The organism is Microbacterium sp. PAMC21962 (assembly GCF_019443465.1).
Lineage (GTDB): Bacteria > Actinomycetota > Actinomycetes > Actinomycetales > Microbacteriaceae > Microbacterium > Microbacterium hominis.
This window is the reverse complement of sequence record NZ_CP080381.1, coordinates 2,103,043-2,215,519: the sequence shown is the minus strand read 5'-3', so window position 1 is coordinate 2,215,519 and position 112,477 is coordinate 2,103,043. Positions and strand designations below refer to the sequence as shown.

Annotated in this window: 107 protein-coding genes, 1 pseudogene and 1 riboswitch (1 of these 109 cut by a window edge); of the genes and pseudogenes, 58 read left to right on the top strand and 50 right to left on the bottom strand. The window is 72.0% G+C overall.

Annotated elements, in window-relative coordinates; genetic code table 11:
* Positions 1 to 230, top strand: the 3' end of a protein-coding gene (locus KY498_RS10610) for a DEAD/DEAH box helicase (RefSeq protein ID WP_223848794.1). It extends 1,585 nt beyond the left edge of the window; 230 of the gene's 1,815 nt are visible here — the last part of the coding sequence; its start codon lies beyond the left edge, outside the window; it ends in the stop codon at positions 228 to 230.
* Positions 231 to 304: 74 nt separating this feature from the next.
* Here KY498_RS10610 and KY498_RS10605 read toward each other — a convergent pair whose 3' ends face one another.
* A complete protein-coding gene (locus KY498_RS10605) occupies positions 305 to 1,615 on the bottom strand; it encodes an MFS transporter (protein WP_060959775.1) in 1,311 nt (436 codons plus the stop codon).
* A 218-nt stretch (positions 1,616 to 1,833) separates the two neighbouring features.
* On the opposite strand from KY498_RS10605, the gene dnaK reads away from it, so the two are divergent.
* The 4 genes from dnaK to KY498_RS10585 are packed head-to-tail and all read left to right on the top strand — an operon-like array spanning position 1,834 to position 5,759.
* Positions 1,834 to 3,705: a molecular chaperone DnaK gene (gene dnaK, locus KY498_RS10600; protein ID WP_191009413.1), complete on the top strand. Its 1,872-nt coding sequence runs from the start codon at positions 1,834 to 1,836 to the stop codon at positions 3,703 to 3,705.
* A 12-nt stretch (positions 3,706 to 3,717) separates the two neighbouring features.
* Positions 3,718 to 4,314 carry a nucleotide exchange factor GrpE gene (locus KY498_RS10595; protein ID WP_101305361.1) on the top strand — a complete coding sequence of 199 codons (597 nt, stop codon included), beginning with the start codon at positions 3,718 to 3,720 and terminating at the stop codon, positions 4,312 to 4,314.
* A 15-nt stretch (positions 4,315 to 4,329) separates the two neighbouring features.
* Positions 4,330 to 5,313 (top strand): DnaJ C-terminal domain-containing protein, encoded by a 984-nt coding sequence (locus KY498_RS10590; protein ID WP_060959729.1) that lies wholly within the window; start codon positions 4,330 to 4,332, stop codon positions 5,311 to 5,313.
* Positions 5,314 to 5,315: 2 nt separating this feature from the next.
* Entirely contained in the window at positions 5,316 to 5,759 is a 444-nt protein-coding gene (locus tag KY498_RS10585; protein WP_101307131.1) for a heat shock protein transcriptional repressor HspR, read from the top strand.
* Positions 5,760 to 5,765: 6 nt separating this feature from the next.
* Here the strand turns inward: KY498_RS10585 and KY498_RS10580 are convergent, their stop codons facing one another.
* The 4 genes from KY498_RS10580 to KY498_RS10565 are packed head-to-tail and all read right to left on the bottom strand — an operon-like array spanning position 5,766 to position 11,682.
* Entirely contained in the window at positions 5,766 to 7,127 is a 1,362-nt protein-coding gene (locus KY498_RS10580) for a DUF2252 domain-containing protein (RefSeq protein WP_223848795.1), read from the bottom strand.
* Positions 7,128 to 7,131: 4 nt separating this feature from the next.
* Positions 7,132 to 7,866, bottom strand: a complete 735-nt coding sequence (locus KY498_RS10575; protein WP_101305363.1) for a potassium channel family protein — start codon at positions 7,864 to 7,866, stop codon at positions 7,132 to 7,134.
* Between the two features lie 31 nt (positions 7,867 to 7,897).
* Positions 7,898 to 11,080, bottom strand: coding sequence for a GH92 family glycosyl hydrolase (locus KY498_RS10570; RefSeq protein ID WP_191009414.1), 3,183 nt, complete (start codon positions 11,078 to 11,080; stop codon positions 7,898 to 7,900).
* Complete coding sequence (locus KY498_RS10565) at positions 11,077 to 11,682, bottom strand: hypothetical protein (protein WP_101305365.1); 606 nt, start codon at positions 11,680 to 11,682, stop codon at positions 11,077 to 11,079. Before KY498_RS10565 ends, KY498_RS10570 begins: the two co-directional genes overlap by 4 nt.
* Positions 11,683 to 11,801: 119 nt before the next feature.
* Between KY498_RS10565 and KY498_RS10560 the strand changes: the two genes are divergently transcribed.
* From KY498_RS10560 to KY498_RS10550, 3 genes are all read left to right on the top strand, one after another.
* Entirely contained in the window at positions 11,802 to 13,013 is a 1,212-nt protein-coding gene (locus KY498_RS10560) for a glycosyltransferase (protein ID WP_060959724.1), read from the top strand.
* Position 13,014: 1 nt separating this feature from the next.
* Positions 13,015 to 14,124, top strand: coding sequence for a glycosyltransferase (locus tag KY498_RS10555; protein ID WP_191009415.1), 1,110 nt, complete (start codon positions 13,015 to 13,017; stop codon positions 14,122 to 14,124).
* 292 nt (positions 14,125 to 14,416) lie between these two features.
* A complete protein-coding gene (locus KY498_RS10550; RefSeq protein WP_060959722.1) occupies positions 14,417 to 15,403 on the top strand; it encodes a GlxA family transcriptional regulator in 987 nt (328 codons plus the stop codon).
* A gap of 9 nt (positions 15,404 to 15,412) precedes the next feature.
* Here the strand turns inward: KY498_RS10550 and KY498_RS10545 are convergent, their stop codons facing one another.
* Genes KY498_RS10545 through KY498_RS10525 form a run of 5 tightly spaced genes read right to left on the bottom strand, consistent with a single transcriptional unit; the run spans position 15,413 to position 18,881 of the window.
* A complete protein-coding gene (locus tag KY498_RS10545) occupies positions 15,413 to 15,967 on the bottom strand; it encodes a hypothetical protein (RefSeq protein WP_191009416.1) in 555 nt (184 codons plus the stop codon).
* A 10-nt stretch (positions 15,968 to 15,977) separates the two neighbouring features.
* Positions 15,978 to 16,586, bottom strand: a complete 609-nt coding sequence (locus KY498_RS10540; protein ID WP_223849543.1) for a hypothetical protein — start codon at positions 16,584 to 16,586, stop codon at positions 15,978 to 15,980.
* Positions 16,583 to 17,188, bottom strand: coding sequence for a hypothetical protein (locus KY498_RS10535; RefSeq protein ID WP_191009417.1), 606 nt, complete (start codon positions 17,186 to 17,188; stop codon positions 16,583 to 16,585). The genes KY498_RS10540 and KY498_RS10535 overlap by 4 nt, the downstream gene beginning before the upstream one ends.
* Positions 17,185 to 18,591: a hypothetical protein gene (locus tag KY498_RS10530; protein WP_191009418.1), complete on the bottom strand. Its 1,407-nt coding sequence runs from the start codon at positions 18,589 to 18,591 to the stop codon at positions 17,185 to 17,187. The genes KY498_RS10535 and KY498_RS10530 overlap by 4 nt, the downstream gene beginning before the upstream one ends.
* Positions 18,588 to 18,881, bottom strand: a complete 294-nt coding sequence (locus KY498_RS10525; RefSeq protein ID WP_191009419.1) for a hypothetical protein — start codon at positions 18,879 to 18,881, stop codon at positions 18,588 to 18,590. Before KY498_RS10525 ends, KY498_RS10530 begins: the two co-directional genes overlap by 4 nt.
* A gap of 153 nt (positions 18,882 to 19,034) precedes the next feature.
* Here KY498_RS10525 and KY498_RS10520 point away from each other — a divergent pair, with 153 nt between their 5' ends.
* Positions 19,035 to 21,257, top strand: a complete 2,223-nt coding sequence (locus KY498_RS10520) for an ATP-dependent Clp protease ATP-binding subunit (RefSeq protein WP_082808061.1) — start codon at positions 19,035 to 19,037, stop codon at positions 21,255 to 21,257.
* 20 nt (positions 21,258 to 21,277) lie between these two features.
* Here KY498_RS10520 and KY498_RS10515 read toward each other — a convergent pair whose 3' ends face one another.
* Positions 21,278 to 22,576 (bottom strand): MFS transporter, encoded by a 1,299-nt coding sequence (locus KY498_RS10515; RefSeq protein WP_191009420.1) that lies wholly within the window; start codon positions 22,574 to 22,576, stop codon positions 21,278 to 21,280.
* 56 nt (positions 22,577 to 22,632) lie between these two features.
* Between KY498_RS10515 and KY498_RS10510 the strand changes: the two genes are divergently transcribed.
* Positions 22,633 to 23,130, top strand: coding sequence for a transcriptional regulator (locus tag KY498_RS10510; RefSeq protein ID WP_223849544.1), 498 nt, complete (start codon positions 22,633 to 22,635; stop codon positions 23,128 to 23,130).
* Positions 23,131 to 23,244: 114 nt separating this feature from the next.
* Here KY498_RS10510 and KY498_RS10505 read toward each other — a convergent pair whose 3' ends face one another.
* On the bottom strand, positions 23,245 to 23,826 hold the full coding sequence (locus tag KY498_RS10505) for a nitroreductase family protein (RefSeq protein WP_061782202.1): 582 nt from the start codon (positions 23,824 to 23,826) through the stop codon (positions 23,245 to 23,247).
* A gap of 189 nt (positions 23,827 to 24,015) precedes the next feature.
* Between KY498_RS10505 and rraA the strand changes: the two genes are divergently transcribed.
* From rraA to KY498_RS10490, 3 genes are all read left to right on the top strand, one after another.
* Entirely contained in the window at positions 24,016 to 24,483 is a 468-nt protein-coding gene (gene rraA / locus KY498_RS10500) for a ribonuclease E activity regulator RraA (protein WP_060959715.1), read from the top strand.
* Between the two features lie 68 nt (positions 24,484 to 24,551).
* Entirely contained in the window at positions 24,552 to 24,932 is a 381-nt protein-coding gene (locus KY498_RS10495; protein ID WP_060959714.1) for a VOC family protein, read from the top strand.
* A 66-nt stretch (positions 24,933 to 24,998) separates the two neighbouring features.
* On the top strand, positions 24,999 to 26,312 hold the full coding sequence (locus KY498_RS10490) for a cation:proton antiporter (protein ID WP_101305375.1): 1,314 nt from the start codon (positions 24,999 to 25,001) through the stop codon (positions 26,310 to 26,312).
* A gap of 10 nt (positions 26,313 to 26,322) precedes the next feature.
* On the opposite strand, the gene KY498_RS10485 is transcribed toward KY498_RS10490, so the two are convergent.
* Together KY498_RS10485 and KY498_RS10480 are read right to left on the bottom strand one after the other, a co-directional pair.
* On the bottom strand, positions 26,323 to 27,411 hold the full coding sequence (locus KY498_RS10485) for an ABC transporter permease (RefSeq protein ID WP_060959712.1): 1,089 nt from the start codon (positions 27,409 to 27,411) through the stop codon (positions 26,323 to 26,325).
* Entirely contained in the window at positions 27,408 to 28,292 is an 885-nt protein-coding gene (locus KY498_RS10480; protein WP_060959711.1) for an ABC transporter ATP-binding protein, read from the bottom strand. The genes KY498_RS10485 and KY498_RS10480 overlap by 4 nt, the downstream gene beginning before the upstream one ends.
* A 259-nt stretch (positions 28,293 to 28,551) precedes the next feature.
* On the opposite strand from KY498_RS10480, the gene KY498_RS10475 reads away from it, so the two are divergent.
* Positions 28,552 to 29,922 carry a hypothetical protein gene (locus KY498_RS10475; protein ID WP_223848798.1) on the top strand — a complete coding sequence of 457 codons (1,371 nt, stop codon included), beginning with the start codon at positions 28,552 to 28,554 and terminating at the stop codon, positions 29,920 to 29,922.
* Positions 29,923 to 29,937: 15 nt separating this feature from the next.
* Here KY498_RS10475 and KY498_RS10470 read toward each other — a convergent pair whose 3' ends face one another.
* Together KY498_RS10470 and KY498_RS10465 are read right to left on the bottom strand one after the other, a co-directional pair.
* Positions 29,938 to 30,621 carry a response regulator transcription factor gene (locus KY498_RS10470; protein ID WP_101305376.1) on the bottom strand — a complete coding sequence of 228 codons (684 nt, stop codon included), beginning with the start codon at positions 30,619 to 30,621 and terminating at the stop codon, positions 29,938 to 29,940.
* Positions 30,618 to 31,871: a sensor histidine kinase gene (locus tag KY498_RS10465; protein ID WP_061782203.1), complete on the bottom strand. Its 1,254-nt coding sequence runs from the start codon at positions 31,869 to 31,871 to the stop codon at positions 30,618 to 30,620. The genes KY498_RS10470 and KY498_RS10465 overlap by 4 nt, the downstream gene beginning before the upstream one ends.
* 92 nt (positions 31,872 to 31,963) lie before the next feature.
* Here KY498_RS10465 and KY498_RS10460 point away from each other — a divergent pair, with 92 nt between their 5' ends.
* Both KY498_RS10460 and KY498_RS10455 read left to right on the top strand, forming a co-directional pair.
* Positions 31,964 to 32,413 carry a VOC family protein gene (locus KY498_RS10460; RefSeq protein ID WP_191009421.1) on the top strand — a complete coding sequence of 150 codons (450 nt, stop codon included), beginning with the start codon at positions 31,964 to 31,966 and terminating at the stop codon, positions 32,411 to 32,413.
* Complete coding sequence (locus KY498_RS10455; protein ID WP_191009422.1) at positions 32,413 to 33,027, top strand: dihydrofolate reductase family protein; 615 nt, start codon at positions 32,413 to 32,415, stop codon at positions 33,025 to 33,027. The genes KY498_RS10460 and KY498_RS10455 overlap by 1 nt, the downstream gene beginning before the upstream one ends.
* A gap of 49 nt (positions 33,028 to 33,076) precedes the next feature.
* Here KY498_RS10455 and KY498_RS10450 read toward each other — a convergent pair whose 3' ends face one another.
* From KY498_RS10450 to KY498_RS10440, 3 genes are all read right to left on the bottom strand, one after another.
* Positions 33,077 to 33,916, bottom strand: coding sequence for an exodeoxyribonuclease III (locus KY498_RS10450; protein ID WP_191009423.1), 840 nt, complete (start codon positions 33,914 to 33,916; stop codon positions 33,077 to 33,079).
* A 136-nt stretch (positions 33,917 to 34,052) separates the two neighbouring features.
* Positions 34,053 to 35,468: a Re/Si-specific NAD(P)(+) transhydrogenase subunit beta gene (gene pntB, locus KY498_RS10445; protein WP_191009424.1), complete on the bottom strand. Its 1,416-nt coding sequence runs from the start codon at positions 35,466 to 35,468 to the stop codon at positions 34,053 to 34,055.
* The gene (locus tag KY498_RS10440; RefSeq protein ID WP_191009425.1) at positions 35,465 to 37,021 is read right to left on the bottom strand and encodes a Re/Si-specific NAD(P)(+) transhydrogenase subunit alpha; all 1,557 of its coding nucleotides are present in this window, start codon (positions 37,019 to 37,021) and stop codon (positions 35,465 to 35,467) included. Before KY498_RS10440 ends, pntB begins: the two co-directional genes overlap by 4 nt.
* Before the next feature lie 150 nt (positions 37,022 to 37,171).
* Here KY498_RS10440 and pyrE point away from each other — a divergent pair, with 150 nt between their 5' ends.
* Positions 37,172 to 37,747 (top strand): orotate phosphoribosyltransferase, encoded by a 576-nt coding sequence (gene pyrE / locus KY498_RS10435; protein ID WP_191009426.1) that lies wholly within the window; start codon positions 37,172 to 37,174, stop codon positions 37,745 to 37,747.
* A gap of 121 nt (positions 37,748 to 37,868) precedes the next feature.
* Here pyrE and KY498_RS10430 read toward each other — a convergent pair whose 3' ends face one another.
* From KY498_RS10430 to KY498_RS10405, 7 genes are all read right to left on the bottom strand, one after another.
* A complete protein-coding gene (locus KY498_RS10430; protein WP_223848799.1) occupies positions 37,869 to 38,048 on the bottom strand; it encodes a hypothetical protein in 180 nt (59 codons plus the stop codon).
* A complete protein-coding gene (locus tag KY498_RS16530; RefSeq protein WP_255266080.1) occupies positions 38,048 to 38,176 on the bottom strand; it encodes a hypothetical protein in 129 nt (42 codons plus the stop codon). Before KY498_RS16530 ends, KY498_RS10430 begins: the two co-directional genes overlap by 1 nt.
* Positions 38,177 to 38,210: 34 nt before the next feature.
* Entirely contained in the window at positions 38,211 to 39,488 is a 1,278-nt protein-coding gene (locus KY498_RS10425; protein ID WP_191009427.1) for a GDSL-type esterase/lipase family protein, read from the bottom strand.
* Positions 39,485 to 40,297, bottom strand: a complete 813-nt coding sequence (locus KY498_RS10420) for a S9 family peptidase (RefSeq protein WP_191009428.1) — start codon at positions 40,295 to 40,297, stop codon at positions 39,485 to 39,487. Before KY498_RS10420 ends, KY498_RS10425 begins: the two co-directional genes overlap by 4 nt.
* A gap of 19 nt (positions 40,298 to 40,316) precedes the next feature.
* Positions 40,317 to 41,630, bottom strand: a complete 1,314-nt coding sequence (locus tag KY498_RS10415) for an MFS transporter (protein ID WP_101305385.1) — start codon at positions 41,628 to 41,630, stop codon at positions 40,317 to 40,319.
* 313 nt (positions 41,631 to 41,943) lie between these two features.
* Entirely contained in the window at positions 41,944 to 43,005 is a 1,062-nt protein-coding gene (locus KY498_RS10410) for a LacI family DNA-binding transcriptional regulator (RefSeq protein WP_191009429.1), read from the bottom strand.
* Positions 43,002 to 43,811: an HAD-IIA family hydrolase gene (locus KY498_RS10405; protein ID WP_060959698.1), complete on the bottom strand. Its 810-nt coding sequence runs from the start codon at positions 43,809 to 43,811 to the stop codon at positions 43,002 to 43,004. Before KY498_RS10405 ends, KY498_RS10410 begins: the two co-directional genes overlap by 4 nt.
* Positions 43,812 to 43,852: 41 nt before the next feature.
* Here KY498_RS10405 and KY498_RS10400 point away from each other — a divergent pair, with 41 nt between their 5' ends.
* A complete protein-coding gene (locus tag KY498_RS10400; protein ID WP_191009430.1) occupies positions 43,853 to 44,815 on the top strand; it encodes an SDR family NAD(P)-dependent oxidoreductase in 963 nt (320 codons plus the stop codon).
* A 192-nt stretch (positions 44,816 to 45,007) separates the two neighbouring features.
* Here KY498_RS10400 and KY498_RS10395 read toward each other — a convergent pair whose 3' ends face one another.
* Together KY498_RS10395 and KY498_RS10390 are read right to left on the bottom strand one after the other, a co-directional pair.
* Positions 45,008 to 45,652, bottom strand: coding sequence for a metal-dependent transcriptional regulator (locus KY498_RS10395; RefSeq protein ID WP_060959696.1), 645 nt, complete (start codon positions 45,650 to 45,652; stop codon positions 45,008 to 45,010).
* Positions 45,653 to 45,675: 23 nt separating this feature from the next.
* A complete protein-coding gene (locus KY498_RS10390) occupies positions 45,676 to 46,980 on the bottom strand; it encodes an Nramp family divalent metal transporter (RefSeq protein WP_223848800.1) in 1,305 nt (434 codons plus the stop codon).
* A 174-nt stretch (positions 46,981 to 47,154) separates the two neighbouring features.
* Between KY498_RS10390 and KY498_RS10385 the strand changes: the two genes are divergently transcribed.
* Positions 47,155 to 47,814, top strand: coding sequence for a TrmH family RNA methyltransferase (locus KY498_RS10385; RefSeq protein ID WP_191009431.1), 660 nt, complete (start codon positions 47,155 to 47,157; stop codon positions 47,812 to 47,814).
* Positions 47,815 to 47,827: 13 nt separating this feature from the next.
* Here the strand turns inward: KY498_RS10385 and KY498_RS10380 are convergent, their stop codons facing one another.
* Positions 47,828 to 49,147 carry an MATE family efflux transporter gene (locus KY498_RS10380; protein ID WP_191009432.1) on the bottom strand — a complete coding sequence of 440 codons (1,320 nt, stop codon included), beginning with the start codon at positions 49,145 to 49,147 and terminating at the stop codon, positions 47,828 to 47,830.
* Between the two features lie 67 nt (positions 49,148 to 49,214).
* On the opposite strand from KY498_RS10380, the gene KY498_RS10375 reads away from it, so the two are divergent.
* The 3 genes from KY498_RS10375 to KY498_RS10365 are packed head-to-tail and all read left to right on the top strand — an operon-like array spanning position 49,215 to position 53,965.
* On the top strand, positions 49,215 to 51,017 hold the full coding sequence (locus tag KY498_RS10375) for a lipase family protein (RefSeq protein WP_191009433.1): 1,803 nt from the start codon (positions 49,215 to 49,217) through the stop codon (positions 51,015 to 51,017).
* A 42-nt stretch (positions 51,018 to 51,059) separates the two neighbouring features.
* Complete coding sequence (locus KY498_RS10370) at positions 51,060 to 53,069, top strand: M13 family metallopeptidase (RefSeq protein WP_191009434.1); 2,010 nt, start codon at positions 51,060 to 51,062, stop codon at positions 53,067 to 53,069.
* A complete protein-coding gene (locus KY498_RS10365; RefSeq protein ID WP_223848803.1) occupies positions 53,066 to 53,965 on the top strand; it encodes a serine hydrolase in 900 nt (299 codons plus the stop codon). Before KY498_RS10370 ends, KY498_RS10365 begins: the two co-directional genes overlap by 4 nt.
* A 23-nt stretch (positions 53,966 to 53,988) precedes the next feature.
* Here the strand turns inward: KY498_RS10365 and purU are convergent, their stop codons facing one another.
* The 6 genes from purU to KY498_RS10335 form a co-directional block, all read right to left on the bottom strand.
* On the bottom strand, positions 53,989 to 54,861 hold the full coding sequence (purU, locus tag KY498_RS10360) for a formyltetrahydrofolate deformylase (protein WP_060959690.1): 873 nt from the start codon (positions 54,859 to 54,861) through the stop codon (positions 53,989 to 53,991).
* Positions 54,862 to 54,977: 116 nt separating this feature from the next.
* The gene (menE, locus tag KY498_RS10355) at positions 54,978 to 56,504 is read right to left on the bottom strand and encodes an o-succinylbenzoate--CoA ligase (protein ID WP_060959689.1); all 1,527 of its coding nucleotides are present in this window, start codon (positions 56,502 to 56,504) and stop codon (positions 54,978 to 54,980) included.
* Positions 56,504 to 56,956 carry a MaoC family dehydratase gene (locus tag KY498_RS10350; RefSeq protein ID WP_060959688.1) on the bottom strand — a complete coding sequence of 151 codons (453 nt, stop codon included), beginning with the start codon at positions 56,954 to 56,956 and terminating at the stop codon, positions 56,504 to 56,506. Before KY498_RS10350 ends, menE begins: the two co-directional genes overlap by 1 nt.
* A 42-nt stretch (positions 56,957 to 56,998) precedes the next feature.
* A complete protein-coding gene (locus KY498_RS10345) occupies positions 56,999 to 58,192 on the bottom strand; it encodes an acyl-CoA dehydrogenase family protein (protein ID WP_191009435.1) in 1,194 nt (397 codons plus the stop codon).
* Positions 58,193 to 58,195: 3 nt separating this feature from the next.
* Positions 58,196 to 59,083 carry an amidohydrolase family protein gene (locus tag KY498_RS10340; RefSeq protein ID WP_191009436.1) on the bottom strand — a complete coding sequence of 296 codons (888 nt, stop codon included), beginning with the start codon at positions 59,081 to 59,083 and terminating at the stop codon, positions 58,196 to 58,198.
* A 7-nt stretch (positions 59,084 to 59,090) separates the two neighbouring features.
* Positions 59,091 to 60,017: an SDR family NAD(P)-dependent oxidoreductase gene (locus KY498_RS10335; RefSeq protein WP_061782210.1), complete on the bottom strand. Its 927-nt coding sequence runs from the start codon at positions 60,015 to 60,017 to the stop codon at positions 59,091 to 59,093.
* A gap of 88 nt (positions 60,018 to 60,105) precedes the next feature.
* Between KY498_RS10335 and KY498_RS10330 the strand changes: the two genes are divergently transcribed.
* A complete protein-coding gene (locus KY498_RS10330; RefSeq protein WP_191009437.1) occupies positions 60,106 to 60,558 on the top strand; it encodes a MarR family winged helix-turn-helix transcriptional regulator in 453 nt (150 codons plus the stop codon).
* A gap of 6 nt (positions 60,559 to 60,564) precedes the next feature.
* On the opposite strand, the gene KY498_RS10325 is transcribed toward KY498_RS10330, so the two are convergent.
* From KY498_RS10325 to KY498_RS10310, 4 genes are all read right to left on the bottom strand, one after another.
* Positions 60,565 to 61,749: a 4-hydroxybenzoate 3-monooxygenase gene (locus KY498_RS10325; RefSeq protein WP_191009438.1), complete on the bottom strand. Its 1,185-nt coding sequence runs from the start codon at positions 61,747 to 61,749 to the stop codon at positions 60,565 to 60,567.
* 98 nt (positions 61,750 to 61,847) lie between these two features.
* Positions 61,848 to 62,600 carry an IclR family transcriptional regulator gene (locus tag KY498_RS10320; protein WP_061782212.1) on the bottom strand — a complete coding sequence of 251 codons (753 nt, stop codon included), beginning with the start codon at positions 62,598 to 62,600 and terminating at the stop codon, positions 61,848 to 61,850.
* A 61-nt stretch (positions 62,601 to 62,661) separates the two neighbouring features.
* A complete protein-coding gene (locus tag KY498_RS10315) occupies positions 62,662 to 64,242 on the bottom strand; it encodes an amidohydrolase (protein WP_191009439.1) in 1,581 nt (526 codons plus the stop codon).
* Complete coding sequence (locus tag KY498_RS10310) at positions 64,239 to 65,705, bottom strand: APC family permease (protein ID WP_191009440.1); 1,467 nt, start codon at positions 65,703 to 65,705, stop codon at positions 64,239 to 64,241. The genes KY498_RS10315 and KY498_RS10310 overlap by 4 nt, the downstream gene beginning before the upstream one ends.
* A gap of 139 nt (positions 65,706 to 65,844) precedes the next feature.
* Here KY498_RS10310 and KY498_RS10305 point away from each other — a divergent pair, with 139 nt between their 5' ends.
* Complete coding sequence (locus KY498_RS10305) at positions 65,845 to 66,438, top strand: TetR/AcrR family transcriptional regulator (protein WP_060959679.1); 594 nt, start codon at positions 65,845 to 65,847, stop codon at positions 66,436 to 66,438.
* Between the two features lie 45 nt (positions 66,439 to 66,483).
* On the opposite strand, the gene KY498_RS10300 is transcribed toward KY498_RS10305, so the two are convergent.
* The 3 genes from KY498_RS10300 to KY498_RS10290 form a co-directional block, all read right to left on the bottom strand.
* The gene (locus KY498_RS10300) at positions 66,484 to 67,662 is read right to left on the bottom strand and encodes a cobalamin-independent methionine synthase II family protein (protein WP_101305395.1); all 1,179 of its coding nucleotides are present in this window, start codon (positions 67,660 to 67,662) and stop codon (positions 66,484 to 66,486) included.
* A gap of 190 nt (positions 67,663 to 67,852) precedes the next feature.
* Positions 67,853 to 69,334: a peptide MFS transporter gene (locus tag KY498_RS10295; protein WP_191009441.1), complete on the bottom strand. Its 1,482-nt coding sequence runs from the start codon at positions 69,332 to 69,334 to the stop codon at positions 67,853 to 67,855.
* 9 nt (positions 69,335 to 69,343) lie between these two features.
* Positions 69,344 to 70,744: an MFS transporter gene (locus KY498_RS10290; RefSeq protein WP_060959770.1), complete on the bottom strand. Its 1,401-nt coding sequence runs from the start codon at positions 70,742 to 70,744 to the stop codon at positions 69,344 to 69,346.
* 101 nt (positions 70,745 to 70,845) lie between these two features.
* Here KY498_RS10290 and KY498_RS10285 point away from each other — a divergent pair, with 101 nt between their 5' ends.
* From KY498_RS10285 to KY498_RS10260, 6 genes are all read left to right on the top strand, one after another.
* Positions 70,846 to 71,595 carry a hypothetical protein gene (locus tag KY498_RS10285; RefSeq protein WP_060959676.1) on the top strand — a complete coding sequence of 250 codons (750 nt, stop codon included), beginning with the start codon at positions 70,846 to 70,848 and terminating at the stop codon, positions 71,593 to 71,595.
* Positions 71,592 to 71,987: a hypothetical protein gene (locus KY498_RS10280; RefSeq protein WP_060959675.1), complete on the top strand. Its 396-nt coding sequence runs from the start codon at positions 71,592 to 71,594 to the stop codon at positions 71,985 to 71,987. Before KY498_RS10285 ends, KY498_RS10280 begins: the two co-directional genes overlap by 4 nt.
* 53 nt (positions 71,988 to 72,040) lie before the next feature.
* Complete coding sequence (locus KY498_RS10275) at positions 72,041 to 72,493, top strand: MarR family winged helix-turn-helix transcriptional regulator (RefSeq protein ID WP_061782214.1); 453 nt, start codon at positions 72,041 to 72,043, stop codon at positions 72,491 to 72,493.
* 36 nt (positions 72,494 to 72,529) lie between these two features.
* The gene (locus KY498_RS10270; protein ID WP_060959673.1) at positions 72,530 to 72,952 is read left to right on the top strand and encodes an organic hydroperoxide resistance protein; all 423 of its coding nucleotides are present in this window, start codon (positions 72,530 to 72,532) and stop codon (positions 72,950 to 72,952) included.
* 217 nt (positions 72,953 to 73,169) lie between these two features.
* On the top strand, positions 73,170 to 74,318 hold the full coding sequence (gene menC / locus KY498_RS10265) for an o-succinylbenzoate synthase (RefSeq protein ID WP_061782215.1): 1,149 nt from the start codon (positions 73,170 to 73,172) through the stop codon (positions 74,316 to 74,318).
* Positions 74,315 to 75,205 carry a hypothetical protein gene (locus tag KY498_RS10260; protein WP_191009442.1) on the top strand — a complete coding sequence of 297 codons (891 nt, stop codon included), beginning with the start codon at positions 74,315 to 74,317 and terminating at the stop codon, positions 75,203 to 75,205. The genes menC and KY498_RS10260 overlap by 4 nt, the downstream gene beginning before the upstream one ends.
* Positions 75,206 to 75,238: 33 nt before the next feature.
* On the opposite strand, the gene KY498_RS10255 is transcribed toward KY498_RS10260, so the two are convergent.
* A complete protein-coding gene (locus KY498_RS10255; protein WP_101305398.1) occupies positions 75,239 to 76,603 on the bottom strand; it encodes a flotillin family protein in 1,365 nt (454 codons plus the stop codon).
* Positions 76,604 to 76,767: 164 nt separating this feature from the next.
* Here KY498_RS10255 and KY498_RS10250 point away from each other — a divergent pair, with 164 nt between their 5' ends.
* The 7 genes and pseudogenes from KY498_RS10250 (at position 76,768) to KY498_RS10225 (ending at position 82,516) form a co-directional block, all read left to right on the top strand.
* Positions 76,768 to 77,130, top strand: coding sequence for a DUF4870 domain-containing protein (locus tag KY498_RS10250; protein ID WP_223848805.1), 363 nt, complete (start codon positions 76,768 to 76,770; stop codon positions 77,128 to 77,130).
* 144 nt (positions 77,131 to 77,274) lie between these two features.
* Positions 77,275 to 77,679, top strand: a complete 405-nt coding sequence (locus tag KY498_RS10245; protein WP_191009443.1) for a hypothetical protein — start codon at positions 77,275 to 77,277, stop codon at positions 77,677 to 77,679.
* 276 nt (positions 77,680 to 77,955) lie between these two features.
* Positions 77,956 to 78,387 (top strand): annotated as a pseudogene (locus KY498_RS16640) (hypothetical protein); the annotation flags it as partial.
* On the top strand, positions 78,378 to 78,497 hold the full coding sequence (locus KY498_RS16635; RefSeq protein ID WP_223849013.1) for a hypothetical protein: 120 nt from the start codon (positions 78,378 to 78,380) through the stop codon (positions 78,495 to 78,497). The pseudogene KY498_RS16640 and the gene KY498_RS16635, both read left to right, overlap by 10 nt.
* A gap of 211 nt (positions 78,498 to 78,708) precedes the next feature.
* A complete protein-coding gene (locus KY498_RS10235) occupies positions 78,709 to 80,118 on the top strand; it encodes a sugar porter family MFS transporter (protein WP_375140958.1) in 1,410 nt (469 codons plus the stop codon).
* Positions 80,119 to 80,342: 224 nt separating this feature from the next.
* A complete protein-coding gene (locus tag KY498_RS10230; protein ID WP_101305402.1) occupies positions 80,343 to 81,731 on the top strand; it encodes a glycine--tRNA ligase in 1,389 nt (462 codons plus the stop codon).
* A gap of 59 nt (positions 81,732 to 81,790) precedes the next feature.
* Positions 81,791 to 82,516: a GNAT family N-acetyltransferase gene (locus KY498_RS10225; protein ID WP_060959664.1), complete on the top strand. Its 726-nt coding sequence runs from the start codon at positions 81,791 to 81,793 to the stop codon at positions 82,514 to 82,516.
* A 139-nt stretch (positions 82,517 to 82,655) separates the two neighbouring features.
* Here the strand turns inward: KY498_RS10225 and KY498_RS10220 are convergent, their stop codons facing one another.
* Positions 82,656 to 83,222 (bottom strand): HhH-GPD-type base excision DNA repair protein, encoded by a 567-nt coding sequence (locus KY498_RS10220; protein WP_191009445.1) that lies wholly within the window; start codon positions 83,220 to 83,222, stop codon positions 82,656 to 82,658.
* Between the two features lie 102 nt (positions 83,223 to 83,324).
* Here KY498_RS10220 and KY498_RS10215 point away from each other — a divergent pair, with 102 nt between their 5' ends.
* Entirely contained in the window at positions 83,325 to 84,356 is a 1,032-nt protein-coding gene (locus KY498_RS10215; RefSeq protein WP_198553666.1) for an ATP-binding cassette domain-containing protein, read from the top strand.
* On the top strand, positions 84,353 to 85,192 hold the full coding sequence (locus KY498_RS10210; protein ID WP_219879370.1) for an ABC transporter permease: 840 nt from the start codon (positions 84,353 to 84,355) through the stop codon (positions 85,190 to 85,192). The genes KY498_RS10215 and KY498_RS10210 overlap by 4 nt, the downstream gene beginning before the upstream one ends.
* 12 nt (positions 85,193 to 85,204) lie before the next feature.
* Here KY498_RS10210 and KY498_RS10205 read toward each other — a convergent pair whose 3' ends face one another.
* Positions 85,205 to 88,075, bottom strand: a complete 2,871-nt coding sequence (locus KY498_RS10205; RefSeq protein ID WP_191009447.1) for an AAA family ATPase — start codon at positions 88,073 to 88,075, stop codon at positions 85,205 to 85,207.
* Between the two features lie 138 nt (positions 88,076 to 88,213).
* On the opposite strand from KY498_RS10205, the gene KY498_RS10200 reads away from it, so the two are divergent.
* From KY498_RS10200 to KY498_RS10175, 6 genes are all read left to right on the top strand, one after another.
* Positions 88,214 to 89,617, top strand: coding sequence for an HNH endonuclease signature motif containing protein (locus tag KY498_RS10200; protein WP_191009448.1), 1,404 nt, complete (start codon positions 88,214 to 88,216; stop codon positions 89,615 to 89,617).
* A 64-nt stretch (positions 89,618 to 89,681) separates the two neighbouring features.
* Positions 89,682 to 91,133 carry an NAD(P)/FAD-dependent oxidoreductase gene (locus KY498_RS10195; RefSeq protein ID WP_191009449.1) on the top strand — a complete coding sequence of 484 codons (1,452 nt, stop codon included), beginning with the start codon at positions 89,682 to 89,684 and terminating at the stop codon, positions 91,131 to 91,133.
* A gap of 108 nt (positions 91,134 to 91,241) precedes the next feature.
* Positions 91,242 to 91,637, top strand: a complete 396-nt coding sequence (locus KY498_RS10190) for a hypothetical protein (RefSeq protein WP_060959272.1) — start codon at positions 91,242 to 91,244, stop codon at positions 91,635 to 91,637.
* A gap of 1 nt (position 91,638) precedes the next feature.
* Positions 91,639 to 92,049 (top strand): phage holin family protein, encoded by a 411-nt coding sequence (locus tag KY498_RS10185; protein WP_060959273.1) that lies wholly within the window; start codon positions 91,639 to 91,641, stop codon positions 92,047 to 92,049.
* Positions 92,039 to 92,311 carry a hypothetical protein gene (locus tag KY498_RS10180; protein ID WP_101305407.1) on the top strand — a complete coding sequence of 91 codons (273 nt, stop codon included), beginning with the start codon at positions 92,039 to 92,041 and terminating at the stop codon, positions 92,309 to 92,311. The genes KY498_RS10185 and KY498_RS10180 overlap by 11 nt, the downstream gene beginning before the upstream one ends.
* 232 nt (positions 92,312 to 92,543) lie before the next feature.
* Positions 92,544 to 93,338: a uroporphyrinogen-III synthase gene (locus tag KY498_RS10175; RefSeq protein WP_060959275.1), complete on the top strand. Its 795-nt coding sequence runs from the start codon at positions 92,544 to 92,546 to the stop codon at positions 93,336 to 93,338.
* 33 nt (positions 93,339 to 93,371) lie between these two features.
* Here the strand turns inward: KY498_RS10175 and KY498_RS10170 are convergent, their stop codons facing one another.
* Positions 93,372 to 94,343 (bottom strand): acetylxylan esterase, encoded by a 972-nt coding sequence (locus tag KY498_RS10170; RefSeq protein WP_191009450.1) that lies wholly within the window; start codon positions 94,341 to 94,343, stop codon positions 93,372 to 93,374.
* Positions 94,344 to 94,470: 127 nt separating this feature from the next.
* Here KY498_RS10170 and KY498_RS10165 point away from each other — a divergent pair, with 127 nt between their 5' ends.
* Positions 94,471 to 94,866, top strand: a complete 396-nt coding sequence (locus KY498_RS10165) for a hypothetical protein (RefSeq protein WP_082808084.1) — start codon at positions 94,471 to 94,473, stop codon at positions 94,864 to 94,866.
* 6 nt (positions 94,867 to 94,872) lie between these two features.
* Here KY498_RS10165 and KY498_RS10160 read toward each other — a convergent pair whose 3' ends face one another.
* Together KY498_RS10160 and KY498_RS10155 are read right to left on the bottom strand one after the other, a co-directional pair.
* A complete protein-coding gene (locus tag KY498_RS10160) occupies positions 94,873 to 95,697 on the bottom strand; it encodes an ABC transporter permease subunit (protein ID WP_101305410.1) in 825 nt (274 codons plus the stop codon).
* The gene (locus KY498_RS10155) at positions 95,694 to 96,770 is read right to left on the bottom strand and encodes an ATP-binding cassette domain-containing protein (RefSeq protein WP_223848807.1); all 1,077 of its coding nucleotides are present in this window, start codon (positions 96,768 to 96,770) and stop codon (positions 95,694 to 95,696) included. Before KY498_RS10155 ends, KY498_RS10160 begins: the two co-directional genes overlap by 4 nt.
* Before the next feature lie 144 nt (positions 96,771 to 96,914).
* Between KY498_RS10155 and KY498_RS10150 the strand changes: the two genes are divergently transcribed.
* Genes KY498_RS10150 through KY498_RS10130 form a run of 5 tightly spaced genes read left to right on the top strand, consistent with a single transcriptional unit; the run spans position 96,915 to position 101,902 of the window.
* Positions 96,915 to 97,982, top strand: coding sequence for an enoyl-CoA hydratase/isomerase family protein (locus KY498_RS10150; RefSeq protein ID WP_191009451.1), 1,068 nt, complete (start codon positions 96,915 to 96,917; stop codon positions 97,980 to 97,982).
* The gene (locus tag KY498_RS10145; protein ID WP_101307137.1) at positions 97,979 to 98,797 is read left to right on the top strand and encodes an LssY C-terminal domain-containing protein; all 819 of its coding nucleotides are present in this window, start codon (positions 97,979 to 97,981) and stop codon (positions 98,795 to 98,797) included. Before KY498_RS10150 ends, KY498_RS10145 begins: the two co-directional genes overlap by 4 nt.
* Complete coding sequence (locus tag KY498_RS10140) at positions 98,794 to 99,330, top strand: hypothetical protein (RefSeq protein ID WP_060959280.1); 537 nt, start codon at positions 98,794 to 98,796, stop codon at positions 99,328 to 99,330. Before KY498_RS10145 ends, KY498_RS10140 begins: the two co-directional genes overlap by 4 nt.
* A gap of 8 nt (positions 99,331 to 99,338) precedes the next feature.
* Positions 99,339 to 100,277: a nuclease-related domain-containing protein gene (locus KY498_RS10135; RefSeq protein WP_061782392.1), complete on the top strand. Its 939-nt coding sequence runs from the start codon at positions 99,339 to 99,341 to the stop codon at positions 100,275 to 100,277.
* Between the two features lie 29 nt (positions 100,278 to 100,306).
* Positions 100,307 to 101,902 carry an SLC13 family permease gene (locus KY498_RS10130; protein ID WP_191009452.1) on the top strand — a complete coding sequence of 532 codons (1,596 nt, stop codon included), beginning with the start codon at positions 100,307 to 100,309 and terminating at the stop codon, positions 101,900 to 101,902.
* Between the two features lie 24 nt (positions 101,903 to 101,926).
* On the opposite strand, the gene KY498_RS10125 is transcribed toward KY498_RS10130, so the two are convergent.
* Entirely contained in the window at positions 101,927 to 103,333 is a 1,407-nt protein-coding gene (locus tag KY498_RS10125; RefSeq protein WP_223848808.1) for a D-alanyl-D-alanine carboxypeptidase, read from the bottom strand.
* A 33-nt stretch (positions 103,334 to 103,366) separates the two neighbouring features.
* Positions 103,367 to 103,476: riboswitch (TPP riboswitch) on the top strand.
* Between KY498_RS10125 and KY498_RS10120 the strand changes: the two genes are divergently transcribed.
* The 3 genes from KY498_RS10120 (at position 103,470) to KY498_RS10110 (ending at position 106,407) form a co-directional block, all read left to right on the top strand.
* Complete coding sequence (locus tag KY498_RS10120; protein ID WP_060959282.1) at positions 103,470 to 104,135, top strand: ECF transporter S component; 666 nt, start codon at positions 103,470 to 103,472, stop codon at positions 104,133 to 104,135. Its footprint overlaps the riboswitch before it by 7 nt.
* Positions 104,136 to 104,215: 80 nt before the next feature.
* The gene (locus KY498_RS10115) at positions 104,216 to 105,625 is read left to right on the top strand and encodes an ABC transporter ATP-binding protein (RefSeq protein ID WP_191009454.1); all 1,410 of its coding nucleotides are present in this window, start codon (positions 104,216 to 104,218) and stop codon (positions 105,623 to 105,625) included.
* A complete protein-coding gene (locus KY498_RS10110; protein ID WP_191009455.1) occupies positions 105,622 to 106,407 on the top strand; it encodes an energy-coupling factor transporter transmembrane protein EcfT in 786 nt (261 codons plus the stop codon). Before KY498_RS10115 ends, KY498_RS10110 begins: the two co-directional genes overlap by 4 nt.
* A 15-nt stretch (positions 106,408 to 106,422) precedes the next feature.
* On the opposite strand, the gene KY498_RS10105 is transcribed toward KY498_RS10110, so the two are convergent.
* Complete coding sequence (locus KY498_RS10105; RefSeq protein WP_101305417.1) at positions 106,423 to 107,409, bottom strand: sugar-binding transcriptional regulator; 987 nt, start codon at positions 107,407 to 107,409, stop codon at positions 106,423 to 106,425.
* 155 nt (positions 107,410 to 107,564) lie between these two features.
* Here KY498_RS10105 and KY498_RS10100 point away from each other — a divergent pair, with 155 nt between their 5' ends.
* From KY498_RS10100 to KY498_RS10085, 4 genes are all read left to right on the top strand, one after another.
* The gene (locus tag KY498_RS10100; protein ID WP_191009456.1) at positions 107,565 to 109,283 is read left to right on the top strand and encodes a glycerol-3-phosphate dehydrogenase/oxidase; all 1,719 of its coding nucleotides are present in this window, start codon (positions 107,565 to 107,567) and stop codon (positions 109,281 to 109,283) included.
* A gap of 107 nt (positions 109,284 to 109,390) precedes the next feature.
* Entirely contained in the window at positions 109,391 to 110,149 is a 759-nt protein-coding gene (locus KY498_RS10095) for an MIP/aquaporin family protein (RefSeq protein WP_060959286.1), read from the top strand.
* A 33-nt stretch (positions 110,150 to 110,182) separates the two neighbouring features.
* Entirely contained in the window at positions 110,183 to 111,697 is a 1,515-nt protein-coding gene (glpK, locus tag KY498_RS10090; protein WP_060959287.1) for a glycerol kinase GlpK, read from the top strand.
* Positions 111,698 to 111,901: 204 nt separating this feature from the next.
* Positions 111,902 to 112,399 (top strand): hypothetical protein, encoded by a 498-nt coding sequence (locus KY498_RS10085; RefSeq protein WP_191009457.1) that lies wholly within the window; start codon positions 111,902 to 111,904, stop codon positions 112,397 to 112,399.
* Positions 112,400 to 112,477: the final 78 nt, after the last annotated feature.

Genomic DNA, 112,477 nt, shown 5'->3' with positions numbered 1-112,477 from the left:
ACGAGGGCGGCCTGCGTCGCGAGGACTTCGGCGCGATTCAGATCCGTCCCGACTTCTCGCTCGTGGAGCTGCCCGCCGACCTCCCCCGCGACACGCTCCAGCGGCTCGAGGGCACGCGGATCAGCGGCCGCCTCATCGAGATCAAGCCCGACCGGTTCCAGCGCTCCGCCAAGCGTCCGGACCGCGGCGAGCGTGTCGACCGCGGCGAGCGGCGCCCGCGCCGCGACTGAGCGCGGCTCGGCATCTATCGGCGCGGGAGCCGCGTTTCGACTCGCTGCGCTCGCTCAGCGACCGGGCGGCGTGATCAGCGGGCGGGCGGACGCACGGGGATCAGCAGTGCCAGCCCCACGAGCAGCACGGCGACGAGCCCGAGCACGCCCCAGTACTGATCGCCTCCGAGCGTGACGAAGACGCCGAACATCATCGGGGCGAGGAAGACGGCGGCGCGGCCGGTCGTCGCATAGAGGCCGAACACCTCTCCCTCGCGACCGGTGGGGATGCTGCGGGCCAGGAACGTACGCGACGCGGACTGGGCGGGCCCGACGAACATCGCCATCGCGAGACCGAGGCCCCAGAACACGGCAGGCCCTCCGTCGTGGAGCACGAAGATCAGGATGCCGCCGACCACGAGCGCGACGAGCGAGACGATCATGACCGGCTTCGGTCCGAACCGGTCGTCGAAGAAGCCCGACGCCATGGTCACGATGCCCGCCACGACGTTGGCGGCGATGGCGAAGATGAGCACGTCCGCGGCGGTGAGCCCGAATGTGCCGGTCGCCAGCACTCCGACGAAGGTGAAGACTCCCGTGAGTCCGTCGCGGAAGATCGCGCTGGCGAGGAGGAACCAGACGGTCGGACGGCTCTCGCGCCACAGCGAGGCGACCGTTCCGAAGAGCACCCGGTAGGAGGCGAAGAAGCCGATGCGCGCCGCGCCGGGCGTGGACGGCGTGTTCTCCGGCACCGCGAACAGCAGGGGGAGGGCCGACAGAGCGAACCAGATCGCGGCGAGGAGCATCGACACGCGCACGGCCATGCCGTCGGCCCCCGTGACGCCGAACAGTCCTACGTCGGGCTTGATGAGCCCGAAGTAGAGCACGAGCAGCAGCACGATGCCCCCCAGGTAGCCCATCCCCCAGCCGAAGCCGGAGACCTTGCCCACCGTGCGCGGCGTGGAGATCTGGGAGAGCATCGCGTTGTAGTTCACGCTCGCCAGCTCGTAGAAGATGGTGCCGACCGCGAGCAGCGTGAGCCCGAACCACAGGTAGGCGGTGTCTTCGCGGACGAAGATCATCAGCGCCAGCATGAGCACGACGACGCCCGTGTTGATGGCGAGCCACCGCTTGCGGTGCGCCGAGGCGTCCGAGCGTTGTCCTGTGATCGGCGCCGTGATGAGCACCACCAGGCCGGCGAGGGTGAGGGCCAGCGAAAGGGCTTGCGACGTGCTCGCCGCGTCACCGAAGGCGCTGCCGGTGAGGTACACGGTGAACACGAACGAGGTGGCGACGGCGTTGATCGAGGCCGATCCCCAGTCCCACAGCCCCCACGCGAGCACGGCGCCACGACCGGTCGAGCGGGCGAGGGGTGCCGGCGGGGCGGGCTGGTCGGGCAGTGACATGTTCGTCACGGTATGTCCCTTCGGTGAACACCGGGTGGCGCGTCATCGCGCGTGCAGGTCACGTTACTCCCGGCATCCGTCACGAAAGTTGAGCCGATTCATATCAACTTGGGTTTGACAGCCGTGGATGCCGGGGCTATCGTGGAACACATCGAAGTTGAGCCGGTAGGACTCAACCCCGCAGACTTCCTCAGATCCGTTTCACGAAAGGGAACACAATGGCACGTGCAGTGGGTATCGACCTCGGGACGACGAACTCCGTCGTCTCCGTCCTCGAGGGCGGCGAGCCGAAGGTCATCGCCAACGCCGAGGGCTTCCGCACGACCCCGTCGGTCGTGGCCTTCACCAAGGACGGCGAGGTGCTCGTCGGCGAGACCGCCAAGCGCCAGGCCGTCACCAACGTCGACCGCACGCTCTCGTCGGTCAAGCGGCACATGGGCACCGACTGGAAGACCCAGTCGATCGACGGCAAGCAGTACACCCCGCAGGAGATCTCCGCGCGCATCCTCCAGAAGCTCAAGCGCGACGCCGAGGAGTACCTGGGCGACAGCGTCACCGACGCCGTCATCACCGTCCCCGCGTACTTCAACGACGCCGAGCGTCAGGCGACGAAGGATGCCGGTGAGATCGCGGGCCTCAACGTCCTGCGCATCATCAACGAGCCCACCGCCGCCGCTCTCGCCTACGGCCTGGACAAGGGCAAGGAGGACGAGCTCATCCTCGTCTTCGACCTCGGTGGCGGCACGTTCGACGTGTCCCTGCTCGAGGTGGGCAAGGACGACGACTTCTCCACGATCCAGGTGCGCGCCACCGCCGGTGACAACCGCCTCGGCGGCGACGACTGGGACCAGCGCGTCGTCGACTACCTCATCAAGCAGTTCAAGGACACCACCGGCGTCGACGTCTCGGGCGACAAGATCGCGCTGCAGCGTCTGAAGGAGGCGGCCGAGCAGGCCAAGAAGGAGCTGTCGAGCTCGACGAGCACCTCCATCAACCTGCCCTACCTGTCGCTGACGGACTCGGGCCCCGTGTCGCTGTCGGAGACCCTCACCCGTGCCAAGTTCGAGGACCTCACCAAGGACCTCCTCGACCGCACGAAGAAGCCGTTCAATGACGTCATCGCCGAGGCCGGCATCAAGGTCGGCGACATCGACCACGTCGTGCTCGTCGGCGGATCGACCCGCATGCCGCAGGTCACTGAGCTGGTCAAGCAGCTCACCGGCGGCAAGGAGCCCAACAAGGGCGTCAACCCGGACGAGGTCGTCGCCGTCGGCGCCGCCCTGCAGGCCGGTGTCCTCAAGGGTGAGCGCAAGGACGTGCTGCTCATCGACGTCACCCCCCTGAGCCTCGGCATCGAGACCAAGGGCGGCATCATGACCAAGCTCATCGAGCGCAACACGGCCATCCCGACCAAGCGCAGCGAGACCTTCACGACCGCCGACGACAACCAGCCGTCGGTCGCGATCCAGGTCTTCCAGGGCGAGCGCGACTTCACCCGCGACAACAAGCCGCTGGGCACGTTCGAGCTGACCGGCATCGCGCCGGCTCCCCGCGGCATCCCGCAGATCGAGGTCACCTTCGACATCGACGCCAACGGCATCGTCCACGTGTCCGCGAAGGACAAGGGCACCGGCAAGGAGCAGTCGATGACGATCACCGGCGGCTCGTCGCTGCCCAAGGACGACATCGAGCGCATGGTGCGCGAGGCCGAGGAGCACGCCGCCGAGGACAAGAAGCGCCGCGAGGCCGCCGAGGTCCGCAACCAGGCCGAGACCCTCTCGTACTCGATCGAGAAGCTCATCAAGGACAACGGGGACAAGCTCCCCGCCGAGGTGAAGACCTCCGTCCAGGCCGACGTCGACGCGCTGAAGACCGCGCTCGCCGGTGACGACGAGGATGCCGTGAAGAACGCGTTCGACAAGCTCAACGCGTCGCAGCAGCAGCTCGGCGAGGCCATCTACGCCTCGGCGCAGGCGGCGGGCGAGCAGGGCGACCCCACGGTGGCCGACCCGGGCAACGGCAGCGTGCCGAACCCCGAGGAGGACGTGATCGACGCCGAGGTCGTCGACGACGAGGACGAGAAGAAGTAAGAGAATCGAGCCATGACGAACAAGGACTTCGAAGAGCCGATCGACGAAGTCCCCGGTGACGAGGGGTCGGAGGCGCACGCCTCCGGCCCCGACTCGCAGGGGGCCGCGGATGACGGCGACGCGCTGACCGTCGACGACATCCTCGACACGGCGCAGACGGACGAGGCCGCGGTGGCGGAGGCATCCCCCGAGGACCGCGACCTGCTGCTGGATCTCAAGCGGGTGCAGGCCGAGTACGCCAACTACCGGCGGCGCACCGAGGAGCAGCGCGAGGTGGAGATCGCCCGCGCGAAGGGCTCGGTCGCCAAGGGACTGCTGCCGGTGCTCGACGACCTCGACCGTGCCGAGAAGCACGGCGATCTGGTCGAGGGCTCGCCGCTGCTGGCGATCGCCGAGAAGCTGCGCGCCGTCGTCGCCCGCCTCGGGGTGGAGACCTACGGCGTCGCCGGCGAGGCCTTCGACCCGCAGCAGCACGAGGCGATCTTCCACGCCCCGAACCCCGGCGGGGTCGAGGACGGCACCATCCTCGATGTCGTCGAGGTCGGCTACCGCCTGGGCACGATCGAACTGCGACCGGCCAAGGTCGTCGTCGCCGGTTCCGCCGACTGACGGGAGGAGGTGTCCATGGCCAGTCAGGATTGGTTCGACAAGGACTTCTACAAGGTCTTGGGCGTCTCCAAGGACGTGTCCGAGGCCGACCTGAAGAAGGCGTACCGCAAGCTCGCGCGCACCTACCACCCGGACTCCACGCAGGGAGACCCGGCGAAAGAGGCGAAGTTCAAGGAGATGAGCGAGGCGTACGCCGTGCTCTCCGACAAGGCCCAGCGCGAGGAGTACGACCAGATCCGCGCGATGGGCGCCGGAGGCGCACGCTTCCAGGCGCCCGGCGCGGGTGCCGGCGGGTTCGAGGACGTCTTCAGCCGTTTCGGCCAGTCGCGCGGATCGGCGCAGTCGGCCGACTTCGACGACCTGTTCTCGATGTTCGGCCAGGGCGGCGGCTTCGGCTCGGGACGCTTCGGTCAGTCGACCGGCGGATTCCGCGGCTACGGCGGTCCGCAGCGCGGCGCCGACGTCACCGCGCGCACCACGCTGGACTTCCAGACCGCCGTCAAGGGCGAGACCATCACGCTCGCCGGCGAGGACGGCAAGCCGTTCAAGGTGAAGATCCCGGCTGGGGTCTCCGACGGCCAGAAGATCCGGCTGCGCGGACGCGGACGGCCGTCGCCCGACGGCGGCGAGGCGGGCGATGTCGTCGTGAGCGTCACCGTGCGGCCGCATCCCGTGTTCACGCGTGACGGGCTCAACCTGCGCGTGACCGTCCCGGTGACCTTCACGGAGGCGGCGCTGGGGGCGACGATCGAGGTGCCGACGCTCGGCGGCGATCCCGTCAAGCTCCGCGTCGCGCCCGGCACCCCGTCGGGTCGCGTGCTGCGGGTCAAGGGCCGAGGTGTCCACACCGCGAAGGGCACGGGCGATCTGCTCGCCGAGGTCCAGGTCGCCGTCCCGGCGCACCTGGACGACCAGGCGAAGGAGGCGCTGGAGCGCTTCCACGAGCTGGAGCCGAAGGAGAATCCGCGCGCCGACCTCATGGCCAAGGCCCGGGAGTGACGATGAGCGACGAGCAGCCCGACGAGGAGGCCCCGATCTTCGCGATCGCCGTCGCCGCCGAGCTCGCCGGCATGCACCCGCAGACCCTCCGCCAGTACGACCGGCTGGGCCTGGTGGTCCCCGGCCGCACCCAGGGCGGGTCGCGGCGCTACTCGCTGCGTCACGTCAAGCAGCTGCGCGAGGTGGCCGCGCTCTCGGCCGAGGGCATGAGCCTGCCGGCCATCTCGCGGCTGATCGAGCTCGAGAACGAGGCGCGCGGCCTGCGCCGTCGCGTCGCCGAGCTGGAGCAGCGGCTGCAGGAGGAGCTCGCCCGTCGCTCCCGCGTCTTCGCGGCGGGGGCGACGGGGTCGGTCGTGACCCTCCGCCACGGCACGCGCGTGCGCCGGGCGACGGAAGTCGTCCTGTGGCGACCGCTGCCCGCGGCGGACGCCGATCCCGAGCAGTAGCGGCGACTAGACGGTGCGGGTGCCCACGGCGTCGACGAAGGCGCCGTAGTCGGTGCGGGAGAGCGCCGCGTATCCGTACGCCCACTCCACGATGGACTCTGCGGCGGCCCGCCCCGCACCCAGGTAGCCGACCACGCGCGCCGCGTTCGGGGATTGGCCGTGGGCGCGCGCCAGCACCGTGGCGCACGCCTGGGCGTAGAGCCGGAAGGGCGCGTCCTCGAGCGTCTCCGCGTCGATCCCGCCCTTCATGTCGCGGAACTGGCGCACGTAGTAGTCGGTGCTCGCGCCGCGGAAGTGGCCGAGGAACGGGTCGGACGAGCCCTGCAGGATCCGCTGCAGGGCGACGACCCGGCCGCCCTGCCCGTGGCTCGCCACGAACGAGGCGAGCTCGGCGCGCTGCGCGGCGCCCCCGTACTCCTCGAGCACGCTGCGGCCGGCCTCCTTCACCTGCATGAGCAGGGCGGCCCCGTCGCCGTCGACGAACACGGCCACGTAGCAGCGCGTGCCCACGCTGCCCACGCCGACGACGCGACGCACGACATCCGACAGTGAGTAGTGCGACAGGACGAGCTGCACGTCGGCGCGGGTCGTCGCGATGTACTGGGCCAGGGAGGCATCCACCGCGGCGACGATCTCGTCGGTGACGTGGGTCATCGTCGGCGGCTGTTCCACGAAGCGCAGCCGGCCGTCGGGATCGAGGGCGGTCATCTTGCGCACGGCCTTGTCGCCGGTGCGCTTCTCGGCGTCCGCGATCGCCGCACGCAGCACCTTCCGCGACGCCTTGTCGCCGCCGATCAGGCCGCCCGCGGCGTCGAAGTGCTGGTAGAACCGCGCGAGCGGCGTCGTGGTGTCGCCGACGGCGAGGGCCCGCGCGTAGCGCACGACCGCGGCGCGCGCGGCATCCGCGGTGACGGCATCGTCGCGTCCGGTCGCCTGACCGGCGACGACGATGCTGGCGACCAGGCGCTTGAGGTCCCACTCCCAGCTGGCCCACGCCGACTCGTCGAAGTCGTTGAGATCGAACACGAGCGTGCGCTGGGGCGAGGCGTAGAAGCCGAAGTTGGCGACGTGGGCGTCGCCGCACGACGCGACGAGGATGCCGCTGGTCGGCCCCGCCGCGAGGTCGTCCGCCATGAGCGCCGCGGTGCCGCGATAGAACGCGAACGGGCTGGCCGACATGCGCTCGTCGCGCAGCGGCACGAGTTCCGGGACGCGAGCGGCGTTCTGGGCGGAGAGGATGCCGAGGGGGTCGCGCCGGCGCGCCGGCAGTTCGGCCAGCATCCTCCGAGGGAAGCGTCGGCGCTCGCGGCGGCCTTCCTCGTGCGCGCTCTGCCGGCTCGTGGGCGCTGTCCAGGAAGCGAGGGTCATGCGCTCATGATGGCATCGAATCGTCGGCGTCCCCCGGCGTCGAGCCGCGGGCGGCGTCGAGCGCGCGTTCGTGCTGGAGACGCTGGCCCACCCGGTGCATCTGGTCGGTGAGCGCGGAGATCACCGTGGCGCTCGTGACACCCAGCACGATGAGCCCTCCCATCATGAGCCCCACGGCGATCGTCCGACCGAGCGGTGTCACCGGGACGAAGTCGCCGTAGCCGACCGTCGCCAGGGTCGAGAAGCCCCACCAGATCGCATCGCCCAGGTTGACGATGTTCGCGTGGGCGTCCTGCCGCTCGGCGAGCCACACGAGCGTCGACGCCGTGAACACGAACAGCAGCGTGAAGATCGAGACGAGGATCACCAGGCGCAGCCGCTGCCGCGAGGCGCTGGCGCGGAACCACGGCAGCCGCCACAGGTAGGCGAGGATCACGAACGGACGCAGGTAGACGATCACCAGCGCGACCGCTTCGAACCATCGTGTGCGCAGGAACTCCCGCGGCGACCCGCAGATCGCGAGGCGCACCACGATGTCGGCGATGAACACGATCCACAGGACGCCGATCAGTCCCACCAGGAGGTTCTGCTGGTGCACGGTCAGCTTCGTGTCCGCCAGGCTCCAGACCCACGCCGCGAAGAACACCAGCGACAGGGCGAACATCGGCCAGGCCGTCCGGTCCTCCCATCGCAGCACACGCGGCGACAGCGGCCGCCGGCGGCGCTTCCTCTCGCTCATGCGGCCACCCTAGCGGCCGTCTGCAGGGGCGTCAGCGCGCGTCGCCCAGGTCGAACAGCTCGAGCTGCCGCAGCCGCACCGACTGGCGGGCGCGCACCCGGAGGAAGCGGGCGCGCACCGGCTCGGCGAAGCGGAACGGGGTGGTCCGGTCGGGGGCCAGGGCCGTCGGTGCGGTCACCGCGACGGGCCGCCACGACATGGCATCCTCGCTCGCCTCCCACTGCAGCGCATCGGCCTCGACCGCGCCGACCGCGGTCACCGTCGCATCGGTCGCGACGGTCGTCGCCGGGAACGCCCACCCGGCCCACGCCCCGGTGCGCAGACGCACGCCGCGGTCGCCGCGCGCCGCGCCGTCGTCGAAGAGTCGTCCGGCGAACCAGACCCCGCGGGAGCGGAGGGCGCGCGCGGCGGTGCCCGTGAGATCACGGTGCCAGGGCGCGGCCGGCGGCGTCGGCGCCGTCCAGAGCGCTCCCTCCGGGACCTCGCCGACATCCAGCTCCAGCTCGACGTCGCCCGCGAGCACCTCGACCGGCAGCGTCGGCGCGCCGAGCGGCATCCCGTTCACCCGTGCCGAGCGCAGCACGTGGGCGTCCGGACCGCTCCGCCGCGTGCGGATGCGCAGGCGCGAGCCGTCGGAGCGCGCCACGGAGATGTCGTCGAAGAGCGGCGAGCCGATGACGAGCGCGCCCGAGGCGGGGTCGAGCGGGTAGAGGCCGAGCGCCGCCCAGAGCCACCACGCGCTCATCTCGCCGTTGTCCTCGTCGCCCGGGAAGCCCTGGCCGATGTGGCCGCCGGTGAACAGCCGCCGCGCGAGTCCGTGCGCCACCCCGCCCGCCCGCCAGGGCTCGTCGCTCGCGGTGTACATGTACGGGATGTGGTGCGCGGGCTGGTTCGAGACGGCGCACATCCCGCTGCGCAGCGCCCGGGCCTCGCGCTGCTCGTGGATGACCTGGTGGTAGGAGCCGGCGTGGGCCCGGTCGGCCGTCTCCGGCTCCGCGAACAGCCGATCGAGGTGGGTGCGCAGTCCCCGCGGTCCGCCGTACAGCTGCGCCAGCCCCGCCGGATCGTGCACCGCGCTGACCGACATGCCCCACGCGTTCGTCTCGACGTAGTCCCCGCCCCAGACGCGCGGATCGAATCGCCCGCCCGGGAACGCGCCGTCGGCGTCCCGCCCCCGGAAGAAGCCCACGGCGGGGTCGAAGAGCTGCCGGTAGGAGAGCGAGCGGTTGGCGAGCCAGCGGGCGAGGGCGTCGTAGCGGGATGCCGACGGCTCCGGGGTCCGCGCCGCGAGCCGCCGGGCGAGCCGGGCGAGCGCGGCATCGCTGATCGCGTTCTCCACGCTCCAGCTCATGCCCTCGTGCGTGTCGCGGGGGATGTAGCCGAGGAAGCGGCCGCGGCCGATGCCCTTGCGTCCGCGGCGGGCATCCGGTGCGCGCTCCCCGGCGTTGCGCCACCCCGAGGCGAACGCCGCCTCCGCATCGTCCAGCAGCCCCCAGCGCTCGCCGTCCGCGAGGATCTGATCGCTGGAGGTGCCGACCATCGCGTCGACGTATCCGGGCGCCGACCACCGCGGCATCCACCCGGTGCGCCGCTGCTGCTCGAGGATGCCGTCCAGCAGTCGTCGCGCCCCGTCCGGGTCGACGAGCGAGAACAGCGGCCAGGCGGTGCGGTAGGTGTCCCAGTAGCCGTTGTTGACGGCGAGGCGTCCCGCCACGACCGGCGCGCCGGTCGCCTCGGCCGAATGCGGGCCGGACGGGACGAACGGGTCGGCGTACACCGGTGCGGGCTGCTCCGCCGTGCCCGCGTTCTCGTGGGCCGCGTTCGGATACAGGTGCAGCCGGTACAGCGCCGAGGCCAGCTGCGCGCGGGAGTCGTCGTGCGCGAGCCCGCGGAACGGGCGCTCGGATGCCGGCAGGTCGGGGATCCGCACGCGATCGACGACGGTGTTCCAGGCGGCGTGGGTGCGCTCGCGCAGCTGATCGAAGGAGAGGTGCTCCGGCGCCTCCAGCGCGAGGGAGCGGCGAGCCTGTTCCAGCGAGACGAACGAGATCGCGATGCGCAGCTCCAGCTCGCCGCGGCCCGCGACGAAGCCGGCCCGGTCGCCGCGTCCGTCGTCGTCGAGGCGGCCCGCCCGCCCGGATGTCGTCCGCACGACGCCCACGAAGAACGTCCGGCCGCCGTTGCCCCACTCGGCATCGCCCTCGCCGACCCAGCCGTGCACGGCGTCCGCCGTCGCGGTCAGGGCGCCGTGGCGACCCGGCTGGTCGATCACGAGTCCGACGTCCCCATCGGTGCGCGGCGCGCGCACCCGGAAGAGCCCCACGTGGTCGGTCGCCGTCGCCTCCACGCGGAGGCCGCCGTCGAGGCTCGCCGTCCACACATGCGGGTGCGCGCGCTCCGAGCCCGGCGCGATCCATCGGCGCCGGTGGGTCGGGGCGGAGGCGGGGGAACCGTCGAACGGCATCACCTGGAGCACCCCGCGGTCGCCGATCCACGGACTCGGCTGGTGGGAGAACTGCACCGCCTCCAGACGTCGTCCCGCATCGTCGTCGTGCACGAAGGGGCGGTAGGGCCAGCGCTGGTCGCGGGCATCGGTGGCCGGGACGAGGAAGGTGAACCCGTGCGGGACGGCGACGGCCGGGATCGTGTTCCCCCGCGAGAACCGGTCGCCCGCGTGCGAACCACGACGCGTGTCGACGCGTTCGGCGGGGGAACGGTCCCCGTGCGGCATCCGCTCGACGCGCACCTCGACGTAGCCGCTGACCTCGTCGACGCCGGTCAGGCCCGGCGCGCCGAGAACCACCTCGACCGCCGCCGTACGTCCGGCGAACGGCGCCAGGCCGACACTGTCGGCATTCCACTGCTCGGGCAGGCTCCACCGGGCCGCGAACTGCGCCTCCGCGGCGATCGGGAAGTCGTATCGATCACGCACACGGGGGTCATCGCTCAGCCGGTCCTCGCCGCTGCGGGCGTCGACGGCCACCGCCAGTGCGGCCCACGGGGCGTGCACGGCGGCATCCCCGTCGGTGTAGAAGGCCCAGTGCAGCACGGTGTCGTCCGTGCACGCGACCTCCTCGAGTCCCGGCACCACCACGGCGACGACGCCGTCGGCCGGACGGAACCGGTAGCGGAACACCGTGCCGCCCAGCACCCCCGTGTGCGGGCGCGAGGACGGCGGGTCGGCCGGCCCGTCCGCCGGCTCCAGCGCGATCATGCCGGGTCGATGCGGAGCACCGTGGCGCTCTCGCCGACCGACAGGTCGTCCACGACGCGCAGCGACCGCGCGAGGTCGTCGACGGCGGGCACCACCGTGCCGAACCGCTCGCGGTCTCCGCCGGTCGCCGTGACGGTGACCAGGTGCGTGCCCGTGTCCCACGTGTAGGTCGCGAACGGCGGCGGCGTCGTGCCCCCCTCGCGCGTCGGGGGCGTCGGCATGACGAGCCGCTCGCCGACGCCGAGGTAGGTGCCGCGGAAGCTCTCGGTGTCGTCGTACTCGATCGGCATCATCGCCCGTGCGGTGCGCAGTTGGGGCGTCAGCTGCTGGATCTGCGCCATGACGACCACGAGCTCGGGATCGGACTTCCACACCCAGACGAGCACGCGTCCGGCCGCCTTGCGCATCAGGGCGGGGGCGGCCTGGCTCATCGCCCAGGCCGCGAACCCGCCGCCGGGCCGGGGCTGCGCGCCGACGGCCGCGTTCGCCTGGCCGAGCAGCATGCGGATCGCCTTCTTGCGGGCGCGACGCCCGGAGAAGCCGAAGGAGTCGGTCACGGCGACCCAGCGAGCAGGGTCCGCATCCGCGGTGAGTCGAGCCATGGCACCACGTTACGCGGCGCGGCTCCTCCCGGGCCAGAGAAGGCCCTCGGGTAGACTCGACGGCGGTGGCTCCGCGATCCGCGGTCTCGCCGCCGCCGCACAGATAGGCCCCGCACCCCGTGACCGAATCCGCGACACCCGACGACCCGACCCCCCTGCATCGGCCGCTCACGATCGTCATCGCCGCCGACACCTTCAGCCCCGACGTCAACGGCGCCGCCCGCTTCGCCGAGCGCCTCGCCGCCGGACTCGCCGGGCGCGGCCACGACGTCCACATCATGACGCCGAGTGTGAAGCACTCCGTGCACGGCACGTTCCGGGAGACGATCGAGGGTCAGGAGATCACCGTGCACCGCCCGCCGGGGTGGCGCTGGCCTCCGCACGACTGGCTGCGCTTCGTGCTGCCGTGGATGGCGAAGCACTATTCCCGCAAGCTCCTCGACGAGGTGCCGGCCGACGTCGTGCACAGTCAGTCGCACATCGTGCTCGGGCGCGCGCTGACCCGCATCGCCCGTCAACGCGGCATCCCCGTGGTCGCCACCAACCATGTCATGGCCGAGAACATCCTCGACTTCACGACCCTGCCGCCGCTGCTGGACAAGGTGGTCGTCAAGCTCGCGTGGGACGACGCGAAGCGCACCTTCGACATGTCGCGTGCGGTCACCACCCCCACGCGCAAGGCGGCGGAGTTCCTCGAGAGCACCATCGACATCCAGGGCGTCATCCCGATCAGCTGCGGGATCGACAAGCGCAACTACACGCCCGACCTGACCCCGCGCACCCACCGCCGCGTGCTGTTCGTCGGACGGCTCACCACCGAGAAGCACGTCGAGGTGACGCTCGCCGCGGTCGCGAAGCTCGCGCCGGAGCTGCCCGAGATCACGTTCGACATCGTCGGTGGCGGCGACCAGCGCCGCGCCCTCGAGCAGGCCGTGCAGCGCCTCGGCATCCAGGACCGGGTCACGTTCTACGGACGTGTCGAAGAGGACGACCTGCGCGCCGCCTACACGCGAGCGGACGTCTTCGCGATCGCCTCGATCGCCGAGCTCCAGTCGATCGCGACGATGGAGGCGATGGCCTCGGGCCTGCCCGTCGTCGCCGCCGATGCCGTCGCCCTCCCGCACCTCGTGCGCGACGGCGAGAACGGTTACCTGTTCGAGCCGGGCGACGTCGACGACCTCGCCGACAAGCTCCGGCGCGTGCTCACGGCCTCGCCGGAGGAGTACCTGCGGATGCAGCAGGCATCGCTCGACGGCGTGGAGATCCACGACATCGAGAAGACGCTCGACACCTTCGAGAAGCTGTATCGCGGTGAACCGATCGGCGGCTGAGATGCGCCTGTTGTTCGACGCCCGCTACATCCGCACCGACTTCCACGACGGCATCAGCCGCTACTCCGCGGAGCTCGCGGCCGCCGTCGCCGCCATCGCGCCCGAGCGCGATGTCGAGGTCGCGTACCTCATCCACGACGAGGCGCAGCGCGCGTTCCTCCCCGACGGCGCACGTGCACTGCGCATCCACGCCCCCACCGCCGTGCGGGAGCCGCTCACGGCGCTCGTGCTCAACCGCTACCGTCCGGATGCCGTCTTCTCGCCGATGCAGACGATCGGCACGCTCGGCCGGCGCTTCGGGCTGATCCTGACGCTGCACGACACGATCTACTACCGCCACCGCACCCCGCCGCGAAACCTCCCCTGGTACGTGCGTGTCGGCTGGCGGCTGTTCCACCTGTCCTACGTGCCGCAGCGCCTCACGCTGAACGCCGCGGACACCGTCGCGACGGTGAGTGAGACCAGCGCCGCCGAGTTCGCCCGGGTGCGGCTGACGACGCGGCCCGTCGTCGTGATCCCGAACGCCCCGCAGCGTCTCGCGGAGCTGCTGCCGGACGGCGTCGGCGTCGAGCCGGGCGTGGAGAACCTCGTCTACATGGGCTCCTTCATGGGCTACAAGAACGTCGAGACGCTCATCCGCGCGATGGCGGAGCTGCCCGGGCGCACGCTGCACCTGCTGTCGCGCATCTCCGACGAGCGGCGCGCCGAGCTCGAGCGCCTCGCCGACGGTCGCGGGGGGACGGTGCGCTTCCACAACGGCGTCACGGATGCCGAGTACGCGGCCCTGCTGGCCGACCGGGCGGTGCTGGTGTCGGCATCCCTCGATGAGGGCTACGGACTGCCGGTCGCCGAGGCGCTCGCGCTCGGGGTGCCGGCCGTCGTGACCGACATGCCGATCTTCCGCGAGGTGGCGGGCGGCGGCGCGCTGTACGCCCCCGGCACGGATGCCGCGGCCTTCGCCGCCGCGGTGCGCGAGCTGGACGATCCCGTGCGCCGCGCCGCCGTGATCGCGGCGGGCACGGACCACATCGCGCGGTTTTCCTGGGAGCGGTCGGCGAACGTGCTGCTCGACGCGGTCACCCGGGTCGCCGGCGTCGCCCGCGGTCGCTGAGCGGGGCGCGTCCCGAACTCCTCCACTCCGACCCTCCGCGGGTCAGATCGGCGCGGATCAGGGGCGTCACGGCCTGCGGTGGAGGAGTTGCGGCCGGCCAGTCACGGCAGCCGGTTCGGGTCCGTCGGCACCTGCCGGTGGCCGTCGGTGAGAAGCGCGCGGACGGTGGCGCCGATGGCGATGAGCGAAAGGGTCGCGAGGGGGATGATCACAGCAAGCATGGCAGAAAAGCTACGCTGGGTTCAGTTCTGCCACGAGTGGCAGGACTGCTCAAGAGAGTAGGATTCCTGCCATGAAGACCATCGCCTGCGTCGTTCAGCCCGGTTTCGCCCCGTTCGAGTTCGGGCTCGCGTGCGAGGCGTTCGGCCTCGACCGGTCCGACGACGGCATCCCCAGCTTCGACTTCCGCGTCGTCGCGCCCGATCCGGGCGCCGTGCCCAGCAACCTGCGCTTCTCGATCAACGTCGACGACGACCTCACGTTCGCCGACGAGGCCGACCTCGTCGTCATCACGCCCATCCCGCGCGAGCAGTGGGCCCACGTGGACGAGCGGGTCGCGGCCGTCGTGCGCCGCGCCGTGGAGCGCGGCGCCTGGGTGCTGACGGTGTGCAGCGGCTCGTTCGTCGTGGCCGCCGCGGGCGTGCTCGACGGCCGCCGGGCCACGACCCACTGGCGCTACGCCGACACGATGGCCGCGATGTACCCCGAGATCGACGTGGACGCGAACGTGCTCTACGTGCAGGACGGCCGCATCATCACGAGCGCGGGAACCGCCGCGGGCCTCGACGCATGCCTCCACCTGCTGCGCATCGAGCTGGGCGCCGAGATGACCAACACGATCGCGCGCCGCATGGTCGTGCCTCCCCAGCGCGACGGCGGGCAGGCGCAGTTCATCGCCAAGCCGCTGCCCGAGTCGACGTCGCTGTCGCTGACGCCGGTCACCGAATGGATGCTGGAGAACCTCACCCTCGACCTGTCGGTGGACCAGCTCGCCGCCCGCGCGCACATGTCGCCGCGGACGTTCGCCCGGCGGTTCAAAGCCGACTACGGCACGACCCCGGCCGCGTGGCTGGGGCGCCAGCGCATCATCCACGCGCAGCGACTGCTCGAGCAGACCGATCTCGGCCTCGACGCCATCGCCGCCGCCTGCGGCTTCGGCTCGGCGGCGGTCCTGCGGCAGAACTTCGCCCGCACCCTCGGGCTCACCCCGACCGCCTACCGCGCGCGCTTCACGTGCGCGACGCCGGCGCAGGAGTCGATGGCGGCGATGGCGTCCTGACCGTCGGCGTCAGGCCAGGCGGATGCTGCGTGCCAGCTCGTCGACCACGGGGTCGAGCGCTTCGCCTAGCGGCAGATCCGAGCCGGCCGTCAGCACCACGATGTCGCGCTCGGGAGTGCGCCACACCCAGTTCGTCGCCCGGACGATCGTGTCACCCGCAGTGCGGATCCACCGCGTCGACTTCGTGCCCGCCCCCAGCGCCTCGGAGGCGAACGGGACGACCTCGGGCTCGCGCACGGCGGGCCCCTGGTTCTCATGGGTGAGGTCGGTCAGAGCCACGTCCTCGCGGCGCGGCAGGTCGTAGACGTCGACGATCGCGTGCGGTGCGGTGATGTTCGGCAGGTGCACGAAGCGGATGGTGCCCGACCGGTTGTTGCGCACCGCGCCCACGAGGTACGCGCGCAGCCAGTCGACGAGCTCGGCCGGTGCGGCCGTGCGTCCTTCTCCGCCGAAGGCGCGCGCGACGGCATCCGCCCACTGCTCCTCGTCGGCGAACGACTCCCAGGGGAACACGTTCGGAACGTAGACCCACCGGTCCAGGTCGTAGTCCATGTCGATGGCCATGAGGGTCCTCTCAGTCCCAGCGGAGCGTGCGCAGCAGAAGGTCGCCGAGCTCCGCCAGGGCGTCGACGATCGGGGCGAGCTGCGGGTCGGCTGTGCCGCTGACCGTGCACACCGCCCGCAACCGACGGTCGGTGCCGGGGATCGGCCAGGCGAAACGCAGGCGCAGGAGCGGCGCCATCTCCGCGCCGTCGGCGGGCGCCGCGAACCGTGCCGTCTCCCGTTCGGCCTGCCCGGCGGAGGTGGTCACGCTCTCGCGGACCTCGGATGCCGACGCCTCCTCGTCTTCGGGGGTCGTCGGTGCCGGGCCGGTGCTGATCGCGATCGCGAGAGACACGGGCGCGCGCCACGGCACGCCCATCGGGACGATGAGATCGAGCACGCCCGCGTTGCGCGCGCTGCGGGCCGAGGCGACGAGCTGGGCGGCGGTCCTGTCGATCTGCGGGCCGTAGCTGTCGCGCGGCAGGTCGCGGTAGTGCCGACGGACGAGGTCGGCGATCTCGGCGTCGGTCGAGCGCGCCACGGGGATGAGCAGGAACCCCGGCGGCAGCACGAGCCGGTAGCGCGGGGGAGCGATCTCGGTCACGGTGCCCGTCGCGGTCTCGGTGTCCTTCGCTGTCACGGTGTCCTCCGCGGTCTCGGAGGGCGGCGCTGTACCCGGTCCCGATTCCAGTCCCACGGACGGCGCGGGGCGCGACGCACGATCTCCTTCGGCGCCACCACGGTGCCGTCCTCGTCGATGTACTCCCGCCACGGTCGCGGCAGCAGGCGCATCGCACTCAGGAGCATGCGCGCGACGGTGAGGAGGATGAGGAAGAACTGGATGAAGACGAGGGTGTCGACGCCGAAGAAGTTCACGCGGCCCTGGTGGGCTTCGGCCGCGGCGGTCGCGGCGGCGATGACCAGCGTGGTGCTGACGCTGAGCACGAGCACCGTCAGAAGCGTGCTGCGTGTGGTCGCCCGGGGTCCCCGCAGCGGCAGCGGCAGAGAGCCGAGCGCCAGCACGACCAGGAGCAGTGTCAGGGGGTACGCCGCCCACCACGGGGGCATGAAGGCCGGGAAGCCGTCGGGCACGCTCCCGTTCTCCACGACGGCACCGGTGACGAGCTGCCCGATGAGCAGCCCGATCGTCGGCAGGGCTCCGAACACGATCCACAGGATCGTCGCGACGAAGAGGCCGTCGCCGAAGCGGGCCTCCCACGCCACCTGGCGCTGCAGCCTCACGGGGCGGAGGGGGTGCGCCAGTCCGCCCCCATCGGCGCTTCGAAGAGGCCGGGAACGAATCCGTACACCTCGTTGAGGCCCGTCGTGAGGGTGCCCAGTGGGGTCTGCACCCCCGTCTGATCCTCGACGCCGTGCACGATCTGGTCGCCCAGCTTGATGCCGATGCCGAGCACGTTGTAGCCGTCCAGCGCCGAGCCGATCTTGCCCGTGGTCCCGACCACGGCCTTCAGGCCGTCGACGCTGCTCGTCACGAGGTCGTCGACGGCTCCCCCGGCGCCGAGTCGGGCCTGCGCGGCGATCTGGTCGAACTCGGAGATGATGATGCTGTCCGACTCGCGGATGCCCTTGATGGCGTCGTCGCCCCAGCGCGTCACCACCTGTGCCAGGTTCGGCCGCGCGGACAGCACGCTCGTGCTCTCCTCGGCCACCATCCGCAGCGGCTGGCGGATCGAGCCCACCAGGCCGCGGTCGAGCAGATTGCCGACGACCTGTCGAGCGCCGTTGCCCCACACCATTCCGGGGCTGCGGACGGCGAGCGTCGCGGCGCGGCCGCCGCGCAGGGCGACGGTGCCGAGCTTGATGCCGGCCAGGGCGGCCGTGCCGACGCCGAAGGTCAGCACGCCGATCGCGTCGAGTGCGAAGTCGAACCACGACCCGTCGCCCGACGACGCCAAGAGGAAGCTCAGTCCCATCGACACGACGGCCAGGCCGAGGGCGATGGGGGCCAGGACGGGGAAGAAGATCGACAGCACGCCGACGATCGCGGTCACGATGGTCAGCACGTCCTTGACGACCTTCAGCCACTCGGCGTTCTGGTTCACCCAATCCAGCACGTTGTCCCAGGCCGAGTCGTTGAGCTCGTCGCTCGACACCGTCTGCGAGATCGTCGAGGCCGCCGTGTCGCCGGCGCGCTGCACGCGCTCGACGGCGGCGTCGTACGCGGCCTGCGCCTGCGACAGGTCGGTCGCGGCCGTCGTGCTCAGCGACGAGTACCGCCGCGCGGCATCCGTGGCCTCGGCGAGCTCGCCGGGATCGACCGTCTGCCGGGTCGCTTCGCGGGCCTCCGAGAGGTTGCGCTGCGCGTAGGTGTGCCGGCGCTGCGCGTCGTCGTGCGCGGAGATCGCGGATGCCGCCTGCTGCTGCGCCTGCTCGAGCTCGTCCGCGAAGGTGGCCAGCGCGGAGCCGGCGACTTCGTAGCGCTCCCGGATACGGGAGAGATAGGTCTTCGTGTCGCCGATCGTGCCGGCCAGGGCCTCGACGGCCTTGCTCGTCTCCTGCGCGGACGCGTCGATCACCGCCTGCAGCATCTCGACCGCGTCCGACACCGCACGGGCGGTCGAGCTGTACCGCGAGGCGTGCCCGCGGGTGCCGGCGACATCGCCGCCGAGGGGTGCCATGGTCATCCGTCGCTCCCGTCCGTGAGTTTGTCGGCCAGCTGGCCGTCGACGCCGTCGAACGCCTCCGCCGCGCCGTCGGCGCGCTGCTGGAGCTGGTCCACGCGATCGGCGAGGTCCTTGCGGCGCCGGTCCCACCCGGAGGTGAAGGAGTCGACGGCGGAAGCGAGCCCGGCGTGCGGGATCATGCCCGCCAGGTCGCGCGCGTCGCCGTCCGCGGCGGTGAGGGTGCCGTGGACGGTCGCGAGCTGGTTGGCGAGGTTTCGGAGGTTCTCCGTGTTGACGACGAGATCGGCCACGTCGTCACTTTAAGCGGCCCCGCACGGCATCGCGATGGGGAGGAGTCCCCATCTGCCGCCCCCTTGCCGCCCGCATCACGTTTTGATAAAGTTGAGTCCAGATGGCTCAAGTTTGAGCCTCGCAGATTTCCTCACGAGTTCCAAGGAGAAACGATGAACGCACAGCCCCAGCCCGGGCAGGAGGAGCAGCAGAGCGCCCTCGAGCAGTTCGGGATCAACCTCACCGACCGCGCGCGGCAGGGAAAGCTCGACCCGGTGATCGGACGCGACAGCGAGATCCGCCGCGTCAGCCAGGTGCTCACCCGCCGCACGAAGAACAACCCCGTCCTCATCGGCGAGCCCGGCGTCGGCAAGACCGCCGTCGTCGAGGGCCTCGCCCAGCGCATCGTGGCGGGCGACGTCGCGGAGTCGCTGAAGGACAAGGAGCTCGTCTCCCTCGACATCTCCGCGCTCGTCGCCGGCGCGATGTACCGCGGGCAGTTCGAGGAGCGCCTCAAGAGCGTCCTCAAGGAGATCACCGAGTCGGAGGGTCGCATCATCACCTTCATCGACGAGCTGCACGTGCTCATGGGCGCGGGCGGCGGCGAGGGGTCGGTCGCGGCGTCCAACATGCTCAAGCCGATGCTCGCCCGGGGCGAGCTGCGCCTGATCGGTGCCACGACGCTCGACGAGTACCGCGAGTTCATCGAGAAGGATGCCGCGCTCGAGCGCCGGTTCCAGCAGGTGTACGTCGGTGAGCCCAGCGTGGAGGACACGATCGCGATCCTCCGCGGCCTGAAGGAGCGCTACGAGGCGCACCACAAGGTCGCGATCGCCGACGGGGCGCTCGTGGCCGCGGCATCCCTGTCGAACCGCTACATCCCGAGCCGTCAGCTCCCCGACAAGGCCATCGACCTGATCGACGAGGCCGCGTCGCGGCTGCGCATGGAGATCGACTCCGCACCGCTGGAGATCGACGAGCTGCGCCGCCACGTCGACCGGCTCAAGCTGGAGGAGCTGGCGCTCAAGCGCGAGAAGGATGCCGCGTCGAAGGAGCGGCTGGCCACGCTCCGCGAGACCCTGAAGGTCGAGCAGGCCCGCCTCGACGAGCTGCAGGCCCGGTGGGAGCGCGAGCGCGCCTCCCTCAACGCGGTCGGCGACCTCAAGACCCGCCTCGACCAGGCGCGCGTCGAGGCCGAGCGGGCGCAGCGCGAGGGCAACCTCGAGAAGGCGTCCCGGCTGTACTACGCGGAGATCCCGGCGCTGGAGCGCCAGGTGGCGCAGGCCGAGAACGCGGAGGCCGCCGAGGGCGGCGAGCGGATGGTCGGCGACCAGGTCACGGATGCCGACATCGCCGCCGTCATCGCGGCGTGGACCGGCATCCCCGTCGGGCGCCTGCTGCAGGGCGAGAGCGAGAAGCTCGTGCACCTCGAGGCCGAGCTCGGCAAGCGCCTGATCGGGCAGAAGGACGCCGTGAAGGCGGTGTCCGACGCGGTGCGCCGCTCGCGCGCCGGCATCAGCGACCCGAACCGGCCGACCGGTTCGTTCCTGTTCCTCGGCCCGACCGGCGTCGGCAAGACCGAGCTCGCCAAGGCGCTCGCAGAGTTCCTGTTCGACGACGAGCGCGCCATGGTGCGCATCGACATGAGCGAGTACGGCGAGAAGCACTCGGTCGCGCGGCTCGTCGGTGCCCCTCCGGGATACATCGGCTACGAGCAGGGGGGTCAGCTCACCGAGGCCGTCCGGCGCCGTCCGTACTCGGTGGTGCTGCTGGATGAGGTCGAGAAGGCGCATCCCGAGGTGTTCGACATCCTGCTGCAGGTGCTGGACGACGGCCGCCTCACCGACGGGCAGGGGCGCACGGTCGACTTCACGAACACGATCCTGATCCTGACGTCGAACCTCGGCTCGCCGATCCTCATCGACCCGACGCTGTCGGTCGCGCAGAAGCGCGAGCAGGTGATGGCCCTCGTGCGGACGGCGTTCCGCCCCGAGTTCCTGAACCGCCTCGACGACATCGTCATGTTCCAGGCGCTGAGCCAGGACGACCTGGCTCAGATCGTGGAGCTGTCGGTCGATGCGCTGCAGCGGCGCCTGCGCGATCGCCGGCTGACGCTGGCGGTCACGCCCGACGCCCGCGCGTGGCTCGCCGAGCGCGGCTACGACCCGATCTTCGGTGCGCGGCCGCTGCGCCGGCTCATCCAGTCCGAGATCCAGGACCGTCTCGCGATGGCGCTGCTCTCGGGCGGTGTGCGCGACGGCGACCTGGTGCGGGTGGACGTCGCGGCCGACGGTGCGAGCCTCGTGCTCACCAGTGCGGGAGCGGCGCCCGACGAGGGCACGGATGCCGCGGCATCCGACGACGACGTGATCGAGGCCGAGCTGCTCGACGACTGACGACGCCCGGGTCCGCCGACTCAGGCGGCGTCCGCGGGGAGGGTCCGCATCCGCCAGAACGGGCCGATGACGACGGGCAGTGCCGACAGCAGCGCGCCGAGAGCGCCGATCCAGATCGTGGGGACGGTGCCGATGGCGGTGCCGAGAGCCCCGGCGGCCAGTGCGGCCAGCGGCATCACCCCCCAGACGCAGAAGCGGATCGAGGCGTTCATCCGCCCCAGCAGGCGCCGCGGGGTGATGCGCTGGCGGAACGTGACCTGCGTGATGTTGTAGAGCACGACGGCGAAGCTCATGGCCGCCCACTGCGCGGCGAGCAGCGCGAAGGCGGGACCCGAGGGCAGCAGCGCCGCGAGCGGCAGCGGGATCGTCGCCAGCGAGAACCCGATGGCGCTCAGCGGGATGGCGCGTGCCTCGCCGACGCGCGCGGCGATGCGGCCGGAGAGGGCGGCCCCGAGCAGCCCCCCGACCGCGCCGAGCGAGAACAGCAGGCCCATCACCGCGGGCGAGAACCCGAGCACGCGCAGGACGTAGATCGGCACGAGGGTGGAGACGATCGTCGAGAAGAGGTTCGAGATCGCCGTCGTCGCCACGATCCGCCGGAGCAGTCCGTGTCCCAGCACCCATCGCAGACCCTCCCCGATCTCGCGGTGCAGCGGCGCGCGGTCGACCGGGGAGCGGAGCACCTCATGGTCCCGCGTGAAGGCCAGGGAGGCCAGGGAGAGCACGTACGTGAGCGAGGTCGCCGCGATCGCGAAGGGCGCGGAGAGGATGCCGACGAGCCACCCGCCCGCCGCAGGGCCCGCGAGTCCGGCGAGCTGATTGGTCGACTCCAGCTTGCCGTTGGCCTCGGCGATCTGGTCCCCGCGCACGAGCGAGGGGACGATGCTCTGGTAGGACACGTCGAAGAACACGGTCGCGACTCCGACGGTCAGGGCCACGGCGTAGAGGTGCCACATCTCGAGCCGTCCGGTCAGATGCAGCAGGGGGACGACGGCGAGGGCGAGCGCCCGGGCGCCGTCGGCCACGATCATGACGCGACGCTTGCGCATGCGGTCGATCCACGCGCCGGCCGGGAGCCCCACGACGAGGAAGGCAGCCGTCGCCGCCGCAGTGAGATAGCCGACCTGGGCATCGGTCGCGTGCAGCAGGAGCACGGCGAGGACGGGGATCGCCAGCTCGACGACCTGCGCGCCGAACTGGCTGAGCGCCTGCCCCGACCACATCGTGAGGAAGTTGCGGTCGCGCCACAGCGAACCGCCGTGACCGGCGGGGGTCGGCGCGGGGATCGTCTCCGGCGCCGCGGCATCCGATTGGGACATGTCAATCAGTATGGGCTACTGATTGGGAAAGTCAATCAGTTGCTAGGATGAGGCGCATGGACGACGTCTCCGGCCGCGCGGCCGCGCGAGCACTCAGCTCCCCGCTGCGGATGCGCATCCTGCGACTGTGCCGATTCGATGCGCGCACCAACAAGGAGCTCGCCGACCTGCTCGAGGCCAATCCCGGCACGATGCTGCATCACGTCCGCACTCTGGTCGACGCCGGCTTCCTGCAGCCTCAGCCCGCTCGCGCCGGCGCGCAGGGGGCGCGGGAGGTCCCGTACCTGGCGACCGGCCGATCCTGGGACGCCGCCATGGACGACGGGGTGCCGATCATGATGGAGACCGTGCGGCAGCAGGTCGCGCTCGCCGATCCCGAGACGGTGCAGCTCGCGTGGCTGGGCCTGCGCCTGAACGCGGAGGCGAAGGACGAGCTCGACCGCCGCGTCACGGCGCTGCTCGACGAGTACAAGGATCGCCCGCCGGACGTCGACGGCGAGCCCTACTCGCTCGTCGTGATCACGCATCCCGACCTCAACCCGCCGCCGCGCTGATCACCCGCCCGGGTGAGACACACCTGCAGATGCGAAAAACCACTCCTGCACGTGTTTCTCGTGCGGGGAGTGGTTTCTCGCGGGGCCGGCGCGGCGGAGGCCGCGTGCCGGGCGTCAGTCGTTGGCGATCAGCGACTCGGCGATCGGACGGCGCACGCGCGGGGCCAGCTCGCGCTCGCGCAGCGCCTCGGGGGCGGCGTCGATGTCGCCCAGGGCGCCGACGGCCATCACGGTCACGGCGACGATGTCGTCGCCGAAGCCGAACGCCGCGGCGATCGCGTCGCGGTCGAAGCCGCCCATCTGGTGGGTGTGCAGGCCCGACGCGTGCGCCTGCACCGTGAAGTGCGCGGCGGCCTGGCCGGTGTCGTACGCGGCCCACGGCAGCGGCTTGCCGTCGAGGGCGGCCGACGAGGCGAACACGACGAGGGCAGCGGCATCCGTGGCCCACGACTGGTTGAAGCCCATCAGGGCGTCCACGATCTGCGCGTGCGCGGCCGAGCCGCGGCGGGCGACCACGAAGCGCCACGGCTGCGTGTTGTTGGCGGACGGCGCCCAGCGGGCGGCCTCGAGCGCGCTGGCGAGCGCATCCTCGTCGATGGGCGTCGCGGGGTCGAAGATGCGGGTGCTCCAGCGCTCGGCGAGGACGTCGAGAATCGGCGCGTCGGTGTCGGCGGGGTGTGCGGCGATGGTGCTCATGGTCGTCTCCTGAAGAAGGATGAAGGACGGTTTGTCGGTGGGACGCCATCGGCCCGGTCGATGCAACCGTATGCACACGCGATCTGTTCCCGCCGAGAAGGCGCCGGCTTTTGCCGTCCGCGGAAGGACCGCGGATCTTCCTCGGATGCCGAGGGCACCGGGGCCCGTCTCGGTCGTTACGGTGGCCCCATGACCATCGCGACGGCCGACCTGTACGACGAGCGCGGCGACGCGCTGGACTCCCTCGCCCTGCAGCTGCACGACATCGGCGGACGGGCGGCGTTCGACGGCCCGATCCGCACGATCCGCTGCCACCGTGACAACGCCCTCGTCAAGGCGACGCTCGCGACCCCCGGCGACGGCGCCGTGCTCGTGATCGACGGCGGCGGCTCGCTGGAGTCGGCGCTCGTGGGCGACCTGATCGCGGCATCCGCGGTCGAGAACGGCTGGGCCGGCCTCATCGTGCACGGTGCGATCCGCGACCGCGTCGCGATCGGCGCGCTCGATCTCGGTGTCAAGGCCCTCGGCTCGAACCCCCGCAAGAGCGCCAAGGCGGGCATCGGCGAGCTCGATGTGCCGGTGGAGATCGCCGGCGTCGTGTTCCGCCCCGGCGCGCACGTGTGGGCGGATGCCGATGGGATCCTCGTCGAGCGCTGAGGGTCTTGCGCGGTCCTCGCCGGAGGTCGATGCTGAGAGCGCCGCCGCATCCACTTCGGGAGTGTCAGATGATCGCGTTCGCCTCCGCCTTCTCCGGGTTCTCCGTCGACGACATCGACGCCGCGGAGGGGTTCTACCGTGAGGTGCTCGGCCTCGCCGTGCACCGCAACGCGATGGGCATCCTGGACATCGACCTCCCCGGAGGCGGCCGGGTCATCGCCTACCCGAAGCCCGATCACCGACCGGCTGCGTTCACCGTCCTCAACCTCGTGGTCGACGACGTCGACGCTGCGGTCGACGCGCTGAACGCGGCGGGCGTGGTGACCAAGATCTACACCGACCCGGATTTCGGCACCGATGAGCGCGGGGTCTCGCGCGGACGCGGCCCCGACATCGCGTGGTTCCGCGACCCCGCGGGAAACGTGCTCTCGGTGATCGTCACCGACTGAGGCGACGACTGGCAGACTGATCCCCGAACCGGGGCGTGCTCACCCCGCGCGACGAGAGGGTGAACGGTGCCGCTGATCTTCCTGCTGGGCTTCGTCGTGATCGGGCTCTGGTCGGTCGTCGCCCATCGCTTCGAGCGCACCGGCGTCGCCGGACCGGCCGTCCTCGCGGTCGCGGGGGCCGCGCTCGTGCTGATCGACGTGACGGGCTTCGCCGATGCCGTGGGCAGCGACTCCGCCGAGCACGTGGTCGAGCTGATCCTCGCCGTGCTGCTGTTCGTCGACGCCTGCGAGGTGAGCGGCGGCGTCTTCGGCGGCGAGGGCCGCATCATCGCGCGCCTCGTCCTCATCGCGTTGCCGCTGTCGCTGCTCGCCGTCGTGCTCAGCGGCGTCTTCCTGCTGCCGCAGCTCAGCGTCTTCGTGCTCATCGTCATCGCCTGCGTGATCATGCCCACCGATTTCGCCCCCGCCGCGACGCTGCTGCGCTCGCCGCGGATCCCCGCGCGGATCCGGCAGATCCTCAACGTCGAGAGCGGCTACAACGACGGTCTCGTCTCGCCGATCTTCGGCATGGGGCTGGCCGCGGCCATCGCGTGGCCCACGATCCTGGCGGCCGTGAACTCCGACACGCTGTCCGCGGAGAACGAGGCGCAGCTCGAGGAGCGCATGGGTGAGTTCTTCGAGGCCTTCTTCGGGGCGGTGCCCGCCACCCTGTTCGCGATCGTCGTCGGCGCCGTGATCGGCGGGGTGTTCGGGTTGTGCGTCCGTTGGGCGTCGCGTCGCGGCTGGGCGGATGCGCCCGGCATCCGCTACGTCATGCTGCTCGTGCCGCTGATCACGTTCGGCGTCGCCACGCTCAGCGCCGTCGCGGCGAACGGGTTCGTCGCGGCCTTCGTCGCGGGCATCGTGTACCGGCTGGCCCGTACGCGGCGGACCGACGAGCGCACGATCCCGCACCAGGAGGTGCTGTTGGTCGAAGAGGCGGGCACCCTCGCCGCCAACATCGTGTGGTTCGTCCTCGGCGCCATGACGACGGTCGTCGTGTTCAACGGCTTCGACGCGCGTTTGCTGGTGATGGTCGTGCTCGCCCTGACGCTGTTCCGCGTCGTCCCCGTGTACGCGGCGCTGCTCGGCTCGTCGCTGTCGTGGGGCTCGCGCACGTTCGTCGGCTTCGTCGGTCCGCGCGGCACGGCGACGATCGTCTTCGGCCTGCTCGCCTTCAACAAGCTCCCCGACACCGAGGCCTACGACGTCCTCGCGGTGATGGTCCTCACCGTCGTCGGCAGCATCCTCCTGCACGGGATCGTCATCCCGCAGGTCGTGAATCGGCGGATGCCGGTGCTCGCGTCGTCCGCGCAGCCACCGGCATCCGCCGAGCACTGATCCTGCGCGGTCAGCCCGCGAGGGCCTCCGAGAGCTTCACGCGCGCGCCCATCCGCAGCAGCGAGTTCTGGTAGATCTTCGCGCCCACCCAGATCGCCGCGGCGCAGGTGACGAGCATGATCGCGAGCGAGAGCACCGGCTCCCACCACTGCGCATCGCCGAGGAAGATGCGCACCGGCATCCCGACGGGGGCGGAGAACGGCACGTACGACATGATCGTCATCACCAGCGGGTTGTCGTTGAAGAAGATGACGAGGAAGTACGGCGCCATCACGAGCATGGTCAGCGGGGTGGTGGTCGAGCCGATGTCCTCCATCCGCGAGACCATCGCGGCGGCGGCGGCGAACAGTGCCGCCAGCAGGATGAAGCCGAACAGGAAGAACACCGTGAACCAGGCGAGCGGCGCACCGAGCCCCGCCAGCAGATCGCTCTGCCCCGTGACCGTGAGCCCCACGATCGCGATCGCGGCGAGGCCGATGATCTGACCCATCGCGAGGATCGTGTTGCCGATCACCTTGCCGGCCAGCAGCGCCCGCACGGGCACCGCCGAGATCAGCAGCTCGACGACACGCGTCTGCTTCTCCTCCACCACCGACTGCGCGATCGTCGAGCCGAAGGTGAGGGCGGCCATGAAGAAGATGATCCCGAACCCGAGGGCGACCAGGTAGCGCAGCGCCGGGTTCGTGCCCGACGGGTCGATCAGCTCCACCTGCGGCGTCAGGCTGAGCACCTGCAGCAGCGACGTCGGAGCCGCATCCTTGGCGACGACGGTGTAGTCGAACGGTGCCGCACCGCCGGGGATCAGCGCCGCCTCGACGGTGCCGTCCTGCACGAGGGCGCGGGCGGCCGCGGCATCCGCGACCTCCGTCGGGTTCAGGGCGGGGTTGTCGGCGACCGACGCCGCGGTCTCGGCGGTCACCGCGATCGGCGTGCGATTGTCGGACTGCGCGGAGAACCCTCCCCAGAGCACGCCGACGAGCGCGAGCACGAAGAGGATGCCGGTGGAGATGAGGTACGCCTTGCTGCGGAGCTTCGAGCCGACCTCGCGCTCGGCGACGAGCCACGTGCTCTGGGCGAAGGACGGAGCGCTGGTGTTCACTGGATGACCTCCTTGAAGATCTGGGCGAGAGAGGGCTGCTTCGGGGCGAAGCTCGCGACGGCGCCCGCGGCGACGGCACGGTGCAGCACGCGCTGGGCGGCGGCGTCGTCGTCGACGTCGAAGAGGGCGTAGCCGCCGTCGAACGAGAGCACGTCGACGCCGGGCTCATCGCGCAGCCACCCCAGGTCTCCCGCCGAGACGAGCTCGTAGCGATGCTGGGCGTGCTCCGCGCGCAGCGCGTCGCGCGTGCCGGCCGCGCGGATCGTGCCGCCCGCGATGATCACGAGGTCGTCGCAGAGGCGCTCGACGACGTCGAGCTGGTGCGAGGAGAAGAGCACGGCGGCGCCCTCGGCGGCGCGCGCCTGGAGCACACCGGCCACGACGTCGACGGCCATCGGATCGAGGCCCGAGAACGGCTCGTCGAGGATGAGCACCTGCGGATCGTGCACGAGCGCGGCCGCGATCTGGGCGCGCTGCTGGTTGCCGAGCGAGAGCGTCTCGACGTTGTCGCGCAGGCGCTCGCCGAGTCCCAGCTCGACCAGGAGCGCCTCGGCGCGCGCCGTCGCCTCGGCCTTGTCGAACCCGTGCAGCCGGGCCAGGTAGACGATGTGCTCGAGCACGCGCATCTTCGGGTACAGGCCGCGTTCCTCGGGCATGTAGCCGAACCGGCGCCGGTCGGCCGCCGTGACGGGGGCGCCGTCGAGGGCGACCTCGCCGCCGTCGCGGCCGAGCACGCCGAGCACGATGCGCATCGTCGTGGTCTTTCCCGCGCCGTTGCCGCCGACGAATCCCGTCAGACGGCCCGAGGGCACCCGGAAGCTCACGTCGTCGAGCACACGCGTGGTGCCGTAGCTCTTGGTGATGCCGGTCAGTTCGAGCATGTTCTCCTCCTCACGCGGCGCTGTCGGGGAGGGGGTCGTCCCGCGCCGTCGCCGTCGTCTCCACGCTAGGGAGAACGGATGCCGCAGACCTCCCCCGCACGGTGGGGATCCGGCTCGCCTCCGCTGTCGGGGAGGCCGCGGCATCCGTCGCGCGGGGGAGTTCTCACGGCGCAGAACCGCGGTGCACTCGGCGAATTGTCAGGAACAGGTAACACCGCGTCCACCATTCCCCCAGGTGATCTCTTCTACACTCTGTCGGGTGACGAGCGCTCCTGAGGTGACCCGCGCCCTCGGCGCCCGTGTATCCGACCGTGCTCGGGAATGGTGGCCCCGGGCCCTCCATTTCGCGTTCACGCGTCGCGGCCTGCTCATCGGCTTCGCCGTCGTGCACGCGCTCTTCTTCCTGGCGCTGCTGAAGGTCATGATCTTCGGCGGCACCGAGGGCGACCTCCCGCTGTACCGTCTGTGGGCCGAGCAGGCCATGCACGGCCACTGGCCCGTCATCGACATGCCCTGGGTCTACCCGGCCGGGGCTCTCGCGCCGATCATGGCGGCCATCGTCGCCGGCCCGTGGAACTACCAGCTCGTCTGGCTGCTCATGATGGTCGGGGCGAACTTCGTCGCCGTCCTGGCCCTCACCGACAACCTCCGCAACCGCAAGGGCTACGTCGCCGCCTGGTACTGGCTCGCGATCCAGGTGCTGCTGGCGCCCGTGTCGATGCTGCGCCTCGAGGGCTTCGCCGCGCCGCTGGCCATCGCCGGTCTCGTCTGGCTCGTGCGTCGTCCGTTCGTCGCGGGCGTGCTCATCGCCGCCGCGACGTGGATCAAGGTGGCCCCCGCCGCCCTCGCGGCGGCGGCCGTCGTGGTGTCGTCGATGCGGATGCGGATCATCGCCGGCGGCCTGGCGCTGAGCGCCGCCATCGCCGGCATCGTCGTCGCCCTCGGCGGCGGCGCGAACCTCTTCAGCTTCGCGACCATCCAGGGCGACCGCGCCCTCCAGCTCGAGGCCCCCGTCGCCACCCCGTGGGTGTGGGCGACGGTGCTGGGTCTGCCGGGCGCGCAGATCCACCAGAACTACGTGCTGGCCACCCGTGAGGTCGCCGGCCCCGGCGCGGCCGCCGCCGGCGTGCTCGTCGGCTACGCGATGCCGATCGCGTTCGCCGTCATCGTCGTGCTCCTGTGGCGCGCGCGTCGCCGTGCGGTGCAGGAGGGCGCGCTGTCGCTCATCGGCGAGCAGCACCTCATCCTCCGCGGGGCGTTCGCGCTCACGTCGGCGCTGATCGTCTTCAACAAGGTGGGCTCGCCGCAGTACATGCTGTGGCTGGCGCCCATCGTCGCGGCCGGGCTGCTGATCGATCGCAAGGCGTGGACCTCGGTCGCCGTCTGGCTGGCCGTCACCTGCTTCCTGACGACGCTCGTGTTCCCGGTGCTCTACCTGCCGCTGATCGATGCGCACCCGTTCGCCGCGGGCGTGCTGCTCGCGCGCAACGTCCTGCTGGTCGGTCTGTTCGGCTGGAGCCTCGTGGCGCTGTGGCGCCCCGACGCCACCCTGGTGTCGCTGCGCGAGCGTCTCTCGCGGGCCGCCACCACGGCGACGACCGGTTCGATCCCCGTCGCCATCCGCGGCTGACCCACCCGGCGCCGGTCAGACCAGACCGTGCCGGTGGGCGTAGACCACCGCGGCGACCCGGTCACGGGCGCCGAGCTTCTGCAGCACGTTCGAGACGTGCGTCTTCACCGTCGCCTCTCCGATGAACAGCGCCGTCGCGATCTCGGCGTTGCTGCGCGCGTCGGCGAGCAGCCGCAGCACCTCCGCCTCGCGATCGGTCAGCTCTGCGACCAGCGCGGCGCGCGGCTTCTGCGCCGCGGGCGCCGCCGACGGGGCCGCGTACGCGGGGGATGCCGCGAAGCGCTCGATCACGCGGCGCGTCACGGCGGGCGCGAGCAGCGCGTCGCCGGCTGCCGCGACACGCACGGCGGTGACGAGCTCTTCGGGGCCGGCGTTCTTCAGGAGGAAGCCGCTCGCGCCGGCGTGCAGCGCCTGGAAGAGGTAGTCGTCGCGGTCGAAGGTGGTCACGATGACCACGACCGCGTCGACGTCGGGATCGGAGACGATCCGGCGGGTCGCCTCGAGGCCGTCCATGTCGGGCATCTGCACGTCCATGCAGATGACGTCGGGTCGCAGGGCGGATGCCGCGGTCAGCGCTTCGGCGCCCGATCCCGCCTCCCCGACGACGACGATGTCGCCCTGCGCCTCGAGGATCATGCGGAACCCCGCACGCATCACGGCGTGGTCGTCGACGAGCAGCACGCGCACGGGGGCGCTCACGACCGCGCCTCCTTCGCCCGCGCCGGCACGCGCACCCGGACGAGGAACCCGCCGCGCGGGCGTGGACCGGCCTCGAGGGTGCCGCCCGACGCGGCCGCGCGCTCGCGCATGCCGACGATGCCCAGCCCCGCGCGCCCGGCGACGTGCTCGCGGCCGCTGTTGGCGACCTCGAGCTCGACGTGGTCGTCGGCGAAGCGCAGGCGGACATCGGCCGCGGCATCCGGCCCGCCGTGGCGACGGGCATTGGTGAGCGCCTCCTGCGCGATGCGGTAGAGGTTCACCTGCACGAGCTCGGGCGGCTCGACGGCGTCGCCGACGACGGCGAAGGTCGTCGGCATCCCGTTGTCGTTGGCGTGCGCCACCAGCTCGGGGATCGACGCGAGGCGCACCGTCGACGCCGCGGGGGTGTCGGCGTCGGGCGTGCGCAGCGTCTCGAGCAGCTGACGCAACTCGCTCAGGGCCTCGCGGGCGGACGCCTCGACCGTCACGAGCGCCTCGCGGGCGGCGTCGGCGTCGTGATCGAGCACGGTGCGGGCGGCGCCGGCCTGCACCCCCATGGCCGAGACGTGGTGGGCGACGACGTCGTGCAGCTCGCGCGCGATGCGCACCCGATCGAGGGCGACGGCCTGCGCGGCGGTCAGTTCGCGTTCGCGTTCGAGCTCTCGCGTGCGCTCTTCCAGCACGGCGCGCGAGCGCGCGTCGGCCCAGGCCCGCTCCCCGAAGAAGAACGCGCCGCCGAAGAACGCCACGTTCACGAGGAACTGGATGATCATCCACGCCGCGAACGGGGAGAACAGTCCGGCGCGCGACGGGCCGGCGCCGTCCGGGTCGATCGCCGCCTGGAACGTCGTCACGAGCAGCCAGAGGAACATCCCGACCACGACGGCCAGCCGCACGACGGTCGCGCGTCGACGGTCGCTCACCCAGGCGCCCACGGTGTACATCGCGATGAACACCGCGACGTTACTGACGTACACCTCGGGGATGCGGGCCGAGACGCCCACGAAGAAGGCGAGTGCCACCACGATCAGCGTGATCTCCGGGAAGCGACGACGCAGCGCGAGCGGGAGCGTGAGGGCGGCGACGTACACCAGGGCCCATCCGAAGGCGGGCGTGTCCTCGCCGTAGAACCCCGCGACCTTCCCGAGCCAGGCGCTGATCACCGCACTGACGAGCAGCGCCAGCGCGAGCCAGACGTCGTTGCGCCGCTGGGCGGGCGTCGTCGTGCGGTCGAGGTCGGTCGAGCTCATCCCTCCACGCTAGGGCGAGGCGGATGCCGCGGCATCCCCCGTGCGACGGAGAGGGTCTCGACGCGGCGGGCGGCGCGGTGCATGCTCGCTGTATGACGAGCATCTTCGTGAACATCCCGACGAGCGACCTCGAGCGCAGCATGGACTTCTACCGGGCCCTCGGCTGCGACATCAACCCGAACTTCACCGACGAGAACGCCGCGTGCGTCGTCTGGTCGGGCGACATCTACTTCATGGTGCTGCGCCGCGAGTACTTCGCGACCTTCACCGACAAGCCGGTGGGCGAGCCGAAGGAATGGGCCCAGACGTCGTTGTCGTTCTCGCGCGACTCGCGGGAGGACGTCGACGCGATCGTCGAGGCCGGCGTCGCCGCCGGCGGCACCGAGCCGCGCCCCGCCCAGGACTACGGCTTCATGTACAGCCGCGATCTCGACGATCCCGACGGCAACAGCCTCGGCTTCCTGTACATGGATCCCGTCGCCGCCGAGCAGGGGCCGCCGACGGACGCCGATGCGCCGGGCGGCGACGCGGACGGCGCGTGATGCGCGGGCGGATCGTCATCGACCTGTTCACGACGCTCGACGGCGTCGCCCAGGCACCGGGCGGCCCCGAGGAGGACACCAGCGGCGGGTTCCCGTTCGGCGGATGGCAGGCGCCGTTCGAGGATGCCGTCATCGGCGAGGACGTCGGCAGCGGCATCCGTCGGATGGACGCCCTCCTGCTGGGACGACGCACCTATGACATCTTCGCCGGGTACTGGCCGCACCACACCGACGGGCCCGAGGGGTTCATCGGTCGGCACTTCGATGCCATCCCGAAGTATGTGGCGACCCGGGCCGGCCTCGAACCGGGGTGGGCGGGCACGAGTGTGCTGACGGGCCCGGATGCCGAGGTCGTCGCGGCCGTCGACGCGCTGCGCGACCGCCACGCGGAGGTGCACGTGATCGGCAGCGTCGACTTCGCCCAGACCCTGCTGCGCGCCCGCGTCTACGACGAGCTGAAGCTGTGGGTGCATCCGGTGGTGCTCGGACAGGGCAAGAAGGTGTTCCCGGACGCAGCCGCACCGGCGCGGCTGCGGTTGATCGCCCCGGCCGTGTCGGGCCCCACCGGCACGCTGCTGCTGCGCTACGCGCCCGACGGCGACGTCACGACCTGACCCCCGGTCGTTGAGCGAGCGCAGCGAGTCGAAACGCGCGAGCGCCCGGTCACCAGATCATCGGCCGGTCGTCGTCGTCCGGGCCCTCGAGGTCGAGGTCGACGACGACCGGTACGTGATCGCTGGGAATCTCGCCCTTGCGCTCGTCGCGATGGATGGCGGCCGCGGTCACCGCGTCGGCGAAGGCGTGCGAACCGAGGATGAAATCGATGCGCAGACCCTCATTGCGCGGGAAGCGCAGCTGCTTGTAGTCCCAGTAGGTGTAGCCCGTGGGAACGAGCGGACGGACGGTGTCGGCCAGTCCGGCATCGAGGAGCGCCTGGAACGCGGCGCGCTCGGGCGGCGAGACGTGGGTGGTCACGCCCTCGACGACGGTGGGGTCGCCGTTGTCGGCATCCGTCGGGGCGATGTTGAAGTCGCCGGTGAGCGCCAGCGCCCGGTCGGGGTCGGCGGCGAGCGTGTCGGCGGTGTAGCCGCGGAGCGCCTCCAGCCAGTCGAGCTTGTAGCGGTAGTGCGGGTCGTCGAGTCCGCGACCGTTGGGCACATAGAGGCTCCAGACCTCGACGCCGCCGATCTTGGCACCGAGCGCGCGGGCTTCGAGAGGAGCGCCGGGACCGTCGTGGCCCTTCGCGAAGCCGGGCATACCGGCGAACCCGACCTGCAGTTCCTCGATCGGCTCACGGCTGGCGATCGCGACGCCGTTCCACTGGTTGAGCCCGTGCGCCTCGACGGTGTAGCCCGCCTCTTCGAACGCCTCGTACGGGAACTGCTCGGGCTTGCACTTGATCTCCTGCATCGCCAGCACGTCGATGCCCTCGCGGACGGCGAAGTCGACGGTGCGGACGACGCGGGCGCGGATCGAGTTGACGTTCCAGGTGGCGATGCGCATGGCATCCAGCGTATTGGCCCCCGCCGACGCGCCGGTCACCCGGCGTCCGCCTGCACAACTCCTCCCCAGCCGGCGGCAGTGCTGTCTCGGTACCCGCGCCGCGCGCTTCCGGCGGAGTTGTGCAGGCAGACTCGGGTCACAGCGCCCGCAGGATGTCCTCCACCCGTTGCTTGGCGTCGCCGAACAGCATCTGCGTGTTGTCGCGGAAGAACAGCGGGTTCTGCACGCCGGCGTAGCCCGAGGCCATCGACCGCTTGAACACGATGACGTTCCGCGCCTCCCACACGTGCAGCACCGGCATGCCGGCGATGGGCGAGCCCGGGTCTTCGGCCGCGGCCGGGTTGACCGTGTCGTTCGCCCCGATCACGAGCACCACGTCGGTGTCGGCGAAGTCGTCGTTGATCTCATCGAGCTCCAGCACGATGTCGTACGGGACCTTGGCCTCGGCCAGCAGCACGTTCATGTGGCCCGGCAGGCGCCCGGCGACGGGGTGGATGCCGAAGCGCACCTCGACGCCCCGCTCGCGCAGCCGCTTCGTGAGGTCGGCGACTGGGTACTGCGCCTGGGCGACGGCCATGCCGTAGCCGGGGGTGATGATGACCGACCGGGCGTCGCGGAGGAGCTCGGCGACGGCCGCGGCATCCGTCTCGTGGTGTTCGCCCTCCTCGGCGTCGGCACTCCGGGGCGCCTCGATGCCGAACCCGCCGGCGATGACCGACAGGAACGACCGGTTCATCGCCCTGCACATGATGTACGAGAGGTACGCACCCGACGAGCCCACGAGGGCGCCGGTGACGATCAGCAGGTCGTTGTTCAGGAGGAAGCCCGCCGCGGCCGCCGCCCAGCCGGAGTAGCTGTTGAGCATCGAGACGACGACCGGCATGTCGCCGCCGCCGATCGAGGCCACCAGGTGCCAGCCGAGAGCGAGGGCGAGCACGGTCACGGCGACGAGCAGCCAGATCGACGGGGTCGCGACGTACCAGACGGTCAGGGCGAGGAACAGCACGAGCGCGCCGACGTTGAGGGTGTTCTTGCCGGGCAGCATGAGCGGCTTCGACGACATGCGCCCCGAGAGCTTTAGGAAGGCGACGATCGAGCCGGTGAAGGTCACGGCGCCGATGAACACCCCGATGAACACCTCCGCGTGGTGGATGCCGACGAGCTCGGGCGCGATCCCGTCGGCGTACAGGTGGCCGTTCCAGCCGACGAGCACGGCCGCGAGGCCCACGAAGGAGTGCAGCAGGGCGATGAGCTCGGGCATGCCGGTCATCTCGACCACGCGCGCCCGCCACAGGCCGATGGCGCCGCCGACCACGACCGCGGCCACGAGCAGCCCGACCCCGAGCGCGGCGGTCGCGCCGTCGGGCAGGAGGGTGCCGTTCGCGATGACGAGCACGAGAGTGGCGAGCAGGGCGATCGTCATGCCGGCGATGCCGTAGACGACGCCGCGACGGGCGGTCTCCTGTTTGCTGAGGCCGGCGAGGGCGAGGATGAACAGCAGCGCCGCGACGATGTACGCGGCGGTCGAGACGGACTGGGCGAGCGCGGTCACTTCTGGTCGCCCTTCTGGAACATGGCGAGCATGCGACGGGTCACCGCGAAGCCTCCGAAGATGTTGATGGATGCCAGGAGCACCGCGATCGCCGCGAGCACCTGCACTACGGGGTTCGGCACGACGATCTGGCTCATGGCGCCGACGACGATGATGCCGCTGATCGCGTTGGTGACGCTCATCAGCGGCGTGTGCAGGGCGTGGGCGACCTTGCCGATGACGTAGAAGCCGATGACGACCGACAGGGTGAGAACGAGGATGTGCTGCGGCAGGGGCGCGGGCGCGACGGCGCACACGAGGAACAGCGCGGCGATGCCGGCGACGATCAGACCGGTCTTCGCTCCCGCCGAGAGCCCCTTCTTGGCGGCCGGCGCGGGGGTGGATTCCGCCGCATCCGCCCCCGGCGTCGCGGGCGCGGCCGAGACCTGCACGGGCGGCGGCGGCCAGGTGACGGCGCCGCCGCGCGTGACGGTGACGGCGCGCTGCACGACGTCGGTGTCGTCGATCGTGAGCTGCCCGTCCTTGCCGGGGGTGAGGAGGGCGAGCAGGTTCAGCAGGTTGGTGCCGTAGAGCTGCGACGCCTGTTGGGGGAGGCGTCCGGCGAGGTCGGTGTAGCCGAGGATGATGACGCCGTTCGCCGTGACGACGCGCTCGCCGGCGACGGAACCCTCGACGTTGCCGCCCTGGCCCGCGGCCATGTCGACGATGACGCTGCCGGGCTTCATCGCCGCGACGTCGGCGGCGGTGATCAGTCGCGGGGCGGCGCGACCCGGGATGAGCGCCGTCGTGATGACGATGTCGACGTCGGCGGCCTGGTCGCTGTACAGCTTCGCGGCCGCGGCGTCGTAGGCGGCGCTGGTGGCCTTGGCGTAACCGTCGGCCGAGACCTCCTTCTGCTCGTCGGGCACGACGACCTCGAGGTAGGTGCCGCCGATCGAGGCGACCTGGTCGGCGACCTCGGGGCGCGGGTCGGTGGCGCGGACGATCGCGCCGAGGCTCGAGGCGGCGCCGATCGCGGCGAGTCCGGCGACGCCCGCGCCGGCGACGAGCACCTTGGCGGGCGGGACCTTGCCGGCGGCGGTGACCTGCCCGGTGAAGAAGCGGCCGAACTCGTTCGCGGCCTCGACGACGGCGCGGTAGCCCGCGATGTTGGCCATGGAGCTGAGCACGTCCATCGACTGCGCACGCGAGATGCGCGGCACGGCGTCCATGGCGAGGGCCGTCACGCCGCGGGCGGCGAGGGCGGCGAGCAGGTCGGGGTTGAGCGCGGGGCTCAGGATGCCGATGAGCGTCGCCCCCGGCTGCAGCAGCGCGATCTCGGCATCCGTCGGGGCCGCGACCGACAGGACGACGTCGGCGCCCCAGGCCTCGTCGCGGGTGGCGATGGTCGCACCGGCGGCGGTGTAGGCGGCATCCGGGAACGACGATGCCGCGCCCGCGCCCGCCTCGACGCTCACGTCGTAGCCGAGCGCTCGGATCTTGCCGACGGTGGTGGGGGAGGCGGCGACGCGGGTCTCGCCGTCCCGCTCGCGGACGATGCCGATACGGGCCATGGTGCTCCTTCGATCGGGTCGGGCGGAGCGTCCGGGATCGCCCGGGCACCGCGCCGGGTGACGTTCCCGACTCTAGGGCGCGGGGCGGATGCCGCGGCGGGTGATGACGCGGAAATAATCCCGGTTCTTCGCTTCCGTAGACTCGTGTGCATGACCGCCGCCTCCACGCCCGAGCTCGAGTCCGAGCGCCGCGCCCTCGTCGACCTCATCGCCGCCGAAGCCGTCTTCCACGGCGACTTCACGCTCTCCAGCGGCAAGAAGGCGACGTACTACGTCGACATGCGCAAGCTCACGCTCGACCACCGCGCGGCTCCCGCGATCGGCCGGCTCGTGCTCGACGCGGTGGGCGACCTGAACGTGGATGCCGTGGGCGGCCTCACCCTGGGGGCGGATCCGATCGCGAACGCCGTCATGCACGCGTCGGTCGCCGCCGGTACCCCCGTGGACGCGTTCGTCGTGCGCAAGGAGCCGAAGGACCACGGCCGCGGTCGCCAGATCGAGGGCGCCGAGGTGGCCGGGAAGCGTGTCGTGATCGTCGAGGACACCTCCACCACGGGCGGCTCCCCCCTGAAGGCCGCTGAGGTCGCCGCCGCCGCCGGTGCGGAGATCGTCGCGGTGGTGACGGTCGTCGACCGCAAGACCGGCGCGCAGGCCGCCGTCGAGGCCGCCGGCTACGAGTGGCGGTCGATCATCGACCTGGACGACCTGGGCCTGCAGGCGCAGTAAGGCTCTGCGGCTCGCGCGTCCCGCGCCGCAACGGATTCGGAGATCAGCAACGGATTCGGATGCCGTCGGCCGGCAGATCCGAATCCGTTCTCGGCATCCGATTCTGGGAACGCCGGTGCGCTCAGCGGAAGATGGGCAGCTGCGACGCCAGTGCGAACACGAGGCCCGCGAGCGTCAGCAGCAGGATGCCGCGGCCGTTGGGCAGCGGGGTTCCCTGCGGGGCGTCGCGGCGGCCGCGCACGAACAGCACGAGCGCGACGATCAGCAGGATCATCGCCGTGACGACGAACACGATGGCCATCACTGGTCGCTCCCGTCGCCGCGGTCGCGCCGGCGGCCGCGGATCACCTGCATGACGAACACGACGAGCGTCCCGGCCAGCACGAGGGCGGTCGAGGCGAACAGCAGGGTCTGCTCGGTCGCGTTCACGGTGTCTCCTCCGCCCGCGTGGAGGCGGGCAGTCTCAGCCTAGCCGCGTCCGCGGGGCGAGCCCGGTCCGCGGAACGAGACCGCCCGCGCCGAACACCGCGGCGGCGAACCGCGCCGCGATCTCGGCATACAGCTCCGTGTCGGGGTGCAGGCTGTCGGGCAGCGTGTAGCGCGCCTGATCGTCGGGGCCGTAGAGACTCAGGCCGTCGAGGTACGCGATCCGCTCCCCGGATGCCGCGCGCACCCGCACCACCTCGGCCAGCTGCCGCCGCGACTCGGTCATGGTCAGCGCGCCGCGGGCGACGTCGGCGGCCTCCCCGGCGGCATAGCAGCGGACGTGACCGTCGTCGAAGAACTCCACGTCCGACGGTCCGGGGGTGTCTTCGCTCCCCGGCCAGAGGATCGACGACGCCAGCACGAGGGGGGTGTCGGGATGCCCGGCGCGCACCCGATCGAGGAAGCCGTGCACCGCGGGAGTGAACGTGCGCTGATCGAACGACCGCGCCCCCACGATGTTGATGCCCACCTTCAGCGTGATCACGTCGGCGGGCGTGGCGGCGATGGTGTCGGCGACGAACGGATCGAGCATGCACTGTCCGCCGAAACCCAGGTTGATCAGCGAGAGATCGCTCGTCCGCGCCGCGATCACGGGCCACACACCGGTCGGCGACGGCGTCTCGACGCAGTGGCTGATCGAGCTGCCGTGGTGGATCCACACCGGTGCGCGCGACGGCTCCGCGGCGGTCACCGGGGCGTCGGCCCGGAGGTCGAGCAGATCGACGATCATCCCCTGCGGCAGCCACACGGTCACGGCCTTCTCGGTCGCCGCACCGCCCGAGTCGCCCGTGCCGCCCGTGTCGCCCTCACCGTCCAGGGCGATCTCCAGCGTCGCGGGCTCGGTGACGGGCTCGTCGGCCGCGGCATCCCCGGTCCACGACAGCCGCCGCAGGTCAGTGATGGGGGCGCGCGCCGTGTGCACCGGCCGGCCGTCGACCTCGACGACCACATCGTTGACCGGCCCGGCGAGCTCGGCGAAGTACAGCTGCGTGCACCGCAGCGTCAGCGACAGCCGCGTCGCGGCGGTCGTGAACCGCAGCCGCACACCGCTGGCGTTCGCCGTGATCGCCCGCAGGATCTCGCCGTTCGGCGGGAACTGCGCCCACGTGCTGCGTGGCAGGCGCAGGGGGCGGATGCCGCGGCTCTCGTCGACGTCGAGGTGCCCCTCCAGCAGCACCTGAGCCTCGCCGAGGCGCACGACCTCGCCGATCCCGGTCGTGTCGGTGGCGCGGGTGGAGGTGACGGACGTGCTCACGATGCGGTCCTCTCGGAGTGGATCTGGATGAACGAGACGGTGCGGGAGATCAGCTCGTCGCGCTGGGGGAGCTCGGCCCACCCGTGATCGGCCCCCTCGACGACGACCACCTCGGCGCGCTCGCCGAACACATCCGCCGCGGCGTAGCGCTCGGCAGAGGAGACGGGCACGAAGTCCGCCGTGCCGTGCAACAGGAGCGCCGGCCCGCCGTACCCGGCGGCCCGCGCGTACGGGTCGAACGTGAGGGCGTCGTCGCGCATGGCCGGCCCCATCCGCATGCCGAGGAAGTCGAAGAACCCGTCCGGGCCGTCGAGCGCGGCCAGCGAACGTCCCTGGATCTGCCCCGAGCGGATGTCGTCGACGAACACCGCCGCCGTCGACCACATCGTCAGCGACCGGATGGCGCCCCCGCCCCCCGCCTCGGCCGCGACGGCCGCCGCGATGACCGAGCCGAGGCTCATGCCCACCAGATGCAGGTTCGCGGCATCCACCGCGGGGCTCTCGCGCAGGGCGGCGAGCACCGCGGCCGTGTCGGCGATGTCGCCGGATGCCGTCGTGTCGAAGAACTCCCCGTCGCTCTCGCCGTGGCCGGCGCGGTCGAACGCCAGCACGCCGAACCCGGCCGCGACCAGCGCGCGGGCGAGCGTCACGAAGACGCCGGTGGTCTCCACCCGCGATCCGCCGAAGCCGTGCAGCAACACGACGGTCGGTCGCGGCTCCCGGGCCGCGCCCGCCGCGGCATCCGGCAGGTAGTGCGTGCCGCGCAGCGTCCGTGCGCGGACGGTGGTCTCGAAGGGAACGAGTCGCATGGGAGTTCTTTCGTCGGGGTCAGCGGGCGAGCGTCGCAGAGCGGGGGAGGTCGGTGGATGCCGTGACCGTCTCCGACTCCACGTCGAACGCGTTCGTCACGCCGCGGCGGAAGCCGATCCAGCCGATGAGGAAGCCGGCGGCGGCGACCACCGAGACGGCGACGTAGACGGCGCTCGGGTTGAGGGCGAGAAGAGCCGGTGTGACGACGTTGAACCCGGCCGTCGCGAAGCGGGCGACGGCGTAGACGGTGCCCTGCGCCGTGGAGCGCAGCATGGTGGGGAACGACTCCTGGGTCCACACCTTCATGATCGTCTCGAAGCAGAACGCGCCGGCGAACGTCGTCACGACGACCGAGACGACGAGGGCGGGCAGGGTGAAGCCGAACACCACGGGCACGAGGTTCGCGACGACGACCGCGATCGCGCCCGCCACGTAGTAGCTCATGCGGAACGTCGTGTCGGCGACGGCCATGAACCAGACCGCGCCGAGGATGGCGGCAGGCATCGCCAGCAGCGTCCACGTCTGGTACTCGTTCACCGGGATGCCGGCGACGTTCACGGCGACGAAGGTGCCGAAGCTGCCGGCGACGCTGATCGCGATGGATGCGAGCGTGTAGTAGATCAGCAGCGTGACGAACGGGCGGCGGTACTGCGGGCGGCCGAAGTCGCGCAGGCGCCCGCGTTCGGCGCGGACGGTCTGCACGCCGGTGCGGCGCTCCTGCTGGGCGGCGAGCCAGGTCGCCGACTCCGGGATCGTCAGTCGCAGCGCGAGCACCACGAGCCCCACGCCGCCGAAGGCGGCGAACATGATGCGGCCGCCGGTCTCGCCGAGCGCGCCGAAGAAGATGCCGATGAGCACGGCCAGCAGGATGCCGAAGCCGCCCAGGAGGTTCGAGAACACGAGGATCTTGCCGCGGTTGCGGTCGTCGGCGGCCTCCGAGATCGAGGCGAGAGCCGCCGGCAGGTCGGCGCCGACGCCGAGGCCGATGAGCGCGATGCCGGGCAGGAGGAGCCCGAAGGAGACGCCGAAGAACGGCGTGAGCGATCCGAGCACGATGAGGCTCATCGTCACGAGGAAGACGCGGCGGCGGCCGAACCGGTCGGCCAGGCGCCCGCCGAGGAGCGAGCCGATCGCGACCCCGGCGGTGAGGACGCCGGTCAGCAGGCCCACCTGGTCCGCGGTGAGCCCGGGGGTGCCGGGGGTGAACGACTGGAAGAGGACGAGGGCGACACCGATGCCGGTGGTCGCGGCGGCGTCGACGAACGTCGCCATCCCGCAGACGAAGCCGACCCACCAGGGGTTGGGGGCGGTGCGAGCGGTGAGTGCGCTCATGGTCATACTCCTTTGTACGTGCGGGATGGAGGTGGCTGGCGTCATCCGCATGCATGTCCGAACTCCGGGCTCCGACGCCGTCGAGAGACAAGCTATACCGATATAGCACCGCGATGCAAGCGCGAATGTCGCCGTACGGGCCGGAGGAATCGGAGCGGCCGGGGCGGCATCCTCGACGTGGCGGAGGTCGGCCGTGACGAACGTCGGATTCCTGTGCTCCATGCCCCCGCGGTCGGCCCGGTTCGGCCGACAGCGTGCGGATTCTCCGGCGATCGTCACGCCGCGGATCGGACTCGGGTCTCGACCCCGGCGCTCACGCCCGGGGTGCGGCGATGGAGCCGCCGGCGCTGACCGGCATCTCGACCAGCTCGTGACGCACGCCGTCGCCCGGGGACAGCAGCAGATCCGCCGCCCGGCGGCCGATCTCGGCCTGGGGCAGGCGCAGTGAGACGAGCTGCGGGTCGGTCGCCTCGGCGAGCACGCCGCCGTCGAACGACACGAGCGAGACGTCGTCGGGCACCCGCAGCCCCGCACGGCGCAGGGCCTGGAAGACCCCCACGCCGACGGCGTCGTTGACGCAGATGATCGCCCGCGGGCGCGCCCCCGTCGCGAGCAGGCGCTCCGCGGCATCCCGGCCGTCGTGCACGGTCCAGTCGTCGTCCACCGCCACGTCGCCGGCGAGCTCGATGCCGGCCCCCGCGAGCGTCTCGCGGATGCCCTCGAGGCGCCGCGGCAGCGCGACCGGGCCCCACTCGTGCCAAGCGGAGCCGCCCGTGCGGCCCGGAGCCAGCGTGCCGACGAACCAGATGTCACGGTCGTGGCCGGCGTCCAGCAGCGCGCGGGCGGCGGCCGCTCCGGCGGCGCGCTCGTCGGGTACGACCGAGCTGATCGCGGGCGCGTCGGCCTCGCAGTTCATGAGCACGAGGGCGGTGTGCCGGGCGGATGCCGGGGGTGTCACGCGCCGCGTGAACATCGAGGCGTACAGGATGCCGTCGATGTCGCGGGCGACGAGGTCGTCGAGGAAGCGGCGCTCCATCTCGGCATCCCCCTGCGTGTCGACGGTGAACAGGAGCAGCCCCGCCTCGCGCAGGCGCTCCAGCGCCCCGCGCACCATCGAGTTGGCGAACGACGTCGAGCTGACGAAGTCCGAGACCAGGGCGACGGTGCCCGACCGGCCCGTGCGCAGCGTCTTCGCCGTGACGTTGGCGCGGTAGCCGAGATCGTCGGCGGCTTTGCGCACGCGCGCCATCGTCTCTTCGGACAGGCGCTGGTCGAGGCGGCCGTTCAGGGCGAACGATGCGGCCGAGCGGGAGACGCCCGCCCGCTCCGCGACCTCGGTGAGGGTGACCCGTCGACCGGAGCTGCGCTCCGTCACAGGCCCTCGGGCATCTCGGACTCCGCCGGCTCGGCGGCGAGCAGGTCGGCGACCGAGTCCACGATCTCGTCGGGGCGGAAGGGATAGCGCTCGATCTCGGCGTCATCGGAGATGCCGGTGCGCACGAGGATCGTGTGCAGGCCCGCCTCGATGCCGGCCACCACGTCGGTGTCCATGCGGTCGCCGATCATCCCGGTGTTCTCGGAGTGCGCGCCGATGCGGTTCATCGCCGAGCGGAACATCATCGGGTTCGGCTTGCCGACGACGTAGGGCTCCTTGCCGGTCGCGTGCGTGATGAGCGCCGCGAACGAGCCGGTCGCCGGCACGACGCCCGTCGGGGTCGGACCGGTCGCATCGGGGTTGGTGATGATGAAGCGCGCGCCGGCGTTGATGAAGCGGATCGCCTGCGTGATGCGGTCGAACGAGTAGTTGCGGGTCTCGCCGATGACGACGTAGTCGGGCTGCGTCTCCGTCTGGACGTACCCCGCCTCGTGCAGAGCGGTCGTCAGCCCCGCCTCGCCGATCACGAACGCCGTGCCGCCCGGCTGCTGCGAACGCAGGAAGTCCGCCGTCGCGAGCGCCGACGTCCAGATGCGGTCTTCGGGCACCTCGAGGCCCGAGATGCGCAGCCGCGCGCTCAGATCGCGCGGCGTGTAGAACGGGTTGTTCGTCAGCACGAGGAACGGCGTGCCCGCGTCGCGCCACTGCGCGAGCAGCTCGGCGGCGCCGGGGATGGGCTTGTTCTCGTGGACGAGGACGCCGTCCATGTCCGTCAGCCAGCATTCGATATCGGCGCGTGTCCGCATGGGGCCAGCCTAGCGGGGCCGTCCGGTCGTAGTCTCGACGCGTGGCACGCGATGACTGGGACCCGACGACGCTCCCCGACCTGTCCGGGAAGCGGTACCTCGTCACGGGGTCGACGGCGGGCCTGGGCTTCTTCTCCTCGCTGCAGCTGGCCGGTGCCGGCGCGCACGTCATCATGACCGGCCGCAATCCGAACAAGCTCGCCGTCGCGCGCGCGGCGGTGCGTCGTCAGGTGCCGGATGCCGAGATCGCGACGCTCCTGCTCGACACGAGCAACCTCGGGTCGGTGCGCGCGGCGGCCGCGACCGTCCGCGGCCGCGCCGGCCTGCACGGCCTGCTGCTGAACGCCGGGATCGTGCACCCGCCGCGCCATCGCGAGACCACCGCCGATGGACACGAGGTCGTCTTCGCGACCAACGCGCTCGGCCACTATGCGCTCGCCGGCGAACTGCTGCTGCCCCTCGCCGCGGGGCGCGGACGCATGGTGTGGGTCGGGTCGATGTCCACCGCCATGGGCAACTACGACCCCGTCGACCCCGAGCTGGAGACGAACTACTCGCCGTGGCGCGCGTACGTGCAGTCGAAGGTCGCGACGACCGCGCTCGGCTTCGAGGCCGACCGGCGGCTGCGCGCCGCGAACGTGCCCATCGACAGTGTCGTCGCGCACCCGGGCTACGCCATCAGCGGCCGCACCCGCGGCATCCTCGGGGTCAACGAGCCGTCGCGGATGACGCGCTTCGTCGACAACCTGCAGGCTCCGATCACCCAGTCGAAGGAGCACGGGGCCTGGCCGCTCGTGCGGGCGCTCGTCGACCCCGAGGCGACGGGCGGTGAGTTCTGGGGCCCGTCGCGCCTCGTCGCCGGGCCGCCGACACTCGGCACCGCCAGCAAGCTCACGCGCGACGAGGACATCGCCGCGCGGCTGTGGGCCTACTGCGAGCACGCCACGGGGATCACCTGGCCGTACCTGAAGGCCAGTCGCACCCGCCGCCCCTGGCGGCGCTGAGCCCGCCGCCAGCTCCTCCGCGGTCCCGGTCGCGATGCCCCCCTCGCCCCGACCGTGTCCCACTTATAGCGGGGTGCGTCCCAGATTGTGCGGTGCGGAGGGCCCGGAGGGGACCTCTTGTGGGACATCCCTGCCGGGAACATCCCTGTCGGGGACCATCCCTGTCGGGGCGGCGGGCGGGCGCCACCCGGGTCAGGCGGTCAGCCAGACCGCACCGGCCGCGCCGGCGGGAAGCGTCACGGTCGCGCCGTCGTCGACGCGGACGACGTCGGCTCCCGCGACCACGAGGCGGTGCCCCACATCGATGCCCGCTCCCTCCAGCGCCCGCAGCAGCTCGGGATCGCGGTCGCTGACGCGGAGCACCTCGCCGGTGTGGCCCAGGTCGGCGGCGGCCAGGAGCACGAACGGGAGGCGGTGGACGTTGCCCGCGGCATCCGGGATCGCATCGCCATGGGGGTCGAACCGCGGGTGCCCCAGTCGCTCGTCGATGCCCGCCAGCAGTCGGTCGCTGATCGTGTGCTCGAGCACCTCCGCCTCGTCGTGCACCTCGTCCCAGGCGTAGCCGAACTCCTGCACGAGCCACGTCTCGATGAGGCGATGTCGGCGGATGATGGATGCCGCCCGGAGCCGACCCGCCTCGGTGAGGGACACCGGACCGTACGGGCGGTGGTCGACCAGGCCCAGGCCGACGAGCTTCTGCACCATCTCGGTCACCGTCGAGGGAGCGAGCTTCAGCTCGGATGCCAGCTGCGACGACGTGATCGGCGTGGTCTGCCACTCGGTGTGGTGGTAGATCGTCTTCAGGTAGTCGTCGATCGCGACGGAGTTCGCAGCCACGTCTTCAGGCTAGCGGGCCGGGACTATCCGCCCGACAGCACGAGCCACAGCAGCACGGCGTTCAGCGCCACCAGGAACGCCGAGGCCAGCGCGCCCGCGACGGTCGTCCACCAGCGGTTGCGGTGCGCGCCGAGCACGTCGCGCCGCGCCGTCAGTGAGACGAGGGGGATGAGCGCGAACGGGATGCCGAAGCTCAGCACCACCTGGCTGAGGATCAGCGCCCAGGTCGGGTCGACCCCGAGCGCCAGGATCGCGATGGCCGGCACGAGGGTGACGAGCCGCCGCGCGATCAGCGGCACGCGGATGCGCAGCAGTCCGTGCATGATCTCGGCCCCCGCATACGCGCCGACCGCCGTGCTGGCCAGCCCGCTCGCGAGGAGGCCGACGGCAAACATCGTCGCGACGACCCCGCCGAGGCCGGCGGAGAGGGCGGCGTACGCACCCTCGAGGCTGTCGGTCCCGGCCACCCCGGCGAGGTTCGCCGCCGCCAGCAGCAGGATCGCGAGGTTGACGGTGCCCGCCACGACGAGCGCGATCGTCACGTCCCACCGGGTCGCGCGCAGCAGGGTCGGGGTCGACTGCGCGCGGTCCTCCGCCCGCGCGCCCGGTGCGGAGAAGCGGTCGCGCGCCAGCGCGCTGTGCGCGTAGATCGCGTGCGGCATGATCGTCGCACCCAGGATGGATGCCGCGAGCAGCACCGACTCGGAGCCCTCGAACCGGGGGACCATGCCCGCGGCGACGCCGGCGGCATCCGGTGGGGCGACGAACACCCCGTAGGTGAAGCCGATGGAGATCACGACGAGCAGGCCGATCACGACGAACTCGAAGCTGCGGGCGCCGCGGCGCTGCTGAACGAGCAGGAGGGCGATCGACACCGCGCCGGTGATGAGCCCGCCGACGGGCAGCGGTACCCCGAACAGCAGCCAGAGGGCGACGGCGCCGCCGATCACCTCGGCGACGTCGGTCGCCATGGCGACGAGCTCGGCCTGCAGCCAGTACAGGCGGCGGGCCCAGGGGGCGCGCAGGCGGGTGCCGAGGGTCTCGGCGAGGCTCTGGCCCGTGACGATGCCCAGCTTGGCCGACAGGTACTGGATGAGCCACGCCATCGTGTTGCCCAGGACGACCACCCAGACCAGCAGGTAGCCGAAGCGCGCGCCGGCGGTCATGTTGCTCGCGACGTTGCCCGGGTCGAGGTAGGCGACCCCCGCGACGAGCGCCGGCCCGAGCAACCACGCCGCGCGCCGCGTCCTCGCCGGTACGGCTGCGGGCCGCGCAGGCCGGGTCGCACGGCTACCCGTCTCCAGCGTCGAGGGAGGATTTTTCGGCATGCCGAAAAATTAGCAGAGATTTCGGTGTGCCGAAATCTCGCACGTCGGGGGTGTGGCGTCTGCGTGACTCCGCCCGAGCGGCGACAGGTGGGGGTGTAACCGGCCGCGAGCCCGGCTCGGGCGGAGTAGTGCAGGCCGGAGGGCCGTGACCGGCCGGATCGGTAGCCTGGAGCGATGACCGACCCCGCGCGATCGCCGGAAGCCGCGCCCGACGCGGACGGCGAGCCGCAGCTGCCCGTCGGCGTCGGGCCGTGGCCCGGGGGAGCGGACGCCTGGCCCGACGACCCCCGGTACGACCGTGACCTGCTCGCCGACGGCGATCGCCGCAACGTCGTCGACCGGTACCGCTACTGGACCATGGCCGCGATCGTCGCCGACCTCGACGAGCACCGGCATCCGTTCCACGTCGCCATCGAGAACTGGCAGCACGACATGAACATCGGCTCGATCGTCCGCAGCGCCAACGCGTTCGGCGCGGCCGAGGTGCACATCATCGGCCGGCGCCGGTGGAACCGCCGCGGCGCCATGGTCACCGACCGCTACCAGCACGTCCGCCACCACGAGGACGTCGCCGCCTTCACCGCGTGGGCCCGGGATGCCGCGATCCCCGTGATCGCGGTCGACAACGTCGACGGGTCGCTGCCGGTCGACCGGGCCGAGCTGCCCGAGCGGTGCGTGCTGCTGTTCGGGCAGGAGGGCCCCGGACTGTCGGCCGAGGCGGTGGCGGCGGCATCCGCCGTCGTCGAGATCACGCAGTACGGATCGACCCGCTCGATCAACGCCAGCGCCGCCGCGGCGGTCGTCATGTACGAGTGGTGTCGCCGCTGGGCGTGAGCCGCCGTCGTGCTCAGGCGCCCGCGGTGGTCCATTCCGGCCGCCGCACCCGCCAGCCGAGGGTCGCCAGCCGCGCCAGCATGTACACGCCGAAGAAGCAGATCGCGAGCCACATCAGGCCCGAGGCGCCCGTGGGATGCAGGATCCACAGCACCGCGAGCGCGGGGATGTAGGGGACGAGGTTCACCGCTCCGGCCAGCGCCAGGTAGCGCACGTCGCCCGCGCCCATGAGCACGCCGTCGAGGACGAAGACGACGCCGCAGACGGGCTGCGCGACCGCCAGCGCCACGAGTGCCGGCTGCACCAGTGCGGCGACATCGGGCGAGCCGGTGAAGACGAGACCGATCACCCCCGACAGGGCGCCGATGGCGCCGCCCACGAGCACGCCGAACCACACGCCCCACGCCACGGTGCGGCCGAGGACGCGGCGCACGAACGTCTCGTCGCCCGCCCCGAGTCCGCGCCCGATGAGGGCCTGCGCCGCGATCGCAAGCGCGTCGAGCGCGAAGGCGGCGGTGGAGAAGATCGTGAAAGCGACCTGCCAGCCGGCCAGTTCGTCGGTGCCGAGAGCCGTCGCCGCGAACACCGTGGCCAGGAACGCGGCGCGCAGCGAGACGGTGCGCAGGAACAGCCAGCCACCCGCCCGCGCCGATCCGCGCAGTCCGTCGCGCTGGGGGCGCAGGGATGCCGCGTGGCGCTGGGCCAGCCGGCCCACGACGACGGCGTACGCGCCGACCATGGCCCACTGCGCGGCCACGGTGCCCGCCGCGGAGCCGGCGATGCCCCACCCGAACCCGTAGATGAAGACGGCGTTGAGCAGTGCGTTCAAGCCGAACCCGAGCCCGGCGATCCACAGCGGCGTCACGGTGTTCTGCATGCCGCGCAGCAGTCCCGTCGCGGCGAACACGATGAGCATCGCCGGCAGCCCCCACATCGACAGCTGCAGGTAGATCACGGCCTGCGCGGCGACGTCGGCGCCCGCGCCGAACAGCGAGACGAGCCAGGGGGTCAGCAGCGATCCGGCGACGGCGAGCACGGCGCCCAGGCCGAGCGCGAGCCAGAGGCCGTCGATGCCGGCGCGGACGGCGTTGGTCTGGTCGCCGGCGCCGAATCGCCGCGCGACGGCGGGTGTCGTCGAGTAGGCGAGGAACACCATGAGACCGACGATCGTCTGCAGCACCGCCGAGGCGATGCCGAGGCCGGCCAGCGGCACGACCCCGAGGTGGCCGACCAGGGCCGCGTCGACGATGAGGAAGAGCGGTTCGGCGACGAGTGCGCCCAGGGCCGGAACCGCCAGCCGCAGGATCTCGCGGTTGAGGGTGGGGGCGGCCATACTCCGAGCCTAGGGGCCAGTGCCGACCCCGTCCGGAGGGCGAGCGCGACTCCTCTAGCCTGGACCGATGGCGCGGCACGGCATCCTGCAGGACCTCCCGCTGTGGCGGCTGCACGCGCGGATGCCGGAAGGGCTGCGGATCGCGCTCGCGATCGCGACCGTGGCGCTGGGCGCCGTGATCGTCTGGCGCCCGACGACCGCGCTCGACGTGCTGGCCCTCCTCCTCGGCGGCGGCATGGTGCTCACCGGCGTGCTGGAGGCGAACGGCCGCGCCGAGGAGCGCGGCGGCCGCTGGTGGCGGTGGCCGGTCGCGATCGGCTGGTTCGCCCTCGGGCTGTTCGTGCTCGTGTGGCCCGGGCTCACGGTGCGGGCGGTCGCCGACATCACCGGCATCCTGCTGCTCGTCAACGGCGGGATCGGGGTGCTGTCCGCGTTCCGGGCGGGCCGCGGCTGGGATGAGCGGATCTCGGATGCCGCCTTCGGCGCGACCGGCCTGATCTTCGGCGTCCTGGCGCTCGTCTGGCCCGACATCACGCTGCTCGTCGTCGCCGTGGTGTTCGGGGCCTCGCTCATCATCCGCGGCAGCGTCGACCTGTGGGCGGCGCTCCGCCGGCGCCGCGACGAGCGCCGTGACCCCCGGCGCCCCGTGCCGCAGCGCCGCTGGGGGCGCACCGCCATGGCCCTCGGCTCCGTGGCCCTCGCGGTGACCGTCGCCATCGTGACGACGCCGCTGCGCGACGGCTCCACGGTCGTCGACGAGTTCTACGCCGCTCCGCGCGACGTGCCGTCCGAGCCGGGCCGGCTGATCCGTGCGGAGGAGTTCACGAACGAGGTCCCCGCGAAGGCGCGGGCCTGGCGCATCCTCTACACGACGACCGGCGTCGACGGACGGCTCCGCGTCGCGAGCGGGATGGTCATGGTGCCGCGCGACCGCGCGGATGGCACGCGCTGGCCGGTCGTGCAGTGGAACCACGGCACGACGGGGTTCGCCCAGCACTGCGCTCCCACCCTGCAGCAGCGCCCGTTCTGGGCCGGCGCGATGTACTACCCGCGCAAAGTCGTCGCCGAGGGGTGGGCGATGGTCGCGACCGACTACAGCGGACTGGGCACCACGGGGCCGCATCCGTACCTGTTCGGCGAGGCGAGCGCGTGGGCGTCGCTCGACGCCGTGCGCGCCGCGTGGGAGCTCGAGGACGCGCACCTCAGCCGCAACACCGTGATCTGGGGTCACTCCCAGGGCGGCGGTGCCGCGCTCTGGTCGGGGGCGCTGGCCCGCTCCTATGCCCCCGGCCTGTGGGTGCGCGGCGTGGCGGCCCTCGCTCCCGCCGTCGATCCGCTGCGGCTCGTGCGCGACGTCTCGCAGGTGGCGGGCGGGACGATCTTCGCCTCCTACGCCTTCGCCGCCTATGAGGCGATCGATCCCGAGGTGACCTACGACCGGTACATCCGCCCGGGCGCGCAGACGGTCGTCCGGGCCATGTCGCAACGCTGCCTGAACGAGCCCACGATGGCGCTGTCGGTGCTGGCGGTCGTCGGACTCAGCGAAGACCGCGACATCTTCGCGGACGACCCCACGACGGGTCCGCTCGGCGCCCGGCTGCGCCAGAGCACCGCCCCCGCGCTCATCGGTCCCCCCGTGTTCGTCGGTCAGGGGCGCGCCGACACGATCATCTCGGTGGGGGCGCAGGACGACGCCGTCGCGCGCATGTGCGACGCCGGCCAGCGCGTCGACTACCGTCGCTACGACGGATACGAGCACGCCCAGATCATGGAGGGCTACGCCCCGACGACCGCCGATCTGCTGGCGTGGACGCGGGCCCGGTTCGAGAGCGAGCCGGTGCCCGACGGATGTACGACGAACGACGGGTGAACACGGATCGCGCGGTCAGAACCGGCGCGTATCCTGTACGGCATGACCGATCCCTCCCTGCGCTCGGGTATCGAGCTGTCCGCGTTGAGCCCCGGCATCCGTCCTCAGGACGACCTCTTCCGCCACGTCAACGGAGCCTGGTTGGAACGCACCGAGATCCCCTACGACAAGGCGCGGTGGGGCTCGTTCCACCTCATCGCGGAGCAGGCCGAGAAGGACGTCCGCGCGATCATCGAGGAGTCGACGGCGGCGGAGCCCGGGACCGAGGCGCGCAAGATCGGCGACCTGTTCACGAGCTTCATGGACACGGAGCGGATCGAGCAGCGCGGCGCCGAGCCCCTGCGCGACCAGCTCGCCCGGGTCGACGCGATCGACTCCGTCCCCGCGCTGCTGTGCACGGTCGGCGAGCTCGAGCGCGAGGGCGTCGGCGGCATGATCGGCGTGTACATCGAGCCCGACCCGGGCAACCCCGAGCGCTACGTCTCCTTCTTCGTCCAGTCCGGGCTCTCGCTGCCCGATGAGAGCTACTACCGGCTGGAGAACTTCGACAAGACCCGTGTCGCGTTCCGCGACTACGTGCAGACGATGCTCGCGCTCGCCGGCGTCGACGCCGCGGGCGAGGATGCCGGGCGCCAGGCCGACCGGGTGCTCGCGCTCGAGACCGAGCTGGCGACGCACCACTGGGACAACGTGCGCACCCGCGACGCGGTCGCCACCTACAACCTCATGACCTGGGATGAGGTGCAGGGGCTCGTCGGCGTCGACCTCGATCCCTGGCTCAACGCCGTCGCGCCGGGGCGCCGCGACGGGTTCGCCGAGATCAACGTGAACGAGCCGAGCTACTTCTCCGGCCTCGGCCGCCTGCTCGTCGAGGACCGCCTCGACGACTGGAAGGCCTGGCTGCGACTGCACGTCGTGCGCGCGTCGGCGGCGTTCCTGTCCGCTGCGTTCGTCGAGGCCAACTTCGCCTTCTACGGCACCGAGCTCACCGGCGTCCCGGTCAACCGCGAACGCTGGAAGCGCGGTGTCGGCTTCGTCGAGGCGGCCATGGGCGAAGCGGTCGGCAAGGTGTACGTCGATCGCCATTTCCCGCCGGCGGCCAAGGAGGCGATGGACGAGCTGGTGGCGAACCTCATCGAGGCCTACCGCGCGTCGATCGCGACGCTGGAGTGGATGACGCCCGAGACCCGCGACCGTGCGCTGGAGAAGCTCGCCGCCTTCACCCCCAAGGTGGGCTACCCGCAGAAGTGGAAGGACTACACCGCTCTGGAGGTCGACGCCGCCGACCTCATCGGCAACGTCCGCCGCACCAACGCGTGGGAGCACGAGCGGCAGATCGCCAAGCTCGGAGCACCCATCGACCGCGACGAGTGGTACATGACCCCGCAGACGGTCAACGCGTACTACAACCCGCTGATGAACGAGATCGTCTTCCCCGCGGCGATCCTGCAGTACCCGTTCTTCGAGCTCGATCGGGATGCCGCGGCCAACTACGGCGGCATCGGCGCCGTGATCGGCCACGAGATCGGCCACGGCTTCGACGATCAGGGGTCGGCCTTCGACGGCACCGGCGCGCTCCGCGACTGGTGGACCGACGAGGATCGCGCGGCGTTCCAGCAGCGCACGGCGGCCCTGATCGCCCAGTACGACGAGCTCGTGCCGCAGGGTCTCGCCGCCGAGCACCACGTCAACGGGGCGCTCACGATCGGCGAGAACATCGGCGATCTCGGCGGGCTCGGCATCGCCATCAAGGCGTACCGGCTCTCCCTGGGTCTGGACGGCGGCGCCGACGTCACGGACGAGAACGCCGACGGGCCGGTGATCGACGGCTTCACCGGCATCCAGCGGCTGCTGCTGAGCTGGGCGCAGATCTGGCAGCAGAAGGGGCGCGACGCCGAGACGATCCGTCTGCTGACGATCGACCCGCACTCGCCCAACGAGTTCCGCTGCAACCAGATCGTCCGCAACGTCGACGAGTTCTACCGGGCGTTCGACGTCGCCGAGACCGACGCGCTGTGGCTGGACGCCGACCAGCGCGTCACGATCTGGTGACCACCGCATCGCCGCGGCGGGGGGAGCGCCCCGCATCCCGCCGCTCGCCGCGGCGATCCGGCGGGCGGGCGCGATCGTTCTCGACGGCGCTCGCCGCGCTCGACGCCGTGGCGGCCGCCGGTGCGCAGGTCTCGGTGTGCGTGACCGACCTCGACTCGGGCGAGACGGTGCTCGCCGGCGACGCGCACCTCGTGCTCCCCGTGGCGGGCATCGGCGTCGTGCCGCTTCTCATCGAGGTGGCCGCGCAGATGGATGCCGGCACGCTCGATCCCCTCGAGATCATCGAGCGCACGTCGGTGCCGCCGGTCACGGTCGGCGGCCTCTGGCACCGGCTGGCGGCGCCCGCCCTGCCGGTGCGCGACCTCGCCGTGCTGGCGGCGGCGGCGTCGGACGCGGCCGCCGCGAACGCCCTGCTCGAGCGCGTCGGGCTCGACGCCGTCCGTGCGCGCGTCGAGCAGATCGGTCTCGTCAAGACGGCCCTGATCGACGGCTTCCGCGATCAGCGCGGCCTCGACGACGCCCCGCACGTCGGCCTCGCCTCGACGGGAGAGCTCGTCACCCTCTTCGCGGGCCTCGTGAACGCCCAGGTCGTCTCACCGGCGGTGAGCGCACAGGTGTCGGAGTGGCTGAGCCTCAACCAGGATCTGGCGCTCGTCGCCGCGAGCACGGCGCTCGACCCCTTCGCGCACGACGACGACCGCCACGGTCTGCTCTTCGTCAACAAGACCGGCCGGGGCGACGGCATCCGCGCCGAGGCCGGAGTCATCGCCGGGCCGCGCGCCGGCGCCGCCTACGCCCTCATCGTGTGCTTCGACGATCTGTCGGTCGCGCACCGGCTGCGCGCGCACGAGGCGTTCCGCGCCCTCGGGCTCGACCTCATGGAGTACGTGTACTGACGCCGGCCGGGCCGGGCCGCCGCTCAGAAGACGATCGTGTGGTTGCCGTGGCGGATGACCCGGTCCTCGGCGTGCCACTGCACGGCGCGGGAGAGCACCGCCCGCTCGACGTAGGCGCCGCGCGACTGCAGGTCGGAGGCGGTCATCGAGTGGTCGACCCGCGTCACGTCCTGCTCGATGATCGGTCCTTCGTCCAGGTCTTTGGTGACGTAGTGGCTGGTCGCGCCGATCAGCTTGACCCCGCGCTCCTTGGCCTTCTTGTAGGGCCCCGCGCCGACGAAGGCGGGCAGGAAGGAGTGGTGGATGTTGATGACGGGCACGCCGAGCTTCTCGAGGAAGTCGTCGGAGAGGATCTGCATGTACCGTGCCAGCACGACGAAGTCGACGTTGCCCGTGAGCAGCTTCAGGATCTCGGCCTCCGCGACCGACTTGTCGGCGCCGCTGGAGGGGACGTGGAAGAACGGGATGCCGAAGGAGCGCACGTCCTCCGCCGACACCGTGTGGTTGGAGACGACCATCGGGATGCTGACGTTCAGCTCGCCCCGCCGATGACGCCAGAGCAGCTCGAGCAGGCAGTGGTCGCTCGTGGAGGACAGGATCGCCATCCGCTTGGGGACGGACTGGTCGGTGAGCCGCCACTGCATCCCGTAGGGCTCGAGCGTGCGCGCGAGGTCGTCCTCGATCTCGTCGACCGCGGCCGCGAGGTCGGTGCGGTGGAAGACCACCCGCTGGAAGAACGCCCCGCCCTCCGGGTTGTCCGAGTACTGGTCGAGGCTGACGATGTTCGCGCGGTGACGCGTGATCAGTGCGGTGACGGCGGCGACGAGTCCGGGCTGGTCCGGTCCGTGGACGATCAGGCAGGCGTGGTCGCGCAGGGCATCGGTGTGCAGGGACATGCGGATCTCCTCAAGACGGCGCGGCGGTGCGGCCGCGGACCCCATCGGATGTCGGCCGCAGACCGCCGAACGTGTAGAAGCGATTTTGTCAGGTCTGCGGCCGCCCGGTCGTCACGTCAGTGTCGCCGCCCGAACCGGGCGCGCAGATCCGCCTTGCGGATCTTGCCGGATGCCGTGCGCGGCAGCTCCTCGACCACGACCACGTTCTTGGGGAGCTTGTAGCGGGCGAGCACCCCGTCCAGGGCGGCGCGCACCGACGCCGTGGACACGTCCTGTCCGTCGCGCACGGTCACCACGGCCCAGGGCACTTCGCCCCACCGCTCGTCCGGCACCCCGATGACCGCGACGCCCGAGATTCCGCGGATGTCGTTGATGAGGTTCTCCACTTCGGCGGGGTAGATGTTCTCGCCCCCGGAGATGATCATGTCCTTGAGGCGGTCGGCGATGAAGAGGTAGCCGTCGGCGTCGACGTAGCCGAGGTCTCCGGAGCGGAACCAGCCGTCGTCGGTGAAGACGGCGGCCGATTCCTCCGGCAGGTTCAGATAGCCGGCGAAGACGTTCGGCCCCGTGACCTCGATCTCCCCGACGGTGCCGGGGGCGACCGGCATCCCGTTCTCGTCGGCGATGCGTATCTCGGTGAAGAAGTGGGGCAGGCCCACGCTGCCCTGCTTGCGTGTCGTCGCCTCGGGGGCGAGCGAGGTCACGCCCGGCGATCCCTCGGTCATCCCGTAGCCCTGCGAGAACGACAGTCCGCGCCGCTCGTAGGCGTCGAGGATGCGGGTGGGCACGGCCGATCCGCCGCAGGTGAGCTTGCGTAGGCTGGAGACGTCCGTGCGATCCCAGTCGGGGTGGTCGGCCATCAGCTGATACGTCGTCGGCACGCCGCTGAGCATGCTGACGCGGTGACGCTGCACGAGCTCGAGGGCGCGGCCGGCGTCGAACCCCGGTTCGAGGACCATGGTGGCGCCCTTCATGATCACCGGCAGGGCGCCCATCCCGAGGGAGGCGGCGTGGAACAGGGGCGAGATCATGAGGGCGACGTCGGTGGAGACGACGTCGTAGTCGACGATGCAGTTGAGCGCGCTCCAGGTGAGGTTGCCGTGGGTGAGCACGGCGCCCTTGGCGCGGCCGGTCGTGCCCGAGGTGTACATGACGATCGCCGGGTCGTCCAGACCGATCTCGGCCTCGACGGGCCGGCGTCCGGCGGCGGAGCGCAGCCGGTCCAGGCCCGGGATGCCGGGGGCGCCGTCGCCGGTGAGGAGGACGTGGGCGATCCGCGCCGCCTCGACGCCGTCGACGACCCGCTCGGCGAGCTCGACGTCGTGGATGAGCACGCGTGCCGACGAGTCCGTGAGCACGTGGCGGATCTCGGGTGCCGCCAGACGGGTGTTCACCGGGACGAACACCGCGCCGAGCCGGGCGCAGCCGAACAGCACCGCGAGGAAGTCGGGGCTGTTCTCGCCGAGGTAGGCGACCGCATCCCCCTTCTGCACGCCGCGCTCCGCCAGCAGCGCCGCGACGCGGTCGACCAGGTCGGCCAGCTCCGCATAGGTCAGCGCGTGCGCACCGAAGACGAGCGCCGTCTTGTCCGGGCACTTCAGTCGGCGCTTGGCGATCCAGGAGCCGAGGCCGCGGTCGTTCATCAGGCGTAGAAGCGGTACAGGCCGCGGGCCACGACCGCGGGCTTGGGGGCGCCCTCGATCTCGATCGTCTGGTCGACGGTGAACTGGTAGCCACCCGGGATGTCGAGGACCTCCGCGATGACGGCGCCGCCCCGGATGCGGGCGCCCACCGCGACGGGGGAGACGAATCGCACCTTCTCCAGCCCGTAGTTGACCTTCGTGCCCACCCCATCGAGCTCGAAGAGCTCGGACCAGAACCGGACCGTCAGCGACAGCGACAGGAAGCCGTGCGCGATGGGGCGCCCGAACGGTCCGGCCGCGGCCCGCTCGGGGTCGACGTGGATCCACTGGTGGTCGTCGGTCGCGTCGGCGAACAGGTCGACGCGGTCCTGCGTGATCTCGATCCAGTCGGTCCAGCCGAGGTCGGTGCCGGCGAGGTCGGGGGCGTCCGCGTAGGCGGCGGTCGTGGTCATGGGGTGTCCTTTCGGTCGGGTTCAGACGAAGGTCGGTCGGGTTCAGACGAAGGCGGACACGCCCGTGATGCCGCGTCCGACGATCAGCGAGGTCATCTCGTGCGTGCCCTCGTAGGAGTAGACGGCCTCGGCGTCGGCGAAGAACCGGGCCGCGTCGTGGGTGAGCAGGATGCCGTTGCCGCCCTGCACCTCGCGGCCGAGCGCCGCGCTCTCGCGGGCGAGTCGGGCGGTCTGCATCTTGGCGAGCGCGGAGTCCTCGTCGCGCAGCGTGCCGTCGTCCTGGAGCGCCGACAGTCGGGTGACGATGCCGAGCGAGGCGGTGAGGTTGCCCAGCATGCGCGCGAGCTTCTCCTGCACGAGCTGGAAGCCGCCGATCGGCCGTCCGAACTGCTCGCGTTCGCGCACGTACGCCACGGCGGCATCCAGCGCGCCCGCCTGCAGGCCGGTCGCGATCCACGCGACGTCCGAGCGCAGTGCGCGCAGGATCTCGGCGACGTCGCGCCACGACGCGACGCGCCCCAGCCGCGACGCCTCCGGCACGCGCACCCCGTCGAGGTGGACGTCGAAGTTCTGCATCGTCCGCAGCGACGTCTTGCCCTCGATGCGGACGAGCCGCACGCCCGGCGCCTCCCTCGGGACGAGGAACGCCGTGATCTCGCCGTCCCGGTCGGACCGGGCGAACACGACCAGCACGTGAGCGGTGTCCGCTCCGCCGATCCATCGTTTGGCGCCGTCGATCACCCAGTCGTCCCCGTCGCGGCGGGCGCGGGTCGCGAGGCCTCCGGCGATGTCGGAGCCGTGGTCGGGCTCGGTCAGCGCGAACGCGCCGCGCAGCGCGAACGAGCGGATGTCCGGGTCGAGCGCATCGGCCTGCTGCCGCGTCCCGCCCCGGCGGACGGCGGTGCGGAACAGCCCGGACTGCGCGTTGTAGGCCGTCGCGATCGACACGTCGGTCCGGGCGAGGACGAAGGTGCGGTACCCGGAGAACATCGACGACGAGGCCTCGGCCGCCTCGAGCCCCGCGGGGCTCATCAGAGCGAGGTCGATGAGTGGATCGAGCGCCGCGGGCGGCAGCGTCGCGCGCTCCCAGGCCTCCGCCAGCAGTGGGGCGACGTCGGCGCGCAGGGTGTCGTCCAGCCGGGTGAGGACCGCCCGCGCGGCGGCGCTCAGGTGGGCCGGGGCGTATCCGAGGGGGTCGAAGCCGAACGGCGCGGCCGTGGTCAGCGTCGGCACCATCGCTCAGCCCAGCCCCAGCAGTGCGACGGCGTTGTCCTTGAGGATGCCGGGCATCACCTCCGGCGTGAGCGCGGTCTCCTCCACGTCGCGCAGCCAACGGTCCGGCGTGAGCAGCGGGAAGTCGGAGCCGAAGAGCACGCGCGCGCGCAGGAAGGAGGTGGCCGCCCGCACGAGGGCGGGAGGGAAGTACTTCGGGCTCCATCCCGAGAGGTCGATCCACGTGTTGTGCTTGTGCGTGGCGACGGCGATGGCCTCGTCCTGCCAGGGGACGGAGGGGTGTGCCATGACGATGCGCAGATCGGGGAACTCCGCGGCGACCGTGTCGAGCAGTATCGGGTTCGACAGCGCGAGCCGCAGCCCCCGCCCGCCCCGCATGCCGGCGCCGATGCCGGTCTGACCGGTGTGGAACAGGGCGATCGTGCCCGCGCTCTGGAGCTGCTCGTAGAGCGGGAACCAGCGCGGATCGCTCGGGTCGAACCCCTGCACGGTCGGGTGGAACTTGAACCCGCGCACGCCGTGGTCCTCGATGAGGCGTCGCGCATGGTCGACGGCCGCCGGTCCGCGCAGCGGGTCGACGGAGCCGAACGGGATCAGGACGTCGTTGTTGCGCGCGGCGCCCGCGGCGATCTCCTCGCTCGACAGCGGCGGATGCTCCAGGGCGGTCCGCGCATCGACGGTGAAGACGACCGCGGCCATCGACCGCTCGCGGTAGTAGGCGGCCACGGCATCGAGGTCGGGACGGCCGACGTCGGCGCGGAAGTAGGACGTCGCCGCCGCCGCGAGATCGTCGGGGAGGGAGCTGTGCCCGTGCGGATCGACCTCGATGTGCACGTGCATGTCGATCGCGGTCGTCGTCGACACGTCGATCGCGGGCTCGTATCGCGTGGTCATGGGCGGGTCAGGGCCGCGGACGCTGCAGATCGTCGGGCAGGGGAGGGAAGTGCTCGCCGACGGACTGCAGGCTCGCGCCGATCAGCGTCGGGAACTGCTCCTCCAGGGCCGCGGTGCTCCAGCCGCCCTCGTGATAGGCGGTGACGATCGGCTCCGGATGGGACCAGAGCTGGATGCGGTCTCCGCCCACGCCGATGGCCTGTCCCGTGACGGTTGCCGCGGCATCCGAGGCGAGGTAGGCGATGAGCCCCGACACGTCATCGGCGGTGCCGAAGCCGAGGTCGTGGCGGTAGAACGCGGGCATGGGCTCGCCCGCGGCGTCGGCCTCGACGGCGGCGGCGAAGTACGGGACGGTGGCCGTCATGGCCGTCGCCGCCACCGGGATGACGGCGTTGGCGGTGATGCCCGCCTTCTTCAGCTCGATCGCCCAGGTGCGCACCATGCCGACGATCCCCGCCTTCGCGGCCGCGTAGTTGGTCTGGCCGAAGTTGCCGCGCTGGCCCGTGGGCGAGCCGATGCAGATGATGCGACCCGCGACCCCGGCGCCGCGCATGTGGGTCGCCGCCTCGCGCACACACGTGAACGTGCCGCGCAGGTGCACGTCGACGACGGTGTCGAACGCCTCGTCGCTCGTCTTCCAGAGGACGCCGTCGCGCAGCACGCCGGCGTTGGTGACGAGGATGTCGAGGCCGCCGAAGGTCTCGACGGCGACGCGCACGAGCTCGCGGGCGGTCTCGGCCGATCCCACGGCCGCCGCCACCGCGACGGCCCGGCCGCCCCGCTCCTCGATCGCCGCGGCGGCGGCCTGCGCCGTCGGGGCATCCACGTCGTTGACGACCACCGCCGCGCCCTGCCGGGCGAGCTCCTGCGCGTAGGCGAGGCCGAGTCCGCGGCCCGAGCCGGTGACGATGGCGACTTTTCCGTCGAGAGACATGGGAACTCCTTCGTTCGTGGCTCCATTGAACCGGCAATAGTTGAAGAAGTCAATTATTGAATTCTGTGAGATTTGCTACGATCTGGTCATGCCGCACACAGAGGGATCCCGGGTCGGCGCCCCCGCCCGACTCGCCGAGGACATGAGCTTCCTGCTCGCTCGGGCCACCGCGCTCTCCGTGGCGGCGGGCAACGCCGCCCTCGCCCCGCTCGGGCTGAAGGCGCGGTCGTACTCGGTGCTCGCGCTCGCCGTCGACGTCGACGGGCCCTCGCAGCGCGAGCTCGCCGAGTTCCTCCGCCTCGACCCGAGTCAGGTCGTCTCCCTCGTCGACGACCTCCAGGGCCGCGGGCTCGTCGAGCGGCATCCCGATCCGGGCGATCGCCGGGCGAACGTGGTCGTCGCCACCGCCGCGGGCCGTGCGCTCTACGAACGCGCACTGGTGGCCGCCGAGGCCGCCGAGCGGCAGCTGCACGCCGCGCTCGATGACGCGGAGCGCGGTCAGCTCGCGGCGCTGCTGCGCCGCATCGCCTTCCCCGACTGAGCGCCCTCAGCCCACGCGCGTCTCGAACGGCCACCCCGTGTAGGCCTCCGCCAGGTAGGCGCGTCCCGCCTCCGACTCGACGATCGAGCGCAACTCGGCCCGCTGCCGCTCCCGGTCGAAGGCGGTCGCCTCGGGAGTGCTGTGCAGCATGCTCGTCATCCACCAGGAGAAGTGCTGCGCCTTCCAGATGCGGCGCAGCGCGGTCTCGCCGAACGCGTCGAGCGGCCGTTCGTCGCGTCGGTGCAGCAGCGCCTCCAGCGCCCGATGCAGCAGCACGACGTCGGCGACCGCCAGGTTCATGCCCTTGGCGCCGGTCGGAGGCACGGTGTGCGCGGCGTCGCCGATGAGCGCGACCCGGCCGCGTCGCAGCTCGCCGGCCACGAAGCTGCGGAAGCGCAGCACGTCGCGCTGGAAGATCGGACCCTCCTTCAGCACGGTGCCGGGCACGCGCGCCTGCAGTCGGTCCCAGATCTCCCGCTCGCTCAGGGCGTCGGGATCGGCGCCCGGGTCGCACTGGAAGTACATGCGCTGCACGGTGGCGCTGCGCTGGCTGATGAGCGCGAACCCCTCCGGCGCGTGGCTGTAGATCAGCTCGTCGGCACTCGGCGGCGCCTCGCAGAGGATGCCGAACCACGCGAACGGATACTCGCGGAACGACCCCGCCGCCGATCCGCCCAGCGCCGCCCGGACGACCGATCGCGATCCGTCCGCCCCGACCACCATGTCGGCCTCGATCTCGACGGGCCGCCCCTCGGCATCCGTGCCCGTCAGGCGCGGGCGGGCGGGGTCGGTCGTGTCCACGGTCTCGATGCGCGTGCCGAACCGCAGGTCCTGCCCATCGGCGAGGCGCGTGGCGATGAGGTCTGCGAGCACTTCGTGCTGGGGATACAGCCACACGCTGCGGCCGGTCAGGGCGGGAAAGTCGATGCGGTGCCCCTCGCCGTCGAATCGCAGCTCGATGCCGTCGTGCCGCCGACCGTCGGTGAGCACGCGGGTCGAGGCTCCCGTCTCGACCAGCAGGTCGACCGTGCCCTGCTCGAGGATGCCGGCGCGGATCGTGGTCTCGATCTCGGCGCGACTGCGCGCATCGACGACGAGGGAGGCGATTCCGGAGGAGGCCAGCAGGTGTGAGAGCAGGAGTCCTGCCGGGCCGGCGCCGACGATGGCGACGGGGGTGCGGACGGCGGTCATGGCGTCTCCTTCGACGACGGGCCTGGCGGTGCTGCGCTCCAGTGTGGCGCGGCATCCGGGCCTGTCTCGCAGATTCCCGATGAATGGGAATGCCGAGATCAGTGTCGCGCGGCGCGCAGGGCGGCCTCGATCGCGGCGGCCCCGGCGCGCAACGCGCGCAGCGCGGGCGCGGGGTCGTCGTCGCGCCGGAGCACGACCGCCAGCGCCGCGACCACGACACCGGCGTCGCGGATCGGCACCGCCACCCCGGTCGAGACGGACTCGACGGTGCCGACCGCCACCACGTGGCCGTCACGGCGGATGTCGGCGAGGAGGCGGCGCAGCCGTGCGGCATCCGTGGTCGTCTCCCGGGCGACGCGGCGCAGCGGCCCGGAGAGCACGCGCTCCCGGACGGCGGAGGGAGCGTGCGCGAGGAGCACGAGCCCCGCCGACGAGGCGTGCAGCGGGAGCCGGCCCGCGATGCGGGTGATGTTGGCCCCGGCATCCGGGTCGGAGAGCCGTTCGACGAACAGCGCTTCGTCCTGCTCCAGCACCGCGAGCTGCGTGTGCTCGCGGACCTCGGCCTGCACGGCGGCCATGGCGGGAAGCGCCGCCTGCCGCAGGCGCAGGGCCCCCGAGCCGCGCAGCGCCAGCTCCCACAGCCGCATCCCGACGCGCACCCGCCGGTCGTCGTCGCGCTCGAGCAGACCGGCCGCGACGAGGTCGTCGACGATGCGGTGGGCGGTCGAGGAGGCCAGCCCCGCCCGGCGGCCGATCTCGCTCGCCGTCTGCACGGTGCGATCCGCCGTGAAGGTCTCGAGCACGCGCACGAGCCGCGACGTCAGGGAGTCCCCGCTGGGAGAGTTCGCCATGCCGCCACCTTCTCACGCCGCGCCCCGCCCGTCCGCCGGGGCCGCCGGTCGCTCGTCGCGCTCACCCGGCCAGGTAGCGGACCCGCCCGTCGACCACCGTGGCGTGGACGCCCACGGCCGCGACCTCCTCGGGCGCCGAGACGGACGGGTCGGCGCTCAGCACGGTGAGATCGGCACGCATCCCCACGGCGATGCGCCCCTCGTCGTCGGCGCACCCGGCGGCGACGGCCGCGCCGGTCGTGAACGCCGCGAACGCCTGGGCGGCGGTCAACGCCTCGTTCGCCCCGATCGGCCCAGCCGCGCCGTGGCGCCGGGTCTGCGCCTCGACGAGGATCTCCCGCGGATCGAACGGCGCGATCGGCCAGTCCGAGCCGAGCGCCAGGGTCACGCCGCCGTCGGCGAGCGAACGGGTCCGCCACGAGTGCTCCGCGCGGTCGGCGCCGACGCGGGTGCTCCAGTTGTCGCTGCGGTCGGCGCGCACGAACCGGGTGCAGTGCGTCGGCTGCATGCTCGCGACCGCGCCGCTGCGCGCGACCGCGGCGACCACGTCGTCGCCGGTCAGCTCCAGGTGCTCGATGCGATGCACGGAACCCGGGTGGGCGGCGCGGGCATCGGCGATGGATGCCGCGGCGTGGCGGACCGCCGCGTCGCCGATCGCATGCGTGGCCGTCGGGACGCCGGCGGCCGCGAACCGCGCGATCGCGGCCGCGTAGCGCGAGGGGGAGGGCCACGTGCTACGCACCGAGCGGCCGTCGCGGTCGGGACGCGTCAGCCACGCCGTGCCGTTGTCGATCGTGCCGTCCAGGAACAGCTTCACCCCGTGGCGGCGCCACGACGCGCCGCCGGTGCCGGTCGCGGCGATCAGGGCCTCCCAGTCGTCCGGGGTGGACGCGGGGTCGACCCACGGGTGGATGCGCAGGCGCAGCGGCATCCGGTCCTCGCTCTCGACCGCCGCGTACAGGGCGGCAGGATCTCCTTCGAAGTCCATGACGTGCGCTCCCGTGAGCCCGACGGACGCCATCTGCTCGAGAGCCCCCGCCAGTCGCGCCGCGACGGCGGACGCCGGCTCGAGCGGGACGAGGCACTCGATCAGGTCGATCGCCTCGTGCTCGTGGAGGAACCCCGTGGGGGTGCCCGCGTCATCCACGTCGACGTGGGCGCCCGACGCGAACGTCCGGCGACCCGTGACACCCGCCCGGGCGAGGGCGGCGCTGCTCGCGAGCGCGGAGTGGGCGTCGAACATCCGCAGCAGCGTCGGGACGTCGCCGACCGCGTCGTCGAGCGCCTCCGCCGTGATCGCCGCTCCCGCCCAGACGTCGTGGGACAGTCCCCACCCGAGGATCCACTCGCCCGCGTCGCGTCGTGCCGCCGCGAGCCTCGAGCGCAGCTCGTCGAGCGTGCGCACCTCCCGCAGATCGATCCCGCGGGCCATCCGGGCGCCCAGCACGGGGTGGGTGTGGGCGTCGACGAGGCCGGGCGACACGATGCCGGGCAGGCGCAGCGTGCGCGTTCCGACACCGCTCCAGCCGGCGGCGTCGCTGCGGTCGCCGATCGCGACGATGCGGCCCCCGGCCACGGCCAGGGCTTCGCCGGCCGTGCCGTGGAGGGCATCGGCGACGAGGACGAGGTCGGCGGCCGTCACTGCTCCGGCCCGCCGATCCCGGCGTACGCGGCCGGCCGTGATCGGCGCAGCCCCTCCGCCAGCACGAGGCCGATCAGGAACGACACCGGGATGACGCCCACGATGACGGCGTTCGTCGCGGCATCCGCGCCGGTGAGCACATCGATGTTCACGACGATGAGCACGAGGAAGACGAGCATGAGCACGCCGCCCAGGAGGCCGGTGGGAAGTGCGTACCAGGGGCGGTCGGCGGGCCCGCGGCGGACGAAGAAGACGACCACCGACGCCGCGGCGAGGATCTGCAGGACGACGACGCCGACCACGCCCGGCGTGTTGACCCAGATCAGCAGCTGCCGGTACGGGTCGGCGCCGGCGAGCGCGAACCCGCCGACCACCACGGCGGCCAGTGCCGTCTGCACGAGCCCGGCGACCCACGGGGCGCCGTTGCGCTCGCGGGTGCGGCCGAGCGCGGCGGGGAGCACGCCGTCGCGGGCGAGAGCGTAGGTGTACCGGTTGATCGAGTTGTGGAAGGCGAGAAGCGCGGCGAAGACGCTCGTCACGATGAGGAGGAGGAAGACGCTCGTCGCCGCCTCTCCGAGCCGGCTGCCGGCCGTGACGAACAGGAACGTCTCCACGCCGTTGTCGGCGATGAACGCCTGCACGAGATCCTCGCCGTGGGCCTGGATGAGCAGCCACGTCAACGCGAAGTAGAACAGCGTCATCGCGGCCACCGCGACATAGGTGGCGCGCGGGATCGTGCGATGCGGGGTGCGTGCTTCGGACCGATAGAGCACCGTCGACTCGAAACCGATGAAGGCGGCGAACGCGAGACCCAGCACGACGGCGAACTGCGGCGTGAAGACGTTCTCCGGTGCGAACACCCCGTCGCCGAAGCCGGCGGACGTCCCGCCCGTGACGAGGATGGCCACACCGAGCGCGGCGAGCGCCAGCGTCTCGGCGACCAGCAGCACGCCCAGGACCTTGGCGCCCATGTCGATGCCCGTGAAACCCATGGCCCAGACGCCCGCGATCGCGACGGCCGCGAGGATGCCCCACGGGACGTCGATGCCGAAGACAGTGGCGAGCATCGCCCGGGTGTTCACTGCGAACAGCCCGTAGATGCCGATCTGCATCGCGTTGTACGAGACGAGGGCGAGGATGCCGGAGCCGAGTCCCATGTGCTTGCCGAGGGCGGCCGCGATGTACGTGTAGAAGCCGCCGGTGCGCGAGACGCGGTTGGTCATCGCCATGAAGCCGGCCGCGAAGATCGCCAGGGCGATGCCGACGACGAGGTAGGCGCTCGGGGCCGCCGGGCCCGCGATGAGGATCGCGAGCGGCACGGTTCCCGCGATCACCGTCAGCGGCGCGGCGGCCGAGACCACGAGGAAGGTGATCCCCCTCGCGCCGAGCGAGTTCTGCTTCAGGGCGCCGATGGCACCGGACGGGTCCGCGGGTGCGGACGGAGTGGGCGTCGTCGTTGACATGTCGTCCTCCAGAGGGTGTCGGGTCAGGAATGAGCCGGATTTATCTAACGGTGTTAGGCAGTATGTCCGGCTCGTGCGACGGCGACAAGTACGCTGTGTAACTGTCTTGTTTCGGGAGGTGTGTGTGGGCAGACCCTCGGTGGCGCGTCTCTCGGTCGAGCGCATCGTCGATGAGGCCCTGGCGCTCATCGACAGCGGCGACACGTTCTCCATGCGCGCGCTCGGCAAGCGCTTGGACGTCGCCGCGCCGTCGCTGTACTACCACGTCGGCGGGCTCGAGCATCTGATCGATCTCATCCGCGATCGCATGGTGCAGGACTTCCCGCCACCCCCTCCGGATCGTGGGCGCCCGTGGCGCGAGGAGCTGGAGGCGATCCTCCACTCGATGCGCGCCGGCTACGCGGCCCACCCGCGACTGGTGGCCCTCCTCGTCGGCACGCCCATCACCTCGGAGGCGGTGCTGGGCATCTACGAGCGCATGGCGGCAGCCCTGTTCGCCGCCGGCTTCGCAGCGGATGCCGTGTCGGTCCACCTCGAGGCGCTGGACAGTTTCGCTCTCGGCATCGCGCTCGAGCGTGCGGCTCCGGCCGAGGTGTGGCGGACGTCTCCCGCGACGAGCGCGCTCGCCGCGGCGAGCGCGGCGTGGGCGGATGCCGACGCGCGCCTCGACGCCGCCTTCGAGGTGGGCCTGCTCGCCCTCCTCGACGCGATCGAGCGGGCACCGCGCGCGTAGCGCGCTCCGCGCCGCGGCGGGCGTGCCGAAGACGGAACGCGCGGGTCAGGCGCGGCGGGCGCCCTCGCCGAGCGTCTCGAGCTTCGCCCAGGCGATGTCGGGGTGGAGGCGTCCACCGAGCCCGCAGTCGGTCGAGGCGATGACGCGGTCGGCACCCACGATGTCGGTGAACCGGCGGATGCGCTGCGCGACGAGCTCCGGGTGCTCCACGACGTTGGTCGCGTGGCTGACGACGCCGGGCACGAGCACCAGGTCGTCGGGCACGGCGGCATCCGCCCACGCACCGAACTCGTGCTCGTGGCGGACGTTGCCGGCCTCGAACGAGATCGAGCCGACGTTCGCCTGCAGCACGACGGGCAGGATGTCCTTCAGCTCGATGTCGGTGGTGTGCGGCCCGTGCCACGACCCCCAGCACAGGTGCAGGCGCACCTGCTCCTTGGGGAGCCCGGCGATGGCGTGGTTGATCGCGTCGATGCGGATCTTCGTGAAGGCCTGGTAGTCGGCGATCGAGGGTTCCGGGTTGATCTGGTCGAAGTTCTCGGCGAGCGACGGGTCGTCCAGCTGCAGGATGAGCCCGGCGTCGACGATCGCCCGGTACTCCTCGCGCAGGGCGTCGGCCCACGCGAAGATGTGCTCCTCGTCGCCGGCGTAGTACTCGTTGCGCACGCGCGCCGCAGACCCGGGCGCGATGGCCGTGAGGAAGCCGCGCTCGCCGTCCCGGAGGGCGCCGGTGAGGTGACGGATGTCGGATGCCACGGCATCGTGACCCCGGTACGCGAGCGGTCCGGTCGTCGTGGGGAACGCGGTGGCGGTGCGCCCCGCCTCGACGGCCTCGGCGTAGACGGCCGGGAACAGCTGCCGATCGCGGCGGTCGAGGAAGCTCGTGAGGCGGATCTCGCCGGGCGCGGAGCGCACCGGCGGCTCGTTGAACGCGTTGACCTCGGTGAGCGACAGGCCGCTCACCCGCTGGAACGAGTACGACCACCAGGCGCCGTAGTCGACCGCGTTCGACATGGCCTTGCCGAACTCGCCGTCGCCGACGAGGGTGATGCCGGCGGCGCGCTGACGCTCCACGACGTCCGCGACGGCCTGGGCGGTCAACGACTCGAACGCGGGCGTCGACTGCAGCGTGAAGCCGTCGTCGGCGAGGGTGCGCGAGGCGTTCGCCTCGATGAGGGCGGCGGTGCGGGGCAGGCTGCCGGAGGTCGTGGTGGCGACGGACATGGGTCTCCTCCTGAGGACGATGGCCCGCGGGGCGGGCGAGTGTCAGAAGGCTCTTGCAGCGGCGAGGGGCGCAGGCTGCTCAAGGCGGAGGCTTCCGGTTTTCGAGCCACCGCCAGGATACGGCGACCGGCGCCGTCTGCGCGGACGTGTGACGTCGGGTGACACCCGCGTCCGGTGGGCGGATGCCGCTTCAGCGCACGCCGCGCATGAGCCGGAGGACCGGCTTCGCGAAGAGCAGCAGCAGCACGCCGACGCCGATCGCGATGAGGCCCAGCACGGAGAAGTAGGGCACCTCGTCGTCGGGGTCGTAGAGGGTCGCGAGCTGGCCGGCGATCGCGGTGCCGAGCGCCACCGACAGGAAGAACAGCGCCACCATCTGGGTGTGGAAGGCGTCGGGGGCCAGCTTGGTCGTCACCGACAGGCCCACCGGCGAGAGCAGCAGCTCCGCCACGGTGAACACGAACAGGATACCGACGATGGCCAGCAGCGGCGTCGAGTTCTCGCCGCCGCCCGCGAAGGGCAGGAACAGCAGGAACGCCGCGCCCATCACGATGGCGGCGACGCCGAACTTCACCGGCGTGGCGGGTTGGCGTGCGCCGAGCTTCGTCCACACCGCGGCGAAGACGCCGGAGAGCACGATGATGAACACCGGGTTGATGGAGTTCACCCACGACACCGGCATCTCCCAGCCGAACAGGTCGCGGTTCAACCGCTTGTCGGAGTAGACCGTCAGCACCGTGAACTGCTGCTGGTACAGCGACCAGAAGGCGACCGAGGTGAGGAACAGCGGCACGAACCCCCACACGCGGCTGCGCTCCTCGGCATCCACCCGGCGGCTGGACAGGATGACCGCGAAGTAGGCGATCGCCGCTCCGATCACGGTGACGATCACGATCAGGGCGAGGTTGTCGGCGCGGATGACGCCGAGCAGCACCAGGATGACGATGAGGACGACCCCGGCGACCGCGATGCCGATCATCAGCGGGTAGCGCTCGCGGGGAAGCGGGTTGGGCACCGCGCGTGCCGCGGCGGGCAGCTGACGGCGGCCGAACGAGTACTGCACGAGCCCCAGGGCCATGCCGACGGCGGCCAGGCCGAATCCCCAGTGGAAGCCGAGGCTCGACTGGAGGAGGCCCGTCAGCAGCGGCCCGGCGAACGCGCCCAGGTTGATGCCGAGGTAGAACAGCGAGAATCCGCCGTCACGGCGGGTGTCGTCCGGGCCGTAGAGGGTGCCCACGACGCTGGTCGCGGTGGCCTTCAGCCCGCCGGAGCCGATCGCGACGAGCACGAGGCCCACGCCCACGCCGACGAAGCCCGGCAGCAGCGCGAGGGCGATGTGGCCGGCCATGATGACGATCGCGCTGAGGAACAGCACGCGCTCCGCTCCCAGGATCCGGTCGGCGATCCAGGCGCCGAGGATCGTGGAGAGGTAGACGGCGCCGCCGTACGCTCCGACGATGCCCGCGGCCACGCCCTGATCGACGCCGAGGCCGCCCTCGCTAACCGAGTAGTACAGGTAGATGAGCAGGATGCCCTGCATGCCGTAGAAGCTGAACCGCTCCCACATCTCCACACCGAACACGTGGGCGAGCGCCCACGGCTGGCCGAAGAACCGGGTGTCGCGGTCTCCGGAGGACGCGGGCGCGGGGAGGACGGGCTGGCGCGGACTCATGGTGCGAGGCTAGTGGTCCGCCGGCAACGCGGGGTGGTGCTCGTCGGCGGGGCGCAGCGGGATGAAGGCCGCGACCGTGAGCGCGATGACCGCGGCGGCGAGCCCGAGCCAGAACGACACCTGGAAGGCGGATGCCGTGGGCACGGCGCGTCCGTCCTGCACCGTCGACATGCCGGCGAGCACCGCCCCGACGACCGCCGCGGCCGAGCTCGTCCCCAGCGAGCGGAAGAGGGCGTTGAGGCCGTTGGAGGCTCCGGTCTCGGTCTGCGGCACTGAGCGCATGATGAGCATGGGCATCGCGGCGTAGCCGAACCCGATGCCGACGCCGATGAGGAGGTTCGCGATGAGGATGTGCCAGACGGCCGACGCGAACAGCAGGCTGAAGCCGTAGGCGGCGATCAGCGCGATCGCGCCGAGGATGAGCAATCGTCGCGGCCCGACGGTGCTCGCGAGGCGCCCGGAGAACGGGGAGAGCACCATCATGACCAGGCCGGACGGCATGATCACCAGGCTCGCCGCCAGCAGCGTGAGCCCGAAGCCGGTCGGTGCGGGCAGCTCGAGCAGCTGCGGGTAGGACACGTTGGACGAGAACAGCGAGAACCCCATCGCGACCGACGCGAGGTTCGTCAGCAGCACGGGGCGCCGGGCGGCGACGCGCAGGTCGAGCAGAGGCTCGGCGATCCGCAGTTCGTACCACCCCCAGACGAGGAGGACGGCCACACCGCCGAGGCCGCAGCCGAGGGTCGCCGGTGACGCCCACCCCCAGGCGTCGCCACGCGAGATGGCGAGCAGGATGCCGAGCAGGCCCACCGCGAGACCGAGCGCGCCGACGTAGTCGAAGCGGCCCGCCGTGCGCAGGACGCTCACGGGGACGACGAGCAGGACGAGCACGAACACGATCGCGCCGAGGGCGGCGGCCGTCCAGAAGAGGGCGTGCCAGTCGGCGTTCTCGGTCACGAGTGCGCTCACGGGGAGTCCGAGTGCGCCGCCGACGCCGAGGGTCGCGCTGATGAGGGCGATGGCCGGGTCGACGCGGTCCTCGTGGAGCACGTCGCGCAGGATCGAGATGCCGAGGGGGATCACGCCGGTCACGGCCCCCTGCAGGGCGCGGCCGACGATCAGCCAGACCAGTCCCGTCGACAGCGCCGCGATGACGGAGCCGACGACGAGGGTCGCCAGCAGCACCAGCACGATGCGGCGCTTGCCGTACATGTCGCCCAGACGCCCCGCGATCGGCGTGATGACGGCGGCCGCGAGGAGCGTCGCGGTGACCACCCACGCCGTGTCGTCGCGGTCGGCGTGCAGGAGGTCGGGCAGGCGCGTCTGGATCGGGACGACCAGCGTGAACATGAACGACGAGGCGAGGCCGGCCAGCGCCAGCACGGCGACGATGGCGCCCTGCGGCGGCATCCGCGCCAGCCGTCTGCGCGCGGAGTCGTCGGTAGCCATCGTTTCAGGCTATCGTCCGGTCGGCGCGGTGGCTCCGTCGGGGTCCGGCGTAGGGTGACGGCATGGCGGACCTCGACAGCCGGACCCCCGACGGGTTCCGCATCCGACCCCTGCAGACCATGGCCCAGATCACGGCGGCGTCCGCCGTGCTCAGCGAGGTGTGGGGCGGCGATCGCACGGGCATGCCCGCGAACCTCCTGAGGGCGCTCGCGCACGTGGGCAACTACGCCGTCGGGCTGTATGCCGCCCCGACGGAGGGCGATCCCGCGGCGGAGCGCATGATCGGCGCGTCGGTCGGGTTCTTCGCCGCTCCCGACGACCGGTCGCTGCACTCGCACATCACCGGCATCGTCGGCGGGTATCGGGGGCGGGGACTCGGGCGCCTGCTCAAGCAGCATCAGCGGGAGTGGGCGCTCGGGCGCGACGTGCACCACATCACCTGGACCTTCGATCCGCTCGTCGCCCGCAACGCGTCGTTCAACCTGCGCGTTCTCGGCGCGCGCGTGGGCGCGTACTTCGTGGACCACTACGGCGCCATGGACGACGGGGTGAACCGCGGCGACGAGACCGACCGCATCTTCGCCGTCTGGGATCTGGATGCGCCCGCCGCCCCGCCGCGCGAGCAGGACATCGTCACCACCGTGGAGGTGCCCGCCGACATCGAACGGCTGCGACGCGAGGCGCCCGGTGAGGCGCTGGACTGGCGGTACCGCGTGCGGGAGGCGTTCCTCGGGCTCACCGAGGACGGCTTCAGGGTCGCCGGATTCGACGACCGCGGCTACCTCTTCGTCCGCGAGGGGGTGACGGCGTGAGCGTCGGCGGGGTCGTTCCGGAGGATTGGACGGCGCACCGCCGGGAGGACGGCGAACGTCTCGGCTGGATACGGCCGGACGGCGACGCCTGGACGGCGATCGACGTGCTGGGGCGCGTGGTCGCGGCATCCGTCGACTGGCTGGATGCCGAGGACGCGCTCGAGCGGCGGGGCCTCGCGTTCCTGGCCGAGCCGTGGATGCTCGAGCGCGGTGAGGGGCAGCCGGTGCGCGTCCGGCTCGTCGAGGTGACGCCGGCGCGGATCGTCGTCAAGGTCGACGACTACGGCGACATGAGCCGGCCGCACGAGGGGATCGTCCTGCCGTGGCCGCTGCCGCCGCAGCTGCGGCCGCCGCGGGAGGGTGATCCGGACGGGTTCACGCTGTCGCGCTGACACGCCTCCCGCGACAAATTGTGCACAACTGAATTGTGTGCAATGCTTTCCTCATGTCCGCTCCCGCCACGCTCGACGAGTTCGTCTGCTTCGCGATGTACACCGCCTCGCACGCCACGACGCAGGCCTATCGCGAAGTGCTGAAGCCGTGGAAGCTCACGTATCCGCAGTACCTGGCGCTGATCGTGCTGGCCGCGGGCGAGCGCACCGTGAGCGGACTCGGCGACGAACTCGGCCTCGACTCCGGGACGCTCTCGCCGCTGCTGCGGCGCCTGGAGGACCGCGGTCTGGTCCTGCGTCGCCGTGACGCGGCCGACGAACGCGTCGTGCGCGTCGCGCTGACCGCCGCCGGGCGCGAGGTCCACGCCGACGTCGTGGCGGCTGCCGGCTGCCTCGTGCCCGCGTTCGTCGACAGCGGCCGCGGCCTCGGCGAGCTGCTCGAACAGCTCGCCGCCATCACCGCCAACATGCGCGCGCTCGCCGCCGACCTGCGCACCGCCGCCTGAGCGGCGCGCCCTCCCACCTCCACGAAAGGAACCACCATGGACACCCTCTACACCGCAGAAGCCCTCGCCACCGGCGGCGGCCGCAACGGACACGTCCGCACCACCGACGGCATCCTCGACTTCGACGTGCGCGTCCCCAAGGAGATGGGCGGCGCCGGTGAGGCCCCGAACCCGGAGCTCCTGTTCGCCGCCGGGTACGCGGCCTGCTTCCACAGCGCCCTGCAGAGCGTCGCTCGCGCCCAGAAGGTGAGCATCGAGGGCTCCAGCGTGGGCTCGCGCGTCGGCATCGGCCCCAACGGCCAGGGTGGATTCCAGCTGGCCGTCGCGCTCGAGGTCAACATCCCCGACGTCGACCTCGCCGTCGCGCAGCAGCTCGCCGACGCCGCCCACCAGGTGTGCCCGTACTCGAACGCCACGCGCGGCAACATCGAGGTCGCGGTCACCGTCGTCGACGACTGATTTCGCGAACCCGCGTCATAAGCCACGGCATCCGCCCTCTCTTGAGTGAAGACCTCGAGAGGACGGATGCCGTGCGCACTTTCATCACCGCCATCACCGGGGCCCTGCTGCCCCGGGCGCCGCGCCGCAGCACCTACATCGCGCCGCGCTTCGCCGTGCTGCGCGCCCACCGCTGAGCACGAGCCCGCCGCACCCGCGCGCGGCGTAGCCTGAGCGCATGCCGATCGCCCGCCCCGCCGCACCCGTGCGCCTCGACGCCGTCGAGCTGCGCGTCGTGCACCTGCCGCTGGTCTCGCCCTTCACGACGTCGTTCGGCACCGAGACCGTGCGGGAGGCGATCGTCGTGCGCGCCCGCACGGCCGGCGGCGACGGGTGGGGCGAGATCGTCACCCAGCAGGCGCCGCTGTACTCCAGCGAGTACACGCAGGGCGCGTGGGACGTGGCTCAGCGCTTCCTCGTGCCGGCGCTGCTGGATGCCGGGTCCTCCGCCTCCGGCGGCCTTTCGCCCGAGGACGTGTCGGCCGTGCTGGAGCCCTTCGTGGGCCACCGCATGGTGAAGGCCGGCCTGGAGCTCGCCGTCCTGGATGCGGCCCTCCGCGCCGAGGGGCGCCCGCTGGGCGAGTACCTCGGCGCCACGGTCGACCGCGTGCCGAGCGGGGTGTCGGTCGGCATCCAGCGCGACCCGGCCGCGCTCGTCGATGTCGTGGCCGGCTACCTCGACGAGGGCTACGTACGGATCAAGATCAAGATCAAGCCCGGCCGCGACGTCGCCGACACCGCCGCCGTGCGGGACGCCTTCGGCGCCATCGCGCTGCAGGTGGATGCGAACTCGGCCTACACGCTCGCCGATGCCGACACCCTCGCCGAGCTCGACCGGTTCGACCTGCTGCTGATCGAACAGCCGCTGCAGGAGGACGACATCGTCGACCACGCCGCGCTGGCGGCACGGCTGCGCACGCCCCTCTGCCTGGACGAGTCGATCGTGTCGGCCAAGGCCGCGCGCGACGCGCTCGCCCTGCGCGCCGCCGCCATCATCAACATCAAGGCCGGACGCGTCGGCGGCTATCTCGAAGCGGTCCGCGTCCACGACCTGTGTCGAGAGGCGGGCGTCCCGGTGTGGTGCGGCGGCATGCTCGAGACCGGCATCGGCCGTGCGGCGAACGCGGCCCTCGCGGCGCTGCCCGGTTTCACCCTGCCGGGCGACGTCTCGGCATCCTCCCGCTTCTACGCGCGCGACATCGTGCGCGACCCGATCGTGCTGGAAGACGGGTACGTGCGCGTGCCGACCGCGCCGGGCATCGGCGTGGAGATCGATCCCGTCGCCCTCGACGATGCGACGGTCGCGCGGGTGGAACTGCGGCGGTGAACCGCGTGCGGCACCGGTCGGCCGTCGCCGCGGCCGTGATCGCGACGGCGCTGCTCGCGGGGTGCGCCGTCGACGCGGCGCCGGTCGTCAGCCCGGGGCCGCCACCGGCGGGGGTCGCGGTGGTCGTCACCCAGCAGCGGTCCGATGTCGCCGACCGGCAGGCCGAGGTGCGGATCGAGAACCACGGCGACGTCGCGATCGAGGTGGGTGCGGTCCGACTCGACGATCCCCGGTTCGCGGCGCCCGCCACGCGCATCGTCGACAGGGTCTCTCCGTTGGGTCCGGGGTCGACGGTCGACGTCCGCGTGCAGTTGCCGGGCGCGGTGTGCGACGCCCCGCAGGATGCCGCGAGCACCGTGACGTTCGACTACGTGATCGACGGACGGGCGGGCCGGGCGAGCGCGCCGGCGCCGGAGCTGTTCCCGTTCCTCGCCGCGCTCCACCGGCGCGACTGCGTCGAGCAGCACGTGCGCCAGGTCGCCGACGTCGACCTCACCGCGTTCGCCCCGTCGGCCCCGGGAGCGCCCGCGACGCTGTCGGTGTCGATCGTCCCGCGCGGCGGCACCGCCGACGTCGAGCTCACCGGCATCCGCGAGACGAACCTGCTGACGTTTCCCGCCGCCACGGGAGGCGTGTACGCGCTGGACATCGATCTCGCCGACGGCCACCCTGACCCGACGACCATCGCGCTGCCGCTCGTGCCGGCGCGCTGCGACCCCCACGCCGTGCAGGAGGACAAGCGCGGCACCGTCTTCGTCGTCGACGTCGTGGTCGACGGCGAACCCGGCCAGTTCGCCCTCGCCGCCGGCCCTGCCCTCAAGGGGGAGCTGCTGGCGTGGGTCACCGCCTGGTGCGGAGAAGGCGACGGCGACGGCGCCGGTCACTGAACGACCGGCGCCCGCGCCTCGCTTCATCTCCGATCAGGGGGTGGGGACCTCGGCGGATGCCGCGGCATCCGTGCGCGATGCCTGCTCCTCGCGCAGGCCCTGGGCCATCCCCCGACCCGTCGCCTGCCCCTGGATCACCTGACGCAGGTCGATGCCGGTGGCCGCCTGGATCGCGTCGAAGCTCGCCCGCATGCTCGAGGCCGACTCCGCCGCCATGTGGCTGGAGGCGCCCTCGCCGCCGAGCACCGTGATCGAGCCGACCTTGTCGAAGCCGCGCGCGAACTCGGTCATCATCGGCACGAGCGCCTCGAGGGCGCGCTGTGCGAGCAACGCCTCCTGGTTCTTCGAGAGGGCTTCGGCCTCCGCCTCGATCGCGGACGCCCGCGCCTCGCCGACGAGGCGCACCGCGTCGGCCTCGGCCTGAGCGCGCAGGCGCGTGGCCTCCGCCTCCTGCGCCGCGATCTGCGCCCGCGCCTCGGCGGCCTTCACTTCGCCGTACGCCGCGGCATCCGCGGCGCGCTGGCGCTGGTAGAGGTCTGCATCGGCGACCTTCTTGATGTCGGCGTCGAGCTGCGCCTGCTTGTTCTCGGCACCCTGCAGCAGCACCGCCTGCTCGCGCTCGGCCCGGGCGAGGGCCTCGGCCTGCTCGGCCTCGGCGCGAGCCCGACCGACCTCGGCGGCCGCCGCGGCGGAGTTCTTGTCGAACGCGGTCTGCTCGACGAGGTTGGCCTCGTCGGTCGCGATCTGGCGGGCGCGCACCTCCCGCGCGGCGTTGATGCGGGCGACCTCGGCCTCGCGGCGGACGCGCTCGACCTCGGTGGCACCGAGGGCGTCGATGTAGCCGTTCTTGTCGGTGACGCCCTGGATCTGGAACGAGTCGAGGATGAGCCCCTGGGCGAGCAGGTCGCTCTTGATGCCCTCGGCGATCTGATCGGAGAGCTTCTGGCGGTCCTTCATGAGCTGCTCGACCGTGAGGGTCGCGACGACGCCGCGCAGCGCGCCCTCCAACTGCTCGGTGGTGAACTGCTCGATCGCGCCGTCCTGCGAGAGGAAGCGTTCGGCCGCACGGCGGACGAACTCGGGATCCGAACCGATCTTCACCAGCGCGACGCCCGAGACGTTGACGGTCACGCCGTTGGAGGCCTGCGCCGTCGGCTCCATCTTGATCTGACGTGCGCGCAGCGAGATCATCTCGGCGCGCTGCGTCAGCGGGTTGACGAGGGCGCCGCCCCCGGTGATCACCGAGATGCGCGACGACTCGCCGCTGGCGTTCTTCTGGTTCTTGCCGACGATGACCAGGGCCTGGTCGGCCTTGGCGACCTTGTACCAGGCGCGGACCATGATGAGCAAGAAGATGAGGAGGACGATCGCGGCGACCACGGCGATGCCGACGATCACGAGCGTTCCCCCAGCGGCAAGAATCTCCACGTTACGAACCCACTTTCCTTTGCGTTGCCGATGTCCTTCGACCGTATCGAACGATGCCCCCGGATGCCGAGGAACGCCCAGATCTCGGGATAACCCCCTCGGACCCGGCGTGTCCAGACCTCTACGCTGGTCGCATGACCACTCCGCCGTATCCGCAGCCCGGCCCGCAGCCGATGAACCCGTCCGACGAGAAGATGTGGGCGACCCTCGTGCACGTCGGCGGGGCCCTCTTCGGATTCCTTCCGGCGCTCATCGGCTACCTCGTGCTGAAAGACCGCGGCCCGTTCGTGCGCGCGCACACCGCGACCGCGCTCAACTTCCAGCTCACCCTGCTCATCGCCGAGGTCGTCGGCTACGTGCTGATGATCGTGCTGATCGGCTTCCTCGTCGTCCCCCTCGTCTACGTCGTGCGCATCGTCTTCTCGATCATCGCCGCCGTGAAGGCGAACAAGGGCGAGTGGTACACCTACCCGGTGGCCATCTCCTTCGTGAGCTGATCGCCGCAGAGTGCGACCAGCTCGTCGCCCCACGTCGCTCTGATTCAGCGAAAGCCGATCGTCGGCGTCTCGGACTCGATCAACCGCGTTGACAGGAGAGTCGGCTCGCGCTGTAATGCAGGAACCACCATCGACGGAGGATCAATGTCGACCAGCGAAGGCAAGCTCCGTAGCAGCTTCACAATTATGCCGGTCTGGGCCAACATTCTCTCGGGGCTGATCCTCGCGGCGGGACTCCTCGCGTTCACATTCACCCCGCAGCCGACGTGGCCCACTATTCCTCTCGTACTGACCGTTGTCGCCATCACCATTGTCACTCGATTCGCCTCGCGCAGAAGTCCCGTCACGATGACGCGTCAGCAGCGCACTGCCCTGATGATTTACGCGTCAGTCGCGGCGATCGTCACCCTCGGTGCGTTCGCCGTTGCTGCGATAGTGGTACGCGGGAGTGCGAACGAGGGGTGGATGGCGTGGGGGCTCGCGTTGGTGGTCTTCCTCGTGGTCGCTGGGACGAGCCTTGTGGCGCGGCCGCGGCCGACTTCGCGGTGAGAGTCACGGAGGACCTACCGGGACGTCGGCTGCGTCGGCTCTAGACCGCGTAGCAGGGCTTCAAGCTGAGCCCCGCTACCAATCCTGAAACAGCCCACTGCGTCCATCCGCTCGAAGGCCAGAGGATGAAGATCGCCGTGCTGGCGATGCCCAGCAGGCAACCGCCGGGGTCGACGTTGCTCGCCAGCGCTTGACCGCCGTAGGCGAGCTTCGGTGGCAGGCTCGCTGCTCGAATTCTGAAGCTCCATTGCGTTCATTCCCTTTCGATGGTGAACCATGACACCTCTCTACTCGGGGCATTTGCTCGGGCGGAACAGGAATGCGCTCTCTGGGCGCGGACGCGTGCAGGGCTGCTCGAATTTGAGACAGAGGCCTGCCTCTCAGGTGCGGTCAAGGGTTGGGCTGGCAAGGTCGATATATGTACGGCGATGCGCAGTGCGGGAGGGGGAGGGATTGATGCGACCGACGCTTGGAGAGATTCGATTCCAAGCGTGGTGCATCATCCTGACCGAGCACAAAGACCCCGACTTGAATGCCTCTCGAATTGCAGACCGATTGTGGGTTTCGAGGCGGCAGCTCGACCGTGCATTCGAAGGAGGCGCCTCCGTGAGCCGCGTACTGGCCGCGTACCGCGTCAGCACTGCGATGCGCCTTATGACGTCAGCCGCCGTGCGGGATCTCGGTGAACTCGCCGGACTATCCGGCTTCGCCAACCGGAACACTCTCCGTGTGCAGTTCGTTCGGGTGGTCGGTATTCAGCCTTCGCGAGCAGCGGTGCTGCTTCCTCAGGTGCGGGCCGTGGCGCCGACTCTGGTTGACGTTGTCCCACTCGTCGCGTTGAGGAACTACGAGCGAGTCCGCGCCGCAGCACGGTGAGCAGTGTCTCGCGATACCTGTCATCCCGTGCGGGGTGACCGCAGAGGATCCCGCGGGGTGCCGACGGAGCGGAGGACCGCCCGCACCCCTCGGCGCGGAGCTATCGTTTTCCGAGTGACCACGACCGACTCCCTCCCCGCCGGAACGTTCTCGATGAGGAGCCCCTACGGGCGACGGGCCGCCGCGCTGTCGGTCGCCGCCGCGGTCGGCGGGTTCCTCTTCGGCTTCGACTCCTCCGTCATCAACGGCGCCGTCTCCTCCATCGAGTCCACGTACACGAAGGACGCGCTCCTCACCGGATTCGTCGTCGCCGTCGCCCTTCTCGGCTGTGCGCTGGGAGCGGTCATCGCCGGCGCGCTGTCCGACCGCTGGGGGCGCCTTCGGGTCATGCTGCTCGGCTCGGCGATGTTCCTCGCCAGCTCGATCGGGTCGGCCTTGACCTTCAGCGTCCCCGATCTCATCGTCTGGCGCGTGCTCGGCGGCATCGGGATCGGCATCGCCTCGGTCGTCGCCCCCGCCTACATCGCGGAGGTCGCGCCGCGCCAGGTGCGCGGCAGCCTCGCCTCGCTGCAGCAGCTCGCGATCACGCTCGGAATCTTCACCGCCCTGCTGAGCAACGCGGTGCTGGCCGGCGCCGCCGGCAGCGCCGACAACGTGCTCTGGTGGGGGCTGGAGGCCTGGCGCTGGATGTTCCTCATCGGCGTCATCCCGGCCGCGGTCTACGGCATCCTCTCCCTGACGATGCCGGAGTCTCCGCGTTTCCTGCTCGCCAAGGGGCGCAACGACGAGGCACGGGCGATCTTCGAGCGTCTCGTCCCGGCGGCCGACCTCGACAAGACGATGAACGAGCTGATCAGCGGCATCGAGGACGATCGCAAGAACCGGACCGCCTCCCTCCGGGGTTCGGCACTCGGCCTTCAGCCCGTCGTGTGGATCGGCATCATCCTGTCGGCGTTCCAGCAGCTGGTCGGCATCAACGTGATCTTCTACTACTCGACGACGCTCTGGCGGGCCGTCGGCTTCGATGAGAGCAACTCGCTGCTAATCAGCGTGTTCACGTCCGTGACCAATGTGCTCGTCACGCTGATCGCGATCTTCCTGGTCGACCGCATCGGCCGCAAGCCCATCCTGATGACCGGCTCGCTCCTGATGGCGCTCTCCCTGGGCACGATGGCGCTCGCCTTCGCGTTCGCCCAGACGGTGGACGGCGAGGTCACGCTGCCCGGGGCGTGGGGGCCGATCGCCCTGGTGGCGGCGAACCTGTTCGTCGTCGGATTCGGCGCCTCCTGGGGCCCGATCGTGTGGGTGCTGCTCGGCGAGATCTTCCCCAGCCGCATCCGCGGGAAGGCGCTCGGCGTCGCGGCCGGGGCGCAGTGGATCGCCAACTTCCTCGTCTCGTGGACGTTCCCGCAGCTCGCGGCGTTCTCGCTCCCGTTCACGTACGGCATGTACGCGGTCTTCGCGGCGCTGTCCTTCGTCTTCGTCCTCTGGAAGATCCCGGAGACGAAGGGCATGGCCCTCGAGCAGAGCGAGACGCTCTTCGTCCGCAAGCCGAAGCGGTAGCGACCGAACCAACAGAATCGGAAGTTGTGAACGGATGCGGATGCCGCCGCGCGCGGCATCCGCATCCGTCGGCGAGATCCGAATCCATGACGGTGCCGCGCCCGCAGCCGTCTGGACGGGTGGGCCGGGAAGCCGCTGCGGCGGAAGACTAGACTCGACGGATGCCGGAGCTCTCGGCATCCACACCCTTTTCGCATTCGCGACACGACCATTTGGAGCCACCTGTGGCCGAGCAGTCCCGCCTCGACAAAGTCATCGCCCTCGCCCGTCATCGCGGTTTCGTCTTCCAGGCCGGCGAGATCTACGGCGGATCGCGGTCGGCGTGGGACTACGGCCCCCTCGGCACGGAGCTCAAGGAGAACATCCGCCGTCAGTGGTGGCAGACGTTCGTGCGCGGCCGCGCCGACATGGTCGGGCTCGACTCGAGCATCATCCTCCCCAAGCGCGTCTGGGAGGCCTCCGGCCACGTCGCCACGTTCACCGACCCGCTGGTCGAGTGCCTCCACTGCCACAAGCGCTTCCGCGCCGACAACCTCATCGAGGACTTCGAGGCGCGCAAGGGCCGCCCCGCCGAGAACGGTCTCGCCGACATCCCCTGCCCCAACTGCGGCACCAAGGGCCAGTACACCGAGCCGAAGGCGTTCTCCGGCCTCGTCAAGACCTACCTGGGTGTCGTCGACGACGAGTCGGGCCTGTACTTCCTGCGTCCCGAGACGGCGCAGGGCATCTTCGTCAACTTCTCGAACGTGCTGACGGCGTCGCGTCGCAAGCCGCCGTTCGGCGTGGGCCAGGTCGGCAAGGCCTTCCGCAACGAGATCACCCCCGGCAACTTCATCTTCCGCACGCGCGAGTTCGAGCAGATGGAGATCGAGTACTTCACGCCGCCCGCCGAGGCGCACCAGTGGTTCGAGCACTGGGTGGAGGCGTGCTGGAACTGGTTCGTCGACCTCGGTGTCGACCCCGCCAACATGAAGCGGTTCGACGTGCCCGAGGAGGACCGCGCGCACTACTCCGCCGGCACCATCGACGTCGAGTACCGCTTCGGGTTCCCGGGCAAGGAGTGGGGCGAGCTCATGGGTGTCGCCAACCGCACCGACTACGACCTCAAGAGCCACTCCGAGGCGTCCGGCCAGTCGCTCACCTTCTTCGACCAGGCCTCGGGTGAGAAGTACACGCCCTACGTCATCGAGCCCTCGTTCGGTCTCACCCGCGCGATGATGGCGTTCTTGGTCGACGCGTACCGCGAGGAGGAGGTGCCCAACGCCAAGGGCGGCACCGACACCCGCACGGTGCTCGCGCTCGACCCGCGCCTGGCTCCCGTGAAGGTCGCCGTGCTGCCCCTCTCGCGCAACGAGCGTCTCTCGCCGCTGGCGCGCCAGGTGGCCGACGACCTGCGCGCGCAGGGCTGGAACGTCGACTTCGACGACGCCGGGGCCATCGGTCGGCGCTACCGCCGGCAGGACGAGATCGGCACGCCGTTCTGCGTGACGGTCGACTTCGACTCGCTCGACGACCAGGCCGTCACCGTGCGCGATCGCGACACCATGGCGCAGGAGCGCATCGCCCTCGACGCGCTCGTGGGCTACCTCGGCGAGCGCCTGCGCGGCGCCTGAGCCGCGGCATCCACTGATCGCCGCCGCGACGGTCGCCGTCGAACGGCTACCGTGGAGGCATGGCATCCGGCGCATCCGAGTCCACGCTCAGCATCCGCGATCTCGACACGCTCGACGAGATCTTCGCCGCGCATCGCATCCTCGTCGAGATCTGGGGTGGGCGCGATCCGCTGCCGGCGCCGCTCATGCGGGCGCTGCAGTACTCGGGCAACTACGTGGTGGGTCTCTACGACGGTGATCGCATCGTCGGGGCATCCGTCGCGTTCTTCTCGCCGCCCGAGCAGCACGCGATGCACTCGCACGTGACCGGCGTGCTGCCGGAGTACCAGCGCCGCGGGTTCGGACGCCTCCTCAAGCAGCAGCAGCGCCAGTGGGCCATCGCCCGCGACATCGGCACCGTCACCTGGACGTTCGACCCGCTCGTGCGCCGCAACGCCCACTTCAACGCCAAGACGATCGGCGTGCGGTTCGTGCAGTACCTCGTCGACCAGTACGGCTCGGCCTACGACGGCGCCGAGCTCGACCAGCGCGGCCAGGGCGTCGACAGCGACCGCCTGCTGGTGGCGTGGGCGCTCGCCTCCGCTCCAGTGCGCGAGCCGGATGCCGCGGACGTCGTGGCGACGGTGCAGATCCCCGATGACATCGAGGCGCTGCGGCGCACCGACCCGACCGAGGCGGCCGCGTGGCGACTGCGCGTGCGCGACGAGATGCTCGGCCACTACAGCCGCGGCCTCGTCATCGGCGGTTTCGACGACGAGCGCGGGTATCTGTTCGTGCAGGGCTGAGCCGGTGCGCTGGGGGCGTTTCGACTCGCTGCGCTCGCTCAACGGCCGGGGGTCCGTCAGGGCTGACGTCGGGGGTCGGGGCGTTTCGACTCGCTGCGCTCGCTCAACGGCCGGGGTTCTTCCTCCCGGCCGCGACGCCTCAGCGCTTCGCCGCGGCCTTCGCCGCCTTCTTGAACTCGCGGACCTTGGCGAGCGAGTCGGGCGAGACGATGTCCGCGACCGACCGGTACGACCCCTCCTCGCCGTAGGCTCCGGCCGCCTCGCGCCATCCGGCGCCCGTGAAGCCGTACTGCTTGCCGAGCAGGGCGAGGAAGATCTTGGCCTTCTGCTCGCCGAAGCCCGGCAGCGCCTTCAGCCGCTTCAGCACGGTGGGGCCGTCGGGGTCGCCCTCGGTCCACAGCGCCGCGGCATCCCCGCCCCAGTCCTGCTCGAGGGTGCGGCAGAGGGTCTGCACCCGACCCGCCATCGACCCGGGGTAGCGGTGCACCGCCGGCGACTGCTGGAAGGCGGCGACGAGCGCGTCGGGGTCGTAGCCGGCGATGGTGGCGGCATCCACGGCACCGATGCGCTCCTCGATCTTCAACGGGCCGCTGAACGCCGTCTCCATCGCCACCTGCTGGTCGAGCAGCATGCCGATCAGCAGCGCGAGCGGGTTGTCGGTGAGCAGGGTGTCGGCGGCCGGGTCGTCGGTGATGTGCAGGCTCATACATCGAGTGTGTCACCCGCAGACGCACCGTGACAGCGCCGTGACAGCGGCATCCTGCTCGTGACAGCGGGGCGGCAGCGCCTCCGGCGCACAGTGGATGACATGACCACTTCCTCCACTTCCACACCCACCCTCGCGGTGCGCGCCGAAGGCCTCGTGAAGGTCTTCGGCGACAACCGGGCCGTGGACGGCGTCGACCTGACGGTCGAGGCCGGCACGGTCTACGGTGTGCTCGGCCCCAACGGCGCCGGCAAGACCACCACCATCAACATGCTCGCCACGCTCCTGCGTCCCGACGGCGGCCGCGCCGAGATCTTCGGCCACGACGTGATGCGCGAGCCGAACGTCGTGCGCCAGCTCATCGGCGTCACCGGCCAGTTCGCGTCGGTCGACGAGACCCTGTCGGCGACCGAGAACCTCATGATCTTCGGCCGGCTGCTGGGCCTGTCCCGCGCCGAGGCGAAGAGCAAGGCCGCCGACCTGCTCGAGCGCTTCGCCCTGACGGATGCCGCGCGCCGGCCGCTCAAGAAGTTCTCCGGCGGCATGCGGCGCCGGCTCGACCTCGCGGCATCCCTCCTGGCGCAGCCGCCGCTCATCTTCCTCGACGAGCCGACGACGGGCCTCGACCCGCGCACGCGCGGACAGATGTGGGACACCATCCGCGAGCTCGTCGCGACGGGATCCACCGTCGTGCTCACGACGCAGTACCTCGACGAGGCCGACCAGCTGGCCGACCGGATCGCCGTGATCGATCACGGCCGGGTCGTGGCCGAGGGCACCGCCGACGACCTCAAGGCGTCGGTCGGCACCTCCTCGCTGATCCTGCGGCTCGCCGACGCCGCCGACACCGACGACGCCCTCCGCGCGATCGCGCAGGTGCTCGGCGTGCGCGGCGCGCTGTCGCCGGAGGCCGCGCGCATCACGGCGCCGATGGCCGACCCCGACCGGGTCGCCGACCTGCTCATCACCCTGCGCGAGGCCGGCATCCACCTCACCGAGATGAGCGTGCAGAAGCCGACGCTCGACGAGGTGTTCCTCACCATCACCGGCCGACCGGCGGATGCCGCGGCCACCGACCCCGCGTCCGCCGACGCCCCCACCGCCAACGCCGCCACCACGGAGGTCCGCGCATGACCACCATCAGCCCGACCCCGATCGCCCTGACCCCCATCACCCCGGCATCCGAGCGTCGCCTGTCGAACCGCACGAGCCTGCGCCAGACGGTCGAGAACACCCTGACCATGGCCTACCGCGGTCTCGTGAAGATCCGCCGCACGCCCGAGCAGCTCGTCGATGTGACGGTGCAGCCGATCATCTTCACGCTGATGTTCGCCTACATCTTCGGCGGGGCGATCGCCGGAAACGTCGAGAGCTACCTGCCGGCGCTGATTCCCGGCATCCTGGTCCAGACCGTCATCACGACCTCCGTCGTCACCGGCACGCAGCTGCGCGAGGACATGGACAAGGGCGTCTTCGACCGGTTCCGGTCGTTGCCGATCGCCCGCATCGCCCCGCTGTCGGGCGCCCTGCTGGCCGACACCCTCCGCTATGCGATCGCAACCACGATCACCTTCGTCGTGGGCTTCCTCATGGGCTACCGTCCGGCCGGAGGCCTCGGGGCCGTGGTCGCGGCGGGACTGCTGGTGATCGCCTGCTCGTGGGCGATCAGCTGGATCTTCGCCTTCTTCGGGGTCGTCGCCCGCACCGCCTCCAGCGTGCAGGGCATCTCGATGCTGATCCTGTTCCCGCTGACGTTCCTGTCGAACGCCTACGTGCCGATCGACTCGCTGCCCGCGCCGCTGGCCTGGTTCGCGAGCATCAACCCGATCTCGCACCTGGTCACGGCGGTGCGCGACCTGGCCAACGCGGGCACCGTCGGGACGGACTTCTGGACCTCGCTGGTGGGGGCTGCGGTCATCGTCGCGGTGTTCGCGCCCCTCACGGTGCGCGCCTACATGCGCAAGGCCTGACCGACCGCGGGGTCAGTCGAGGAAGGCGGCGAGGGCATCCACGTCCTCGCCGCCGTCCTCTGCGTCGCGCAGCGGCAGTGCCGGATCGGGATCGCCCAGCACGGCGCGCAGCCGCGCGAAGGCGGGGTCGGTGACGTCGGCGCCGCCGCGCAGACGCACGGATGCCGCGAACGCCCGCCGCGCGGCATCCGTGCGGCCGACCGCGGCGAGCCACGCCGCCGTCGCGAGCACCACGTCGGCGGCGATCGGCTGATCGTCGGCGGCGAAGGCGACCGGCAGGGTCTCGCGCAAGGCGTCGCGCGCCTCGTCCGTCCGTCCGAGCAGCAGCAGCCCCTGGGCGCGGCGGGCACCCGCCCAGGCCTGCAGCTGCGGCTGCGGGTCGCCGATCGCGGCGGCGGGGATGGCCTCCAGATGGCGAAGCGTCGCCTCCGCATCCTCGGCGGCGATCGCGAGCGAGGCGGCCGTCGAGTGGTACTGGAACAGCGCACGACTGGATCCGTCGAGCTCGGCGAGGCGTCGCACCTCCTCCAGGCGCTGCTGGGCCTCGTCGAAGCGTCCGAGCCGCGCCAGGATGCCGAGGGTGAGCGAACTCTGCTGGATGACGTCCCAGATCGAGGTGAGGCCCGCCAACCCCTCCGCCGCCGCGTCCGACACCGCGAGCGCCTCGTCGAGGCGGCCCTGCAGCACGAGCCACTCGGAGCGCAGCTGGCTCGCCAGCGCGAGGCCCCACGGATCCTGCAGGTCTTCGAACATCCGCAGGGCCCGGGCGCTCGCCGTCTCGAGGGTCGCGATGTCGCCGCTGTTCTGCGCGGATGCCGCGTCGAGCACGGCCAGGAAGGCGTGCGTCCAGGGCGGCGCATCGGCGGCGGCCTCGTCGTGGGCCGAGAAGTTCCACGACCGGATGCGGCGGCCTCCGCTCTCGATGAGCGAGCGCGACGCCGCCCGCAGGAGGGCGGCGACGGCGAGGGACAGCTCGGAGGGGTGCCGGGCGGCGCCCGTCGAGATCTCGGCGGCGCGGCGGGCGAAGCGGTCCACCTCGGCGGGAGGGAGCGGATCGGCGGAGGCCGCCACCGTGAAGGAGGGGATCATGAGCAGCAGTGCGTCGAGCACGACGGCCGCTTCGCTCTCGGGGACGCCGTCGGTGTGCGCGACCCGCTCGATCGCGCCGCGCAGCTCGCCGAATCGCTCACGCATGAAGAACGGCCACACGGTCGCGCGCACGAGCGACCGGCCGAGGTCGCCGAGGTCGGGGTCGGTCTGGGTGAGCCGGATCGCGGCGGACAGCGACTCGTCGTTCTCGTCGAACCAGGCGAGCCCGTCGCGCACCCCGGGCCCGCGCAGCTGCTGCTCGTGCTGGCCGCCGAGCGCCGCGAGCACGCGCGCGGCGGCGATCTGCGCCTCGCGCTCGCGGCCCTCCGCGCGCAGACGCTCGCGGCCGTACTCGCGAACGGTCTCCAGCAGGCGGAACCGCCCGTGCGTGCGCGTCAGCAGGGAGCGGTCCACGAGGGCGTCGAACGCCTCGGGTCGCGTTCCGAACGCGGCGGCGACGGCGGCGGCATCCCGCACGCCGACACCGTCCGCGAAGACGGATGCCGCCGTCAGCGCCGTCCGCTCGTCCGTGGGCAGCGGCTCCCAGCTCCAGTCGATCAGGGCGCGCAGGGTCTGGTGCCGCGGATCGGCGACGCGGGGCCCCGAGCCCAGGAGAGCGAACCGGTCGTCGAGGCCGGAGTCGATCTCCGCGAGGGTGAGCGTGCGGGCCTTCGCCGCCGCCAGCTCGAGCGCGAGCGGGAGCCCGTCGAGCCGATGGACGATGCGCGCGGTGGTCTCCGCGTCGGCGGCGTCGGGCGGCGTGCCGCGCGCGGCACGCACGCGCCGCTCGAAGAGCTCGACGGCGTCGGTGTCGGGCAGCGGTCCCAGCGCGACGAACGCCTCGCCGGGCACGCCCAGGGGCTCGCGGCTCGTCGCGAGGATCCGCGCCGCGGGCAGGGCGGCCAGCAGATCCCGCGCGACGGCCGCCGCGGCCGCGCTGACGTGCTCGCAGTTGTCGAGCACCACGAGCACGTCGCGGCCGCGCAGGGCCTCGACGACGCGGTCGCGGTCGCTCTCCTCGCGACGCGGCGGGGTCTCGCCGAGCCGGATGCCGCGGCCGGCGGACGCCGCGATGGCCGCCCAGATCTCGGCCGCCGCGGCCGGGGCGAGCTCGACGAAGAGCGTGTCGGGCGTTCGGCGCGCCGTCTCCAGGGCGAGCGTGGTCTTGCCGGCGCCGCCGGGGCCGATGACGGTGACGAGCCGCTCCGCGCGCAGCTGCGCCGCGATGGTCGTCAGCTCGTCGCCGCGGCCGATGAGCGGCGTCAGCGCCGCCGGCAGGGCGGGCGCACGGGAGGCGGCGGGGGCGTCCGGTGCGGCCGGTGCGGCGGCGTCCGCGGCGACGAGGCGCTCCGCGTGGGCGCGGTCTTCGAGGAGGTCGCGCAGGGCCCAGTCGAACCCGTCCGGCACCCACGGATCGCCCACCCAGAGGGCGATCGCTCGGCGTGCGAGCGCGGCCGCCGCGGCGGGGTCGCCCGCGGCCCGGGCCTCCGACACGAGATCCTGGAAGCGTGTGAGATCGATCTCGTCTCGGCCGATCGTGAGACGGTAGCCGCCCGACACCGACGCGATCGTCGCGGCCCCGAGGGCGCGGCGCAGCCTCGAGACGAGGGACTGCAGCGCGGCGCGCGGGTCGTCGGGCGCATCCAACGACCAGAGGTCGTCGGCCAGCGCCCGCACCGACACGACGGCGCCCGCGTCGACGGCGAGACGGAAGAGAAGTGCCTCCTGCCCGCGTCCGCGCGCCGGCAGGGGGCCGGCATCCCACGCCGGACCGCCGAAGTAGGTGAGCCGCACGGCTCCACTCTAGGTCCGCGCTCCCGCGTTCCTGCGTGCGGCATTCGAAGATTTGTTCTATACTGGGATGAAGAAGCCCCGCGCGTGCCCCCTTCGTGATGCGGGTCGTGTTTTCCGGCGTGTGCCGGTGGGGGAGTCATGCGCGCTGTGGTGGAGGCGCCGGGATCGCCGGGATCGGTGTGGCCGGCGTTGGACGTGCTGGTGTCCGGCGTCGTCGATGCGCGCCGTCGTGCGGCGCGGGCGCAGGCGGCGGAGGCGCGGCTGTGCGCGGCGGCGGTCGATGTTGTCGCGGATCGGGTGGCGCTGCTGCGTCAGGAGGCGCTGCAGCAGGGACGGTCGGTGCGGTCGGGTGAGGCTGATCTGCCGTTGCGGGAAGTCGCGTTGGAGCTCGCGATGGCGCTGCGGGTGTCGGATCGGGGTGTGCAGCGACGGATGTCGGAGGCGTACCTGCTGCGGGAGCAGTTCCCGACCACGCTGGAGATCTGGGGGCAGGGGCGGATCGATGCCGGTCACGCGTGGGCGATCGGTCGCACGGGCGGGCTGCTGCGCACCGAGGCCGACCGCGCCCGATTCGAGGCCCTCGCTCTGGATGTCGCGCAGTCGGAGTCCCCGGCCCGGATGGCGGCGGCCGCGAAGGCGATCGCGGCGACGATCGATCCCGCCGCGTTCACCGAGGCCACCCGCCGCGCGTACGACTCCCGGTCGGTGCGTCTGTTCCCCCTCGACGACGGGATGGCGCGGTTGATCGCGGATCTTCCCGCCCCGCTCGCCCAGGCGATCCACGACAGCCTCACGACCCGTGCCCGCGGCATCCTCGACCAGCCGGCTGACGGTGATCCCGACGGCGACGGTGGTCACGACGATGCTGATGGCGGCGATGTAGGCGGCGGCGATGCGGGTGGTGAGTGTCTGCGGACCGGTCCCACCGGCGGGACGGATGCTCGCACGCTCGATCAGGTCCGCGCGGACGTGTTCAGTGACCTGCTCCTCACGAGCACCCCGTCCACGACCGCGACCGGCGCCGGCCTCGACGCCATCACCGCACGGATCCAGGTCACCGTGCCCGCGCTGACCCTCGCCGGCGACCCCGACGGAGGCCCGGCGATCCTGACCGGGTACGGCCCCATCGACCCGACGATGGCCCGCCGGCTGGCGGGGCTCGCACCCGGCTGGGATCGCGTGTTCACCGACCCGACCACCGGCATCCCCGTCGCCGTCGACCGGTACCGGCCGTCCGCGGAGCTGCGTCGCTACCTGGCTGCGAGGGATGAGCGCTGCCGCACCCCCGGCTGCACCCGCCCCGCCCACCGCTGCGACCGCGACCACACCACCGCAGCCGCAGACGGCGGCCCCACAGCACCCGACAACCTCGCCCACCTGTGCCGCCGCCACCACGCCGTGAAGCACCACACCGCCTGGCAGGTCCTACACCTCGGCCACGGCACCCTCCAATGGACATCACCCACCGGACGCCACTACCACGACCACCCACCCGGACGCGTCCGATTCGTGCCGCACACCGACGACCCACCACCGTTCTGAGCACCACGCACGGGTCACGTCGTGCGCGGGCGCCCCGGCGCAGACGGGATGGGAGGATGGGGACGTGTCCGAGCGCGCCGAACCCACCCTCGCCGACCGTGCCCGCGCCACCCGCGTGGTCGTCGTCGGTGGGGGGATCGCCGGCCTGACGGCCGCGTGGGAGTGCGCGCGCATCGGGATGCCGGTCGTCCTCCTCGAAGCCGGCACCCGCGTGGGTGGAGCCATCGAGACCGCGACGCTCGACGGGATCGACATCGACCTGGCCGCCGAGGTGTTCTCGCTCTCCGCCCCCGCCCTCGCCGACCTGATCGACCAGCTCGAGCTGCGCGCCGACGTCGAGCCCGCGGCCGACGAGAGCGTCGCCGTCGCCGTCGCGGCCGGTGACGGTCTGCACGTCGTGCCGCTGCCCGCCAACCGCGCCGGCATCCCCGCCAACGTGTGGGCGCCGGCTGTGCGCCGCCTCGTGGGAAGCGCGGGCGTCTGGCGCGCCTACCTGGACCGCCTGCGGCCTCCGCTGACGATCGGCCGCGAGCGTCGCCTGGGCGCCCTCGTGCGCACACGGATGGGAGCGCGCATCCGCGACCGGCTCGTGGCCCCCCTCACGATCGGCACCTGGGGAGTCGACCCCGACGAGATCGACGTCGACCTCGCGGTGCCCGGCCTCAGCGCAGCGCTGACGCGGGCGGGTTCGCTCGGCGGCGCCGTCGACCAACTTCTCCCGGCACGGTCGGAGGACGGCACCGAGCCGCCCCGGGCCCGCAGGGCCACCCTGCGCGGCGGCATGGGCCGCCTCGTCCAGGCGCTCGCCGAGCGTCTGCTCACCCTCGACGCCGACATCCGCGTCGGGCACGCGGTCACCGCGCTCTCCCGCACCGAGACGGGCTGGCTCGTCCACGTCGACGGCGCCGGGGACGCCGTCGATCGGGGCGACGACGGCGTCCCTCAGCCGCTGCCCGCCGACATCGTCGTCCTCGCGGCCGGTGCGCCCGCCGCGTCGACCCTGCTCGCCCCGCTCGGCGTCACGCTCGACGCCCCCGCCCGCCCCGCCCGCGAGGTCGTCACCCTCGTGATGGATGCCGGCACCAGCGCCGCCGGCCCGGCGACCGTGTACCCGGTACCGGGCGCGATGGCCGCGGCGTCCGTCATCGACGCCGGCGCCGCCTGGCCGAGCGTGCGTGCCGCGTCCGGCCCCACGCGGCGCGTCTTCCGCGTCACCGTCGATCCCGACCAGGGCGGCGATGACCCCTTGGCTCTCGCGGCGCGCGACGTCACGCAGCTGTGGCCGGGCATCGGCGCGATCCGGGCGAGTGCGCAGCGCACCGCGTTCCTCGCACCGCCGTCGTCGACGCTCGGCCACGCCGAGCGTGCGGCCGCCCTGCGCGCCCGCATCGCGCCGCTCGGGCGCATCGTCGCGGTCGGGGAGGACCTGGCCGGAGGCGGCATCTCGAGCGTCGTCGCCGACACGATCGACGAGGTCGAGCGCGTCCGCCACGATGTTCTGTGGGGCCGGCCCTAGCACAGCGCGCCCCCGCGGGACAGCCCCGCACCGATCGGATGCCGGAATCGGAATATGGGGCTACCCTGGAGGAACGAAGCACCACGGGCTCGAACACGAGGAGACGCCATGAGGGGCAAGATCGGGATCGTCGTGGGACTCGCCGCAGGCTACGTACTCGGCTCCCGCGCCGGGCGTGAGCGCTACGAGCAGATCAAGGCGGCGTCCCTCAAGCTCTGGAACACCCCGCCGGTGCAGAAGCAGGTCGTCAAGGCGAAGGAGCTCGGAAAGAGCGCCGCCCTCGCCCTGCCGAGCGCGTTGTGGGACGGGGCCGTCAAGGTCACCCGCGCGGCCGGCAAGGGCTCGACCCCCGGACAGAAGCTCGATTCCGCGCTGAAGGCGGGGCGCGCGTCGGCCGACGACGTCGCCCGCGGGGCGGAGAAGACGGCGGCCGAGGTCAAGAAGGCAGCCGACAAGGCCGTCGCCGACGCGAAGAGCGAGGCCAAGAAGGTGGCGGGCGACTGAGATGGCCGCATCCCGAGGGTTCCGCGATCGCTCCGACGACAGCCTGCTGACACTCGTCGGCGAGGTCCCCGAGCTCGTCCGCAACCTCGTCGTCGCCGAGGTCGACTCGGCGAAGAACTGGGCGAAGAAGGCGGGCAAGGATGCCGGCATGGGCGGCGTCTGGTTCATCGTCGCGCTCTTCTTCCTCTTCTGGTCGCTGCCGGCACTGGCCGCGTTCGCCATCATCGGGCTGTCGTCGTGGATGCCCGCGTGGCTCGCGAGCCTCATCGTCGTGGTGATCGCCCTCGTGGGAGCGGCCGTGTTCGCCTGGCTCGGACTCCTGCGGTTCAAGCATCTGAGCCGCTCGACCAACCCCGTCGACGCCGTGAAGGTCGACGCGCGCATCGTGAAGGACGTGGCCGATGAGTTCTGACCAGCCCATTCCGCGCACCGCGGTCGCCCTCGGGATCACCGACCCGGTGGAGAGCGCCCGCGCCGAGCTCAAGGCCGCTCTCGCCGCGATCGAAGAGAAGGCGAACGTCCCGAAGCGGGTCGCGAACGCCGCCGACCGCGCGGTCGGCGACGCCCGCCGGTTCGCCCGCCGCAAGCCCGCTCCGGCGACCGCCGCCGTGCTGGGAGCCGCCGCGCTGGTGGGGCTCACGGTGTGGGGCATCGTCCGCGCCTACACCCGCTGACCCCGCGCGACGCCCGCACGCGCGCGATATTGCGTGTCGGCGAGGCGCTGTCAACCCGTGTCCGCGCGTCCCGCGCCCCGGGGTATGCTCGTGTCTCAGGCAGCGGCAATGGTGCGCAAGCTGCCGGCAACGACGACCCGAGCCGCGCAGCCTTGGCGTTCGCGCGTGCACGCCCCGTCGTTGCCGGACGCGCGAAACCGTGTGTCCCGACTGAGCATCACGAGAGTCGAGCATGATCCCTGACCCGCACGCCGCCAAGCCCCTCAAGGGGTGGCGAGTGCTCGTGCCCCGCGGTGGACCGTGGGGCGACTCCGTGGCCGCGACGTTGCGTTCCCAGGGTGCCGTGCCGGTGATCGCCCCCCTCATCAACTTCGCCCCGTCGACCGACCAGGCCACCCTCGAGACGGCCCTCGCCGACCTCGCCGCCGGCGCGTTCGACTGGGTCACCCTCACGAGCGCGACGACGGTCGACGTCCTGTACGCGTACCGCGCCGTCATCCCGGCGACCACGCGCGTGGCCGCGGTCGGCGAGACCACGGCGGCCGCACTCAGCGCGGTCGGGTACCGCGTCGACCTGGTGCCCGACGACGACAACTCCGCCGCCGGGATGGCCGGTCAGCTCATCGATCTCGAGCCCGAGCCGCGGCACATCCTCACCCTGCGCAGCGAGATCGCCAAGCCCGTCTTGACGCGCAGGCTCACCGAGGCCGGTCACGACGTGCGCAGCGTCGTCGCCTACCGCACGGTCGGCGTGCCGGTCACCGAACGCATCGCCCACGACGTCGCGAACGGCCGCATCAACGCGATCCTCGTCAGCAGCGGCTCGGTGGCCGAGCAGGTGCGGCTGCAGTTCCCCGAGATCCCCGACACGACGGTCATCGCCGCGATCGGCCCGCGCACCGCGAAGGATGCCCGCAAGGTCGGGCTCGGCGTCAGCGCCGTCGCTCGCGAGCAGACCGTCGACGGCCTCATCGCGGCCGTCTCCAGCTTCCCCCTGCCGCACGCCAACGACGAGTTCCACCTCTGAGCGGGCGGGCGTGAGGCGCCCGGATGCCGGGCGTCAGCCGAGGAGCCTCGCGAGGAAGAGCGCCTGCTCGTCCCACTGGAACGCCTGTCCGCCCTCGTGCTCGTTGAAGTCGTAGACCCGCATCTGCTTGTCGTCGCGGTCGACGTGGTTGAAGGCCGCGTAGACGGTCGACGGCGGGCAGACGGGATCGAGCAGCCCGACCGAGAACAGCGACGGCGCGCTCACGCGCCGCGCGAAGTTGACGCCGTCGAAGTAGGAGAGGGTCTCGAACACGCCGGCGCTGGCGCCGCGGTGCACCGAGAGGTAGCGCACGACCTCGTGATACGGCTCGCGGTCGGTCATGCCGATCGCGCGCTCGAAGTGGCAGAGGAAGGGCACGTCGGGCATGACGGCGAGGAGGCCGTCGCTCAGGCCCGCGGCGGCGAGCGTGATGCCGCCGCCCTGGCTTCCGCCCGTCACCGCGATGCGGTCGGCATCGACGATCGTCAGCGTGCGCGCGGCATCGATGAGGCGCACGGCGTCGGTGAAGACGCGACGGTAGTAATAGTCGTCGGGTGCCTCGATGCCGCGGGTCATGAACCCGTTCGTCGACGGGCCCGTGCCGTGCGGATCGGGCGTCGCACCGGGGGAGCCCCACGTCGAGCCCTGGCCGCGGGTGTCCATGAACAGGTGCGCGTAGCCGGACGAGGCCCAGCCCAGCCGCTCCGTCGGAAGCCCCCGGCCGCCGCCGTAGCCGTTGAACTCGATGACCGTGGGCAGCGGCCCGGCCTCGCCGCGAGGAACGCGCAGCCAGGCCTTGACCGGCTCGCCTCCGTAACCGGGGAAGGTCACATCGAACACGTCGATGGTCGTCAGCACCGTCCCGACCGGCTCCAGCGTCACCTCGCCGCCCGCGGCCCGGGCGCCGGCGAGCGTCCGCGACCAGAAGTCGTCGAAGTCCGCGGGCTCGCGCACGTCGGGGCGGTAGGTCTCGAGGGCGTCGGGATCGAGGTCGAATCGTGGCATAGCGGGCTCCGTGCTGGCGGTCGGACGGGGCGTCTGCTCCGCCGAATCCTCACGATATCGCCTGGCGAGACCGGATCGTTGCCGTGCTGTGAGCATCCGCACATGGCGGCGCTGGCAGACTGATGGCATGGTGACCCTGCTGCTGGACGCGACGCAGCTCGAGGTCGTGCTGTCGGGCGTCGAACGCGCTCTGTCACGGCGATCGGAGAGCGTCCGCGTCGACCGTTCGCACATCCTGAGGGTGCAGCTGACCGACGACGCCTGGACCTGGCTGCGCGGCGTGCCCGCCCCCGGCACCCTCGTGCGCGGGACGGTCGCCATGGGCACCTGGCGTTCGGCGAGCGGGTGCGACTTCGTCGTGGTCCGCCGGCGCCGGCCCGCCGTCGTCGTCGACCTGGCGCCGGATGCCGAGTTCGAGCGGCTCGTGCTGACCACGCGCCACGGCCTCGCCCTCGTGCAGGCGTTGCGCCTGGACGGCGACGACGCCCCGGTCGACGTCGCCGAGATCGCCGACCGCGCCTGAGACGACTCAGGCGACGTCGCGCCGCCAGCTGACGAGATACCCGAGCCCGAGCAGGACGACGGCGTAGGCCAGCAGGATCAGTCCGCCGCCCCACCAGGTCAGCGTCGAGCCGGCGGCGCCGCCGATGCTCGTGTAGATGCTCGCGCCGACCAGCGCGTCGGAGGCGGCTCCCGGCAGGGCGGTCGTGACGGACGAGAGGCCGTCGACGAAGCCCGCCACCGTCCGCAGGATCGGCTCGACGAACTGCGTGAACGCCAGCACCCCGACGACGGCGGCGACCTGGTTGCGCACCAGCGTGCCCACGCCGATCCCGATCAGCGCCCAGAGGACGAACGCCACGACCATCCGCGCGATCATCGCCCAGGTCTCCCCCTCCCCGAGGCGGGTGTCGACGCCGACGAGCGCGAGCGCCCCCGCGCCGATGCCGACGGCCGCCAGGAGGGCCACCACGGCGTACAGCAGCCCCATGAGCACGCCCGCGATCACCTTGCCGCCGAGCGCGACGCCGCGCCGCGGCGTGGCGAGGAAGGTGGGGGTGAGGGTCTTGTGGCGGAACTCGTTGGTGACCAGCAGGGTGCCGATCAGCAGCGGGAAGACGTACCCGACCGAGGTGGCCAGGCTGTACACGAGCGGCGGGACGACGTCCGCGGGAAGGGCGGGCGTGTTCGTGGCGCTCGTGTCGAGCGCGCCCGTCGCGAGCGCACCGAAGGTGGCGGCGAGCCCACCGGCGGTCACGCCGACGTAGGCGAGCAGGACGGCGGCGAGGATCCACCACATCGCGGTGGTGAACTGCTTCGTCATCTCCGACCGCGTCGCGTTCACGATGCTCATCGGTGCGCCCCTTCCTCGTCGTGGCCCGGATCGTCGGAGACGTCCCCCTCGATCGGATCGTCCTCGACGGCGTGCACGTACTCCGTGTCGTCGACGGCCGGCTCCTCCCACGACTCGGCGTCGGCAGCGGGGGCGGCGGCGACGGGAGGAGCGGACACCGGAGCGGACGCGGGCGTGGATACCGCCGCGACGTCCGGTCGCGGGGCGTGCACGCGCGTGCCGTTGACGAGATCGAGGAACACCTCTTCCAGTGCAGGTCCGCGGCGGTGCAGCGCCGACAGGGCGACCCCGGCGGCGGCCGCGACGGCCCCGAGCTCGACGGGCTCGCGGCCGCGCACCGTGAAGCCGGTCCGCAGCGGCGCGTACGCGATGCCCGCGGCATCCAGGGCGCCCGCGAGCGCGGCGCGGTCCGGCGCATCGATCACCGTCGCCACGTCGTCGGGGTCGGTCAGGCCCGCGACGTCGCCCTCGTAGACCAGGCGCCCGTGGGAGATGATCAGCAGCGCCGTCACCGTCTGCTGCACCTCGGCGAGCATGTGCGAGGAGACCAGCACGGTGCGGCCCTCGGCGGCGAGCTGGGCGAGGAAGCCGCGGAGCCACTTGATGCCCTCGGGGTCGAGGCCGTTGGCGGGCTCGTCCAGCACCAGCACCCCCGGGTCGCCCAGCAGCGTGGCGGCGAGGCCGAGTCGCTGGCGCATGCCGAGCGAGAAGCCGCCGACCTTGCGTCCGGCCGCGTCGGCGAGACCCACGAGACCCAGCACCTCGTCCACGCGCGAGGCGGGGATGCCCGCCGCCTGCGCCGACACCGTCAGATGCCCGGCGGCACTGCGGCCGGGGTGGAAGCTCGACGCCTCCAGGGCGGCGCCGACCGTCTGCAGCGGGTGACGCAGCTCCGCGTAGCGGGTGCCGCCGATGGTGGCGCTTCCCGAGGTGGCGCGGACCAGGCCGAGCAGGATCCGCAGCGACGTCGTCTTGCCGGCGCCGTTCGGTCCGAGGAAACCGGTGACGCGTCCGGGCTCGACACGCGCCGAGAAGGAGTCGACCGCGCGGATCGCCCCGAATGTCTTCGTCACGTCACGGAACTCGAGGAGGTGTCCTTCGGGCATCGTCGTCCTCTCCTGGAGGCACGCGCAGTCGCGTGCCTCTTCCATCCTGCCCGATGCGCGCCCCGACGCCCGCGGAGGCGCGACGCCGACCGCGCGGGTAACGTTGCCAGCGTGAGTGACGCCGCCGAACCCACCGTGCTGGTCCGCACCGACCGCGGGGTGGGACACGTGACCCTCAACCGGCCGCGCGCCATCAACGCGCTCGATCTCGGCATGATCCAGGCGCTCTCCGCCGCGCTGGACCGCTGGCAGGACGACGCCGACATCGATCTCGTCCTGCTCGACGGGGCCGGCGAGCGCGGGCTCTGTGCGGGCGGCGACGTGCGCGGCCTGCGCGAGCAGATCCTGGCCGGGGCGGTCGCGGCCACCGCGGACTTCTTCCGGGCCGAGTACGCGCTCAACGCCCGCATCGCGGAGTACCGCAAGCCGATCGTCGTCGTCGCGGACGGCGTCACGATGGGCGGCGGCATCGGACTGGCCGGGCATGCCGCCGTGCGCGTCGTGACGGAGAGGTCGCGGCTGGCCATGCCCGAGACGCGCATCGGCTTCACCCCCGACGTCGGCGGGTCGTGGCTCCTCGCCCGCGCGCCGGGTCGCCTCGGCGAGTACCTCGCGCTGACGGGCGAGGCGATGGATGCCGCCGACGCCCTCTACGCCGGCTTCGCCGACGCGCTCGTGCCGAGCGAGCGGATCGGCGATCTGCGCGCCGCGCTCGCCGACCGCGCCGATCCGGGCACGCCGGCCGAGATCGTGCTGCTGTTCGACGAGACCCCCGGGCCGTCGCGGCTCGAGGCGGCACGCGGGTGGATCGACGAGGCGTTCTCCGCGCCCCGCGTGGCGGAGATCATCGAGCGGCTGCGCCGCCGCCCCGAGCCCGAGGCGGGGGCGACCGCCGACCTGCTCGAGGCGTCGTCGCCGACGGCGCTGACGGTGACCCTCGCCGCCGTCCGCGCGGCGCGGACGCTCCCCGACCTCCGGGCGGCCCTCGCGCAGGAGTACGGGCTCGTCCTCTGGTTCGCGAAGACCCAGCCGGATCTTCCGGAGGGCATCCGGGCGCAGCTGGTCGACAAGGACCGCGATCCGCGGTGGCACCCCGCCGCGCTCGCCGACGTCGACGACGAGCTCGCCGCGCGCGCCCTGGCCTGGCAGCCGCCCGCGCCCCTGTGGGCGGTCCCGTGAGCCGCAGCCGTGCGCAGCGACGCTGGTCGATCGGGGTCGCGATCGACCAGTTCTTCTTCGTCTTCGCGGGACTGGCCGCGATCTGGCTGGCCTACCTCGGCTTCACCGAGAGCCTCACGATCGGGTGGTGGGGCATCGTCGGGTTCATCCTCTTCTGGGTGCTGCTCGCCTACCTGGTCCTCCCGCGCCTGCACCGCATCCTGACGACCGTCTACGTCCCGGACTACTTCATCGGCCGCGCCCGTACGAGCGACGGCCTGCTCGGCGACCCGGTCAACCTCGCCTTCCTCGGCGACGGCGAGCAGATCGAGCAGGCGATGCGCGCGGCGGGCTGGACGAAGGCCGACCCCGTGACGCTGCGGTCGTCGTGGCGCATCGTGACCTCCACGCTCGCGCGCCGCAGCTACCACGAGGCCCCGGTCAGCCCTCTCTTCCTGTTCGGCCGCCAGCAGGACTTCGCCTATCAGCAGGAGGTCGACGGCAACCCCGCCCAGCGCCACCACGTGCGCTTCTGGAAGTGCCCCGACGGATGGCTGCTGCCCGGCGGGCGCCGCGTCGACTGGCTCGCGGCCGGCACCTTCGACACCTCCGTCGGGCTGTCGCTGTTCACGCTGCAGGTGACGCACCGCATCGACGCCGACACCGACGTCGAGCGCGACCACATCGTCGCCACCCTGCGCGCGGGCGAGCCGGCCGTGCACGTCGACCTCATCGCCGACTTCTCGACGGGCTACCACGCCCGCAACGGCGGCGGCGACAGCATCCGCACCGACGGCGACCTGCCCGTCGTCGACGTGCGGGCGGTGACGGCATGAGCGCGGCGGAGGGCGGCCGTCGGCAGCGCCACGAGAAGCGCCCCTCGTACGAGCCCGTCACCCGACTGCTCCAGCCCGTCGCCCACGACCCCGGCATGCGGCGGCCGGCGACCACCGTCGCGGGGGCGGGGCTCGTGCTGCTGAGCGCCCTGGTGGGGATCGTGTCGATGATCGATCTGGCCGTGCACTGGCGTGCCTACGCGGGCGAGCTGGAGCTCGATCTGGACGGGATCGAGGTGACGCCCGACGTGCTCGACGCCTCGCTCCTGCTCGTGCTCGCGGTGTTCGCGATCGGGGCGGCGATCCAGCTCGCGTGCGTGCTGCTGCTCTACCGCGGGAGCAACCTCGCCCGCGTCGCGGTCATGACCGTCGCCACCCTCTCCATCTCGGCCGCCTTCGCGAGCTGGTGGGTGCGCGACCAGGAGATCACGCTCTTCTCGACGCTGCCCGCCCTCGCGCTGGACATCCTGGTTCTGCTCGCCCTGTCGAGCCGCAGCGCCGCCGCCTACGCACGTCGCAACGAGAAGCGCTGAGGGATCACGTGTTCGACAGTCCGCTCTCCGCGTCCGCCTACGAGGTGCTCGGCGTCGCGCCGGACGTGGCCGACGACGAGCTGCGCCGGGCGTATCGGCTGCGGCTGCGCCAGACCCACCCCGACACGGGCGGCGACGCGGCGCAGTTCGTGCAGGTGCAGCGGGCCTGGGAGCTCGTCGGAAGCGCCGAGGCGCGGGCGGCGTACGACCGCGGGCACGGCTTCGGCGGGGTCGAGGCCGCCGCCTACGGCCCCGACGCCGCGGCGGACGGCGGGTGGCGGCCGCCGGCCCGCCCGGCCGACACGAGGCCGCGGGCCCGATCGTTCGGACAGCCCGGCGGCTGGCGCCGCGAGCGCTACCTCGACCTGATCCGGGAGTGGGCGGGGCGGGGCACGGCCCTCGCCGACCCCTACGACCCGGCACTCGTGCGGGCGGCGCCCCGCGAGCTCAAACGCCTCCTCGCCGACGCCCTCGCCGAGGAGGCGACCGCGCGCATCGTCGGCGAGCTCGGAATGGGCTACACGGTCTGGCACGACGTCGCCGCCGACCCCCGCGACCCGTCGCTGAAGCTGGACCACATCGTCCTCGGCCCCAGCGGCCTCTACGCCCTGCTCAGCGAGGACTTCGGGGGTCCCGTGCGTCTGCGCCGCGGCGAGCTGATCGGCGACGGCGTCGGCGCGCCGATCGCCGACCTCGTGGCGGGGGCGCGGGCGCTCGCCCGCGCGGCCCGCGTGCGGTTCAGCGGCGCGATCGTGGTGCTCCCCGACGACGACGTCGTCACTGCGATCGAGGAGATCGGCAAGGTGCGCGGACTGCCCGTGGCGGTCGTGGCCCGCTCGGCGCTGTCGACCGTGCTGCGGCGCGGCCTCACCGGCGCACGCGACATCGGCGGAAACGAGCTGTTCGACGTCCGCACCCGCCTGCAGCAGACGGTGCGGTTCGTCTGAGGCCGTGGCGTCGCGTCTAGGGTGAGGGCATGGACCCCGCCGCCTGGACCTTCCTGATCCTCGCTCTCGCGGTCGTGGCCTTCGTCAGCGGTCGCGTGCCGCTCGCCCTCGTGTCGCTGGGGGTCGCCCTGGCGCTGTGGGCGACCGGGGTGCTGACGCTGGGCGCGGCGTTCGCGGGCTTCGGCGATCCCACCGTGCTGTTCATCGCGTCGCTGTTCGTGGTGAGCGAAGCACTGGATGCCACGGGTGTCACGGCCTGGCTGGGACAGCAGGTCGTCACGCGCGCGGGCCGTGGACGCGGACGGCTGACGGCGATCATCGGCTTGCTGGCGGCCGTGCTCACCGCCTTCATCTCGATCAACGGCGCCGTCGCGGCGCTGCTGCCGGTCGTGGTGGTCGTCGCGGTGCGCGCCGGCATCGTCCCCTCCAAGCTGCTGATCCCGCTCGCGTTCGCCGCGAGCGCGGGGTCGCTGCTGACCCTCACCGGAACGCCCGTCAACATCGTCGTCAGCGAGGCGGCGGCCGCCGCCGGCGGTCGGGAGTTCGGCTTCTTCGAGTTCGCGCTCGCCGGCATCCCGCTCGTCCTGCTGACCGTCGCGGTCGTCGCGCTCGGCGGCGGCCGGCTGTTGCCGGAGCGGACGGCGGAGCGGCTGGGCGAGGTGGCGCCGGACCCGCGGGAGCACGCGCAGGCGCTCCGCGCGAGCTACGACGTCGACCTCGACACCGGGTTGCTGTTCAGCGCACGCGAGGGCGTCGCCGAAGTGCTGGTCGCGCCGCGATCGCGACTGATCGGACGTACGGTGTCGGCGGGCATGACGACCCGCGGCGAGGACCTCGTGATCCTCGCCGTCCGCCGCGGTGACGACGAGGGCCCCAACGCGTCGCGGGGCACGGGAGTGGCCGGCGCGCTCGTGCTCCAGGCCGGCGACGCCCTGCTCGTGCAGGGACCCTGGGCCGCGCTGACCCGCTACGCCCAGTCGCCGGACGTGATCGCGGTGACCCCGCCCCAGGATCTGCAGCGTGCCGTGCCGCTCGGCCGCGGCGCCAAGCGCGCGATCGGCGTCCTCGGGGCGATGGTCGTGCTCCTCGCGACGGGGCTCGTGCCGGCGGTGGTCGCCGGACTGCTCGCGGCGGGAGCCCTCGTGCTGCTGCGGGTGCTGACGGTGCCGCAGACCTACCGCGCGATCTCGTGGACGACCGTCATCCTCATCGCGGGGATGATCCCGCTGTCGTCGGCGTTCATCACGACGGGGGCGGCGGACATCGTCGCCGACGCCGTGCTGGGCGTCATCGGCTCGGGCTCACCGCAGCTCGCCCTGCTGGTGCTGTGCGTGCTGACGATGGTGCTGGGTCAGTTCATCTCGAACGTCGCCACGGTGCTCGTCGTGCTCCCGATCGCGGTCGCCATCGCCCAGACGCTCGGCGCCAGCGTGCAGCCGTTCATGATGGCGCTGACGGTGGCCGGCGCCGCCGCGTTCCTCACGCCCGTGGCGACTCCGGCCAACCTGATGGTGATGCAGCCGGGCGGCTACCGGTTCGGCGACTACGGCAAGCTCGGCCTGCCGCTGATGGCGGTGTACCTCCTCGTCGCCGTGGTGTACGTGCCGCTGGTCTGGCCGTTCTAGCGCCGCCGCGTCGCGGCCCGCGGCTCAGTCGGCCAGACCCCACAGCTGCAGCGGGTGGGTCAGACGCCACCACGCGTCCGGATCGGGGATGTCGGCGGTGAGGTGCACGCCGACGGTCGCCGCGTCCAGCGGTCCCGTCACCCGCACCTCGCCGACGGCCGCGTCGGCGGTGCGCGCCGCGCCCAGATCGAGGTCCGTCGTCACGGTGGATGCCGCGCCGTTCCACAGGATCACCGCCGCGTCGGCATCCGTCACGATGTTCGCCGTCGCCCCCCACGCGGTCGACACGACGCCCGCGAGGGTGCCGGCCGGCAGGGTGCGCGGCACGGCGACCTCGGCGGCCACGTCGGCCAGCAGGCGCGCCGTCTCCTGGTCGCGGGCCTCGTCGGACGACTGGCCGAGCGCGGTCGCGTAGACGCGCACGGTCACCGCGCCGACGGTGACGTCCTTCGCCGCCAGCAGGTTGTAGAACCCCGCGAGGCTGCCGGTCTTGAGACCGACCACGGCCGGGTCGGCGAGCAGGTCGTTGGTGTTGGTGACCTCGCCTGCCCCGGGAAGCTCGACCGTCCGGGTGCGGACGATCTCCGCCACGACCGGGTGGGCCAGCGCGATCCGCGCGAGCGCGATGAGCGCGGCCGGATCGGCGGCGTTCGCGGGATCGATCCCGGTGGGCTCGGCCAGGGTGATCCCGGGCAGCCCGTGGCGGTCGAGCCACGCGCGCGCGGCGGTCGAGAAGACCTCGTCGGTCGGCCAGATCGTGCCGGCGAGGCGATCGGTGTAGTTGCCCGCCGAGCCGATGAGGATGCCCTGGAGCATCTGATACTCCGTGAGCGAGCCGCCGACGGGCACGTCGAGGGCGGACTCGTCGTTGGCCAGATAGTCGTAGTAGGTGGAGCGGTCGCGCGAGGTGAACGCGAACTCCCGCCCCTGCTCCCCGACGTTCAGCGGCATCTCGTCCAGGATCATCAGCACCGTCACGAGCTTCGAGATGCTCGCCATCGAGACCGCCGCATCGCTGGAGGCGGCCACCGCGTCGATGCCCCCGACCCCGACGGCGCCGGCCCCCTCCGTCGGCCACGCCACGGCGGTCGCCGGCGAGGCGGGACCGTCCGGGTCGATCGCGCGCACCGTCGGCGTGACGGCCCAGAGCGGCCAGAGCAGGGTCGCCGCGGCGTACGCGCCCGCGACGGCGATGGTGGTGAGGATCGGCGCGATCACCCCCGCCCGCAGGGGCGATCGCCGCGGCCGCCTCGTGAGCAGGTCGGGTGCGGGCGCGGTGTTCGCGACGGCGAGCGTCCCCGTCACGGTCGTGTCGTCGAGCCAGCCGAGCGCCTGACGTCCGTCGCGGCCCCGCACGATGACGATGTCGGTCGGTGCGGTGGACTCGCGCAGCGCGCGTCGCGACGGCGGGGGCGCGTCGTCCGAGGTCACCCGCCCAACGTACCCGGTCGCCGCTATACTCGAGCGCACAACCACGGGAGTCCGGTGAGCCGGGCTGAGAGGAAGCGATCCACGCTTCGACCGTCGAACCTGATCCGGATCATGCCGGCGCAGGGAGGAGAGAAACATGCACGCGTCTGCGTCCCCGTCCACCGTCTCGTCGGATGCCGCGGCATCCCGTTCCGCCGCGCGCACCGGCCGCCTGCGCTGGCGCGTCGTCGACATCGTCGTCGCCAGCGTCATCGGTGTGGCCGCCGGTGTCGTCTTCTGGCTGTGGGGCCAGGCGTGGACGCCGCTGAGCAGCATCCTCGCGTTCGCTCCGGGGCTGGAGGGGCTGCTGTCCGGCGGGTGGCTGTTCGCCGGTGTGCTCGGTGGTCTCATCATCCGCAAGCCCGGCGCCGCGCTGTACACCGAGGTCGTCGCCGCGGTGGTGTCGATGGCCGTCGGCACGCAGTGGGGCTTCCTCACGCTGGTCTGGGGCGTCGTGCAGGGCATCGGCGCCGAGCTCGGGTTCGCGCTGTTCGCGTACGCGAACTATCGCCTGATCGCGGCGCTCACCTCGGGCGCCCTCGCCGGCCTCGCCGTGGCCCTCCTCGACACCAACTTCTCCTCGATCGCCGCCTACGAGTTCGGGCCGCGAGCGATCTACTTCGGTGCCGCCGTCGTCTCCGGCATCCTCGTCGCGGGTCTGGTGTCGTGGCTCATCGCCCGTGCCCTGGCCGCCACGGGCGCGCTGGACCGGTTCGCGGCGGGTCGAGAGGCACGTATCGCGGACGCGCCCGACGCGGCGTGAGCCCGGCCTCGCTCGCGGCGCCCGCGGCGGTCAGCGCACGAGGGTGGGGCTGGCGTCACGCCGGCCGTCGGCGCTGGGCCGTGTCGGAGCTCGACCTCGACATCGAGCCGGGCCAGCACGTCCTGCTCCTCGGCGCGAGCGGCTCGGGCAAGTCGACGCTGCTGCGCGGGCTGGCCGGCGTGCTGGGCGATGCGGAGGACGGTGAGGATGCCGGTGCGCTCCTGATCGACGGCCACGCGCCCGCCGCGGTGCGCGGACGGGCGGGCCTGGTGCTCCAGGATCCCGATGCGCAGGTCGTGCTCGCCCGGGTGGGCGACGACGTCGCCTTCGCGTGCGAGAACCTCGGCGTCCCCGCCGACGAGATCTGGCGGCGGGTCGACGAGGCCCTCCGCGCCGTCGGCCTCGACGTGCCGCGCGACCACCCGACCGCCGCCCTCTCCGGCGGACAGAAGCAGCGGCTCGCGCTCGCCGGCGCCCTCGCGATGCGACCCGGACTGCTGCTGCTGGACGAGCCGACGGCGAACCTCGACCCGGCCGGGGCCGTCGCCGTGCGCGACGCGGTCGTCGAGGCGGCGTCGCGGACGGGCGCCACGCTCGTCGTCGTGGAGCACCGCGTCGCGCTGTGGGCCGAGCACATCGACCGCGTCGTGGTGCTCGGATCCGACGGCGGGGTGCTCGCGGACGGGAGCGCCGAGCGCGTCTTCGGCGCGCACGGCGCGGCCTTGACCGAGGCGGGCGTCTGGGTGCCGGACGTCCCCGTCGCGATCGACCCCCGGCCGCGCACGGGCACGGGGGAGGTCCTGCTGAGCGCCGACGCCGTCGCGGTGGGCCGGCGCCCGTTCGGCGAGCGGATGCCGCGGATCGTCGCGGCCGGCATCGACGCCCGGCTGCGGGCCGGGCGGGCCCTGGCGATCACCGGGGCGAACGGGGCCGGGAAGTCGACGTTCGCGATGACCCTGGCGGGGCTCGTGCCCCCGGCATCCGGGACCGTGCGCGCGAGCGCCTCGCTCGCGGCCGGCACGGGGCGCGGCGACGCGCCCGTGCGCTGGCGCGCCCGCGATCTGCTGACCCGCATCGGCACGGTGTTCCAGGAGCCCGAGCATCAGCTGCTGACCACGCGTGTGCGCGACGAGCTGGCGGTGGGCCCCCGTGCCCTCGGGCTCTCCGCGTCCGAGGTCGCCGCGCGCGTGGAGCCGCTGCTCGAACGGCTGCGGCTGACCCGTCTCGCCGAGGTCAACCCGTTCACGCTCTCCGGCGGCGAGAAGCGGCGGCTCACGGTGGCCGCGACCCTCGCGAGCAGACCCCGCGTGCTGCTGCTGGACGAGCCCACCTACGGACAGGACGCCCGCACGTGGCGCGAGCTCGCCGATCTCGTCGACGAGCTGAGGGCGGCCGGCTCGGCGATCGCGTTCGTCTCCCACGACCCCGCGCTCGTGTCCGCGCTCGCCGACGAGACCCTGACCGTCGCCCGCCTCGGGAGCGGCGCATGAGCCTGTTCTCGCTCGACGTGGCGCGCAGTCCCCTGGGGCGCATCAACCCGGTGACCAAGCTCGCCGCGACCCTCGTGGTGACCATGACGCTGCTGCTGTCGATCGACCCGGTCTCGGCGGGCGTCACCCTCGCGGCGACCGTCGCGCTGCTGCCGCTGGCGCGGTTGCGGGCGCGGCAGCTGCTGCTGCGGCTGTGGCCGATCGCCGCGGCGGCGGCCATCGGCGCGGCGGCGACCGTGCTGTACGGCCGCGTGTCGGGTCAGGTGTACCTCGAGTGGGGGCTCGTGCGCATCAGCGACGGCTCGATCGCGCTGTCGCTGGCGATCCTGCTGCGCGTCCTCGCGATCGCGGTGCCGAGCGTCGTGCTGTTCGCCACGACCGATCCGACCGACCTCGCCGACGGGCTCGCCCAGATCGTGCGCCTGCCGCCGCGGTTCGTGCTGGGGGCGCTCGCGGGCCTGCGGATGGTCGGCCTCCTGATCGACGACTGGCGGGAGCTGTCGATGGCCGGTCGCGCCCGCGGCGTCGCCGACGACGGCCGCATCCGCCGCTTCCTGAGCCAGGCCTTCGCCCTGTTCGTCCTCGCCGTGCGCCGCGGCACCAAGCTCGCGACGGCCATGGAGGCCCGCGGGTTCGGCGCCGACACGGCCCGCACGTGGGCGCGCCCGTCGCGGATGTCGGGAGCCGACGCCGTCCTGCTGCTGATCGCCGTGGCGATCGCCGCGGCATCCGTCACCGCGGCCGTGCTCGCGGGGACCTGGGTCTTCGTCTTCAGCCTCTAGCCCGTCGCCGCGGAGTCAGCCGCGGCCCGCGGTATGCGGCAGCTCCACGATGCGGCGGGCGAGCGCCTCCTCCACGACGAGCTCCGTGATCAGGCCCGCCGCGAGCGCCCCGCGCAGCGCATCGAGCTTCGACAGGCTCGACACGGCGCACAGGCGGCGCGGGATGCGGCGGATCACGTCGAAGCCGGGACCGCTCGAGCGGTCGTTGAGCTCGATCCCCGAGGTCGATCCGTCCAGGCGGTAGAAGACCGTCGCGCAGTCGCCGACCACCCCGTCGCGCAGGAGCATCCGCAGATCCTCGCCCGTGAGGTAACCGCCCGCATAGACGTGCGAGGGCACGTCGGCCTGCGGTGAGCCGAGGCCGAAGACGAACACCTGCACCCGCGCCTGCGCCTCGACGACGCGACGGATCGCGCGCTCCCGCCAGAGCAGCTGCTTGGTGTGGGGGTCGTCGAACAGCGCCGGCACCGAGAACTGCTGCACGTCGCTGCCGAACGCCTGGCCGAACCGCTCCAGGATGGCGCCGGAGTAGCTGATGCCCGACGTCGACTCGTTGGCCGCGCCGTTCATCTGCACGATCTGGGACTCCTGCAGCCGCTTGGTGGGGAGGTGGCGGGCGATCGCCGAGACGGTGGCGCCCCACGCGATGCCGATGCTCGTCTGCGGGTCGAGGGTGGTCGACAGCACGTGCGCCGCGGTGCGCGCCGTGCGCTCGAGGCGCTCGGCGTCGGTCGAACGGGGCGGGGTGCTGACGACGTGGACGGAGATGCCGAAGCGCTCGCCGAGGCGGCGGGCGACCACGCTGTTGGCCTCCTGGGGCGAGTGCACCGTGATCTCCACGAGCCCGATCTCGCGCGCGTGCGCGAGCAGGCGCGACACCGACGATCGCGACAGCTTCATCTCCGCGGCGATCTGCTCCATCGTCCGGTCCTGCACGTAGTAGAGCTGCGCCGCGTGGAGGGCGTCGCGCGCCCGCGCCTCGGGATCGATCTCGCCGGTCACGTGTCCTCCTCGTCGTGCACATCCGTGCACAGCACGCCTCGCGGTGCACGTATGTTCACGTGCGTTGCGCGTTCGTTCACCCAGGTCTCAGTGTAGATCGCGACCACCGTGAAAAACACGCGGCGAGACCACGCGAAGCCGCGGAAGGAAGAGCGATGACCGAGTCGATGGCGACCACCCGTCCGAACATCCAGGCGCTGCGAGAGCGCCCCCACGCCGAGGTCCTCATCATCGGGGGCGGGATCAACGGCATCGCGACGTTCCGCGACCTCGCCCTCCAGGGCGTCGACGTGGCGCTCGTCGAACGCGACGACTACGTCAGCGGCGCATCGTCCGCCTCCAGCCACATGGTGCACGGCGGAGTGCGCTACCTGGAGAACGGCGAGTTCCGCCTCGTGCGCGAGTCGGTCACCGAGCGCAACCGTCTCGTGCGCAACGCCCCGCACTTCGTGCGTCCGCTTCCCACCACCATCCCGATCCACCGCACGATCTCCGGCATCCTGACGGCGCCCTTCCGGCTGCTCGTCACCCACGGCCGCGGCAAGCCGCGCGAGCGCGGGGCGCTGCTGATCAAGCTCGGCCTGGTGATGTACGACACCTTCTCCCGCGACGGGGGCGCGGTGCCGCGTCACCGCTTCCACGGGCGCCGGCGCTCCCGCGAGCTCTTCCCCGACCTCGACGACCGCTTCCGCTACACCGCGACCTACTACGACGCCTCGATGCACGACCCCGAGCGGCTCGCGCTCGACGTGCTGCGCGACGGCACCCGCGAGGAATCGGCACGGGCGGCGAACTATGCCCCCGTCGTCGGCGCGGACGGCTCGGCGGTGATCATCCGCGACGCCCTCACCGGCGACGAGTTCCCGTTCACGGCCGACGTCATCGTCAACACCAGCGGACCCTGGACCGACATCACCAACAGTGCGCTGGGCGCCCCCACCCGCTTCATGGGCGGGACGAAGGGCTCGCACATCGTGCTCGACAACCCGGCGCTGCTGGAAGCCACGCGCGGCAACGAGATCTTCTTCGAGGCCGCCGACGGCCGCATCGTGCTGATCTACCCGCTCAAGGGCCGCGTCATGGTCGGCACGACCGACATCGATGCGGACCCCGCCCAGCCCACCGTCTGCACCGACGAGGAGATCGAGTACTTCTTCGACCTCATCGGCCAGGTGTTCCCCCGGATCGCGGTGGACCGGTCGCAGATCGTGTACACCTTCTCCGGCATCCGTCCCCTGCCCCGCCACGACGACGTCGCGCCGGGCTTCGTCTCGCGCGACTACCGCATCGAGCGGGCGCGTCTCGGCGCCGTGCCGGTGCTCAGCCTCGTCGGCGGCAAGTGGACCACGTTCCGGGCCCTCGCCGAGCATCTGTCCGACGACGTGATGACGGCCCTCGGCCGCACGCGCCGCATCTCGACGCTCGACCTGCCGATCGGCGGGGGAGCGGGCTACCCGCGCACCGAGGCGGATCGGGCGCGCTGGCTCGACGCGCACCGCGGAGCGCACACGAGCGCCTTCGCCGACCGGATGCTGGAGCGCTACGGCACGTACGCCTCCGAGGTGCTCGGCACGCTCCCGGTCGCGCAACGCCCCCTCGAGCACGCACCCGGCTACTCCGCCGAGGAGATCGCCTTCCTCGCCGGCCGCGAAGAGGTCGTGAGCCTCATCGACCTCCTGCTGCGCCGCACCCACATCGCCTTCGTCGGCGGGGTGGGCATGGAGACCCTCACCGAGGTCGCGGAGGCGGCCGCCCCGGCCCTCGGCTGGGACGACGAGGCCGTTCGAGCGCAGGTCGACGAGGCGGCCCGCGTGCTGCAGGAGCGCCATCGCATCGACGTCCGCACGTCCCACCTCGCCCCCTCGGGTCGGTGAGGATCCGACCGCCCAGCCCCGGCGCGGCCTGACGCCGGCAACCGATCAGGCCATCCCTCGCGCGGCGACGTCGCCCGCGGCATCCATGCAGAAAGGTCAATGCTGACATGCACGACATCAATCTCGGGCTCTACTTCGTGTCAGAGCTCGTCGGGACGGCGATGCTGCTCCTGCTCGGCGGTGGCGTGGTCGCCAACGTCATCCTCGCCAAATCCAAGGGATTCGGCGGCGGCACCCTGATGATCAACTGGGGCTGGGGTCTGGCGGTCTTCGCCGGTGTCCTCGTCTCGTCCTACTCCGGCGCGCAGCTGAACCCCGCCGTCTCCATCGCCCTGCTGATCGGGGGGAAGATCGGCGTCGCGCAGTTCTTCGTCGCCATCGCCGCCCAGCTGGTCGGCGCGTTCATCGGCGCGGTGCTGTGCTGGCTCGCCTACCGCCAGCACTTCGACGAGGAGCCCGACGCGGCGACCAAGCTCGGCGTCTTCTCCACCGGCCCCGCGATCCGCTCCTACGGCTGGAACCTCATCACCGAGATCATCGGCACCTTCGTCCTCGTGTTCGTCATCTTCGCGTTCGCCGACTACGGTGACGTCCAGATCGGCGTCCCCGGCGCCCTCGGCCCGCTGACCGCCGTGCCCGTCGCGCTCCTCGTGGTCGGCATCGGCGCCTCCCTCGGCGGCCCCACCGGGTACGCCATCAACCCCGCCCGCGACCTCGGCCCCCGCATCGCGCACGCGGTGCTGCCGATCAAGGGCAAGGGCTCCAGCGACTGGTCCTACGCGTGGGTCCCCGTCGTCGGTCCGCTCGTCGGCGGTACGCTTGCCGCGCTCGCCGCTCCGGTCCTGCTCCACCTCGCCCACGCCTGATCCCCATCCACACCCAGACAAGGACGTCACCTCATGAGTGAGTACATCATCGCCCTCGACCAGGGCACGACCTCCAGCCGCGCCATCGTCTTCGACAAGAAGGGCTCGATCGTCTCCGTCGGCCAGAAGGAGCACGAGCAGATCATGCCGCGCGCCGGCTGGGTCGAGCACGACCCGATCGAGATCCGCGACAACATGCGCGAGGTCATCGGCATCGCCCTCGGTCGCGCCAACCTCACCCGGCACGACATCGCGGCGGTCGGCATCACCAACCAGCGAGAGACCGCCGTCGTGTGGGACAAGAACACCGGCATCCCCGTCTACAACGCGATCGTGTGGCAGGACACCCGCACCCAGCCGATCGTCGACCGGATCGCCGGCGACGCCGGCGTCGACCGGTACAAGGACATCGTCGGCCTGCCGCTGGCGACCTACTTCTCGGGCACCAAGATCGTGTGGATCCTCGAGAACGTGGAGGGCGCGCGCGAGAAGGCCGAGGCGGGCGACCTCATCTTCGGCACGACCGACACCTGGGTGCTGTGGAACCTCACCGGCGGTCCCGACGGCGGCGTGCACGCGACGGATGTGACCAACGCCTCCCGGACGCTGTTCATGGACCTGAAGACGCTCGCATGGCGCGACGACATCCTCGCCGACTTCGGGGTGCCGCGCTCGATGATGCCGGAGATCCGCTCCTCCAGCGAGGTCTACGGCGAGGCGCGCGACACGTCGCTGCTGCGGGAGACCCCCGTCGCCGGCATCCTCGGCGACCAGCAGGCGGCGACGTTCGGCCAGGCGGCCTTCGACGCCGGCGAGAGCAAGAACACCTACGGCACGGGCAACTTCCTCATCTTCCAGACGGGGACCGAGATCGTGAAGTCGGAGAACGGCCTGCTCACCACCGTCGGCTACAAGCTGGGCGACGAGCCGGCCCACTACGCCCTCGAGGGATCGATCGCCGTCACCGGCTCGCTGATCCAGTGGCTGCGCGACCAGCTGGGCATCATCTCGTCCGCGCCCGAGGTGGAGGAGCTCGCCGCGAAGGTGGAGGACAACGGCGGCGTGTACTTCGTGCCCGCCTTCTCGGGCCTGTTCGCGCCCTACTGGCGTCCCGACGCCCGTGGCGCCATCGTCGGCCTCACCCGCTTCGCGAACCGCAACCACATCGCCCGCGCCGCCCTGGAGGCGACCGCCTTCCAGACGCGCGAGGTGCTGGATGCCGTCAACGCCGACTCCGGCGTCGACCTCACGGAGCTCAAGGTCGACGGCGGCATGATCGCCAACGACACGCTCATGCAGTTCCAGGCGGACATCCTGGGCGTCCCGGTCGTGCGTCCCGTCGTCGCCGAGACGACCGCGCTGGGCGCCGCGTACGCCGCCGGGCTCGCCGTGGGGTTCTGGAACGACCTCGACGAGCTGCGGGCGAACTGGCAGGAGGACAAGCGCTGGACGCCGAACGACGACGTCGCCGAGCGCGAGCGCCAGCTGCGACTGTGGAAGAAGGCCGTCACGAAGTCGATGGACTGGGTGGACGCCGACGTGAACTGATCTCGCTCAGCGCGATAGCCCGATCGGGGTCGCATGCGGTCGCCTCTCGTGAGGCTCCACCACCGCATGCGGCCCCGATTTCGCGTATCGGCGCGTACGGGGCGGTCAGGTCGCGTTCCCGAGGTCGCGGGAGAACCGCAGGCGCTCGGCACGGCATCCATCCTGCCTCTCGCGCCCGCCGCGGCGTCCATGGTGAGATGAGCTGTGCCCACCTCTGTCGCCCGCCGTGTCGGCGTGCTCACCGCTCTCGACGACGCCGACGGGCCGGCCGTCGCCCTCGGGGATGCCGCGGCCCGCCATGTCCGCTTGCGCGCCGACGGCCTGCAGCCCGCGCTCGGCGACGCGCCCGCGGGCTTCGTGCCCTGGGCGCAGGTGCGGGCGGTCGTCGCCGAGGTGCCGACGACGTGGTGGCCGCATCCCGCGCTCGGCGACACCCTCGTGCCGCTGATCGAGGGCATCTTCGGCGGCTCGTCGGGAGAGATCGCCGAGACGCCGACTTTTCCCGTCCGGGTCACCACCGACGACGGGGCGGTCCTGGAGTGGCGAGCGACGCCGCACTACCTCTCCGGCTATCGGCGGCGGGATGCCGCGGTGGCCCGGCGCCTCGTCGATCACCTGGTCGCCGCGCCGGAGGCACGCGTGCTGCTCGCCCGTCCCGACGATCTGTTGGCGCGGCTGGGGGAGATCCTCCGAGCGCACTGAGAGAGCGTGCTGACACCTGGTACCGCGTATGCTGGCACTCAGTAGCACCTCCCGTCGCTGAGCGACGGGAGCGGCCCG

What these genes read in the sequence shown, in the direction of transcription:
- KY498_RS10235 (WP_375140958.1), top strand. Translation starts at nt 78,709, where the DNA reads ATGAGGAGCCCCTACGGGCGACGGGCCGCCGCGCTGTCGGTCGCCGCC.
- KY498_RS10430 (WP_223848799.1), bottom strand. Translation starts at nt 38,048, where the DNA reads ATGGCCATCGTGTTCGTCGTCACGGCGATGATCCTGCTGATCGTCGCG.
- KY498_RS10250 (WP_223848805.1), top strand. Translation starts at nt 76,768, where the DNA reads ATGACCACTCCGCCGTATCCGCAGCCCGGCCCGCAGCCGATGAACCCG.
- KY498_RS10460 (WP_191009421.1), top strand. Translation starts at nt 31,964, where the DNA reads ATGACGAGCATCTTCGTGAACATCCCGACGAGCGACCTCGAGCGCAGC.
- rraA (WP_060959715.1), top strand. Translation starts at nt 24,016, where the DNA reads ATGACCATCGCGACGGCCGACCTGTACGACGAGCGCGGCGACGCGCTG.
- KY498_RS10245 (WP_191009443.1), top strand. Translation starts at nt 77,275, where the DNA reads ATGTCGACCAGCGAAGGCAAGCTCCGTAGCAGCTTCACAATTATGCCG.
- KY498_RS10160 (WP_101305410.1), bottom strand. Translation starts at nt 95,697, where the DNA reads ATGAGCATCGTGAACGCGACGCGGTCGGAGATGACGAAGCAGTTCACC.
- KY498_RS10595 (WP_101305361.1), top strand. Translation starts at nt 3,718, where the DNA reads ATGACGAACAAGGACTTCGAAGAGCCGATCGACGAAGTCCCCGGTGAC.
- dnaK (WP_191009413.1), top strand. Translation starts at nt 1,834, where the DNA reads ATGGCACGTGCAGTGGGTATCGACCTCGGGACGACGAACTCCGTCGTC.
- KY498_RS10555 (WP_191009415.1), top strand. Translation starts at nt 13,015, where the DNA reads ATGCGCCTGTTGTTCGACGCCCGCTACATCCGCACCGACTTCCACGAC.
- KY498_RS10215 (WP_198553666.1), top strand. Translation starts at nt 83,325, where the DNA reads ATGACCACTTCCTCCACTTCCACACCCACCCTCGCGGTGCGCGCCGAA.
- KY498_RS10295 (WP_191009441.1), bottom strand. Translation starts at nt 69,334, where the DNA reads ATGAGTCCGCGCCAGCCCGTCCTCCCCGCGCCCGCGTCCTCCGGAGAC.
- KY498_RS10350 (WP_060959688.1), bottom strand. Translation starts at nt 56,956, where the DNA reads ATGACCACGACCGCCGCCTACGCGGACGCCCCCGACCTCGCCGGCACC.
- KY498_RS10520 (WP_082808061.1), top strand. Translation starts at nt 19,035, where the DNA reads ATGAACGCACAGCCCCAGCCCGGGCAGGAGGAGCAGCAGAGCGCCCTC.
- glpK (WP_060959287.1), top strand. Translation starts at nt 110,183, where the DNA reads ATGAGTGAGTACATCATCGCCCTCGACCAGGGCACGACCTCCAGCCGC.
- KY498_RS10605 (WP_060959775.1), bottom strand. Translation starts at nt 1,615, where the DNA reads ATGTCACTGCCCGACCAGCCCGCCCCGCCGGCACCCCTCGCCCGCTCG.
- KY498_RS10335 (WP_061782210.1), bottom strand. Translation starts at nt 60,017, where the DNA reads ATGTCTCTCGACGGAAAAGTCGCCATCGTCACCGGCTCGGGCCGCGGA.
- KY498_RS10180 (WP_101305407.1), top strand. Translation starts at nt 92,039, where the DNA reads ATGAGTTCTGACCAGCCCATTCCGCGCACCGCGGTCGCCCTCGGGATC.
- KY498_RS10330 (WP_191009437.1), top strand. Translation starts at nt 60,106, where the DNA reads ATGCCGCACACAGAGGGATCCCGGGTCGGCGCCCCCGCCCGACTCGCC.
- KY498_RS10300 (WP_101305395.1), bottom strand. Translation starts at nt 67,662, where the DNA reads ATGTCCGTCGCCACCACGACCTCCGGCAGCCTGCCCCGCACCGCCGCC.
- KY498_RS10325 (WP_191009438.1), bottom strand. Translation starts at nt 61,749, where the DNA reads ATGACCGCCGTCCGCACCCCCGTCGCCATCGTCGGCGCCGGCCCGGCA.
- KY498_RS10185 (WP_060959273.1), top strand. Translation starts at nt 91,639, where the DNA reads ATGGCCGCATCCCGAGGGTTCCGCGATCGCTCCGACGACAGCCTGCTG.
- KY498_RS10100 (WP_191009456.1), top strand. Translation starts at nt 107,565, where the DNA reads ATGACCGAGTCGATGGCGACCACCCGTCCGAACATCCAGGCGCTGCGA.
- KY498_RS10380 (WP_191009432.1), bottom strand. Translation starts at nt 49,147, where the DNA reads ATGGCCGCCCCCACCCTCAACCGCGAGATCCTGCGGCTGGCGGTTCCG.
- KY498_RS10340 (WP_191009436.1), bottom strand. Translation starts at nt 59,083, where the DNA reads ATGACCACGCGATACGAGCCCGCGATCGACGTGTCGACGACGACCGCG.
- KY498_RS10390 (WP_223848800.1), bottom strand. Translation starts at nt 46,980, where the DNA reads ATGCCGAAAAATCCTCCCTCGACGCTGGAGACGGGTAGCCGTGCGACC.
- KY498_RS10110 (WP_191009455.1), top strand. Translation starts at nt 105,622, where the DNA reads ATGAGCCTGTTCTCGCTCGACGTGGCGCGCAGTCCCCTGGGGCGCATC.
- KY498_RS10590 (WP_060959729.1), top strand. Translation starts at nt 4,330, where the DNA reads ATGGCCAGTCAGGATTGGTTCGACAAGGACTTCTACAAGGTCTTGGGC.
- KY498_RS10140 (WP_060959280.1), top strand. Translation starts at nt 98,794, where the DNA reads ATGAGCGCGGCGGAGGGCGGCCGTCGGCAGCGCCACGAGAAGCGCCCC.
- KY498_RS10450 (WP_191009423.1), bottom strand. Translation starts at nt 33,916, where the DNA reads ATGCGCATCGCCACCTGGAACGTCAACTCGATCCGCGCCCGCGTCGTC.
- KY498_RS10165 (WP_082808084.1), top strand. Translation starts at nt 94,471, where the DNA reads ATGGTGACCCTGCTGCTGGACGCGACGCAGCTCGAGGTCGTGCTGTCG.
- KY498_RS10565 (WP_101305365.1), bottom strand. Translation starts at nt 11,682, where the DNA reads ATGGCTCGACTCACCGCGGATGCGGACCCTGCTCGCTGGGTCGCCGTG.
- KY498_RS10545 (WP_191009416.1), bottom strand. Translation starts at nt 15,967, where the DNA reads ATGGCCATCGACATGGACTACGACCTGGACCGGTGGGTCTACGTTCCG.
- KY498_RS10130 (WP_191009452.1), top strand. Translation starts at nt 100,307, where the DNA reads ATGGACCCCGCCGCCTGGACCTTCCTGATCCTCGCTCTCGCGGTCGTG.
- KY498_RS10580 (WP_223848795.1), bottom strand. Translation starts at nt 7,127, where the DNA reads ATGACCCTCGCTTCCTGGACAGCGCCCACGAGCCGGCAGAGCGCGCAC.
- KY498_RS10480 (WP_060959711.1), bottom strand. Translation starts at nt 28,292, where the DNA reads ATGCTCGAACTGACCGGCATCACCAAGAGCTACGGCACCACGCGTGTG.
- KY498_RS10385 (WP_191009431.1), top strand. Translation starts at nt 47,155, where the DNA reads ATGACCGACCCCGCGCGATCGCCGGAAGCCGCGCCCGACGCGGACGGC.
- KY498_RS10170 (WP_191009450.1), bottom strand. Translation starts at nt 94,343, where the DNA reads ATGCCACGATTCGACCTCGATCCCGACGCCCTCGAGACCTACCGCCCC.
- KY498_RS10370 (WP_191009434.1), top strand. Translation starts at nt 51,060, where the DNA reads ATGACCGATCCCTCCCTGCGCTCGGGTATCGAGCTGTCCGCGTTGAGC.
- KY498_RS10405 (WP_060959698.1), bottom strand. Translation starts at nt 43,811, where the DNA reads ATGCGGACACGCGCCGATATCGAATGCTGGCTGACGGACATGGACGGC.
- KY498_RS10505 (WP_061782202.1), bottom strand. Translation starts at nt 23,826, where the DNA reads ATGAGCACCATCGCCGCACACCCCGCCGACACCGACGCGCCGATTCTC.
- KY498_RS10225 (WP_060959664.1), top strand. Translation starts at nt 81,791, where the DNA reads ATGGCATCCGGCGCATCCGAGTCCACGCTCAGCATCCGCGATCTCGAC.
- KY498_RS10345 (WP_191009435.1), bottom strand. Translation starts at nt 58,192, where the DNA reads ATGGTGCCGACGCTGACCACGGCCGCGCCGTTCGGCTTCGACCCCCTC.
- KY498_RS10120 (WP_060959282.1), top strand. Translation starts at nt 103,470, where the DNA reads ATGCACGCGTCTGCGTCCCCGTCCACCGTCTCGTCGGATGCCGCGGCA.
- KY498_RS10200 (WP_191009448.1), top strand. Translation starts at nt 88,214, where the DNA reads ATGCGCGCTGTGGTGGAGGCGCCGGGATCGCCGGGATCGGTGTGGCCG.
- KY498_RS10275 (WP_061782214.1), top strand. Translation starts at nt 72,041, where the DNA reads ATGTCCGCTCCCGCCACGCTCGACGAGTTCGTCTGCTTCGCGATGTAC.
- KY498_RS10515 (WP_191009420.1), bottom strand. Translation starts at nt 22,576, where the DNA reads ATGTCCCAATCGGATGCCGCGGCGCCGGAGACGATCCCCGCGCCGACC.
- KY498_RS10175 (WP_060959275.1), top strand. Translation starts at nt 92,544, where the DNA reads ATGATCCCTGACCCGCACGCCGCCAAGCCCCTCAAGGGGTGGCGAGTG.
- KY498_RS10440 (WP_191009425.1), bottom strand. Translation starts at nt 37,021, where the DNA reads ATGGCCCGTATCGGCATCGTCCGCGAGCGGGACGGCGAGACCCGCGTC.
- KY498_RS10290 (WP_060959770.1), bottom strand. Translation starts at nt 70,744, where the DNA reads ATGCCGCCGCAGGGCGCCATCGTCGCCGTGCTGGCGCTGGCCGGCCTC.
- pyrE (WP_191009426.1), top strand. Translation starts at nt 37,172, where the DNA reads ATGACCGCCGCCTCCACGCCCGAGCTCGAGTCCGAGCGCCGCGCCCTC.
- KY498_RS10095 (WP_060959286.1), top strand. Translation starts at nt 109,391, where the DNA reads ATGCACGACATCAATCTCGGGCTCTACTTCGTGTCAGAGCTCGTCGGG.
- KY498_RS10375 (WP_191009433.1), top strand. Translation starts at nt 49,215, where the DNA reads ATGGCGCGGCACGGCATCCTGCAGGACCTCCCGCTGTGGCGGCTGCAC.
- purU (WP_060959690.1), bottom strand. Translation starts at nt 54,861, where the DNA reads ATGTCCCTGCACACCGATGCCCTGCGCGACCACGCCTGCCTGATCGTC.
- KY498_RS10510 (WP_223849544.1), top strand. Translation starts at nt 22,633, where the DNA reads ATGGACGACGTCTCCGGCCGCGCGGCCGCGCGAGCACTCAGCTCCCCG.
- KY498_RS10310 (WP_191009440.1), bottom strand. Translation starts at nt 65,705, where the DNA reads ATGTCAACGACGACGCCCACTCCGTCCGCACCCGCGGACCCGTCCGGT.
- KY498_RS10570 (WP_191009414.1), bottom strand. Translation starts at nt 11,080, where the DNA reads ATGATCGCGCTGGAGCCGGCGGACGGGCCGGCCGACCCGCCGTCCTCG.
- KY498_RS10320 (WP_061782212.1), bottom strand. Translation starts at nt 62,600, where the DNA reads ATGGCGAACTCTCCCAGCGGGGACTCCCTGACGTCGCGGCTCGTGCGC.
- KY498_RS10190 (WP_060959272.1), top strand. Translation starts at nt 91,242, where the DNA reads ATGAGGGGCAAGATCGGGATCGTCGTGGGACTCGCCGCAGGCTACGTA.
- KY498_RS10415 (WP_101305385.1), bottom strand. Translation starts at nt 41,630, where the DNA reads ATGAGCGCACTCACCGCTCGCACCGCCCCCAACCCCTGGTGGGTCGGC.
- KY498_RS10495 (WP_060959714.1), top strand. Translation starts at nt 24,552, where the DNA reads ATGATCGCGTTCGCCTCCGCCTTCTCCGGGTTCTCCGTCGACGACATC.
- menC (WP_061782215.1), top strand. Translation starts at nt 73,170, where the DNA reads ATGCCGATCGCCCGCCCCGCCGCACCCGTGCGCCTCGACGCCGTCGAG.
- KY498_RS10420 (WP_191009428.1), bottom strand. Translation starts at nt 40,297, where the DNA reads ATGCGACTCGTTCCCTTCGAGACCACCGTCCGCGCACGGACGCTGCGC.
- KY498_RS10455 (WP_191009422.1), top strand. Translation starts at nt 32,413, where the DNA reads ATGCGCGGGCGGATCGTCATCGACCTGTTCACGACGCTCGACGGCGTC.
- KY498_RS10585 (WP_101307131.1), top strand. Translation starts at nt 5,316, where the DNA reads ATGAGCGACGAGCAGCCCGACGAGGAGGCCCCGATCTTCGCGATCGCC.
- KY498_RS10530 (WP_191009418.1), bottom strand. Translation starts at nt 18,591, where the DNA reads ATGACCATGGCACCCCTCGGCGGCGATGTCGCCGGCACCCGCGGGCAC.
- KY498_RS10220 (WP_191009445.1), bottom strand. Translation starts at nt 83,222, where the DNA reads ATGAGCCTGCACATCACCGACGACCCGGCCGCCGACACCCTGCTCACC.
- KY498_RS10550 (WP_060959722.1), top strand. Translation starts at nt 14,417, where the DNA reads ATGAAGACCATCGCCTGCGTCGTTCAGCCCGGTTTCGCCCCGTTCGAG.
- KY498_RS10210 (WP_219879370.1), top strand. Translation starts at nt 84,353, where the DNA reads ATGACCACCATCAGCCCGACCCCGATCGCCCTGACCCCCATCACCCCG.
- KY498_RS10575 (WP_101305363.1), bottom strand. Translation starts at nt 7,866, where the DNA reads ATGAGCGAGAGGAAGCGCCGCCGGCGGCCGCTGTCGCCGCGTGTGCTG.
- menE (WP_060959689.1), bottom strand. Translation starts at nt 56,504, where the DNA reads ATGAACGACCGCGGCCTCGGCTCCTGGATCGCCAAGCGCCGACTGAAG.
- KY498_RS10270 (WP_060959673.1), top strand. Translation starts at nt 72,530, where the DNA reads ATGGACACCCTCTACACCGCAGAAGCCCTCGCCACCGGCGGCGGCCGC.
- KY498_RS10465 (WP_061782203.1), bottom strand. Translation starts at nt 31,871, where the DNA reads ATGAGCTCGACCGACCTCGACCGCACGACGACGCCCGCCCAGCGGCGC.
- KY498_RS10285 (WP_060959676.1), top strand. Translation starts at nt 70,846, where the DNA reads ATGGCGGACCTCGACAGCCGGACCCCCGACGGGTTCCGCATCCGACCC.